This is a genomic window from Dactylosporangium cerinum (genome assembly GCF_042653625.1).
GTDB lineage: Bacteria > Actinomycetota > Actinomycetes > Mycobacteriales > Micromonosporaceae > Dactylosporangium > Dactylosporangium cerinum.
Map to the genome: position 1 here is coordinate 114,133 of NZ_JBHSIU010000028.1, position 115,343 is coordinate 229,475.

Below are 115,343 nucleotides of genomic sequence, written 5' to 3' on the forward strand. Positions count from 1 at the left end.
CGGGTCTGCTCGCGGTGATGGCGCCGATCGCGGTCGGCTTCGGTCTCGGTGTCGGACCGCTCGCGGCCTACCTGGCCGGCGCGATCGGCACCGGCACGCTGATGGCGGTCTTCCTGTCCAACTCGGGTGGCGCGTGGGACAACGCGAAGAAGCTCGTCGAGGACGGCACGCACGGCGGCAAGGGCTCGCCGGCGCACGAGGCGACGATCATCGGTGACACCGTCGGTGACCCGTTCAAGGACACCGCCGGCCCGGCGATCAACCCGCTGATCAAGGTGATGAACCTGGTCGCGCTGCTGATCGCGCCCGCCGTGGTGGTCTACACCACGGGCGACGGCAACCCGGGGATCCGGTTCGCCATCGCGATCGGCGCGGCGCTGATCATCGCCATCGCGGTGATCCTCAACAAGCGCAGGCCGGTCTCGGTCGACGCCGGCGACGGCGACGGCGCCTCCTCGCAGGAGTCGGCCCCGGAGCGGGTCACCGCCTGACCGAGTTTCACACCGACGCCCCGGCCGGGATCATTCCGGCCGGGGCGTCGTATTTGTCGAACAGACGATCGGTTCTAGGCTTCCATTCATGCGCATCCGCGTCGTCGCCACTGGCCTCCTGTTCGTCCTCGTTTCGGCGGGTACGGGTGGGTGCGGCGCTGATGGTGCCGGCGACGTGGCGCCGAAGCGGTGGGCCCAGTCGGTGTGCACGGCGCTCGCGCCATGGCGGACCGAGATCGCCGACCTGACCGCCAGGGCACAGCAGCAGTTGCAGTCGGCGAAGACCGCCACGCAGACGAAGACCAACATCGTGGACCTGCTGGCGGGCGCGGAGACCGCGAGCGAGAAGGCCAGGGTGGGGATCAGCGGCGCCGGGGTCCCGGACGTCTCCGGTGGCGACAAGGTCGCCCGGCAGTTCTCCGCCTCGCTGTCCAAGGCCCGCGACGCGTACGGCAATGCGAAGCGCTCCGTGCAGGCCCTGCCGACCGCCGACGCGAAGGCGTTCTACGCCTCGGTGGGGTCGGCGTTCGCCGTGCTCAAGGAGGAATACGAGCAGAGCGCCATCGACCCGAAGCACGTGGGTCAGAAGGACCTGCAGAAGGCATTCAGCGAGGTGCCCGAGTGTCGGTGACGCCGGCTCGGAGCCGGCAACTGTCGCTGTTCGGGGTGGAGGCGCGCCCGCCGACGCCGATGGACCTGGAGGGGCTGCTCGCCGGCGCCGGCGAGGTCGGCCGGATGGGTGGCACCGCGAAGGTGTCGATCGAGGTCGAGGACGCGTGGCGGGCGGACGTGCTGCGGGCCGAGTGCGAGCAGCGGGGCCTGGTCGTGGCGTGCGAGCCGACCGGGGTCGAGGACCGGTGGACGGTGCGGACGGCGTATGCGGCACTGCTGGCCCCCCTCGCGGCCCGCTGGCTGGACGGCACCGCGAAGGTGGCACCCCGGGACCTGGTCCTGGACGGCCGGCGGCTGCGGCTGTGGGTGGCGGCCGCGGGCTCGTGGGACGGCCAGCGCGCCTATCTGCTCCGCCTGGCACCCAGCCGCCCCTACGTGCCCGAGGAGGACGACGGGGAGGCCGGGGGCGGGACCGACGTCGCCGAGGTGCCGGTCGAGGAGGAGCAGGCAGTGGCGCCGCAGGCTGGGGTGGTGCCGGCGGCCGACCCGCCCGACGAGGAATTGATCGAGGACCTGCCGGAGGCGCCGCGCGGCAAGCCGAAGAAGAGGGCCGCGCCGCTGATCTCGACGTTCGATCCGGGGCCGGTCGACCTGGGGGAAGAGGCCGAGGACTGGATCGACGACAACCGCGACGGCTGGCCCGACTCCGGGGTCGGGGACCTCCCGACCGTCGACCTCGATCCGCTCGCCGAAGTGGCGGCCGAGAGATTAGACGTACCGGATGAAAACGACAATCAAGACGAACATGCGATTGACCGGCAGGTGGCCGACAACTGGGTGGCGATCGGTGACGCTCTGGCTACCGCGGGGCTGATCGCGGTGTTCGTCGGTCCCAAAGCGGGCGGCCCCGCGTACCGCATCGTGGGACTGCGCCGTGTGACGCGGCTCGCGGAGCTCGTCGGTGAGCCACCCCCGGGGGCGCCGCAGGCGAGTTGGCCGAGGTGAGCGCGAGGTACGCTGACCCTGCGCCGCGCAGTGTGATTCCACCCGCCATCGGGGTCACCGGCGGTCGACAAAGCGTGACAAATACGGCAGCCGATGCGACACGATCGCAAGATCGGGCAGGTAGCGCTTCTGCTTGGGTGTACCGTGGCGCCGATCGGCGTGTCGCAAGCCGACCGCCGGGTGCCGCATCGCGCAACTCGGCGTGTAGGCGCGCGTTACGTTTGACACATGTCCGTCCGCACCGGGGAGAGCTGTGCCGAACTCCGCCAACACGAAGCGGCTGGTGATCGTCGAGTCGCCGGCGAAGGCCAAGACTATTTCGGGCTATCTGGGCCCGAATTACGTCGTGGAGGCGAGCTTCGGCCACGTCCGTGACCTGCCCGTGGGCAAGAAAGACATGCCCGAGGATCTGAAGAGCAAGCCGTGGGCCTACCTGGGCGTCGACGTCGACAACGATTTCACCCCGGTCTATGTCATCTCGGCCGACCGGCGCAAGCAGATCACCCGGCTCAAGGAGCTGCTGAAGACCGCCAGCGAGGTCTACCTCGCCACAGATGAGGACCGCGAGGGCGAGGCCATCGCCTGGCACCTCTTCGAGACCTTGAAGCCGAAGGTCCCGGTCAAGCGGATGGTGTTCCACGAGATCACCAAGCCGGCCATCCAGGCCGCCGTCGCCAACCCGCGCGAGATCAACCGCGCGCTGGTGGACGCCCAGGAGGCCCGGCGCATCCTCGACCGGCTCTATGGCTACGACCTGTCCACCGTGCTGTGGAAGAAGGTCCAGGGCGGCCTGTCCGCCGGCCGGGTCCAGTCGGTCGCCACCCGCATCGTGGTCGAGCGGGAGCGGCAGCGGATGAAGTTCCGCGCCGCGGACTACTGGGACATCCTGGCCAAGCTCCTGCCGGACGGCGACACCCGCACGTTCAACGCGACGCTGCTCGCGATCGACGGCGACCGGGTCGCCACCGGCCGCGACTTCGACCCGGAGACCGGCAAGGTCCGGCCCAACGCCGGCGTCATCCACCTCGACGAGCAGGGCGCCCGCGGCCTGGCCGCCCGCCTGGAAGGCCGGCCGTTCACGGTCACCCGGGTGGAGGAGAAGCCGTACCGGCGCAAGCCCGCGGCGCCGTTCATCACCTCGACGCTGCAGCAGGAGGGCTCCCGCAAGCTGCGGCTGTCCAGCGCGCAGACCATGCGGCTCGCCCAGCGGCTGTATGAGAACGGCTACATCACCTATATGCGAACCGACTCGGTGAACCTGTCCGAGGCCGCGATCGCCGCCGCCCGCCAGCAGATCCTCAGCCTGTACGGTCCGGCCGCGGTGCCGCCGCAGCCCCGCCGGTACACCGGCAAGGTCAAGAACGCGCAGGAGGCACACGAGGCGATCCGCCCCGCCGGCGACGCCTTCCGCACCCCCGGCGACGTGGCCAAGGAACTCTCCGCCGAGGAGCTGCGGCTGTACGAGTTGATCTGGCAGCGCACGATCGCGTCGCAGATGACGGACGCGGTCGGTAACAGCACCTCGGTGCGGATCAACGCGGAGACCCCGGCGAAGGAGTCGGTCGACTTCAGCGCGACCGGCAAGACGATCACCGACCCCGGCTTCCTGCGCGTCTACGTCGAGTCCTCCGACGACGAGAACGCGGAGGCCGAGGAGGCCGAGCGCCGCCTGCCGGTGCTGGTCAAGGGCCAGGCGTTGACCGAGAAGGGGCTGACCCCGACCGGCCACACGACCCAGCCGCCGGCCCGCTACACCGAGGCCTCGCTGGTCAAGGCGATGGAGGAGCTCGGCATCGGCCGCCCCTCGACCTACGCCTCGATCATGGAGACGATCAACAACCGCGGGTACGTGTTCAAGCGCGGCCAGGCGCTGATCCCGTCGTTCCTGGCGTTCGCCGTCGTGGGCCTGCTGGAGAAGCACTTCCCGCGCCTGGTCGACTACGACTTCACCGCGTCGATGGAGAACGTCCTCGACGAGATCGCCAACGGCGACGAGAGCGCCGTGGACTTCCTGCGCCCGTTCTACTTCGGTGGGGACACGGGCGACGAAGGGTCGGTGCCCCGCCAGGGCGGGCTGAAGCGCATGGTCACCGAGCGGCTGGGCGAGATCGACGCACGCGGGATCAACTCGATCCCGCTGTTTCGTGACGAGGCCAACCGCGACGTGGTCGTGCGGGTCGGTCGGTATGGCCCCTACCTGCAGCGCTTCGTCCCCGACCAGCCCGAGGGCGAGGAGGGTGACCGCGCGACGGTGCCGGACGGGCTGGCCCCGGACGAGCTGACCCCGGAGAAGGTCGCCGAGCTGTTCATCGGTGGCGCGAGCGGCGAGCGCAAGCTCGGCGAGCACCCGGAGACCGGCGAGCCGATCGTGCTGAAGTCGGGCCGCTACGGACCGTACGTCTCGACCGGCGAGAAGAACTCCTCGCTGCTGTCGACGCAGTCGCCGGAGCAGCTGACCCTGGAAGAGGCGCTGCTGCTGCTGACCCTGCCGCGGACCGTCGGCAAGGACGCCGCCGGCGAGGACATCATCGCGTCGCCCGGGCGGTACGGGCCGTACATCAAGCGCGGCACCGACACGCGATCCCTCGAGCGGGAGGACCAGCTCTTCACGGTCACCCTCGAGGAGGCGCTGGCGCTGCTGGAGCAGCCGAAGACCCGGGGCCGGGCCGCGGCCAAGCCGCCGCTGCGCGAGATGGGCCCCGACCCGGCGACCGAGAAGCCGCTGGTCATCAAGGACGGGCGGTTCGGCCCGTACGTGACCGACGGCGAGTTCAATGCCTCCCTGCGGCGTAACCAGGCGGTCGACACGCTGACCTTGGACGAGGCGAGCGAGATGCTGGCCGAGAAGCGGGCCAAGGGTCCTGCGCCGAAGAAGGCCCGCCCGGCCGCGAAGAAGGCGGCCGGCGACGCGCCGGCCAAGAAGGCGGCGGGGGCTACGAAGAAGACCGCGGCGGCCAAGAAGACCGCGGCGGCGAAGAAGACCACGACGGCGGTGGCTGCGAAGAAGGCCACGCCGGCGAAGAAGGCGGCGCCGCGGAAGGCGACCGCCGCGAAGAAAACCCCTCCGCCAGCAGAGTGACCGGTCGCGTTACGGATGGTATTTGGTCCGTAACGCGACCGGGCCCTGATTTGGAGGTGTGGGCTACGGTGGTGAGACGGTCCGCCGCTGCCGGGGTGATTTGTCAGGCGCCGAGGACGCGGTCCGTGTAGGCGTTGGCGAACAGGCGGCCCGGGTCGAGCTTGTCGCGCAGCGCGGTGAAGTCGGCGAAGCGCGGGTAGGCCGTGGCCAGGGACGCCGCGTCGCGGAAGTTCATCTTGCCCCAGTGCGGGCGGCCGCCGAGCGGGGTCGTGATCGCCTCGAAGCGTTGGAAGTACTCCTCGAAGGGGGCGCCGACGTACTGGTGGATCGCGATGTAGGCGTTCTCGCGGCCGTGGCCGTGCGACAGCCAGATGTCGTCGGCGGCGGTGAACCGGACCTCGACCGGGAACTGGATCTTGTACGGCAGCCCGGCGACCACGGAACGGAGCCCGTCGAACGCCTCGCGGAGGGCGGCGCGGGGCAGGCCGTACTCCATCTCGACGAAGCGGACCCGGCGCGGGGTGCAGAACACGTCGTGGGATGAGGCCGTGTACGTGCGGGCGGACAGTGCCCGGGCCGAGACGCGGCTGATGGTCGGCACCGCGGACGGAATCGCCCGGCCGAGGCGGCACGCGCCGCCGAACACGGTGTTGGACAGGAAGTCGTCGTCGAGCCGGCGGCGCCAGCCCGGGAGGGGGCGGTCCGACGTGGGCACGATGTTGTTGCGCTTCATCTGGACCCGGTCGGTGTAGGGGAACCAGTAGAACTCGAAGTGGTCGTTCGAGGCGATGTGCTCGTCCAGGCCGGACCAGACGTCGGACAGCGGGGCTGGGCGCTCGTCGGCCCGCAGCGTGAACGCCGGCACGCAGCGCAGGGTGACCTCGGTGAGGACGCCGAGAGCGCCGATGTTGACCCGGGCGGCGGCGAACAGGTCCGGCGACGACGTGGCCGAGCAGCGCACCACCGCACCGTCCGCGGTGACCAGTTCGAGGGCCTCGACGAACGTCGAAAGGCACCCGTAGGCGGCGCCGGTCCCGTGGGTGCCGGTGGAGAGCGCGCCGGAGATCGTCTGCGCGTCGATGTCCCCGAGGTTCGGCATGGCCAGGCCGTGTGCGGCGAGGGTCGCGTTGAGGGCGGCCAGCTTCATCCCGGCCTGGACCGTCACCAGGTTGCCGTCGACCCGGACGAGTGACGCCATCTGGTCGAGCTCGATCCGGACCCCGTCCGTCAGAGCGGTGGGTGTGAAGGAGTGCCCACTGCCGACGGCCTTGACCCGAAGCCCTTCGTCCGCCGCCGCGCGGAGCACGGTGCCCAGCTCAGCGGTGGTCGCCGGGTGCGCGACGCGCGCCGCCCGAGCGGTCTGGTTGCCGGCCCAGTTGGCCCACGGAGAAGTCACGAAACCTGAGTACCCTTCACGTATGCCCGCCGTCAATGACCCGTTGAACCACAAGAGTGAAATGGGCTATCCGCCGATCGTGCCCGCTCGTTGACGTGAGTAGGTTTCAAAGGTGGGGACGAGCTTGAGGGGGATTGCCGGGTGGCGACGCAGACAGTGGCCAGTGCCGGGACGAAGCCACTGCGCCGGGTTCCGGTGCAGGGGCGCAGCGTGGCGAGGGTCGGGCGGATGCTCGACGCATGCGCCGAGCTCGTCGATGAGGTGGGCTACGACGGGTTGACCACGACGCTGCTCGCGGAGCGGGCGGGGGTGGCGATCGGTTCGGTCTACCAGTTCTTCCCTGACAAGCGGGCGATCGTCCAGGCGCTCACGTTGCGAAGCCTGGAGGGCTACCTGGAGCGCCTCGGCGCCCGGCTGGCCGAAGAGGACATCTCGCACTGGTGGGACGCGGTCGACGCGGCCATCGACGAGTACATCGACATGCACCGCACCGTGCCGGGCTTCCGCACCCTGCACTTCGGTGACGTCGTGGACATTCACCTGCTCGACGACGAGCGGGACAACAACGACGTGATCGTCTCGCAGCTCGCGGCGCTGCTGATCGGCCGGTTCGGCATCGTGGACGCCGAGCGTCTGCAGTTCGTGCTGGCGATCGCGGTCGAGGCGGCCGACGCGCTGATCAAGATGGCGTTCCGGCGTTCGCCCGACGGCGACCCGGTCGTGCTCGGCGAGGCCAAGGCCCTGATCAAGGACTACCTGCACCACCGCCTCTGACGACGCCGTTCGGACCCTTTATCGGCTGTTCACAGGGGCCGGTAAAGGGTCTGAAACCTGCTGTTGACAATCCCACACGACCTGTCCGCTTTGCCCGCCGCGGCGCATACTCGTGATCGACCGGTACCCCATCATCGAGGACTGGATCCATCACGATGAACATGGCCGTGAACAGGCAAAACATCGGCATCATCGGTGCCGGGCGGGTCGGTGCGGTGCTCGGCGCCGCGCTCGTGAACGCCGGCCACCGGGTGGTCGCCGCGGTGGGCGTCTCAGCCGCCTCCAAGGCCCGCGCGGAGCAGCTGCTCCCGGGCGTCGCGCTCCTCCCCGCCGACCAGGTCGCCGCCTCCGCCGATCTCGTGCTGCTGGCGGTCCCCGACGACATGCTCGCCGGCCTGGTCAACGGCCTGGTCGAGACCGGTGCGCTGCGCGCCGGGCAGATCGTCGCGCACACCTCCGGCGCGCACGGCCTGGCCGTGCTCGCGCCCGTCACCACCGTCGGCGCGCGGCCCCTCGCCCTGCACCCGGCGATGACGTTCACCGGCACCGCGGTGGACCTGGGCCGGCTCGCCGAGGGGGTCTCGTTCGGCGTCACCGCCCCCGATGAGCTGCGGGAGCTCGCCGCCGCCCTGGTCGCCGACCTCGGCGGGCAGGTCGAGTGGATCGCCGAGGAGCGCCGGCCGCTGTACCACGCGGCCCTGGCGCACGGCGCCAACCACCTCGCCACGCTGGTCAACGAGGCCCTTGACCGGCTCCGCGACGCCGGCGTCCGGCACCCGGAGCAGGTCCTCGCCCCGCTGCTCGGCGCGGCGCTGGACAACACGCTGCGCCTCGGCGACGCCGCCATCACCGGACCGGTGTCCCGCGGCGACGCCGGCACGGTCGCCAAGCATGTGCAGGCCCTCAACGACGTGGCGCCCGAGTCGGTGCCGCCGTATCTGGCGCTCGCCCGGCGCACCGCCGACCGGGTCATCGCCGCCGGCCGGCTGCGCGCGATGGACGCCGAGCCGCTGCTCGACGTGCTGGGCACCGCGCCGGCGCAGAGCACCGTCCCGGCCCAGAGCACCGTCCCGGCGCAAAGCGCCGCGTCGGCGCAGCGCAGCACCCGGAGGAAGGCCAAAGGGACAGGAGGCAAGGCATGAACGTCGTCGAGACCCGCGAACAGCTCGCGGCGGCCCGAGCCGCGGCCCGCGGCAGGGTGGCCGTCGTCATGACCATGGGCGCGCTGCACGACGGGCACGTCGAGCTGCTGAGGACCGCCCGCGCCGAGGCCGACACGGTCCTGCTCACGATCTTCGTCAACCCGCTGCAGTTCGCGCCGGGCGAGGACTTCGAGCGCTATCCCCGTACCATGGAAAAAGATCTTGAACTTGCCCGCGCAGCGGGGGTGGACATCGCGTTCACGCCGTCGCGGGACGTGATGTACCCGCAGGGTGCCCCCGCGGTCCGGGTCGATCCGGGGCCCGCCGGGCAGGAGCTGGAAGGTGCCAGCCGGCCCGGGTTCTTCCACGGCGTGCTCACGGTGGTCAACAAGCTGTTCCAGCTGACCCGTCCGGACGTCGCGTACTTCGGGGAGAAGGACTACCAGCAGCTCGGCATGATCCGGGCGATGGTCCGCGACTTCGACCTGCCGATCGAGGTCCGGGGCGTGCCGACGGTGCGGGAGCCCGACGGCCTCGCGCTGTCCAGCCGCAACCGGTACCTCGCCCCGGCCGAGCGCAAGGCCGCCCTGGTGCTGTCCCGGGCACTGAAAAAAGCAGCGACCGAACCGGAACCGGTCGCGGCGGGCATCGCCGAGTTCGCTACCGAGCCCGAGGTCAAACTCGACTACTTCGTGCTCACCGATCCCATGCTCGGCCCGGCGCCCGCGCACGGCCCGGCCCGGCTGCTGACCGCGGCCTGGGTCGGCGGCACCCGGCTCATCGACAACATCGAGGTCCAGCTCCCGTGATCCGCACCATGCTCAAATCGAAGATCCACCGGGCCACGGTCACCCAGGCCGACCTGCACTACGTCGGGTCGGTCACCGTCGACGAGGACCTCATGGAGGCCGCGGACCTGCTCGCCGGCGAGCAGGTCGCGATCGTCGACGTCACCAACGGCGCCCGGCTGGAGACGTACGTGATCGCAGGGCCGCGCGGCAGCGGGGTCATCGGGATCAACGGCGCCGCCGCGCATCTGGTGCACCCGGGCGATCTGGTCATCCTCATTTCGTACGCGCAGCTCGACGACGCCACCGCCAGGACGTTTGCGCCGCGGATCGTCCATGTCGACGCCACCAACCGAATCATCGAGCTCGGTCACGATCCTGCGGACGCCATACCGGGTATGGTGGGCGAGCCCGTGAGGGGAGACCTTCTCCGGGCATGAGCCAGCCCCTGGGGAGGTGCGGTGCGGCGCGCGGTCGTGCTGGTCGTCGCGGCGATGACGCTGCTCGGCGGCTGCACGCGGCCATCACCGCCCCCGGGCACTGACGGCGACCTGGTCAACGGCTGGCCGATGCTGCCCGTCGCGGTGCTCACCGAGCCGGTCGCACCGGCCTGCTATCCGCTGCCCGGTGGCACCGCCAGTGCCGACGTCACCAGCTGGCCGGCGCCGGTGGCCTGCATCGAGCCGCACGAGGTCGAGCTGGTCTCCGTCGGGCGGTTCACCGGTGCCGACGCCGAGCGGGCCACCCCACCGATCGCGGGCGGCCCGGCGATGCGCGGGGCGTACACCCGCTGCGCCGCGGACGCGAAGGCCCTGCTCGGGGCGGACTGGCGAGCCGGGCGGGTGTCGCTGAGCGTGGACGTGCCGAGCCCGGTGCTGTGGGACGCCGGGGCCCGCTGGTTCCGCTGCGACCTGCAGGCGTTGCAGGACATCGACCGGTTCAGCATCGCGACCCGGACGGCCTCGCTGCGCGGCGCCCTGCGCCCCGACGGCGGGGAGCTGCTGATCGGCTGCGTGAAGATCACGCCGAAGGAGGGCGGCGCCGCCGGCAGCATCGACCGGATCTTCCCGGCCTCGTGCACCGCGCCGCACGAGGGCGAGTTCGCCGGCATCTACGAGCCGCCGGACGGTGAGTACCCGGCCGACAGTGACGCCCGCAGCAGCGCGATCTTCGCCGGTTGCCGTCCGGTCGTGGCCGGGTTCATCGCCGTGCCCGACGACGCGAACTTCCAGTCGCGTACCGGTCTGGTCACGATGCCCTACGACAAGACCGCCTGGGAACTGGGCAATCGGGGCGTGCGGTGCTTCGTGTGGCCGCCGAAGCCGGTGAAGGCGTCCTTGCGGGGTGCAGGTACAAAAGGACTACCGATAACCATCGCTTAGCTGGTTGCCAACCACATTGATCATTGGCACACTGCACCCGCGCTGTGTGCGCCGGGGGAGGGGTTAGATCATGGTGCGTTTCCGACGGCTCGTGCTGGCTGTGGCGCCGGTCGCCGCGGTCGTGATGCTGGCCGGCTGCACGACGCCCGCGGGGGTGGACAAGAACCTGACCGACGAGTGGGCCATGCTGGCCGCGCCGAAGGTCCCGTCGCCGCCGGTCGGAGCGTGTTACGACAGCACCGTGCCGTACTTCGAGACGGACACCATCACGATCTTCTCCTTCACGCCGGTCTCCAAGTGCGACGGCGCGCACATCAGCGAGACGTTCTACGTCGGCGAGCTCACCGGCACCGCGGCCAGCGCGACGTCGCCGCCGAAGGGCGCCGACCTGAAGGACGCCTGGGCCAAGTGCAGCACCGAGGCGCAGACCTTCCTCGGCGGTGACTACCACGACGGTCGCCTCGAGCTGATCGTGCTGCCGCCGTCCTCGGCGCAGTGGACCGGCGGCGGGCGCTACTTCCGCTGCGACCTCGCCGAGGTGCAGAGCGACGCCGGCAAGCCGGTCAGCCGCACCAGCAGCCTCAAGAACGGCCTCACCGGCGACAAGCCGATCGCGCTGACCTGCGCGCAGGAGACCTACGAGGCCGACGGCAAGACGTGGGAGGACTTCGAGCCGAAGGCGTGCACGACGACCCACAACATGGAGTACGTCGGCACGTACGCCGCCGGCGAGCGGGCCTTCCCGAAGACCGCCGACGAGCGCCGCGCCGCGATGCGCACCGGCTGCGAGGCCCTCGGCGCCAAGTTCCTCGGCATGGCGCAGACGACCCTGGACAACCACCAGGAGGTCGGTATCGGCTTCTGGATGGTCGACGAGGAGAACTGGCTGCGCGGTAACCGCACCGCCCGCTGCTACGCGATGCTCTACGACAAGAAGAGCGTGGTCCGGTCCCTGAAGGGCATCGGCACCGGTAAGATTTGATCCTTTCTGACACACTGGCACCGCTTTGCGTTCGCGCGGGCGGTGCCGTTGTCATAGGGGAGGCTCGGGATGAAGCGCTGGTCCATGACGCTGGTGCTGGCCGTGGCGCTGGTGACGGTGGCCGCCTGTGGCAACCCCGAGGGCACCGATGGTGACCTTGTCAACGACTGGGCCGCCCTGGCCGCGCCGAGCGTGCCGAAGCCCGCCGCCGGGGAGTGCTGGACCTTCTCCGGCACCGCCGAGAAGCTCGCCGTCGGACCCGGCCTGGTCGAGGTCGACTGCGGCACGTCGCACGCCAGCGAGACGATCCACGTCGGTGAGTTCTCCGGTGTGCTCGCGCAGGGGACCAAGGTGCCCGAGGGTTCCGATCTCACCGACGCCTTCGCCACCTGCCTCACCGAGGCCAACACGTTCCTCGGCAGCGACTGGCACGACGGCCGGCTGACGCTGCGGGTCCTGCCGCCGTCGGAGAAGCAGTGGACCGGCCAGGCCCGCTACTTCCGGTGCGACCTGATCGAGGTCTCCGACGACACGGGGACCATCGCGCCCCGCACGACCAGCCTCAAGGACACGCTGCGCGGCAGCCGGCCGATCCAGATCGGTTGCGTCAAGGTCGAGACCAGCAGCGGCGGCGGCATCGAGGACTTCATCCCGACCAAGTGTGAGACCCTGCACAACGGTGAATACGCCGGCACGTTCTACTCGCCCGACGCGCGGCCCTACCCGAGCGACGCCAACGCCCGCCGGGCCCTGATCCAGCCCGCCTGCAAGACGATCGTGGCGAAGTTCCTCGGCGTCACCGACGCCCAGTTCGCCGAGAACAAGCAGATCTCGTTCGCCTGGTCGACGGCGACGCCGACCCGGTGGTCGTACGGCGACCGCAGCGCCCGTTGTTACCTGATGCTGGAGGGCACCCTCTCGGTGAGCCGGTCGCTGCTCGGCAACGGCAACCAACCGGTCTGAGACGGGTGACGTTACCGGCTGGTAATGGCACACTGCTTCCTCATGAAGCGGGTCCTCCTGATCGTCGTCGTGCTCGCCCTCATCGGGGGCGGCGCCTACTGGTTGCTGCGCGACACCTCCCGGAAGATCCCGCACACCCCGCCGGCCGCCGCGCCGCAGGTCGGCTCCTGCTGGAAGGTCGACGCGGCGGGGGCCAAGGCCGCCTTCCCGTGGCCCGGCGGCGCCGTGGACTGCGGGGCGGCGCACACCGCCGAGGTGTTCCACGTCGGCCAGGTCGGCGACGACCTGCTGCACCGCCTCGACTCGGCCTCCGGCGAGGACGTCAAACTCACCCAGAATCTGGTGTACGCCCAGGCCCGCCGGGCGTGCGTCGTGCAGGGCACCGCGTTCCTCGGCGGCAACTGGCACGAGTCGAAGGTGCAGATCCTCGCGTCGTGGGTCACCCCGGCCGCCGACGGCTTCTTCGCCTGCGCGGTCGCTGCGGTCACCGGGCCGGCGGGTGACGAGTTCGCCACCCGTGAGGGCAGCCTGGCCAAGGCCGGGCCGTCGCTGCCGATCGGGTGCATCGCATCGCTGAAGTACGTCGACTGCACCGCCCCGCACGACGGCGAGTACTCCGGCAGCTACTCGATCGCGCCGATGGACGCCCCGTTCGACGAGACCGCGGTCCGCAACGCGTCGGCCAGGGGCTGCACGAGTGTCGGATTGCGATACCTGGGCCTGGCCGAGACCGCGGACCGGTCCGACCTGTCCGCGGCGGCCGTCGGGCCGAAGAACGGCTCCGACTGGCTGGGCAGCGACCAGACCTTCGCCTGTTACCTGATGAGCTCGCGCCCGTTGAAGGCGTCGATCGCCAAGATCGGTACTGGTCCGCTGCCGTTCGCGTGATACTCGGCACGGCGCGCGATGCCCTTTTGTGATGTTGACTGGAGTGATGGAGCTGCCCGTACTGCCGCGCCGACTCGCCGGGCCCCAGCCGGGCTGGGCCGAGCCGACCGATGTCGTCGTGATCGGCTCCGGCGTCGCCGGGCTGACCGCCGCCCTGCACCTGCGCGAGGCCGGCCTGCACGTCACCGTCGTCACCAAGGTGAACATCGATGACGGCTCGACCCGCTGGGCCCAGGGCGGCATCGCCGCGGTCCTCGACCCGCTCGACACGCCCGAGGCACACGCGCAGGACACGCTCGTCGCCGGTGTCGGCCTGTGCGACGCGGCCGCCGTCGACGTCCTGGTCCGCGAGGGCCCGACCCGGGTCCGCGAGCTGATCCGCTGGGGTGCGGAGTTCGACCGCAACAACGACGGCTCGCTCATGCTCACCCGCGAGGGCGGCCACCACGCCAACCGGATCATCCACGCCGGCGGCGACGCGACCGGCGCCGAGGTCCAGCGGGCCCTGCACGCCGCCGTCCACCGCGACCCGTGGATCCGCCTCATCGAGCACGCCCTGGTCCTCGACCTGCTCACCGACGCCGCCGGCCGGGCCTGCGGGGTCACCCTGCACGTCCTCGGTGAAGGCGCGGAGGACGGCGTCGGCGCGGTCCTCGCCCGGGCGGTCGTCCTCGCCACCGGCGGCATGGGCCAGATCTACTCCGCCACCACCAACCCGGTCGTCTCCACCGGCGACGGCGTCGCCCTCGCCCTGCGCGCCGGGGCCGCCGTCACCGACATCGAGTTCGTCCAGTTCCACCCCACCGCGCTCGCCCTCAACAACCGCGACTCCCAGCAGCCGCTGGTCAGCGAGGCCCTGCGCGGCGAGGGCGCCTACCTGCGCGACGGCGACGGCAACCGCTTCATGGTCGGCCGTCACGACCTCGCCGAGCTCGCCCCCCGCGACATCGTCGCCAAGGGCATCTACCGGGTCATGCGCGCCGAGGGCACCAACAACGTCTGGCTCGACGCCCGCCACCTGGGCCGCGAGTTCCTCGAGGGCCGCTTCCCGACCATCGTCGCGTCCTGCCGCGCTGCCGGCGTCGACCCCGCCGCGGACCTCATCCCCGTCTCCCCGGCCGCCCACTACGCCTCCGGCGGTGTCCGGACCGACCTGCGCGGCCGCACCTCGATCCCGGGCCTCTACGCGTGCGGTGAGGTCGCGTGCACGGGTGTGCACGGTGCCAACCGGCTCGCCTCCAACTCCCTGCTGGAGGGGCTCGTCTTCTCCCGCCGGATCGCCGAGGACATCGCCCGGGACCTGCCCGCCCAGACCGACCCGGTGACCGGCTCGTTCGCGTCCTGGTCCGGCGATCCGGCGCTGCGCGCGCCGCTGCAGGCCGCCATGTCCGCGCACGCGTCGGTGCTGCGCAGCGCCGAGTCGCTCGACCAGGCCGCGCAGGCACTCACCAAGCTCGCCCTCGACCGCTCCGCCCCCGGCCTTGCCAGCTGGGAGGCGACCAACCTGCTCACCGTCGCCAGCGCCCTGGTCGGCGCCGCCGACCTGCGTCAGGAGACCCGCGGCTGCCACTGGCGCGAGGACTTCCCGGACGCCAGCGACGTGTTCCGCGGCCATTTCCTGGCCGGCCTGTCCGAGACCGGCACCCTGACCGAGACGTGGGAGGACGCATGAACGGCCCGGAGCGCAGTCACCGGCAGCGCCGGTGCGCAATGGAGGTGGGCGCGTGACGCCCGAGACCGAGGCCTCGCTGCGGAAGGTCGGGCTTGACCCGGTCGCCGTCGCCGAGATCGTCGAACGCACCCTGACCGAGGACCTCGGCCCGGACCGCCTCGACGTCACGAGCGTGGCCACCATCCCCGACACCCAGATCGACGCCGCCGAGCTCGTCGCCCGGGCCCCCGGCGTGGTGGCCGGCCTGGCCGTCGCCGCCGCCGTCTTCGAGGCCGTCTCACCCGACGTCGAGGTGTCCACGCACGCCGTCGACGGCTCGCACGTCGTCCGTGGCACGGTCCTCGCCACCGTCACCGGGCCGACCCGCTTCCTGCTGACCGCCGAGCGCTCCGCTCTGAACCTGCTGTGCCGCATGTCCGGCATCGCCACCCACACCCGCCAGTGGGCCGACCTCCTCGACGGCACCCACGCCCTGGTCCTGGACACCCGCAAGACCACGCCGGGCCTGCGCATCCTGGAGAAGTACGCGGTCCGCGCCGGCGGCGGCACCAACAAGCGCATGGGCCTCTACGACGTCGCCATGATCAAGGACAACCACAAGCTGGCGGCCGGCGGCATCTCGGCCGCGTACACCAGGGTCCGCTCGGCGTTCCCCGACGTCCCGGTCCAGGTCGAGGTCACCACGGTCGGCGAGGCCGTCGAGGCGGTCACCGCCGGCGCGACGTTCCTGCTGCTGGACAACATGTCGCCGGACCTGCTGCGCGAGGTGGTGGCCGCGGTCGGCGGCCGGGCCGAGCTGGAGGCCACGGGCGGCCTGACCCTGGCGACCGCCGCCGAGTACGCCGCCACCGGCGTCGACTACCTGTCGGTCGGCGCCCTGACGCACTCGTCGCCGATCCTCGACATCGCCATGGACCTCCGTACCCACTGACCCCTTGCCCGTGATCCGGAAGACCTCGTGCACCCAGGGGTACTCGAGGTCTTCCGGATCACGGGAAGGCGACCGCCACCACGGTGGAGTAGCGCTGTATGCGCCAGGTCGGCGGGACCACCTGGGCGCAGTGGTCGACCGTTCCCACGCAGATCAACGCCTGCACCGACGAGATCGGGGCGGGCGGTGCGGTCGGGATCACCGACTCGACGGCGACGAGCTCGACGTCCGGCAGCGAGATCTGGAACTGGTACTCCCACAGGTCGCCCTCCATGACCATGCCCACCCGGCGTACCCCACTGGCCCGGATCGCGTCGATGGCCTGCTGATACGGCACGGCCTCGTCGGGCAGGCGGACGAACCGCTCCTGCCAGTCCGACAGGGTGAAGACGGATCCCTGCCCGACGAGCCGGCGGGGCTGGCCGTACGCGACCGCGACGCCACCGCTGGCGAAGGCGGCCACCATCGCGGCGACGAGCACGGCGGCGGTGGCGCGGTGGGACTTGAGGCGGTCGGCCCAGTAGCCGGTGAGCGGCGCGCCGACCGCGAACGCCGACAGGATCAGCCGGTTGCCCCAGTACTGCCACTTGATCACGGCCGCGGTCAGGATGAAGGCCCCGAGCACGGTCACCGCATAGGCTCTGACCAGCGGCGGCAGGCGCCACCAGAGCAGCGCGGCGGCGAGGGCGGCCAGGATCAGGGCGGCCTGCACCGGGTAGGGGGAGCGGTCCTCGTCGGGCTTCCAGCGCGTATCGGGGTAGACGCTGCGCCACTGGGTGATCTGCGGGTCGCTCGGGTCGACGTCGACGAGGTGGGCGATCCCGATGACGGCGTCGCTGATCACGTTGTTGACCGCCGGGATCGGCGTGGTGAGGGTGGATGCGGCCAGGCGCAGGCCGTTGACCAGGATCGCGGGCGGGTCCTTGCGTTCGGTGGAGAGGGCGGCGCTGTAGCCGGGCGGGCCGAGCGGTGAGCCGAACGCGTCGTTGACCCGGACCAGCGCCGGGCCGGCGAGGACGGCCATGCCGGCGATGACGGCGAGGCCCGCGCCGACGGTGCGCAGCCACTGCCGGTGCCGCAGCTGGCAGATGCCCCAGAAGACGAGGATCGGGGCGAGTGCCATGAGGCCGGTCGACTTGGTGACGGCGGTGAGGCCGGCGACGGCGGCGAGGGACAGCACGTCGGCGGCGGTGGCGACGCGGCGGGCGCCGTCCAGGGCGAGGGTGGCGGCGCAGACGACCCAGGTGGTGACGACGAGGTCGTTCTGGGTGCTGGTGGACTCGAGGACGACCGCGGGGGCGGTGACGAACACGGCGGCGGCGATCAGCTGCCCGGTGCGGCCGGCGCCGAGCTGGGCGGCGCAGCGGGAGACGGCGAGCGCGCCGAGCAGGCCGGCGCCCCACTGCAGCAGGTTGAACAGGCTGTCGCCGCCGGTCAGCAGGCGGGCCTGGAGCAGCAGGTACTCCGCACCCGGGACCAGGATGATCTGCTGGTTCTGGATCGTCGGGTACGGGTCGAGGTCGCCGTCGGCGATCCAGTGTTCGATCTTGGGAAGGTGGTAGTGGTTCGAGTCGAAGTTGTTCGGCGAGGAGGCGAGCGCCAGGACGAGTTCGGCGAGGACGAGCGCCGCGATCGCACCGACCAGCACTTTGTCCCAATTTTTCAGGACAAGTCGCTGGAAGCCCTTGACGTTGTGCCGCGCGAAGAACGCCGACACGCCCGCGAACAGCAGCCAGTAGACGATGACCGGCCAGGTGGAGATCCATCCCACGAGGGACAGCAGCTCGACGACGACGACCGTGACCCCCGCCACCGTCGCCGCGGCGCGGATGACCGCCTGGCGGATGTCCTGACTGCCCGGACGCAGGGCGAACACGGTGAACACCAGTGCTGCCAGCGGCAGTAACGCGAGCAGCGTGCGGGCTGTCGGCATCATGGGAACCGGATCGTAGATGACCAGGCTCACCCCGATACTGGCGGCCCTTTCGTTAGGCTCACCGCGTGCTGCTGTGCATCGACATCGGAAACACCAACACGGTGCTCGCCACGTTCGAGGGCGAGAAGCTGGTCCACTCGTGGCGGATCAAGACCGACTCGCGCGCGACCGCGGATGAGCTCGGCCTGCTCTACCGGGGCCTGCTCGCCACCGACGCCGTGTCGCTGACTGGCATCGCGGCCTGCTCGACCGTGCCGGCGGCGCTGCGGTCACTCCGGACAATGCTGCAGCGGTACTACCCGGGCGTGCCCACGGTGATCGTCGAGCCGGGCGTGCGCACGGGCGTACAGCTGGCGATCGACAATCCCAAAGAGGTCGGGACGGACCGGGTGGCGAACACCCTGGCCGCTTTCACGCTCTTCGGCGGGCCGTCGATCGTGGTGGACTTCGGCACGTCGACGAACTTCGACGTGGTGTCGGCGCGGGGGGAGTTCCTCGGTGGCGTGCTCGCGCCCGGCATCGAGATCTCCGTCGACGCGCTCGCCGCCCGGGCCGCCCAGTTGCGCAAGGTCGAGCTGGTCAAGCCGCCGCGGGTGATCGGCAAGAACACCGTGGAGTGCCTGCAGTCCGGCGTGGTCTACGGGTTTGCCGGGCAGGTCGACGGGATCGTGCGCGGGGTGTCCGCGGAGCTGGGCGGCACCGTGAAGGCGGTCGTCGCGACGGGTGGCCTGGCCCCGATCGTGATCGGCGAGTGCGCCACGGTCACCCACCACGAGCCGATGCTGACCCTGATCGGGCTGCGACTGATTTTCGACCGCAACCGCGGTTAGCGTTTTTCGGCGGTGTACGCGTAGGTCACGTACGGCAGTTCGAACTCCTCGCCGAGCTGGTCGAGCACCTCGCGCAGCTGCTGCTCCAGGCGCTGGCGGGCCTCCGGGCCGGAGACCAGGTAGTAGGAGCGGGACTTGATCAGCTCCAGGAACGACGCGGTCGTGTGCGTGGTGCTCCACTCGAACGTGCGCAGCGTCACGGGACCGAATCGTGGGCCGAAGGTGGTGACCTTCGTTTCGTCGAACGCGTCACGTTCGCGGGCGCCGTCGAAGAAGGCGGAGGATTTCGCGACCCACGGGACGCGTTCGTCGCGGATGTTCCAGATTGGGACAAAACGCCCGCCGGGGCGGAGGACGCGGGCGATCTCGGCGTGCGCGGGTTCGCCGTAGAACCAGTGGTATGACTGGCCGGCGGTGACGACGTCGACGCTGGCGTCGGGCAGGGGGATGTCGGTGGCGCTGCCCTTGCGCGCATCCCCCGGGATCTTGGCCCGCATCTTGTCGTCCGGCTCGACGGCGATCACGTGGTGGCCCAGGTCGGCGAGCTGGCGGGTGAGGATGCCGGTGCCGGCACCGAGGTCGGCGATATCCGACTTTTCCGGTATCGCCCAGTCAAGTGCCTCGCGGGGATAGCGGGGGCGGATCCGGTCGTAGAGGTCTGCGGCGGCGCCGAACGAGGATGCGTGAGCTGCGAAATCCACGTCGCCAAAAGTACCGAACGTGTTGTTGAGTAGGCTCGTCGTAATTCGTGGAATTCTCGTAGAGGGATTGTGCCGCTGTGAAGGACCAGCCAGCCGTTGAGCAGGAACTCGATCTCCCCGAGCAGATGAAGATCCGCCGGGAGAAGCGTGCCCGGCTGCTGGACGAGGGCAAGCAGCCCTACCCGGTCGGGTTCGAGCGGACCGCGACGATCGCGGAGATCCGGGCCCGCTACGGCGAGCTGCCCACCGACACGGCCACCGGCGAGCAGGCGGCCGTGGCCGGCCGGGTCATCTTCATCCGCAACACGGGCAAGCTCGCCTTCGCCACCCTGCGTGCCGGCGACGGCACGGAGCTGCAGGCCATGCTGTCCCTGGACAAGGTCGGCGCGGAGGCCCTGGAGGACTGGAAGCGCCTGGTCGACCTCGGCGACCACGTCGGCGTCCGCGGCGAGGTGATCACCAGCCGCCGCGGTGAGCTGTCCATTCTCGCCGACGCGTGGCAGATGACGGCGAAGGCGTTGCGCCCGCTGCCGGTCGCGCACAAGCCGATGGGCGAGGAGGCCCGGGTCCGGCAGCGGTATGTCGACCTGGTGGTGCGTCCGCAGGCCCGGGAAACGGTCCGCACCAGGGCCACGGTGGTGCGCAGTCTTCGTGACTCGTTGCACGGCCTCGATTACCTCGAGGTGGAAACTCCCATGTTGCAGTTGCTTCATGGTGGTGCAGCTGCCCGGCCATTCGTCACGCATAGCAATGCGCTCGACACGGATTTGTATCTGCGTATCGCGCCGGAGCTTTTCTTGAAGCGGTGCGTCGTCGGCGGCATCGAGCGGGTCTTCGAGATCAACCGCAACTTCCGCAATGAGGGCATCGACTCGTCCCACTCGCCGGAGTTCGCGATGCTGGAGGCATACCAGGCGTATGCCGACTACAACGACATGGCCGACCTTACCCGCCGGCTGGTCCAGGACGCAGCCGTTGCGCTCACCGGAACGCACGTCGTGCGTTATGCCGACGGCAGCGAGTTCGACCTGGGCGGGCAGTGGCGCCGTGTGACGCTTTACGGCGTGCTTTCCGAGGCGCTGGGCGAGGACGTCACGGTCGAAACCCCGCACGCGCGCCTGGTGGAGTTGGCGGCGAAGCAGGACGTCGCGGTCGACCCGAAGTGGGGCCCGGGAAAGCTCGCCGAGGAGCTCTTCGAGGCGCTCGTCGTGCCGGGGCTGGTCGCGCCGACGTTCGTCTTCGACTACCCGGAGGAGACCTCGCCGCTGACCAGGGCGCATCGCGTGACCCCGCGGCTGACCGAGAAGTGGGATCTGTACGTGCAGGGCTTCGAGCTCGGCACGGCCTACTCCGAACTGGTCGACCCGGTTGTGCAACGCGAACGTTTGGTTGCCCAGTCGCTACTCGCCGCGAAGGGAGATCCCGACGCGATGCAACTGGATGAAGACTATCTGCGTGCGATGGAGTACGGAATGCCACCGATGGGCGGGATGGGCATGGGAATCGATCGTCTTCTCATGGCTCTCACCGGGCTCGGCATTCGGGAAACGATCCTGTTTCCGCTGGTGCGGCCGGAGTAGTTTCGGCGTACCGTTGACGAGGTAGTCCCTGATTGCGTTATCTTTGCATTCGCACAACGCGGGGCGGACTTCCTCGAAGGGAATACCACAGTGGCCAAGCGGACCATCCACGTGCTGGTCGACGACATCGACGGCGGGGACGCCGACGAGACCGTGAAGTTCGCGCTCGACGGCGTTCAGTATGAGATCGATCTCTCGAAGAAGAACGCGTCGAAGCTGCGTGACGCGTTCGGGCCGTTCCTCGGTGCGGCCACGAAGGTCGGCCGGGGCGGCGTCGTGGTCGGAGGGCGTGCCGCCAGTGCGCGCGGACGCGGTGGCGCCGCCGCGGACCGGGAGCAGAACAAGGCGATTCGGGAATGGGCTCAGAACAAGGGCATCAAGGTCTCGGACCGGGGTCGCATCAAGCAGGAAATCGTGGACCGTTACAACGCCGAAGCGGGCCGTTAGCGATCGTTGACCGTTTTCTGCCTGAGCGGTCGTTTTGGGGTTCTTTCGGCAGCGTGCGCCCACCGTAGTCAACTAGCTACGGTGGGTGACTTGCATCTGGCGTCGATTTCGCTCTTGGCGTACGGGCGGGCCCGCCGGAACAAGGCAGCGGATGCTCGCGTTGGGCAAAACGCCGGGTACACGCGTTCCCGGCGGGTAAGCAAGTACCACACGACGACTGCGACATGGTCCGATCGTGGGGTGCGGCAATGGCGCACACCCGCAATGTGTCGGCCTACGGCGATAGAGTGATGGCACGGTCACGTTGGCGTCCGACAGAGCTTCGGCGTGGCGACCTCCCAAGGGGGGTTCCGCGGCAGGGGCGGCGGCGACGGACACGGCACGTGAAGGAGCAGGGATGTTCGAGCGGTTCACCGACCGAGCACGACGGGTTGTCGTCCTGGCGCAGGAAGAAGCCCGGATGCTCAACCACAACTACATCGGCACCGAGCACATCCTGCTCGGCCTCATCCACGAGGGTGAGGGCGTGGCGGCCAAGGCGCTTGAGAGCCTCGGCATCTCGCTGGAGGGTGTCCGCCAGCAGGTCGAGGAGATCATCGGCCAGGGGCAGCAGGCGCCGAGCGGGCACATCCCGTTCACGCCACGCGCCAAAAAGGTGCTGGAGCTGTCCCTGCGCGAGGCGCTGCAGCTCGGGCACAACTACATCGGCACGGAGCACATCCTGCTGGGTCTGATCCGCGAGGGTGAGGGCGTCGCTGCCCAGGTCCTCGTGAAGCTCGGCGCCGACCTCAACCGGGTCCGCCAGCAGGTCATCCAGCTGCTCTCCGGCTACCAGGGCAAAGAGCCGGCTGCAGCCGGCACCGGCGCCCCCGGCGAGGCCGCTCCGTCGACCAGCCTGGTGCTCGACCAGTTCGGTCGAAACCTCACCCAGGCTGCCCGCGAAGGCAAGCTCGACCCGGTCATCGGGCGCGAGAAGGAAATCGAGCGGGTCATGCAGGTCCTGTCCCGCCGCACCAAGAACAACCCGGTGCTCATCGGCGAGCCCGGTGTCGGCAAGACCGCCGTGGTCGAGGGCCTGTCCCAGCGGATCATCAAGGGCGAGGTGCCCGAGACGCTCAAGGACAAGCAGCTCTACACGCTCGACCTCGGTGCGCTCGTCGCCGGCTCCCGCTACCGCGGTGACTTCGAGGAGCGCCTGAAGAAGGTCCTCAAGGAGATCCGCACCCGCGGCGACATCATCCTGTTCATCGACGAGATCCACACCCTCGTCGGTGCCGGTGCCGCTGAGGGCGCGATCGACGCCGCGTCCATCCTCAAGCCGATGCTGGCCCGTGGCGAGCTGCAGACCATCGGTGCGACCACCCTCGACGAATACCGCAAGCACCTCGAGAAGGACGCCGCGCTCGAGCGCCGCTTCCAGCCGATCCAGGTGGGTGAGCCGTCGCTGGCGCACACCATCGAGATCCTCAAGGGCCTGCGCGACCGTTACGAGGCGCACCACCGGGTGACGATCACCGACGCCGCCCTGGTCGCTGCCGCCACCCTGGCCGACCGCTACATCTCCGACCGCTTCCTGCCGGACAAGGCGATCGACCTGATCGACGAGGCCGGCGCGCGGATGCGCATCCGCCGGATGACCGCGCCGCCAGACCTGCGTGACTTCGACGAGCGCATCGCACAGGTGCGCCGCGACAAGGAGTCCGCGATCGACGCACAGGACTTCGAGCGTGCCGCGCAGCTGCGCGACAAGGAGAAGCAGCTGCTCGGTCAGAAGGCGCAGCGCGAGAAGGAGTGGAAGGCCGGCGACCTGGACGTCGTGTCCGAGGTCGACGACGAGCAGATCGCCGAGGTCCTGGCGAACTGGACCGGCATCCCGGTCTACAAGCTGACCGAGGAGGAGACCGCACGGCTCCTGCGCATGGAGGACGAGCTGCACAAGCGCCTCGTCGGCCAGGACGACGCGGTCAAGGCGGTCTCGAAGGCCATCCGGCGCACCCGGGCCGGCCTGAAGGACCCGAAGCGCCCGTCCGGCTCGTTCATCTTCGCCGGCCCGTCCGGCGTCGGGAAGACGGAGCTGTCCAAGGCGCTCGCCGAGTTCCTCTTCGGCTCCGAGGACGCGCTGATCCAGCTCGACATGTCCGAGTTCCACGACCGCTACACGGTGTCCCGCCTCGTCGGCGCGCCCCCCGGATACGTCGGCTACGACGAGGGTGGCCAGCTGACCGAGAAGGTCCGCCGGCGGCCGTTCTCGGTGGTCCTCTTCGACGAGATCGAGAAGGCCCACCCGGACGTGTTCAACACGCTCCTGCAGATCCTCGAAGACGGCCGTCTCACCGACGGTCAGGGCCGCATCGTGGACTTCAAGAACACGGTGATCATCCTGACCACCAACCTGGGCACCCGCGACGTGGCCAAGGCCGTGTCCCTGGGCTTCCAGGCGTCGGAGGACAACGAGTCCAACTACGAGCGGATGAAGCAGAAGGTCAACGACGAGCTGAAGCAGCACTTCCGCCCGGAGTTCCTCAACCGCATCGACGACACGATCGTCTTCCACCAGCTCATGCAGGACCAGATCCTGGGCATCGTGGACCTGATGATCGCCCGCATCGAGTCCCAGCTCCGCAACAAGGACATGGGCCTCGAGCTGACCGACAACGCGAAGAAGTTCCTGGCCAACAAGGGCTATGACCCGGTGCTGGGCGCGCGGCCGCTGCGCCGCACGATCCAGCGGGAGATCGAGGACGCACTCTCCGAGCGCATCCTGTTCAACGAGCTCCGCCCGGGCCAGATCGTCGTCATCGACTGCGAGGGCGACCCCGCCCAGTTCGAGAAGGCCAAGCTGGTCTTCAACGGTGCCGACCGCCCGGGCGACGTCCCGGATGGCGTCCCGGCCGAGCTGACCAAGGGCGGCTCCGCCGAGGAGTCAGCAGCCTAAGTAGGCTCCAGCACCACAGGAGAGGCCCCCGACCGTTTCACCGGCCGGGGGCCTTTCCCTTTCCCCACCCGTTGCAAATCGGGGGTCACCCCGCTCCCGCCCGTTCTCAGGCCGGGGGCCACTCCGTTTCCGTCCGCTTCAAGCCGGGGGCGCACTCCGTTTCCGCCTGTTTCAAGCCGGGGAGTCCACCCCGTCCTTTCCTTTCAAGTCGGGACGCACCCCGTTTCCGTGGCGCCCGCCACCTGCTTCTTTTGGGCCCGCCACGGCCGCGTTTGTTGCTGGCAGGCCGTGCGCTTCTCCTCCCGTTCCGGCTCGGCGCACTTGCCCCTTCGCCTGTTTCCTGGCGATTTCCGCAGGACCGGCAGCCTTTGCGTCGTTCACCACTCCGCCGAGGTTCTCCCGGCTCCTGCTCGGTGGCCGGTGCGATGGTTCGCCCGGCAGGTTCGATCGCCTGCCCGGCTCGGTGTCACGCCAGCCGATCGATCGTCCCAGCCTTCCACTGACCTGCTCTGTGATCCGGAAGACCTTGGGTAGTCAGGGGTACACAAAGTCTTCCGGATCATGAGAACTGGCGTTCGGCCCCGTGCCAGGAGCGCCATCAGGACAACCAGATCCGACCTTTGATCATGGCCGCGAGATGGTCGATCCATCGCACCCCGCGCTGCGGCTTGCCCGTGCCGCGTGCCCCCGGCGTTTCGGGCTGCCCACGCCCGCGTTACGGGTTGCCCCGTGCCCTGCGGCCGTGATCGAAGTCGTGCACGGGCTGTGTGGACAGCCAGCTGGCGACTTCGATCACCGGGAGATCCGCTCCCGGCTCAGAACAGACGGGCCGAGAGGGAGATCCACTCTCGGCGCAGGACACGCGGGCAACGAGGTTGACCTAGACATCGGCAGCGACATCGGGCGCGGGCACGTGGCGTCGTTGCCGGATTCCGACACCCCGGATTCCCACAAGCCGAAGGATCCCCGGGTGTCTGACCCAGGCGATGGTTCGGCTTGTCGCGGCCGGCAACCGTTTGACAAGGCCTTTCACGGATCGAAGTGGGCGGGTGGTGTCACGCTCGGGTGGAGTTGGTGGCGAGGTGGGACACATCGGGCGACCGGAGAGGGGGTTGGCGGGTTACGTTGCCTGGCGTGACTGGGTGGTGGCGGGATTTCGGGGCGGCGCGGTTCGGGCGGCCGGCGTCGCCGCGGCCGATCGTCCGGCCCGGGCTGCTGGCCCGGCTTGATCGGGCGTTCGCGGACTCGACGCCGTCGTCAACGCCGCACCTGACGCCGGAACCGGGGCCAGGCCCGGAGCGCGAGCGGGACGGCGAGTCGGAGCTGGTCGAGGGCGGGGTTCAGCCGGTGGTGGTGGTTGTGGCCGGCAGTGGGGCGGGGAAGAGCACGCTGTTGCAGCAGTGGGCCGAGCCGCGCGGCGCGGTTCTGGTGCAGTTGGAGAACGGGCAGGTGCCGGCGGTCGGCACGGGTGCCGTGACGGTGTTGGACGGGGTGGAGCGGCTGGCGGTCGATGGGCCCGAGTGGCGGAGCATCGTCAAGTTGGTCGGGGTTGTGCCGCTGGTGCTCAGTGGGCGGGAGCCGATTCCTGTGGCGGCCGTTGATCGGCTCGGGGCTGGGCATCTGGAGTTTGCTGAGGATGAGACGTACCAGGTGCTGGCGGGGGCGCTGGCGGACGCGGCCGGGGCGGATCGGCTGGCGCCGGATCTGCACCTGTTGACCGGGGGGTGGCCGGCGCTGGTGGGGTTGGCGGCGGCGTGGCTGGCGCGGCTGCCGGTGGCGGATCGGGGGGCCAGCCTGCGGCAGTTGGCCCGGGTCGACGGGCCGCTGCGGGATCATCTGGTCGGGGTGCTGCTGCAGGCGTTGCACCATGATGAGCGGGAGTTCGTGCGGCGGCTGGCGCACCTGCCGGCGATCGACGCCGCGACCGCTGACGCGCTGGATCTCACTGAGGATCTGGGTGGGTTGCCGCCCATCGTGCTGCCGGTGTACGGCAAGGGCGGGCGCTACGGCGTACCGGAGCCGCTGCGGGAAACAATCCAGCAGCGCCTGCCGTTGGCTGAGCCGGAACGGCGGGCGCTGCTGGAGGCGTTTCAGGGAATGTAGTCCTCGAGGAGGGCAGGTGTGAGGCCGGCGGCCTTGATGGCCTGGAGGGCGGCGATGAAGTCGTCGACGAAACGGTCGCGGAAATGCATCAGGATGATGTCGCCGCGCTGGACCGTGTTGCCGGCCTGGTAGCGCACGATGCCCTTGTCGACGGTTTCCTTCCAGAAGAACGCGGCGTGCATGCCGCAGTCGTAGGCGGCCTTCAGCGTCGTGGCGTCCTTCTCGCCGTAGGGCGGGCGGAAGAGGACGGGGCGGCGGCCGTACCACTGCCCGAGCTTGTCCGCGGAGTCGCAGATCTCTCTGCGCTGGACCGAGTAGGACTTGCCCTTGAGGTTCTGGTGGGTGACCGTGTGCGCCTCGATCACGGCGCCGGCGTCCTGGAGGCGCTTGAAGTACGGCGGGTCGTTCCTGATCGCGTCGATCATCAGGAAGAGGGTGACCGGAACGCCTGCCTGCTTGATGAGCTCGAGCGCCTCGGGGCGCTTGATCTGGCCGTCGTCGATGGTGATGAACGCGACGGGCTGCTCGGTCGGGATGCGGGAGTAGTACTGCACCGACGTGCCCTCGGGCAGCTGGACCTTGTCGGCCTTGGGTGGGCGGTCGAACTTCGGCAGCCGGTCGGCGTAGCTGGTGCCGGCGGGCGGTGCCGCGGCGGTGGTCTGCGTCTTGGTCGGCTTCGCCGAAGGCGAGGAAGAGGCAGAAGCAGAAGGCGAGCCGGACGGCGTTGTGCCGGCCGGTGACACCGGGAACGCGCTGGACGAGGCCGCCTGCGATCCGCCGGCCTCTGTCCACTTGGGGCTGCCGGATGGGGACGCGCCGCAACCCGCCAGCGTCGCGACGGCGATCAGCGCGGCGACGGCCCGGCGTGCCCGGACATGAGGGATGAGCACGCCGCCGAGCCTATCCATGGACGCGCGTGATCGGAGGCCCGGAAAGTGTGGGAAAAACTAGATGAACCGGTTGCAACCTTCGGCATCACCCGGGGAGCGTGAATGTCCCCGCCCGCTCGCGGACCAGTCCGTCCTCGAGCAGCCCGGCAAGCGCCCGGCCGCGTTGGACCTCGTCGTCCCAGACCAGGTCGAGGCGCGCGGCGGGCACCGGATCGTCGCTGGCCCGCAGGACGGCGAGGAGGAGGCCGCGCACGTGGCGGTCGGTGCCGTGGTACCGCTGGGTGCGCCGGCTCGGTCCGGTGGCGGGCGGCGAGCCGGCGGTACGCCAGGCGCAGATGGCTGACAGTGGACAGTCGTCGCAGCGTGGTGCCCGGGCGGTGCAGATCACCGCACCCAGCTCCATGAACGCGACCGACGCGACGGCCGCCGCCTCGTGGTCCTCGGGCAGCAGGACCTCGACGGCCCGCAGGTCGGCGGGGGTGGTCGCGGCGCCGCCGTCGGCCGTGCCGTCGACGACCCTGGCCACGACCCGGCGGACGTTGGTGTCCACGACGGGGTGGCGCTGGCGGAAGGCGAACGCGGCGACCGCCCGGGCCGTGTACATGCCGATGCCCGGCAACGCGAGCAGCGCGTCGACGTCGTCGGGCACCTCGCCGTCGTGCCGCTCCACGATCGCGGCGGCGCAGGCGTGCAGCCGCAGGGCGCGCCGTGGGTAGCCGAGCCGGTCCCAGGCGCGGATGGCCTCGCCGGGCGGGTCGGCGGCCAGGTGCGCGGGCGTGGGCCAGCGTTCCATCCAGCGGCGCCAGGCGGGGTCGACCCGCGACACCTGGGTCTGCTGCAGCATGACCTCGCTGACCAGCACACCCCACGGCGTCGCGTCGGGCTGCCGCCAGGGGAGGTCACGGGCGTTGGCGTCGTACCAACGGGTGACGGTCTGTGCAATGGCGAGAGAGGCGATAAGGAAGGATAAGCCAGGTGAACGAGTACGCCGTCACCGTCATCGGCCACGACCGTCCCGGCATCATCGCCGACGTCGCGGAGATCCTCGCCGGGCTGGGCCTGAACCTCACCGACTCGACGATGACCCGCCTGCGCGGGCACTTCGCGATGACGCTGGTCTGCGCCGGGTCCGTGTCCGCCGGCGAGGTCGAGTCGGCGCTCGCGCCGCTGACCGCCGGCCGGACGCTGCTGGTCACCGTCCGGGAGGTCGGCGAGGATCTGGTCGAGCCGCCGCGCGGTGAGCATTACGTGCTGACGGTCCACGGGGCTGACCGGCTCGGGATTGTGGCGGCGCTGAGCCGTACCGTGGCGGCAGCGGGTGGCAACATCACCGATCTGACGACCCGGCTGGCCGGCAACCTCTATGTCGTCGTGGCAGAGGTCGACGCGCCCGGGGAGATGTCGGAGCTTGCCGCCGCGATCGACCGGGTCGCTGGGGAGCTCGGGGTCGAGGCGACGCTGCGCCCCGCCGAAGCGGATCTGATGTGACCGTCCTGCAGGTCGTCCAGGCGCCGGCCGCGGTGCTGGGCGCGGCGGGCAAGACCGTGGACCCGCTCGCCGCCGACATCGTCCAGCTGGCCACGGACCTGGTCGACACGATGCGGGTCTCGCCCGGCTGCGTCGGGCTGGCCGCGCCGCAGGTCGGCGTCGGTGCGCAGGTGTTCGCGGTCGACGTGACCGGCCATCCGAAGGCCCGCACCGTGCACGGCACGCTCGTGCTGTGCAACGCCCGGGTGGTCGAGGCGTCGCAGTGGCAGAAGGGCCGCGAGGGCTGCATGTCCGTGCCGGACCTCACCGGTGACGTGAAGCGCGCCAACCGGCTCGTCGTCGCCGGCCAGCTTCCCGGCACCGGCGAAGAGATCGAGATCACTACCGACGCGTTCGAGGCGAGGGCTTTACAGCACGAGATCGACCATTGCTCTGGGTTACTGTTCCTTGATCGTGTTGCCGGCGCGCATGCCGTTTACGCCCGCAAGGTCTATCTCTGAGCGGTCTACACGGCGCGCCGCCCCGTTCGCTACCCGTTCCCTCGATACGGTGAGTGCATCATGAAGCTGACGGTTGGCCCGCTTCCCGCTGGCGTGTACTGGCGGCGTCGCGCCATCATCGGCGGGGCGCTGCTCATCGTGGTGCTCCTGCTCTGGACGCAGTGCTCCGGGCCGGATCCGAAGCGGACCCCGTCCTCGGCGAAGTCGCCGGCCACCAGTGTCTCGGCCGACCCGACGCCCACGCTGCAGACCCCGACCACCGGCGATCCGGTCTCGCCGACCTCGGCGGCGTCCTCGGCGTCCGCGGTGTCCTCGACGCCGGCGGCCGCCTCGGGAATTCCGGTCTGCGCCGACGCCGACCTCAGCCTGGCCGCTTCGCCGGAGATGCCGGTGCAGTTCCGCGGGGCGTACCTCAAGTTCACTCTCAAGATCAAGAACATCTCGTCCCGGGACTGCACCCGCGACCTCGGTGCCGATTTCCAGGAGCTGTACCTGCAGGTCGGCGCCCTGAAGATGTGGTCGTCGGACCACTGCGACGCGCCGCACGGCAGCCAACCCACGACGCTCAAGCCGTCGATCGAGGTGTCGTTCTCGACCAACTGGAACGGCAAGGCCAGCAACAACGGCTGCGTCAACCGGGAGATCCCGCCGGCGGGCAAGTATGAGCTGGTCGGCCGCCTGGACACGAAGTTCAGCGCGCCGGTGCAGGTCCAGCTGACCTAGACGTACCGCTCCAAAATTGAGGCCTCGGCCAGGCGGCTCAGGCCTTCCCGCACGCCGCGCGCCCTTGCGTCGCCGACGCCGTCGACGGCCTGCAGGTCCTCGACAGTCGCGCCGAGCAGCCGCTGCAGGCTGCCGAAGTGCTCGACCAGCCGGTCCACGACCAGGGTGGGCAGCCTGGGCACCTTCGCCAGCAGCCGGAACCCACGCGGCGACACCGCGGCATCCAGCGCGTCGCTCGCCCCGGGATATCCCAGCGACTTCGCGACCGCGACCAGGTCGATGAGCTCCGTCGCCGTCAACGCGTCCAGCTCGTCCAGTGCGTCGTCGGAGGAACGGCTGCGCCGCCCCGACGGCAGGTAGTCGCGGATCACCAGCGTGCGATCCGCCTCGACGCCGGCCATCAGCTCCTCCAGCTGCAACGCCAGCAGCCGCCCGTCCGTGCCGAGCTCCACCACGTAGCCCGCGATCTCGTCCGCGATCCGGCGCACCATCTCCAGCCGCTGCACCACCGCCACCGCGTCGCGCACGGTGACCAGATCCTCGATCTCCAGCGCCGAAAGGGTCCCGCTGACTTCGTCGAGGCGCAGCTTGTATCGCTCAAGCGTCGCCAGTGCCTGATTCGCCTTGGACAGGATGGCGGCCGAGTCGTCCAGCACGTGCCGCTGCCCATTGACATACAGGCCGATGATCCGCATCGACTGGCTGACGGAGATCACCGGGAACCCCGCCTGCTTGGCGACCCGCTCCGCCGTGCGGTGCCGCGTCCCCGACTCCTCCGACGGGATCGTCGGGTCCGGCATCAGGTGCACCGCGGCCCGGACAATTCTCGTGCCGTCACTCGACAGGACGACAGCACCGTCCATTTTGCACAGCTCGCGGAGCCGCGTCGCGGAGAACTCGACGTCCAGCGGGAACCCGCCCGTGCACAACTGCTCGACCACCTTGTCGTAGCCGAGCACGATCAGGGCGCCCGTGCGCCCCCTCAGAATGCGCTCGAGCCCGTCCCGCAGCACCGTCCCCGGCGCCATCAGGGCGAGCGTCGCACGCAACGGGTCGGCGACGGCCCAGGCCCCGTTGAGGCCGGTATGGGAACCGCCCCTGCTGGGCTCGCGGTCGATCGGCACCCGCACAGTCTACGGATGGTTGGACATCCTGTGCTGGTGCGGTATCGACCCAGCCCGTAGAGTGGGCGGACGCCATCAGCTGATGGATCGTAGTTGATGTCTGTGAGGTCCCACCGGTGGCCGGTCCGGAGCGGATCGAGTGGCGGCGCAGTTTCCCGTCCCGCTCCCTGGTCACCCTGGCGTGGTACGTCCTCTCCGCCGCCCTCGCCGTCGGCCTCGTGCGCGGCCTCTTCGCCGACGAACCGTCCGTCCTCCCCTCGGGCGCTTCCAATCCACTCGCCACCCTTCCGCTGTGGACTGCTTTCCTGGCCGCGGTGGGCGCCATCCCGTTCGTCCTCGCCGTTGCCCGCCGCCCCCGGGTCGGCGCCAACCACTTCGCCCTCACCGTCCGCCCCGGCTGGATCCGCACCCTGGTCCTGCCGTGGTCGCGGGTGGCGCAGGTGACGCTGATGGAGGTCGGCGGGGAGCGGTACCTGCTGGTGAGGCTCAGGGCGGGCCTGGACCGTACCGGCACCAACCCCGCCTGGCTGGACCAGAACGTCGTCCGTGAGCTGTCGAAGACCCCGTCGAAGCGCGCCAGCGGCTTCGATGTCGCGGTCCGCTTGCGCGACTTCGCCGGCGGCCCGGACGGCCAGCTGGCGGCGCTGGCCGCGTTCGCCCCGGACCAGGTGCTGATCGCCAACCACCTGAACCCGTCCCGCGGCTGACCCTCTTACTGCGCTGCGGGCTGGCCCGCCTCGGCCGTGATTCCGGCTTCGCGTGGATCTTGCCGGGTGATCGAAGTCGTCCCATGGTCGCGCGCAGCCAGTCCGCGACTTCGATCACGAGGGGGCGCGGAGTGCGGAGTGCGGGGTGCTCAGCGGGCGGCGGGCGGATCTTGCGACCGTGATCGAAGCACGGTTCTGGCCACCCGCGCGGCCTGGGCGCTCCTTCGATCATCGAGAAGATCAACCTAGGAGCGGAGAAGAGCCGCACCGCACCGCACCGGCAATCATGAACTACCTGGTGGATTACTGATCGCCGGTGGACAGCGATCGACCAGGTAGCGCGGCGTACCGGGCCAATCTGAACCCGTCCTGGGGCTGAATCTTCCCGCGCTGCGGCTGCGGACCGGGGTCGGCTCGGCCGGTGATCGAAGGACGGATCCGGTCGCCCAGGTGACCCGACCGCTCCTTCGACCAAGAGTCCTGGGTGCAAGCGGTGGCTGAGAGCGGCGAGTCGTCCCATGCGTCGGGCGCCGCCCCGCGTCTTCTCGCTCCTTCGGTCTTGGAGTCAAGATCGAAGGATGGTTCCGGCTACCCGCGCGGCCAGGGCGCTCCTTCGATCATCGAGAAGATCAGCCTAGAAGCGGAGAAGAGCCGCAGCGCGCTGGCAAGCGGACACTGATCGGGCATTCCTTGCTTGGGCGGGCGATCTGCGGTGCGAACGATCCGCCGGGCGAACGATCCCAGATCCGGACAGTCCGCGGCGAGCCCGAGACCGCGAACGCCATGGTCAATCTCGCTCAGCCAGCCGCGCGACAGCTTCCAGTGGTGGGTCCACAAGCCGTTTGCCAGCTTTGATCGACGGGACCTACTGGTCGCCCCCGGTCAACCGCACCCTCCTGCTGATCACCGGCACGCGAGCCGGGCACGCCTCAGCCGGCCAACTGACTCTTCCCGCCTGTGCCGCACGTGAGCTGCACCGGACAACAGCGCCCCCCGGCGACCTCGTCTCGACGAGCCCACCCCGGCAAGTGATGCGAGCCGGGCAGCAACCCGGCACGGCAGGGCTCAGCGGGGGTCGACCTCGCTGGAGGCCTTGACCGCGTAGTGCAAAGCCGTCCGCACGTCCCCGACCTCCAAGACCCGCATCCCCGGCGGCGTGACGCCCGTGGCGGCTGGTCCGCAGCCCGGTGGGACGAGGGCGAACCGGAACCCGAGCCGCGCCGCCTCCGCCAGCCGCCGCGGCACCGCCCCCACCCGGCGCACCTCGCCGGTCAGCCCGACCTCCCCGACGACGACCAGGTCGGGTGGCATCGGCAGGTCGTGGGCGGCCGACGCGGCGGCGAGCGCCAGGGCCAGGTCGACGGCCGGCTCGGTGACACGTAAGCCGCCGACCGTCGCCGCATACACCTCGCGGTCGTGGAGCTGGATCTGGGCGCGTTGCTGGAGCACGGCGATGATCATGGCGAGGCGGGCGGAGTCGAGGCCGCTGACCGTGCGGCGGGGGGAGCCGGGGGTCTGGGCACCGATCAGGGTCTGGACCTCGGCGACGAGGGCGCGGCGGCCCTCCATGGCGACGGAGACGCAGGTGCCGGAGACGGCGTCGGCGTAGCGGGTGAGGAACAGGCCGCTGGGGTCGGGGAGGCTGGTGATGCCGCCCTCGTGCATCTCGAAGCAGCCCACCTCGTCGGCGGCGCCGAAGCGGTTCTTCAGGCCGCGGACCATGCGCAGCGAGGAGTGCTTGTCGCCCTCGAAGTTGAGCACGACGTCGACCAGGTGCTCCAGGACGCGGGGGCCGGCGACGTTGCCGTCCTTGGTGACGTGGCCGACGAGGACGGTGGCGAGGCCGCGCTCCTTGGCGATGGCGACGAGGGCGGCGGTGACGGCGCGGACCTGGGTGACGCCGCCGGCCACGCCGTCGGTACCGGGGGCGGAGATGGTCTGCACCGAGTCGAGGATGAGCAGGCCGGGCTTGACCGCGTCCAGGTGGCCCAGGACGGCGCCCAGGTCGCTCTCGGCGGCCAGGTAGAGCCGCTCGTGCAGGGCGCCGATGCGCTCGGCGCGGAGCCGGACCTGGCTGACGGACTCCTCGCCGCTGATCATGAGGGACGGGGTGTCGCCGTGCTTGGCCCATTGCTGGGCGACGTCGAGCAGGAGGGTGGACTTGCCGACGCCGGGCTCGCCGGCGAGCAGGACGACCGCGCCGGGGACGATGCCGCCGCCGAGGACGCGGTCGAACTCGGCCACGCCGGTCGGGCGGGCCTGGGCCGGCGCGGCGCTGATCTCGGCGATCGGGCGGGCCGGCTCCAGCGGGGCGCGGCTGGGCACGGTGCGCAGGGCGGAGGGGCCGAGCGCGGCCAATGGAGAGGACTCGATGATCGAGCCCCACTCACCGCACTCGGGGCACCGCCCGATCCACTTGGCCGGCCGGTGCCCACACACGTCGCACTGATAGGCGGCGCCCTTGGTCTTCGTCACCCCCGAAAACTAGCCCAGGGGTACGACAAAAATTACTCTTCCTCGTGCCCCACGACCGGGCTCGGCTTCGGCAGCGGGCTCGCCGGCACCGTCATCGGCAGCTCGGGCAGGTTGATCGTGGTGGTGGTGCCGTCCGCATACGTGAAGGTGAACGTCACGTCCGCCAGCGCGGTGCCGGCGGGCAGCGCCTCGCCGGTGAGCTTCTCGACCGCGAGGTAGGTCTTGGTGCCCTGGCTCAGCGCCACGAACCCGCCGACCGGGATCTCCACGCTGATCTTCGACGAACCCACCGGGGCCGGCGGGGGTGGAGGCGTCGGCGATTTCGACGCGGACGGCGAGGAAGAGGCCGACTTGGAGCCGGACGCGGAAACAGAAGGCGGCGGCGGAGGCGCAGAAGTGATGGCAGGAGCCGCGGACGCCTCACCCACCAGCACGACGCTGCCGGCGGACCCGGCCGTCACGCTGGTCAGCTTCACCGACTGGCGGGCGTTGTTGAACAGCCGCACCTCGATCGGCACGACGCTGCCGGCCTTGTACCCGTCGGAATACGCCACGACGCCCTCGCGCAGCGCGATCAGGCCGTCCTTGCTCTGAGCACTGATGCCCGGCACCGCGGCGACCTGGTTGTCGGTCTGCGTGATCTGACCGGCGCTGCACGCGGAGAGCAGGCCGACGCCGAGCACTGCGGAAGCCGCCAGCGCGGCGCCCAGCCCCAAGCGGCGGGCAGCCGGAATCGTACGCGTCACCTTGGGTCCTCCATCTGGATCGGGCGGCCGAGTACAGCCTAGATGCCGTTGATCGGCCGATTACGCGCACCCTGACACTGCACCGGTCATTCCAGGTTCAAGCCGCTGACCAGCAGAAATGCCACATCGATGAGTGCCACGGCGATGACCGACAGGAAAGGGACGCGGGATCTGGGGTCGCGGCGCATGGCGTAGACACCTGCGGAAAGCACGATCAGGGCCACCGCGAGGGTGGGCCAGAACAGCAGCGGCGGTGGCCCGGGCGGTCCGAAGGCCAGGAACACGGTCGCGAGCAGCAGCAGGACGGCCGCGGCGCCGAGTGACCCGCGCCGGCCGATGAGGTGTGGCAGGCCGCGGACGCCGGTGCGCACGTCGTCGTCCAGGTCGGGCAGCGTGTTGACGAAGTGCGCGCCCGCGCCGAGCAGGCCGCCGGCGAACAGCAGCCACAACGGCGGGTCGAGGCCGGCGCCGAGCACCACGAAGGCGGGCAGGCAGGCGAACGACACCGCGTACGGCAGCACCGACACCGGTGTGGACTTCAGCGGCCAGTCGTAGAGCAGCGCCGAGACCAGGGCCACCAGGGCGACAAATCCGGCAGTCACGCCGGACAAAAATCCTAAAGATGCACAAAGCAGTGCCGCGCAAGCGCCGAGAACGACAACCAGCCGCCGTGACAACACGCCGGAGGCAACCGGTTTGTCCGATCGCCCGACCAGGGCATCCCGCGGAGCGTCCAGCGCGTCGTTGATCCAACCGATCGAGAGCTGGCTTGCCAGCACCGTCGCAGCAGCCGCAACCACGCCCGGCCAGGGTCTTCCGAGTCCGAACGACAGCAGCGCGGCGACCGCCGTGACCGCGACCGCCGGCTCCGGGTGGCTGGCGCGGACGATTGAGCGAGCTACGGACATCCGGCAAGTGTGGCTGTCGGAGGGGTTCCGTGTCAGTCTCGATCCATGCGATCGACGCGCCGGGCGCGTAACGACCCGGGTCAGTATGACGACCTGGCCGGGGAGTGGTGGCGTCCTGGGTCGCCGCTGTCGATGCTGTACTGGCTGGCCCGTGCCCGCGCCCGGCTCATCCCGCCCGCGGAGCGCGACGGCGCCGTGCTCGTCGATCTCGGCTGCGGCGGCGGGCTGCTCGCTCCGCACGTCGCCGACAAGGGGTATCGACACGTCGGCGTCGACCTGATCGTGTCCGGCCTGGAGCAGGCCGCCGCGCACGGCGTGACGCCCGTGCTGGCGGATGTGCGGCGGTTGCCGTTCGCCGACGGTGTCGCCGACGTCGTCAGCGCAGGTGAACTGCTGGAGCACGTGCCCGACTGGCCGGCGGTCGTCGCCGAGGCGTGCCGCATCCTGAGACCCGGTGGCTGGCTGGTGCTCGACACCCTGGCTGACACCGCCGCATCGCGGCTGATCGCGGTCCGGCTCGCCGAGGCGATCATTCCCGCGGTCCGTGGCATTCACGACCCAGCCATGCTCGTCGACCCGCGCGCGCTGCAGAAGGCGTGCGCGGGCAACGGCGTGCCGATCGAGGTGCGGGGCGTCCGACCGACGCTGCCCGCGCTCGCCCGATGGCTGGTGACCCGCCGTAACGCTGTGCCGATCGTGCCGACGTTCACCACCGCGATCCTCTACCAGGGGCGCGGCAGAAAGGGGACCCAGTGACAGGTGCCGCGATCGCAGGCATGGGTGTGACATTCCCGGGCCCGATGCGCCAGGACGAGGTGTGGTCGGGCTTCTTCGAGCGGCACTACAACGGCTCCCGCAAGGGACTGGCCAAGCGGATCTTCGAGAACTCCGGCGTGGTCAGCCGGCACGGGGCGGTGAACCCGCTCCTGGAGGACGCGTCGAGCTGGTCGACCGCGAAACGCATGGGTCGGTACCTGACCGAGGCGCTCCCGTTGGGCAAGGACGCGGTCAGCAGCGCGCTGGACGCGGCCGGCCTGCGACCGGATGAGATCGGGTTGTTCGTGGTGTGTTCGTGCACGGGGTACGCCACCCCCGGCCTCGACATCCTCCTGGCCCGCGACCTGGGCATGGCCCCGACCACGCAGCGGCTCTTCATCGGCCACATGGGCTGCTACGCCGCGCTGCCCGGCCTCGGCGCCGCGACGGATTTCGTGTCGGCCCGCGGGCGCCCGGCGGTGCTGCTCTGCCTCGAGCTGACCAGCCTGCACGTCCAGCCGCCCAGCGAAGATCCCCAGCAGATCGTGGCGCACGCGCTCTTCTCCGATGCGGCTGCTGCGGTGGTACTGGTCCCGAGTGCTGCCGGTCAGACGGTCGCTGAGATAGCGGCCGTGACCGACACCGCGACCGCCGACCACATGACCTGGGACGTGACGGACCTCGGGTTCCGGATGGGCCTGTCGCCGAAGGTGCCCGACGTCCTGTCGATCTACGTCGCGGACCTGGTCGGTGATCTGCTCTCCCGGCACGGCCTGACCCTCGCCGACGTGGACGGCTGGGCGGTGCACCCGGGCGGCCCGCGAATCCTCGACGTGGTCCGGGACCGGCTCGAATTGCCGGAGTCGGCCCTTGCCGAGTCGCGGGGAACGCTCGCCGAGCACGGCAACTGCTCGTCGCCGACGGTGCTGCTGATCATCGACGCGTTGCGCCGCCGCGCGGCCGGTCCGCCGAAGAACACGGTCGCACTGGCGTTCGGCCCAGGCCTGACGTTGTACGGGACGCTGCTACGCGGTTGAGGCGGGTGCCACCGCGAGGTTGGCCAGCTCGGTGTCGAAGGAACTGGCGCTCGTCACCGAGCTGACCGCCCGGATCATCGTGCCGTTGGCGGCGACCAGGATGGCGGCCGTGGTGCGGCTGGGGGCCAGGAACGGCACGGCCGCGCGGACCGAGCTGTTGGGGTCGGCGAACGCACGCACCTTTACCTTGTCGTTGAGCCCCGAGGGCACCGTCGGCGCCCGGACGCCGACCAGCAGCACCTGCGTGGACGGGGCCTTGCTGGCGGCGACGGCCGCGACGGTGCCGGTGATGAGCTCCTCGCAGCTGCACCCGTCGACGAGCAGGATCACGGCCGGGGTGAGCTCGCGGAGCGGCACCGACTTGCCGTCCTGGTCGAACAGGCTGAGCCCCGCCAGGGAGACCACCGCGGCCGGGGACGACGGGGCGAGCTGCGGCGTGCCGTTGGGATTGCGCCGGGGCCATGCGACGGCGAACAGACTGACCAGCGTCGCGATGACGGCGATCGACATGATCAGCAACGGCACCGCAAGCCCGGGAGAATCGTCGTCGGTCCGGCCGATCGGCTCCGGCCTCAGGTGCAGCCGGCGGCGCCAGCGACGGCGGATTGCGGCACGGCGGAATTGTCGACGGATCGATGTGCCCTCGTCGTCGAGTGCGCCCGCATCGTCGGGAATGATGATCGTGCCCCACTCAGGGGGCAGGTCGGGCAGGCCACCACCGTCTTGTGGTCGCTCACCACCGCCGTTGTCGCCGCGCAGCGTGCCCATCGCTGTTCTCCTCGCACCTGCCTTAACTTTCCCTCACCTGACGGCTGCGCGCCAGAGGCGTACCCATCGAGATGCATGAAGAGTTTCCCACGCTCCGCCGCTGGTAGCATCACGGAGAGTGCTGTTCGAGGGAGTCGTTGAGTGATCTGTACGCACTCGTGACAATCAATCAGATATGTCCTACTGCCTGCGCATTTGCGCGTGCCCTGGGTTGTTGATCCGTTACGCAGCAGGTTCCACGATTCATGTCAAGCGGGAGAAAGGGGACTCACATGTGTTCTGACCTGCGCGAATGCTGCTCTCTGGGGTGGGACGACAGCGCGTGACCGTGTTACCCTAGACACAGCGAAAGGGGTTTCGAACCTATGGTTTTCAGTGTCGGCGAGACCGTTGTCTACCCCCACCACGGGGCCGCACTCATCGAGGCAATCGAGACTCGGGTCGTCAGGGGCGAGGAGAAGCAGTATCTCGTCCTCAGGGTCGCTCAGGGTGACTTGACGGTGCGGGTGCCCGCCGAAAACGCCGAGATCGTCGGCGTGCGCGAGGTGGTTGGCGAGGAAGGCCTGACCAAGGTCTTCGACGTCCTCCGCGCTCCGCACACCGAGGAGCCGACCAACTGGTCGCGGCGGTACAAGGCGAATCTGGAGAAGTTGGCCTCCGGCAATCCGCTCAAGGTCGCTGAGGTCGTGCGTGACCTGTGGCGCCGTGACCGGGAGCGTGGTTTGTCGGCCGGCGAGAAGCGCATGCTGGCCAAGGCTCGGGACATCCTGGTCGGCGAGGTGGCGCTTGCTGAGAAGAGCACCAAGGATGAGGCCGAGACGCTGCTGGACAAGGTGCTGACCGAGGCCTGACATTTCAGCCCGGCTATCACTGAAGACGAGGACCGCGACGTGACGGCGCACTTCCGTGTGCGTGGTGACGTCGCGGTCCTCGTGCCTGCTGCGGGCATGGGGGTCCGACTGGGCCCCGGCGCGCCGAAGGCACTGCGGCTCCTGCGAGGGGAGCCGCTGCTCGTGCACGCCGTTCGCCGGGTGGCTCTGGCCCCCAGCGTCGGCTGCATCGTCGTCGCCGCTCCAGCGGATGCCGTGGACGACGTCACCGTGCTGTTGAGCTCCATTGTTGCCGGTGAGACCTGTGTGGCGGCTGAGCCTGCGCTGGTAACTTCCGGTGCCTTTGACGGGTCCGTTGCTCTTGATGGCTCCGGCGCTCTTGATGGTGCCGGCGCTTCTGGCGGTTTCGGTGCTGCTCCGGGTGTGCGGCTGATCGTGGTCGCCGGTGGGGCGAGCCGACAGGCGTCGGTGGCCGCCGCGCTGGCCGCGGTGCCCGACGAGTTCGGCATCGTGCTGGTCCATGACGCGGCTCGGGCACTGACCCCACCGGAGCTGGTGGAGGCAGTCGCGGACGCGGTGCGAGGGGGGCACGGCGCGGTCATACCCGTTCTTGCGGTGGTCGACACCATAAAGCAAGTGGACAATTCCGGCGTCGTCGTCGGCACCGTGGACCGCTCCGTCCTGCGTGCCGTCCAGACCCCCCAGGGCTTCCGCCGCGACGTCCTGACCAGCGCACACGCCGCCGCCGTCGACGAACACACCGACGACGCCGGCATGGCCGAGAAGATCGGCGTCGCCGTGCACACCGTGCCGGGTTCCGAGGCGGCCATGAAGATCACCCGCCCGTTCGACCTGGCCGTCGCCGAGCTGCTGTTCTGACCGTGAGCCACCCGCCAGTCTGGCTGCTCGACGTCGACGGCGTGATCAACACCCGCCGCCCCCTATGGGGCCCTGAGCTGCGCCGTGGCGTCGCGCGGTCACAGGGTGTGGACTGGCCGATCCGGTGGGCGCCCCCGCTGATCACCCGCATCCGCCGCCTGGCCGTCGCCGGTGTCGTCGAGGTGCGCTGGTGCACGACCTGGTGCCCGGACGCCGACGCGCTGGAGCGGCTGTTCGACCTGCCGCCGCTGGGCCGGGCGCTGACCGCCGCCGAGCTGGCCGCGGTGGAGGGCACCGATGCCGTGAAGCTGGCCGCCGCTCGTCGGGTCCTCGCCGAGCGCCGCCGCCTGGTGTGGACCGACGACACCGCCGTGCCCGCCGCAGGTCCCTTGGCCGACGAGCTGACCGCCGGCGGGCGCGGCCTGCTGATCCGCCCGCACCCCCGCCGCGGCCTCCGCCCGAGCGACCTCGCCAGGATCGAGTCCTTCGCCCACCGCCGAGCCGCCGCAACCATGCGCCGACCAGCATGACCGCGCCGGCATCGTCCCTGTTTGCGCACTTCTCGATCGCCGAACCGCCCAGCTCTCCCGCCGTCTGACCGTGCGCCGCTTGATCGAAGCCGTGCGGTGGACGTCCAGGTGGCCACTGCACGACTTCGATCGCGGCACGTGGGGTGTGTGCGACGCGCCAGTGGCCGTTGCGCCGACTTCGACCTGTGAGAGGCCTTGTCGGGCGGATGGTGGCGCGACAAGCCGAATGATCGCCGGGGTCAGGTGCTCGGGATCCCTCGGGTTGTGGGGGGATCTGGCAACGACGCCGCATGTCCGCCGCTCGGTTGGCGCTGCTGATGTCCGGATCCGGCAACGATCCCCGCGTGCCCCGCTGCTCGGTCCGGATCAGGCCTCGTTGCCTGCCTGTGTGGCATCGGGAGTGGATCTCCCTGGTGATCGAAGTCGCCGGTCGGCTGTCCGCGCAGCCCGTGCACGACTTCGATCACGGTGGTGGGGTGGTCGCGTTGCAGGCGGCGCCGTCGGTCATGCCGCTGCTGCGGGCCGGAGATGGACGCTGGCGTCGGATCAAGCGCGGTGCGTCAGTTGATCACGTGATTGGTTGATCGAAGTCGTGAGGCGGCCGTGGGGCGGCTTCGATCGCGTGCGCAAGCTCGTGCGCCCGGTCCGGTGGTGTGTGACGGAGCGGGGCCGGAGTTCGCGGCGCCGCAGTCGTGGCCGGCTGCTTCTCGACGCTCCGCGCGAGTTCGCCGGCACTCACCCCTGGTGCGGCCAGCACGACTGCGGAGTGACTCAACCGCGGGGTGATTCTCAGGAAGCGGTGGCTGCCCGGGCGACCGCAAGTTCGTCTCGATCAGCCCGGAGCGGCTTCAAACGACGCCGGCCCCGGGGCGCACGAGCGCCGCGGGGCCGGGAAGGTCAGGAAAAGGAACGGGCCGAAGGTCAGGCGGGTGCGGCCGACACGGGTGCGATGGCCGGCTGCTTGCGGGGGCGGCGGCGCCACACGAGGTAGGTGCCGATCGAGCCGCCGATGCCCAGCGTGGCGATCATCGCGCCGGCCAGGGACATGCCGAGCGTGTCGCCGCGGGCCGTGGCGGAGCCGAGGGCCGCGTACGCGATCGTGGCCGGCAGGGCGCCGAGCATGGTGCCGGCGATGAAGGTGGTGCCGCGGACGCGGGTCGTGCCGAAGACGTAGTTGGCGACGCAGAACGGCACGAACGGGATCATCCGCGAGATGATGACGGCGATGATGCCGCGGTTGGCGACGGCCTGCTCGATGGCGAGGAAGCGGCCGCTGAGGTGGCGGGCCATGAAGTCGCGGCCCAGGAGGTGGCCGATCGTGTAGGCGATCAGGGCGCCGAGGGTGACGCCGGCCATGATGTACAGGACGCCGCCGGCGAAGCCGAACAGCACCCCGCCGACGCCGGCGAGGAGGGTCCGGGGGACCAGGGCGGTGGTCAACAGGGCGGCGCCGAAAACGGCGATCGCCGGGGCGAACGGGTGGTTGGGGCCCACGGCATGGGTGAGCGACGATTTATCCGGGTGAATGATCAGCATCACCACGGACAACGTCGCGACCAGCAGGGCAAGCAGCCCGAAGCGCACGGCGGCTCCGGAGCGCCACCACTGCCGTGGGGCTTTCGGGGTCGTCTGGTCGCTGCGCACCCGACCTAGCCTAGGCCCGGAACGCCAGGATGCCGAGTCCGATGACGGCTCAGCAACCAGAAGTTCACGATTGCGCACCAATCGTCGTACCCTCCCGAAGTGATCTGGAAATGATGCTGATCGGCAACGGGACCGATGTACACGCGTTCGAAAAGGGCCGTGAGTGCTGGGTTGCGGGGCTCAAATGGGACGGGGTCGACGGGCTCGCCGGGCACTCGGACGGGGACGTCGCGGCCCATGCGATCTGCGACGCGTTGCTGTCCGCGGCCGGGCTGGGTGACCTCGGGGCGATCTTCGGCACGGGCCGCCCGGAATGGGCGAACGCCAAAGGGGTGACGCTGCTCGCTGAGGCCGCCAGGCTGGTCCGCGAGGCCGGGTACGAGATCGGCAACGTGTCCGTGCAGGTCATCGGGGTGGCTCCGAAGGTCGGCCGGCGCCGGGCCGAGGCGGAGGACACGTTGAAGCAGGCGATCGGGGCGATCGTCCGGCTGTCGGGCACCACGACCGACGGGCTCGGGTTCACCGGGCGGGGTGAGGGGCTGGCCGCCACCGCCGTAGCGTTGATCTATCCGGTACCGAAGGGATGAGCCTTGAACGAGATGTTGCGTGAGCTGCTGGACCGCCGGGCGTTTCTGGTGCTCAGCACGATCAACCCGGACGGCGCGCCGCAGTCCAGCGTGATCTGGGCCAAGCACGACGGTGACGATGTCGTCTTCTCGACGATCCGGGGGCGCCGCAAGACCCGCAACATGGAGCGCGACCCACGGGTGTCGATCTGCGTGTACGACCCGGCGAACCCGTACCGCTACGTCGAGATCCGCGGCACGGTCGGCCTGGTGGAGGAGGGTGGCCCGGAGCTGATCGACGAGCTCAGCCGCCTGTACGACGGCAAGCCGTTCGTCGAGAAGGTTCCCGGCGTCACGCGGGTGGTCTGCCGCGTGACCGCCACGAAGATCATCGAACACTAGATAAGCAGAAAAAAGCACCCAACCGCCGAACCTCCCGCCGGCGTCATTGCGGCGGGAGGCGATGTGCGCGACGAACTGGAACGGCAGTACGTGGAGTACTTCCAGCCACGGCTGCCACAGCTGCACCGGCTGGCGGTGATGCTCTGCGGCGACGCCGACCGCGCCGACGACATCGTGCAGGCGGCGGTGACCACGCTGTACACGCGCTGGCGGCAGGCGCGGCAGGCGGACAACCTCGACGCGTACGTGCGCCGCAGCGTGGTCAACGCGTTCCTGAGCGAGCGCCGGCGCTTCTGGTCCCGGGTCGTGCTGACCGAGACGCTCCCAGATCGTCCGGCTGTCACGGGGCAGCCGGCCGACGAGCGGCTGGAGATCCGGGCCGCACTGAAGAAACTGCCGCCGAAGCAGCAGGCGGTCCTGGTCCTGCGGTTCCTGTGCGACCTGCCCGTCGACGAGGTCGCGGAGCTGGTCGGCTGCTCTCCCGGGACGGTGAAGAGTCAGACGTCGGACGGGTTGGCGAAACTGCGCAGGCAGCTGGGCGCGCTCGCGCCGGCCGGGGGTGGGGCGGAATGAACGAGGACCTGCTCACCCCGCTGCGCGACGTCGACGTCCGCCCGCCGAGAGTCGACCTGGGCCAGGCGATCCGGGTCGGCCGGCGACGGCGCAGGATCCGGCAGGCCGCGATCGCCGGGCTGGCCGCGGCGGCGGTGCTCGCCACGGCGGTCGCGGTCAACGCCGTGACCGGGCAGCCGCGGTCGATGCCGGCGGATCGGACGCCGGTGCCGCTGCCGACGTCGACGATCGCGCCTCCGCTGGGGGACTGCACGCCCGGCCCCGCCGACGCGCCGTACCTGAGCCGGCATCCGTGGGTGGTGCTCGACGACACCTGGCGGGTCGCCGTGCACCTCGACGCGCCGGGCACGGCACCGGTCGAGGCGGTCCGCTACACGGACGGCCGGGTGGAACGCATCCCGGACGTGCCGAGCCGGTTCCAGGTGGCCCTGGTGAACCGGGCCGGTGACTTCGCCGGGGTGCACTCGAAGGTCGAGCGCGGCTGGGTGTACCGCGACGGCCGGTTCATCGAGCTCAAGCTGCCCGGCGGCGCGACCCACGTCGCGTTGACCGACATCAACGAGGCCGGCGACATCCTCGGCTCGGTGGACACCGGGAAAGTTGGGGGCTACGAGGGAGTCGTCTGGCCGGCCGGCCACCCGGACCGGCCGCGGCTGCTCAAGGCTCCGGCCGGCAAGATCGCGCGGGGAGCCGGGATCGCCTGGGACGGCACAGTCGTCGGCACGGTGATCGACCAGGGAACGGCCACGCCCTACCTGTGGCAGCCCGACGGCACCGGCGAGCCGCTGCCAGTGCCGGCGGAGCTGGGGCAGAGCGTCGAGGTCTCCAACCTGACGGGCGACTGGGCGGTCGGCCCCAAGATCCGCTGGAACATCCGCACCCGCCATGCGGACGTGATCAACGGCATGGACAAGTGGAGCGTCGTCGACGTGTACGGGCGGGTCTTCGGCACCACCGAAACCGCCGAACACCGGGCGGTGGTCTGGATCAACGGCACCGTCCAGCCGGTGCAGCGGTCCGAGGGCCTGCGGGCCGGCATCGAGTTCGTCCGCCATGACGGCCGGCAGATGCTGAGCCAGGCGTCGACCGGCGAATGGGTCCGCTGGACCTGTAGTTAAGCGTTGCGGGCCCAGGTCCACGCGTATCCGGTGTCCTCGACCGACAGTGCGGGCTCGCACAGGTCGAGGGGCCGGAACGTGTCCAGCATGACCGCCAGCTCGTCGAACGCCTCAGCGCCGATCGCCCGCTCGACCGAACCCGGCTGCGGGCCGTGGGTGAAGCCGCTCGGGTGCAGCGAGATCGAGCCCTGGACGATGCCGGAGCCGCGCCGGGCCTCGTAGTTGCCGCCGGTGTAGAACAGCACCTCGTCGGAGTCGACGTTGTGGTGGTTGTACGGCACCGGGATGGCGAGCGGGTGGTAGTCGACCTTGCGCGGCACGAACGAGCAGATGACGAAGTTCGGGCCTTCGAAGGTCTGGTGCACGGGCGGCGGCTGGTGCAGCCGTCCGGTGATCGGCTCGAAGTCGTGGATCGAGAACGCCCACGGGTACAGGCAGCCGTCCCAGCCGACGACGTCGAACGGGTGGGTGGCGTAGATGTGCTCGGTCCAGCCGCGCCGGTGCTGGACCAGGACGGGGACCTCGGTGGCGTCCACGAGCAGCGGCGTGGCCGGGCCGCGCAGGTCGCGCTCGCAGTAGGGCGAGTGCTCCAGGAACTGCCCGCGCTGGGACAGGTACCGCTTCGGCGGGCCGATGTGCCCGGACGCCTCGATCACCAGCAGCCGCACCTCGTCGGAGGTGGGCACGAGCCGGTGGATGATCGACGTGGGGATGATCGCGTAGTCGCCGGCGGAGAGCTCCAGCAGGCCGAACGTCGATTCCACCCGCAGCGAGCCGGACTCGACGTAGAGGCATTCGTCGCCGATCGCGTTGCGGTACAGCGGGGACGGCATCGTGGCGATCGCATAGGACATGCGCACGTCGTCGTTGGCGAGCAGGTGCTGCCGGCCGCGGACCGCGTCGGTGGGCCCGCCGTCCAGCTTGTGGGTCTGGAAGTGCCGCGGTTTGAGCGGCAGGTTGGGCGCGCGGGTCGTCGTGAACGGGGTGATCGTGGTGGCGGACAAGATCGCCGTTGGTCGATGCTTGTGGTACAGGAGGGACGAGTCGCTCGAAAAACCCTCCTGCCCCATCAGCTCTTCCGCGAACAGCGAGCCGTCCGGCTGGCGAAACTGGGTGTGTCGCTTCGGTGGGACCTCGCCCACGCGACGGTAGTACGGCATCCGTTGCCTCCCCGAAGAAAGTCTGTCCGGATAACGGACATAGTTGTCCGCCCTGTATAGCGTCCATTAGATTCGGAAGCCGTGTCAAACGCCGTTCCTCCTCTGCTGGCCGCCCTGGTCGACGACGCCGCCGTCTTCCCACCGGGGAACATGCCGCTGCCCGACGCCGTCCCGGCCCACCTCAGCCACCGCCACGGCCCCTGGGCAGCGATGATCGGCCCCCTGCTGATCCCCGCCGACGACCTGTCCGAGATCGCCACCGCGGTCGACATCGGCATCGTCGGCCCGCCCGGCGCGGTCGAGCACGCCCTCGAAACCATCCCCGGCCACCTCACCGTCCGCCAGATCGAGTCACCCGTCGCCAAACGGGGCGAGGACCCGGCGCCCGGCATCGACCAGCTCGCCGGCCTGCTCCGCAAGAAGAGCGACGAGCCATGGAGTTGGTACTTCGAAGTCCCGCTCGCGTGGGGACTCATGCGGGCCCTCGACCAGTTGGCCCAGCTGCGCGCCGAAGGGCTGCCGGCCGCGGCGAAGTTCCGCACCGGAGGCCTGGCCGCCGAGCTGTTCCCGACCCCGGTCGAGCTGGCCGCCGTGATCTGCGCCTGCCGGGACCGGGAGTTGCCGTTCAAGCTCACCGCCGGCCTGCACCACGCGGTCCGGCACACCGATCCCGACACGGGCCTGGTCCACCACGGCTTCCTCAACGTGCTCGCCGCCACCCTCGCCGCCGCCGGTGGCGCCGAACCCGCCGACCTCGCGGGCATCCTCGCCGGCACCGACGCCCACCCCCTGACGACCACGATCCGCGCCGCGCTGGACGAGCCACGGCCGCTGTGGGTCGGCTTCGGCAGCTGCAGCGTCGACGAACCGGTCACCGACCTGACCAACCTCGGCCTGCTGCCGCGGGAGGTGCGCGCATGACCTCGTGGATCGAGCCTGCGCCGGGTGACCCGTTCGGGGTGCACAACCTGCCGCTGTGCGCGACCCGCGACGGCTGGGTCGGCGTGCGCGCCGGCGACCTCATCCTCAACCTCGGCGCCGCCGAGGAGGACGGACTGATCGACGCCGGTGGCACGTTCACCCGCGCGGCCACCCTCAACCGGTTCCTCGCCGCCGGCCGCCCCGCCTGGACCCGGGTCCGCGAGCAGCTCACCGGCCTGTTCACCGGCCCGCGCCTGGCCGGCAAAGAGACGCTGCTGCACCCGGTCGACGGGACCGCGCTCGCGCTGCCGTTCGAGGTCGCCGACTACATCGACTTCTACTCGTCCGAGCATCACGCGAACAACCTCAGCCGGCTGTTCCGCCCCGACTCGCCGTCGCTGCTGCCCAACTGGAAGGAACTGCCGGTCGGCTACCACGGCCGGGCCGGCACCGTCGTGGTCTCCGGCACCGACATCCCGCGCCCGCACGGGCAGCGCAAGGCGCCCGACGAGGAGCGCCCCAGCTACGGGCCGTCCCGGCGGCTGGACATCGAGGCCGAGCTCGGGTTCGTGGTCGGCACGCCGTCCAGCGGCCCGATCGGCGTCGACGACTTCCGCGAGCACGTGTTCGGCGCCGTCCTCGTCAACGACTGGTCCGCCCGCGACATCCAGGCCTGGGAGTACCAGCCGCTCGGGCCGTTCCTCGGCAAGTCGTTCGCGACGTCGATCTCGCCGTGGGTGGTGCCCCTGGACGCCCTGGAACCGGCTCGCACCGAGGCGCCCGTCCAGCACCCACCGGTCCTGGACTACCTGCGGGAGGCGGAGCGGTACACGTACACCATCCGCTTTGAAGTCTTCTGGAACGGCACACTCGTCGCGCAGCCGCCATATGAGGGCGTGTATTGGACTCCGGCGCAACAGCTCGCCCATCTCACCGCCAACGGTGCGTGGGCCCGAACGGGTGACCTCTACGCCTCCGGCACCATTTCCGGCCCCACACCGGAGCAGACCGGGTCATTCATCGAGCGGACGTGGAACGGCGCACAGCCGGTCCGACTCGACGACGGCTCGACCCGTAGCTTTCTGCTCGATGGCGACACGGTCACGATTTCGGCTACCGCAGGGCGTCCAGGTGGTCCGGGCGATGCCGCCATGATTGGCTTCGGTGAGGTGAGGGGCACAGTGGTGACGCGGGTGTGAGAAGCCCGGCGATCGACGGTCACCGTGAGCAGAATGCGACTTAAGCCGGGTATGGTGCCCGGCGGAGGTGGTTATGGGGACGGGTCGTGCGGGGCGGCGATTCAGCGTGCGCCCACGAAACTGGCCCCGGTCCTTGCGCCGGGTCCTCACTGCGTTCTTCGCGATCGTGGTGATCGCGGCGATGGGTGTCACGGCGTACCGGACCCTGAAGCCGGCGGAGACCGTCAGCCGGGCCAACAAGCCCGTGCCGTCGCCCGAGCCCATCCAGTCGATCCAGTATGCGGAGCTGCCCTCCGCCCCGCTGATCGTCGAGGGCCGGCTGCGCGTCTACACCGAGCAGCGGCGCGTCTTCGCCGACACGCCCGTGACCGCGCAGCGCGAGATGACGCCGCACTGGGCGTACCGGCGCTGGCCCGCCGAGGTCGTCTCGATCGTCGCGGTCGAGAAGCCCGCCAGCGGCGTCGGCCTCTCCGTCGTGGTGACCAAATGGTCCGACGGTGAGATCGTCGCCCTCGACGCGGAGAAGGGCGACATCGTCTGGCAGGTCCGCATCGACCCGGCCGACGGCGAGACGTTCAAGGGCCGCCGCACCGGCGCGAAGACCATGTACTCCCCGGAGGACCTGTTCGTCACCACCTCCTCCGTGGACCACCAGCCGGTCGTCATCGCCACCGGCAAGGACATCGTGCAGGCCATCGACCCGTCCGACGGCAAGGTCCGCTGGACCCACTCCTTCGCCGCCACCCCCGGCTGCCACGCCGTCGACTGGACCAGCCTCGACGCGTACTTCGTGAAGGACACCTGCGCGAAGCCCGCGACGCTGGAGGTGTACGACGCCGGCACCGGCGCCCTCCTCACCACCTGGCGCCCGCCGGGCGCGTCGATCGGCCCGGACAACGTCACCAACTGGTTCCTCGAGCCGACGTCCTGCCAGCTCGGCCGCTCGGGCTGCGTCCTGTTCAAGGCCGCCCCGACCGGCGACGTCGTCAGCTACGCCGACGCGGCGTCCGGCGTCGGCAGCGTCACCCCGACGTACTGGGCCCTCGGCGCCGACCACATCATCAAGTCGGAGCTCATCCCCGACAAGGACAAGGTCGTGGTCGTCGGCGACGTCCTCGCCGAGCAGGTCGTCGGCGGCTACATCTGGGCGTTCTCCCGCACCACCGGCCAGCGCCAGTGGATGTCCGAGGTCTCCGGCACCCTGATCGGCGCCGACCAGCGCAACGTCTACCTGATCAACAAGGACTACCAGCTCCTGGTCCTGAACCTGATCACCGGCGCGGTCACCTCCAGCACCGAGCTGCGCATCCGCCCGGAGGACCGGTTCGTGTTCAGCGAGCTGTATCTGCACGGCGGCTACCTCGTGATCGAGCGCCTGCACACCACCAACGCGTCGGAGATCGACGACAAGTACTACTTCAGCATGAACACCGTCGTGCTCGTGGGCATCGGCTGATGCGGTTTCCGGCGGTCGCGCTTGTGCTGGTCGCTCTTGTCGCGGGCTGCGAGAGCGACCACGGTCACGCCCCGCCGGTCAGTTCCGCTTCCGTCGTGGCCACCGCTTCCGGGCCGATATCCACCGGGCCTTTCAACGCGACGGACGTGCAGTTCGCGACCGACATGATCCCGCACCACCAGCAGGCGGTCGACATGACCACACTTGCCGCCACCCATGCGTCGAGCGCCGAGGTCAAGGCCCTGGCCGCGAAGATCCGCAAGGAGCAGGAGCCGGAGATCACGACGATGTCGGGCTGGCTCATGGCCTGGGGCGAGCCGGTCCCGAGCCCGGGCGCGATGCACCACGACTCGGGCGACATGGGCGGCATGCCCGGCATGCTGACCGACACGGAGCTGCGCCAGCTGGGCGCCGCGACCGGCCCGGCGTTCGACAAGCTGTTCCTCACCCTGATGATCAAGCATCACGAGGGCGCGGTCGAGACCGCCACGACGGCCCAGTCGCAGGGCTCCGCGGTGAAGCAGCTCGCCGGGTCGATCGTGACCAGCCAGACCGCCGAGATCGCCGAGATGAAAGCCCTGCTCGACAAGCTCCCGTAGGCACTTCTCATGATCCGGAAGAGTTTGTGTACCCGGGGGTGCACAAGGTCTTCCGGATCATGGAGTGGGGCTCAGATGCAGTCGAGGAAGGCGTCGTTCTCGCCCGGGGAGCTGATCGTGACGCGGACGCCGTCGCCGGCGAAGGCGCGCACGATGACGCCGGACTCCTCGCACTTCGCGGCGAAGTCGGTGGCGGCGTCGCCGAGCGGGAGCCAGAAGAAGTTGGACTGCGTGTCGGGGACGTCGGGGTACACCTTGCGAACGGCGGAAACGACCCGCTCCCGCTCGGCGGTGATGAGGTCGACCCGGCGCTGCATCTCGTCGGACGCCTGCAGGGCGGCGAGGGCCGCGGCCTGCGCCGTCGCGGAGGTGGAGAACGGGGTGACGACCTTGCGCACGGCGGCCGCGACCTCGGGGGAGCCGACGAGGTAGCCGACCCGCAGGCCGGCCAGGCCCCACGCCTTGGACAGGGTGCGCAGGACGACGACGTTCGGGCGGTCGCCATACGTGGCGAGGCCGTCCGGCACGTCGGGGTCGGTGACGAACTCGCGGTACGCCTCGTCGAGAGCGACCAGAACCGTCGGCGGCACGGCGTCGAGGAACGCGTCGAGCTCGGCCTTGCGGTTGCTGGTGCCGGTCGGGTTGTTGGGGTTGCAGACGATCACCAGGCGGGTCTTGTCGGTGACCGCGGCCGCCATGGCCGGCAGGTCGTGCCCGTGCGTGCTGGTGTTCGGCACGCGGACGCTGGTCGCGCCGCTGGTCGCGGCGATGATCGGGTACGCCTCGAACGAGCGCCAGGCGTAGATGGCCTCGTCGCCGGGGAGGCAGGTGGTGCGGAACAGGTGCTCGGTGAGCGCGACGGAACCGCAGCCGGTGGCGATGCGGTCCGGGTCGACGCCGAGGCGGTCGCTCAGGGCGGCGCGCAGCGCGGTGGCACCCGGGTCCGGGTAGCGGTGGGCGCCGGTGATCGACGCGGCGACCGCGTCGACGACGCCGGGCAGCGGGCCGTAGGGGACCTCGTTGCTGGCCAGCTTGATCGCGCCGGGCACGGTGCGGCCGGCGACGTAGGCGGGCAGGGCGTCGAGGTCTGCGCGGGTGAGGCGGGTCATGACGGATCTCCGGAGGATTCTGACGACGAAGGCGTTGAAGGCGTTGAAGGCGGCGGCTGTGACGGCGACTGGGCGTCGCGCACCACGACGGTGCCGGCCGAACGGTCGTGGAAGGCGCGGTGCAGCGGCCAGTCGATCACCGGCGAGAGGCTGTCGAGGAACTGCAGCAGGAAGCCGACGCCGCAGGTCCACAGCAGCACCGACAGGCCGAGCGGGTTCCACCGGCGGATGGCGCGGCCGAAGCCGATCGGCTCCTCGCTCTCCAGTCGCATGACCTTGATCTTCAGCAGCCGCTTGCCGAGGGTCTGGCCGCTGTTGGCGATGGAGGGCACCTCGTAGGCGAACCAGAGCGCGGCGATCAACAGCAGGATCACGACCTGCAGCGGTCCGGCCCGGTCCGGCTGCACGATGTCGCTGGTCGACTCGTTGGCCCGGATGCGGTCCCAGGTCTCCTGGAAGACCGGGGACATCTCGCGCAGGTACTGGTAGATGAAGTAGCCGGTGACGACGGCGTTGAGCACCAGCAGCGCGGCGATGTCGACCAGCCGGGCGAGCAGCCGGGCACCGAGGCCGGCGACCTGCCGGCCGTGCGGCATGGCCGTGGCCAGGGCCTGCCCGGCGGCGCGGGTCTGCGGCGGCAGCAGCACCTGGACCGCGCCGGACGGGTACCCGCCGGGCGGCAGCGTGCCCTGCGGGTGCACCCCGGGCGGCAGTGGCGCGCCGGGCGGCAGCACGACGGCGCCGGGTGGCAGCTGGCCGGGCGGGAAGCCGCCGGGTGGCACGGGCGTGCCGGGCGGCAGGATGACCGCGCCCAGCTGCGGGACCGTCGGGGCGGCTTCAACGGGCTCGGGCGGCGCGACGGCTGGCGGGCCTTCCGGCGGGACCTCATCGGCTGGGATGGGCTCGCCGATCCAGCCTTCACCGTCCCAGTACCGCTGGACGGCCTGATCGACGGGATCCTTGTACCAACCTGGAGGTGTCACCTGTTGACCTTTACCACAACCGTCTGTGCGAACTTGTCGTGCAGGCACTGCTGGAACGGTTTGTCCCACAGCTGCCACAGCCCGTCGATCCAGTTGAAGAACGGAAGGACGATCCCGCCGACATACTGTGCCAGCCAGCGCTTTCCTGCCACGCCGCGGGTGATCGGTGCACCCGGAACGTCGAGCCGGATCAGGTCCAGGCCGAGTGCCCGCTTGCCCAGTGTGACACCGCGGCGGCTCGGGTACAGCTCGACGTGGTACACGTAGTTCAGCCCGACCATGATCACGAAGATCGCGGCGTAGCCGATGATCAGCGGCAGGACGAACAGCGACACGTCGGGTGAGCTGACGATCTGCCCGGTCTCGGGGTCGGTCTCCACATCGGCGGCCAGCGCGGTGACCCACGCGACCATGCCGAACGCCGCCGGGATCATGACCGCCATCGACACCACGAAGAAGATGGCGCCGTCGATGAGGTACGCGCCGAGCCGCAGGCCGAACCCGGCGAGCGGCTGACCGTTCGGCGCCAGCGGCACCGGCGGAGGCCCGTAGTAGGCCTGCGCCGGCACGCCGTAGGCGTTCTGCGGGTAACTGGGCTGCGCATATGGGTTGTGCTGCGGCTGTTGTTGGGGGTAGGTCACCCCGACAGTGTTACAGGTTCCCGCGACGTTCCTGTTCCCGCTCGATTGCCTCGAAGAGGGCCTTGAAGTTGCCCTTGCCGAAGCCCAGGGAACCGTGCCGTTCGATCAGTTCGAAGAAGACGGTCGGGCGGTCCTGGACGGGCTTGGTGAAGATCTGCAACAGGTACCCGTCCTCGTCGCGGTCCACGAGGATGCCGCGCGCCTTCAGATCCTCGATCGGCACCCGGACCCGGCCGATGCGGGCCCGCAGCTCCGGGTCGTCGTAGTACGAGTCGGGCGTGACCAGGAACTCCACGCCGGCGGCCCGCATCAGGTCGACGGTCCGCAGGATGTCACCGGTGGCCAGCGCGATGTGCTGCGCGCCCGGCCCGCCGTAGAACTCCAGATATTCGTCGATCTGCGACTTCTTGCGCGACACGGCCGGCTCGTTGAGCGGGAACTTCACCTTGCGGGTGCCGCTGGCGACGACCTTGCTCATCAGCGCCGAGTACTCGGTGGCGATGTCGTCCCCGACGAACTCGGCCATGTTCGTGAACCCCATGACCCGGCGGTAGAACTCGACCCACTCGTCCATGCGGCCCAGCTCGACGTTGCCCACCACGTGGTCGACGGCCTGGAAGAACCGCTTCGCCGGCGGCGTCACGATCGGCTGCCTCGCCACGAACCCGGGCCGGAACGGGCCGCTGTAGCGGGAGCGGTCGATCAGCGTGTGGCGGGTCTCGCCGTACGTCGCGATCGCCGCGACCCTGATGACGCCGTGCTCGTCCTCTTCGTCGTGCGGGGCCTCGATGCTCGTCGCGCCCTGCCGCAGCGCGTGCGCATACGCCGTGTCGACGTCCGGCACCTCGAGCGCGATGTCGGCGATACCGTCGCCGTGCCGCTCGTAGTGCTGCGTCGCCGCTGCCTGCCGGTGCACCCCGCCGGCGAGGACGAACATGGCCGAACCGGACTTCAGCACGTACTCCGCGTGGTCGCGGTATCCCTGCTCGGGCCCGCGGTACGCGACGAGCGCCATCCCGAACGCCGTCGAGTAGTAGTGCGCGGCCTGCTTGGCGTTCCCGACGTAGAACCGGACGTGATCGAGCCCGGTCAGCGGGAACGGGTCATGCGACACATCGTGCTCGACAGCACCGATGAGCTCGTTGACGTCTTCGATAGCGCGGGTCATACGCCCAGCCTCGCCGCCTGCCCCGCAGCTGGGCAAGGAACGCTATTCTGCATGGTCAGGTTGCTCATATTGTCGAGGTTTTCGGGGGTACGGGTGGACAAGTTGCCCAACCCGATCGACGCGTTGGACGCGCGGCTGATCGGCCTGCTGGCGGCGGAACCGCGGATCGGCGTGCTGGAGTGCTCCCGCCGCCTGCACGTCGCCCGCGGCACGGTGCAGGCGCGCCTGGACCGGCTGACGGAGCGCGGTGTGATCAGGGGCTACGGCCCGGAGATCGACCCGGCGGCGCTGGGCTACGGGGTGACCGCGTTCGTGACGCTGGAGATCAGGCAGCGCTTCGGCCACGACCCGGTCGCCGCCCACCTGGCCGAGATCCCGGAGGTCCTGGAGGCGCACACGATCACCGGCTCGGGCGACCTGATGTGCCGGATCGTGGCCCGCTCGAACACCGATCTGCAGCGGGTGATCGACCGGGTGATGGGGTTCGACGGGATCGAACGCTCATCGACGATCATCGCCCTCGCCGAGCAGATCCCGCACCGGACTCTGCCGTTGGTCGCCGCCGCCGCACGATCCGCCTAACTGAGGGCGGTAGCGCGGTTGAAACCCAAGACGGTGCTGGGGTCTTCGCTATTTCACCTAGGTTTAATTCATGTAGTACCGTTAGGGCGTGACGGAGCGCGTGACACAGCCGACGCTCGACGTTCTGGAGGCGCTTCTCGGCGCCGAGGGCTTTGAGCTGCACGGGTGGGCGATCATCAAGGGCACGGGTCGCGCCGGGCCGACCGTGTACAAGATCCTGGAGCGACTGAGTGGCGCGGGTCTGCTCGCCGGGCGGTGGGAGGAGCTCGGCCCGGACGACAACCGGCCGCGCCGCCGCTTCTACCAGCTCACCCCGACCGGCATCGCGCACGCCCGCCAGCTGCTCGCCGAGCGCCGCCCGAAGACCGCCGCACGCTGGAGCCCCCGGCCCGGCGGGGAGGCTCACGCGTGAACTGGTGGGAGCTGACGGTCGGCGCCCTCGTCGGGCTGCTGCTCGCCGAATGGCTGGAGGTCTGCCCATGGCTGGCCGCCCGGATCATCCCGCCGGCAGTGCACCTGTGGACCGCCGACGAGGCACAGCGGGAGGTGTACGCCGAGGAGTGGCAGGCCCTGATCGACGAACGGCCGGGCAAGTTGCTCAAGCTGGTCAGCGCCCTTGTCCTGCTCGGCGGCGGCGTCCTTCGAGCCGGCGGGTCCGGGCTTCGCCGGGGTTTCGCGGTGATCGGCCGGGTCGTGTGGAGCGATCGAACCGAAACGATCCTGGCGCGCTTCTTCGTCACCTGCGCGGTCGCGTCCGTGTGCACCTCGATTTTCAAACTTGCCAGCGGTATCGCGCACGACCCTGGCGACCAGGCGGTCGAGGTGGGCCAGATGATTTTCGCGGGAAGCATGGCCAGCACCTTGATCCGGCAGTTCCTGCGACGCCGTAGGGAGTCACCGAACGAACCACCCCGATGAGCCCGACGAAGAGGTCGCCGCCGGCGCGCACGGGACAGCGACGCTGATCATTGATCGTTTAGGCTCACGCCGTGACCGACGCGCAGGAGCTCACGGCCCCGGATGCCCCGCCTCGCCGCCCCACTCGCTGGCTGGGTGTGACGAGTGCGGTGTTCGCCCTGGCCATCGTCGTTGGCGGAACAGATCTGGTGGCTGGGGTGTCGGCGCTGAGCTGGCGGTACGTTGTGATCCTCGCTCTGATGCTGGCGTTTCTGTCATTCGCGTCGCTGGGTGCCGGCATCGTCCCCCTCAACTTCAATCACCTGGCGATTGCGGTTTTCGGTGTCGTCATGCTGAGCGTCGCGCTCGCCGTCTCATGGTCGGCATCGGGGGTATCAGAGCATCGTTTTCCCGGTCGTGTGGAGGTCAAGACCAGCAACGAGTCGGTATGCGGCGACATCACGTCCATGGATCACGACTTCGTCGCAATCACCGTGCGGAAAGCCTCAACCGGCCTTGACGGCAGGCCAGCGATAGCCCCCGTACGGATACTCATACCGATCTCCGCCATCGAATCCATCTCCAGCGCGGACTACTGTTGACGCCCACTCGCACAGACGGCAACTCCTTCAGGGGCGCCCATAGGACGCCCCTGACCTTGAGCAACGCGGACGGCTAGCGGCGGCCGACGGTGAGGACCGGCTTCGTCACCTCGGCGAAGAAGTCGTTGCCCTTGTCGTCCACGACGATGAAGGCCGGGAAGTCGACCACGTCGATCTTCCAGACCGCCTCCATGCCGAGCTCCGGGTACTCGATGACCTCGACGTGCTTGATGCAGTCCTGGGCCAGCCGGGCCGCCGGGCCGCCGATCGAGCCGAGGTAGAACCCGCCGTAGCTGTTGCACGCCTCGGTGACCTGCTTCGACCGGTTGCCCTTCGCGAGCATCACCAGCGAACCGCCCGCGGCCTGGAACTTCGCGACGTACGCGTCCATCCGGCCGGCGGTCGTCGGGCCGAACGAGCCGGACGCGTACCCGGCGGGCGTCTTCGCCGGGCCCGCGTAATAGACCGCGTGATCCCGCAGGTACGCCGGCATCGGCTCGCCCGCGTCCAGCCGCTCGGCGATCTTTGCGTGCGCGATGTCGCGGGCCACCACCAGCGGCCCGGTCAGCGAGAGCCGCGTCTTCACCGGCAGCGCGGACAGCTGCGCCCGGATCTCCGACATCGGGCGGTTGAGGTCGACGGCGACCACGTCGTCGTCGAGGTGCTCGTCGGTCACGTCGGGCAGGAACCGGGCCGGGTCCCGCTCCAGCTGCTCCAGCCAGACCCCCGACTCGGTGATCTTCCCGACCGCCTGGCGGTCCGCGGAGCACGAGACGGCGATCGCCACCGGGCACGACGCGCCGTGGCGGGGGAGGCGCACGACCCGGACGTCGTGGCAGAAGTACCGGCCGCCGAACTGCGCGCCGATCCCGAACTCGCGGGTCAGCTGCAGCACCTCGGCCTCCAGCTCGACGTCGCGGAACCCGTGGCCGGTGGGCGAGCCCGACGTCGGCAGGGTGTCGAGGTACTTCGCGGACGCCAGCTTCGCCGTCTTCAGCGCGTGCTCGCCGGAGGTGCCGCCGATGACGACCGCCAGGTGGTAGGGCGGGCAGGCGGCGGTGCCGATCAGGCGAAGCTTCTCCTCCAGGAACTGCATCATCCGGGTGGGATTGAGCAGGGCCTTCGTCTCCTGGTACAGGTAGCTCTTGTTGGCCGAGCCACCGCCCTTGGCCATGAAGAGGAACTTGTAGGCGTCGTCGCCTTCCGCGTACAGCTCGATCTGTGCGGGCAGGTTGGACCCGGTGTTCTTCTCGTCCCACATGGTCAGCGGGGCCAGCTGCGAGTAGCGCAGGTTGAGGCGGGTGTACGCGTCGAACACGCCCCGCGCGATCGCGGCCTCGTCGTTCCCGTCGGTGAGGACGAACCGGCCGCGCTTGCCCATGACGATCGCCGTGCCGGTGTCCTGGCACATGGGCAGGACACCGCCGGCCGCGATGTTGGCGTTGCGGAGCAGGTCGAGGGCGACGAACCGGTCATTCGGCGAGGCCAGCGGGTCGTCGATGATGGCGCGGAGCTGGGCGAGGTGCGCGGGGCGCAGGAAGTGCGCGATGTCGTGCATCGCCTCGTCGGTGAGGAGCGTCAGCGCCTCGGGGCTGACGGTGAGGAACCGCCCGTCGCGGCCGATCCCGTCGCTGGTGACCAGCCGGTATTCGGTGGTGTCGGGTCCGAGCGGCAGCAGCGGCGAGAACGCGAACTCTGGCATGCCCCCGACTGTAGTTACTGGATTCCGGCCAGCCTGAGCAGGGCGGCGGTGAGTGCGGCGGCGACCACGACCACGACGAACGGCAGCTTCCGCCAGGCGAGCACGGCGCCGACGGCAACCCCGGCCGGCCGGGCGATCCCGACGAACTCGGTGCCGTTGAGCAGCGCCGCGGTGCCGATGAGCGCCGCCAGCAGCGCAACCGCCGCCAGGGTCAGGTAGCGGCCGACCGCCGGCGAGACGGTGATCCGGCTGCGCAGGACGGGCCCGGCGAACCGCAGCGCGTAGGTGCCGACGCCGAGCACGATGATCGCGATCCAGCTCATTTCGACCTCTTCCGCGACGGCACGGGCAGCGCGAACGCCAGTCCCAGCAGCGCGAGGAGCACCGGCAGCCCGGCGGGCAGGAACGGCGTCGCGACCAGTGCGACGGCCGCACCGGCGATCGCCACCCGTACCGACACCTTGTCCTTCAATGACGGCAGGGTCAGCGCGAGCAGGGCGGCCGGGAACGCCGCGTCGATGCCGTAGCGGTCGGGGTCGCCCAGCGCGCTGCCGGCGATCGCGCCGAGGGTCGAGGAGATGTTCCAGGTGATGTACAGGGCGGCGCCGGTGAGCCAGTACGCGCGGCGGCGCCGGGCCGGGTCGTCCTGCGCGAGGGCGAACGCGACGGACTCGTCGGTCAGGATGTGGCTGCCGACGATCCGGCGCCAGCGGGACTCGCCCAGGGTCTCGTTGCCGACCGCCAGGCCGAACGGCAGGTGCCTGGCGTTGAGCAGCAGGCCGGCCAGGATGATCGCGAGGGCCGTCCCGCCCGCGGAGACCAGGCCGACGGCGAGGAACTGGGCGCCACCGGCGTACACGAACGCGGACATGACCACGATCTGGCTGAGCGGCAGGCCGGCGGCGGTGGCGATCGCGCCGAACGACAGGCCGACCACCACCGCGGCGGCACACAGGGCCCCGACGTCGCGGACCAGGGGGTCCTTCGCCAGAGCCGTTCGGGACATCGAACGCATAGTTCGTTATGCTGGACGTGCTGGGGGTCGTTCGTCAAGCCGAATGTTTCGTTCGATACGCCGGACTCTCGTCGGGAGGCTTCATTGGGTGCGCCGCTGGAGTTCATCGCCGCCGCACTGCGCCGCGAGCGGGACCGCGAGAAGCTGTCCCTGAGCGAGGTCGCGAAGCGGGCCGGCATCGCCAAGTCGACCCTCCACCAGCTGGAGTCGGGCGCCGGCAACCCCAACATCGAGACCCTGTGGGCCCTGGCCGTGGCGCTCAACGTGCCGTTCAGCCGCCTGGTGGAGCCGCCCGCGCCGACCGCCCCGCGGGTGATCCGCGCCGGTGAGGGCCCGTCGATCCAGGCCGAGCAGGCCGACTTCGGCGGCACGCTCCTCGCCACCTGCCCACCCGGCGCCAAGCGCGACCTGTACGTGATGCGGGTCGGCATGGGCGGCCCCCGCAAGGCCGACGCGCACCTGCCCGGCACCGTCGAGCACGTGGTCCTGATGAGCGGCCGCCTGCGGGTCGGCCCCGCCGACGCGACCGTCGACCTGGAGGTCCACGACTACTGCTCGTTCCCCGGCGACGTCCCGCACCTCTACGAGGCCCTGACCCCCGGCACGTCCTTCACCCTCGTGATGGAGCACCGCTAAGGCCTAGGTGTAGGGGAGAAACCCGATCGTGCGGCCACGGGAGATCATCAGCCCGTCGGGCCCGATGCCAAGCACATCGGACGTCGTCTTGGCGTCCAGGATCTGGTTCCCGCTGTCCGGCTTGTACGCCTTGAGTGTCCCCGCGCCCGGATCGCTGACCAGCACCGCATAGCGGGTGACCGCCACGTCCGCCTTCGCGGTGATCTCCTTGTTCCACGCGGTCTTGCCCGTGGTCAGGTTGATCACCTGCAGCGTCTTCTTGTCCGATCCGCGGATCAGGCCGTACTGGCTGTCGGCCGCGACGAGCGTGTCCCCGGGCCCGCCGACGAACAGCTCCCGCCCGTCCCGCGGCGACAGGAACACCTCCCGGTTGTCCCCCCGCGTCGCCGCGATCACTGTGTCCGTGCCGGATGGGTCCCGCCGCTGCTCACAGCCGGCGCCGGAGGAGGTGCGCAGGTCGTACCCGTCCTTCTTCCAGACCACCTTGCCCGTGGCGGCATCCCGCGCCTCGAGGCTGTAGCGGCAGTTGCCGTCCTTCGGCGACGCGGTCGAGACCAGCACCCGCCCTCCGACGACCACGATCCGACTGCTCGTCGTCGGTTCTTCGGTACGCAGCCGCTTCCCCGTGATCGTGTCGACCACCTGTACCCGCTGATCGATGGGGAACCCGAGCATCGCCGGCACCGACCCGGGCATCGCCTCGACCGCGTCGTCGAACGTGCCGGACAGCAGCCGCGTGCCGAGCAGATCGTTGTTGGCGCCGGCGAGCACCCTGCCGATCCCGGGCAGCTGCAGCTTCCAGATCTGCGCGCCGTCCTTGGGTGCGTGGGCCGTCAACGTGCAGTCCGACAGCCCGCCGCAGGCCAGCGCCAGCACCGTGTCCCGGTACGTCCACGCCCCGATCGCGTCCGGGTCCTTCCACTTCGCCGTCCCGGCGGCGGGGTCGACCGCTTCCAGACCCTTCCCGCGCCGCCCGACGATCACGACCAGATTCGACCCGTCCCCGGCGGCCGCGGCCCAGTCGGCTTCCTTGGTCCACAGCTCGGTCCCGCTGCGCAGCCCGCGCGCCTCGATCGTCCCGCGCATCTGCACGACGACCGCGTCCCCGGCGATCACGGCCGCCGACGGCTGCCCACCGACCCGGTCCGACCACAGCGTCTCGGGCTCGGACAGCTTCCCGCTGCTGGACGCCACCTTCTCCCACCAGTCGGTGAAGTCCCCGGAGACCTTGGGCAGCGGGTTCCAGCCGGTGACGAGAATCGCCGTGATGATGAGCGCCAGCACACCGATCGCGCCGAGCGCCGTCTCGAAGTTGCGGACCGCTCCCCTAGCCACCCGCCCACCGTAGCGGCGCGGGATAATACTGCGTGGGATCGCCCGATACGCCCGTGTCGCGGATATTTCACCCGCCCGGGCCCCACACCTCACCCTCCGGCGGCCGGGTCCGGGGTATCCGGCTCGGCGGTGCCGTACATTCGCCGTCCAATGAGGGACACGCAAGGTGGCAGACGGAGCGTCAGATGAGCCCAAAGACTGAGCGCATCGAAGTGCGAGCAGACGAGACGAGCAAGTCGCGCATCTCCGAGGCGGCCGAACTGCTTGGTGAACCCATGTCGTCGTTCGTCGTGCGGTCAGCGCTCGCGGAAGCAGAGAAGGTGCTGGCCCGGGCGCACCGGACGATCGTGGCGGCGGAGCAGTTCGACCTGCTCATCGCATCGCTCGACGAGCCGGACGAAGCGCCGGCACTCCCCGAGATCGCGAACAGGCCCAGACGCTTCAGGCGGGCGTGAGGCGTCCGCCCACCCCACGACGATGGTCTCGCTTCGCGAAGCCATCAGAACGGCCCTCGGCCGCGATCCGTTAGCTACCGACTGACCCGGCAAAGGCCTGACTCAGGCGGCGTCTCGTCCCCGGGTCGAGTCGAGCGTCTCCGCGATCCGCTGCACCGCGGCGCTCAGGTAGCGCAGCTCGGTGACCGGGTCCGGGGTGGTGTTGTCGACGATCGCGGCCTCGACCCAGCGCCGGATGAGCGCCGACGGCGTGGTGCCCTGCTGCTCGGCGAGGCGTCTCACGGCGGCATCGACGTCATGCGGCAGCCGGATCGGCCGCACGACAGTGACTGGCGCACCGGCGGGCGGCAGTTGGGCCAGGATCTCCGCGGCTTCGCCAGGGTCGTCGACGGGCTGCAACTCGACGTGGCCGGTGGCGATCTCAACCCCGAGCCGTTCGGCGGCAGCAGCCTGTTGCAGGTCGAAGGTGTCACTCATGGTCTTGCTCCCACTGCTCGAGTTGAACCGTCTCGGCGGGCGTCATGGGTCGTGCTGCGACGATCTGGGCATCGAGTCCGCCGATGAGGCGGATGGTGACGATGACCGGCCGACCGCCGTTGGTGCGTGTCCAGATGGCGATGAAGGCGTTGCCGCGCTGGTCTCGCATCGGGCGGGGCCAGCGGTGCGGGTTGTCGAGTGCCTGGAGGACTTCGTATTCCTCGACGCTGCGGAGAATTGCGATGAGGCCTGGCAGCCACTCATAACCCACAGTGCCAGTGTATACATCCCGTATACGGGCGGCGAGACCCGGCGGGCCGTCCTGGGTGGGCGGCCCGCCGGTGGTGCCGGACGTCAGTGGAGCGGGCGGCCGAGCTGCACGGTGACCAGGGTGGTCTTGATGCCGCTGTCGACCAGGCGGCCGTTGGCGTCGAAGGCGGCCGGGCCGTCCGACATGCCGAAGTCGTTGTCGTTGATCAGGGCGATCGTCCACGGGTTGACGACCGCGACCCCCTCGATCTTCTTCTGCGTGCCGGGGACCGTGTTCAGGTCCAGGACCAGCACCTTCGGGACGGTGGTCACCGACGACGCGTCCTGCTCCAGGGAGGGGGAGGTGGTCGGGTCGTCGTAGCGGCCGCCGAGGAGGTTGGTGGCCTTGCGCAGGTCGGCGAGGTACAGGCGGGCGGCCTGGTCGGTGCGTTCCTGGACGAGGACGGTGTTCGGGCCGATGCCGACGATCGAGGAGATCTTCAGTTCGGCCGGGTTGGTCTGGCCGGGGTCGACGACGGAGACGGGGGCGAACTGGTAGGCGTACTCGGCGGTGACCTTGCCGGTGCGGGGGTTGAAGCGCAGCAGGCGGCTGGTGAGTGAGGCCTCGCCGGCGGCCTTGGTTGGCACGAGGAGCGGGCTCTGCAGGCCGATGACCAGGTCGCCGCCGGGCAGGAGGCCGAGGCCCTCGAAGCCGCGGTTGACCTTGCGGGAGGCGTAGATGGCGGGGAAGGCCTCGATGACCGGGTAGTCGGCGCCGGTCAGGTTGAGGCCGCGCGGGGTGTACCGGGCGAGCACCCGGCCGCGGGAGGAGACGTGGACCAGGGAGGGGCCGTACTCGTCGACGAGCCAGAAGGTCCCGTCGGCGGCGCGGACGATGCCCTCGGTGTCCAGGCCGTTGGGGTTGATCTGGAGCGGGGTCGAGGCGTTGTACGTGTAGGGCTGCTCGTCGTGCGGCAGCTGGTTCGGCAGGCCGGTGACGGGCTTGCCGGAGGAAGTGGTCAGCGGGATGGTCTGCTCGACCTTGAGCACGCCGCGGGTGGCGCGGACCTTCACGATCGTCGGGTTGAAGTCGGGCGTGGGGAACGTCCGGCGCTTCTCGGTGCCGATGGTGATCAGGCCGTTGGGGCCGCGGTCGGTGATCGTCCAGTACTCACCGGGGCGGCCGGTCGGGAAGATGTCGCTGCCGATGCCGCCGAGGTTGACGCCGCGGTCGTCGGCGACGCCGAGCCGGCTCAGCGGGATCGACGGGAGGGTCGAAGTCGACGTCACTCTGCCGGAGAGGCCGCCGGAAGCGGCGGAAGCGGCGGCCGGGCTGGCGGCAATCGCGGCGACGGCGGTAAGGGCCAGGACGGGAACTGCGCGGAGCAGGTTAGCCATACCGCCGGACGTTCGGCGAGGCGGCCGAACGATGCATGGCCGCAGCGTGTTCCGTACCCAAAATTTGGGGGTCGCACACGTCGTTGGGCGCGACCCCTAAATAGTTGAATTCGTCCGCATGGCCGAAATATCCCCGTTCGTCCAGAGCAATGCAGGAGTAGGGCTTGAGTAGCCCTTGGGGTGGGTTCTGAGTAGATCCCCTGCAAGACCTGGACGCATTCCGGCATGCGCATGTCGTCCCACGAAAAAGACTCCACGGCGCTGCTCTTTCGCCGCTCTCATTTGACTACCATCGAGCCATACCGCGTGCAGCTTCGAGGGGAGGCAGGCGCCGCACAGAGGGTGGTTATGCGCAATTCGACCAGGTTCTCGATCTTGGGACCGGTGCAGATCCGCACACCGGTTACCGAAATCACGGTTGCCGCGCCCCGTGAACGCATCCTCCTCGCTCTGCTGCTCCTGCGCGAGGGCCAGCTGGTGCCGTTCCAACAGGTCATCTCGGCGCTGTGGGACACCAACCCGCCGACGACCGCCCGGGCCCAGGTGCACAGCTGCGTCTCCCGGCTCCGTCAGCTGCTCCGCCGGGTCGGCCTGCCCGAGGAGCTCGTGATCACCGAGCCGTCCGGGTACCGCATCAAGGTCAGCCCCGACGAGCTCGACGCCGCGCTGTTCGCCACCCGGATCGAGCGGGGTCGGGCCGCGGCCGCCGACGGTGACCTGCCCGCCGCCCGCGACGAGCTGCGGGCCGCGCTCGCGCTGTGGCGGGGCCGGCCCCTCGCGGACGTCGACTCCGACGCGGTCCGTGCCTCCGCGGCGCACCTCGAGGAGCAGTGGACCGCCGCGATGTCGCTGTGCCTCGACCTGGAGCTGCGGCTCGGCGCGGCCGAGGAGATCCTGGCCGAGGTCGCCGACCTGGTCGAGCGGTATCCGCACCACGAGCAGTTCCGGGGTCATCTGATGACCGCCCTCGCCCGCACCGGCCGGCGCGCCGACGCCCTCGCCGTGTTCCGCCGCGGCCGGGCCATGCTGGCCGAGGAGCTCGGCATCGAACCCGGCGCCGAGCTGGTCGAGCTGCACCGGCGGATCCTCAACGGCGACGTGACGCTGCTGCTCACCTCGGTCGAGCCGCGGGACGAGCCGCGCCGCGCCGCCCGCTGCCTGCCCCGCGACGTCGCCGACTTCGCCGGCCGGGCCGACGCGTTCGCCCGGATCGTCGCCGCGCTCAGCGACGAGCGGCACGCCGTGCTCGCCATCGACGGGATGGCCGGCACCGGCAAGACCACCCTCGCCGTGCGGGCCGCGCACGCGGTCTCGGCGCGGTTCCCCGACGGGCAGCTCTACCTGGACCTCCGTGGACACAGCGACCGCGCGCCGCTCGATCCCGGCGAGGCGCTGGGTGCGTTGTTGCGGCAGTTGGGGGTACCCCCTGAGGGCGTGCCGGCCGTATCGGAGGACCGGGCCGTGCTGTGGCGGACCGAGCTGGCCGACCGGCGGGTGTTCGTGCTGCTCGACAACGCCCTCGACTCGGCGCAGGTGCTGCCGCTGCTGCCCGGCACCGCACACACCGGCGTCATCATCACCAGCCGGCGCCGGCTCGGCGGGCTCGACGGTGTCCAGCCCGTGTCGCTGGGCGTGCTGCCCCTCGAAGAGGGCATCGAGCTGCTGGAACGCACCGTCGGCGGCCGCGCCCTCGCCGACCGGGCGTGCACGACCGAGGTCGTCGAACTCTGCGGCCGGCTGCCCCTGGCGGTGCGGCTGGCCGGGGCCCGGCTGCAGCACCGGCCCAGCTGGACCGTCGCGGACCTGGCCCGCCGGCTGCGCGGGGCCGACCGGCGGTTGCCGGAGCTCGCGGTCGACGGCCGTACCCTGGCGGCTGCGTTCGCACTGTCCTACCAGCAGCTACCCGTGCACCTGCAACGGTTCTTCGGGTTTCTCGGCCTGCACCCGGCCGGCGACTTCGAGCCGGCGGCGGCCGCCGCGATGGCGGAACTGCCGGTCACCGAGGCGGAGGACCTGCTCGAGGAACTCGTCGACGTGCACCTGGTCGAGGCGCCCGCGGCCGGCCGGTACCGGCTGCACGACCTGCTGCGCGATTACGCGGCGCAGCTCGCGGCCGGTGGCGACGCGGCGGTCGACCGGCTCCTCGACCACTACCTGCACAGTGTCGCGAGCGCGAACACGTTCCTGGAGCTCGCCGACACGCGGGCGGTGCTGCGGCTGGACGTGCCGCCGCCGACCGCGCGCGAGTTCAGCGACGTCGCGGAGGCCAGGCGCTGGCTGGAGCGCGAACTCACCAACGTGCTCGGCGCAGCCCGGCTCGCCTCCGACCTCGGCCGGCACCGGCAGATCTGCCTGATGACCCGGGCGGTGTCGCCGTTCCTGTTCGGGTTCGGCTATGGCGAGGCGCAACTGGACCTGTACGAACGCGCGATCGCCGCGGCCCGCACGCTGCCGAGCCCGGAGCTGGAGGCGGAGTCCCGCAACTACCTCGCGGCCGTGTACTTCCGGATGGGCCGCATGGCGGAGGCCCTGTCGACGCTGCGGCTGGTCGCCACGATCGCTGAACGCGAAGGCATCCCGCGCCTCGTCGGCACCGCCCTCACCAACAGCGCGATGCTGCACAGCAGGCTCGGCCGGTACGCCGAAGCGATCGCCGCCGCCGAGGCCGCCGCCGCGCTGGAGATGGACGAGGCCCCGGCCAGTCTGCAGTTCAAAATCAACAGCACCATCGGCCAGGTGCACACCCAGGCCGGCAACTATCAACAGGCGCTCGCCGCGAACCGCCGCGCCCTCGCCGTCGCCCGGCGCATGGGCGGCCTGCGCGCGTTCGGGATCATGCTCGGCGAGATCGGCCTGGTCCACCTGCACCTGGGGCACCTCACGGTCGCCATCGCCATGCTGCGCCGCGCCCTGGTGCTCAAGCAGCATTCGGTCAATCAGTACGGATCGGCCGAAACGCTCAGCAAACTCGGCACCGCACACCGGCTGCAGGGCAGGCTCGCCGACGCGGTGGCCTGCCAGCGGGCCGCCCGTTCGCTGATGGAACAGGTCGCCGACGTGTCCGGCCAGTGCCTCGCCGCCAACGACCTCGCGATCACGCTCCGGGCGCTCGGCCTGGACGAGGAGGCGCGCCGGCTCAACGAGGAGGCCCTGGCCAAGACGATCCGGATCGGCGACCGGTACGAGCAGGCCCGCGCCCTGGCCGGACTGGGGCGCTTCGACCAGGCGGTCACGCTCTTCGAGGAACTCGGCGCGTGTGATCTGAGCGCGCTGACTCGTTGAGGACCGGCTCCGCGGGGCAAGCTTCCAGGTATGGAATTTCGCGTGGAGCACGACACGATGGGCGAGGTCCAGGTCCCGGCCGATGCGCTGTGGCGGGCGCAGACACAGCGGGCGGTTGCGAACTTCCCGATCTCCGGCGGGCGCCTGGAGTCCGCGCACATCAAGGCCCTGGCGCAGATCAAGAGCGCGGCGGCCACGGTGAACGGGTCGCTGGGCGTGCTGCCTCTCGACGTGGCCGCGGCGATTTCGGCTGCCGCGGACGACGTGGCTTCCGGGGTGCATGACGAGCATTTCCCGATCGACGTGTTCCAGACGGGGTCGGGCACGTCGTCGAACATGAACGCGAACGAGGTCATCGCTTCCCTCGCCGCTCGGCTGCTGGGCAAACCGGTGCACCCGAACGACCACGTGAATGCGTCGCAGTCCTCCAACGACGTGTTCCCGACGTCGATTCATATCGCCGCGGCGGCGGCGCTTTCCTTTGAGCTTTTGCCGGCGCTTTCCACGCTTGCTGCCGCCCTTTCGGACAAGTCGGATTCGTTCGCTTCCGTGGTGAAGGCCGGCCGCACGCACCTCATGGATGCGACGCCGGTGACGCTGGGGCAGGAGTTCTCCGGGTACGCGGCGCAGGTCCGCTACGGCATCGACCGGGTCTCGTCCGTGCTGCCCCGGGTCTGCGAGCTGCCGCTCGGCGGGACCGCGGTCGGCACCGGCATCAACACGCCGCCGTCGTTCTCCTCGTCGGTGATCGTCGCCCTGGCGGCCTCGACGGGCCTGCCGTTGACGGAGGCGCGCAACCACTTCGAGGCCCAGGGCGCCCGCGACGCCCTCGTGGAGGCGTCCGGGCAGCTCCGGACGATCGCGGTCGGCCTGTACAAGATCGCCAACGACATCCGGTGGATGGGCTCGGGTCCGCGAGCCGGATTGCGCGAACTGCGGCTGCCGGATCTCCAGCCCGGCTCGTCGATCATGCCGGGGAAGGTCAACCCGGTCGTGCCCGAGGCGGTGCGCCAGGTCGTCGCACAGGTCATCGGCAACGATGCGGCGGTCGCCTTCGCCGGCTCGCAGGGCGACTTCGAGCTCAACGTGATGCTGCCGGTGATCGCCCGCAACCTCCTCGAGTCGATCCGCCTGCTGGCCAACGTCTCCCGTCTGTTCGCCGCCCGGTGCGTGGACGGATTGGAGGCGAACGAGGAGGTGCTGCACTCGTACGCCGCCGGCTCCCCGTCGATCGTCACCCCGCTGAACAAGTACCTCGGCTATGACGAGGCCGCCGCGGTCGCCAAGGAGGCTCTGGCCACGGGTCACACGATCCGCGTGGTCGTCGTCTCCCGTGGCCACCTCGACAAGGGCACGTTGACCGAGAAGCAGCTCGACGAGGCCCTCGATCTCCTCTCCATGACCCACCCCTGACCGCGCGGACATCGCTCGTAGGCTGCATCGCATGGTGAGCCTCACCGTTGCGGTGCAGCGGTCCGACAATCCGGTCGGGCGGTGGATGCGGACCACGTTTCCGCACCTGACCCCGTTGCAGCAGACCGTCCGGGACGCCGTCGACGACATCGTGGTCACGCCGCCGGAGGCGGTTGCCCTCGGTACCCAGGGCGCAGCGATCGACTACTGGCTGCGGATGCTGGTCGGCGAGCGGGTGTCCCTGGAGCTGCCGGCGAAGGGGCTGTGGGGTCCTCCGAGCGGGTTCAACGCGGCGGGGCGGGCGCTGCTCGCTGAGCTCTGCCCACGCCGGCCGACGATCTTCGAGCCGGCGTTGCATGCGGGGCGGCCGGACGAGTGGTGGGCGAGGACCTGCTATGCGCTGGCGTTGCTGGTGGAGCGGTACCGCAGTCCGCTGGTCACCGGGTCGCGGCTGTTCACGTTGCCGCCGGGGAGTGGGGCGGCGGAGCTGCTGGCGCTCGCCAACGACGACGAGGTGGCGGACCTGATCGCGATGCGCGACCTTGCCCGGACGCGGTTGCTGCCACGGCTGGCGGCCGGCGAGGTGCACACCGGGCCGACGTTCGACGGGCCCCTCGCGGCCGACGGTGACCTGGTCGTGGCGGGGCTGCTCATCGACGTCAAGGCCGGCCGCGGCGGGAAGCCACGGCTGGACGGGTCGCGGTCGCCGACGCTCGCCGCCACCGACGTGTACCAACTGCTCGGCTACGCCCTCCTGGACTTCTCCGACCGGTACGCCCTGCAGTCGGTCGGCATCTACGCGGCGCGGTTCGGGTACCTCGCGCAGTGGCCGTTGCCATCGTTCATCCGGCAGGCGACGGGCCGGACCGACGTCGGCCTGCTCACCCTGCGACAGCAGTTCGGCGACCTGCTCACCGCCGGGCTCACCGCTGGCCTCACCACTGGGCCCACCGGCGGGCTCACCGCCGGGTGATCAGGCGGCGGGGGGTTCCGCTGCGGGCGGACAGGCATCAGGATGCAGCGATGGGGACCAGTTGGCGGATCGTGCTCGGAGCGCTCAGTGGGGTGGTAGCCGCCGTGATCTGGGCGGTGAGCCTGGCGATTTACCAGCCGTACATGCAGCCCGAGGGGTTCTGGACCGACCCGGCGACCGGTGATCAGTACCCGGAGATCGGCAGCAACAACACGTACTGGCCGCGCGACATCCGCCAGCTCGCGATCCTGCTCGCCTTCGTCGGTGTGGTCCTCATCTGCCGGGCGAACGTCCGCGGCATCCCGGCCGCCGCGGTCGGGACCGCCGCGTGGATCGGGGTCGACCTGGTGCTGGACCGGTTCGACGTGAGCGGCGGCACGACGGCCGTCCAGCTGGTGATCGGTGGTGTGGCCGGGTTCGCGGTGATCGCGGTTGCAGCCCGGTTCGTTTCGACCGGCGAGCCCGGGTCAGGGTTCACCGGGCATCTTTTAGCCACCGTCGCGGCCGTGTGCGCCGCGACCACGGTGCTGATCACGACGCCGTGGGAGGAGCCGGTCACCAACGCGGAGCAGGTCCAGGTCGAGAACGCCCTCTCGCTGCTCAAGGTCGGCCTGGTGCTCATGTTCGCGGCCGTCGCGCTGGCGCTGCTGCCGCTCGGCCGGGTCCTGTGGATGGCGCCGTTCGTCGCGCTTGCCGCCCTCGCGGCGTGGCCCGCCACCGCCACGTACGGCCTGCTGGGCATGCTCGGCCTGCTGTTCCTGCCGGCCGGTGCGGCCACCGCGGTCGCCGCCGCCCGGGGTGTGTCGCCGCTGCGGCTGCTCGGGGTGCTGGTCGCCTGCGCCGTCGCGTTGATCCCGGGGTACGTGTTGCTGTACATCCTCGGCTCAACCATCGGCGGCGCCATGACCTCCGTGGCCGACAACCCGCCGATCAACTCCGCCGACACGGACCTGTCGCTGTCGTTCGCGGCGCTGATGCTCGGGTTGCTGTTCGCGGCGATCAGTCACCTGCTGACCCGGCCGGCTGTCGAGGCAGCCGCCCCCGTCGCGGTCGCCCAGCCCGAATGAGCGACCTCTCCATCCGCCTGCGCCCGGTGCTCGAGGCCGACCTGGACATGTTCCGCCGCTTCGGCTCGGAGCCCGGGCTCATCGGCCTCGACTGGGCCGGGTTCCGCGACGCTCACGGCCCGGCGCGGCAGTTCGCCCACGACGGCTACCTCGGCGCCGACTACGGGCGGCTCATGGTCGAGGTCGAGCCGGACGGGGTCGCCGCCGGGTTCGTGAGCTACATCGCCGGCAAGTACGGCGGTCCCGTCGGCTACTGGGAGATCGGCATCGCCCTCCTCCCGCAATGGCGCGGCCGCGGCCTTGGCTGGCGGGCCCAGGCGATGCTGTGCGACCACCTGTTCGCCCATTCACCGGTGCAGCGCATCCAGGCCGGCACCCACCCGGAGAACATCGCCGAGCAGAAATCCCTGGAGAAGGCCGGCTTCCTGTTCGAGGGCATCGTCCGGGCCTGCGAGTTCCGCGCCGGCCAGTGGCGCGACGGCTACCTGTACAGCCGCCTCCGCACCGACCCACCCCCGCCGTTGTGAGCGCGGGTCAGCTCAGCGCCTTGGCGACCGTGGTCGCGGCGGCGGTCACGTGGGTCGGGACGGATGCCGGGTCCAGGGCGGTCAGGGCGACCACGCCCACGCTCGCCTCCAGCCCCTCGACGCCCGCGACGGCGGCGGCCACCCCGTACGCGCCGGCCTGCAGTTCGCCCACCGTCGACACCACGGCGTAGTCGCCGCGGCGGCCCGCCAGGATCGCCTTGCCCGCGGCGCCCAGGTCCAGTGGATGGCGGGAGCCGGTCCGGTACGCGACGTGGAACTGTGTCCAGCTCGGCTCCACCACCGCCAGGGCGTACGCCTCGCCGCCATCAGCGATCGTCAGGTGCGCCGTCGCGCCCACCGTCTCCGCGAGCCGTCGCAACGCCGGCAACGCAGCGTCGGCCACCAACGGCTGCGCCCGGCGCGCGAGTTGCAGCACCCCCGCACCCAAGCGGAGGCGGCCGGATCGGTCGCGCCGGACCATGCCGTGCTCGGACAGGGTTGCGACCAGTCGGTACACCACCGCCCGGCCGACGCCCAGCAGCGCGGCTGCCTCGGTCATGGTCAGGCCGCCAGGGGTCTCTGCGACCACGTGCAGCAGGCGCAGGCCCCGATCGAGGGTTTGGGCGGTCTCGGTAGCCACGGCAACCAGGTTATGCGGATGTGAGCTTGGAGCGGTGCGACCGTTACTCTTGCATCCGTGACCCTACGCCTGTATGACACCGCGACCCGATCGGTCCGGGACTTCGTCCCGATGACGCCCGGGCAGGTCGGTATCTACCTGTGTGGGCTCACCGTGCAGGGCGGGCCGCACATCGGCCACCTGCGCTCCGGGGTGAATTATGACGTGCTGCGGCGCTGGTTCCTGCGCTCCGGGTACACCGTCACGTTCATCCGGAACATCACTGACATCGACGACAAGGTCCTCGTCAAGGCCACGGAGCAGGGCAAGCCGTTCTGGGCCGTCGCGTATGCGAACGAGCGGCTGCTGTCGGCGACGTACCTGAAGCTCGGCGTGCTGCCGCCGACCTACGAGCCGCGGGCGACCGGGCACATCACGGAGATGCACGAGCTGATCCAGCTGCTCATCGACCGTGGCCACGCGTATCCGGCGCCCGACGGCAGCGGCGACGTGTATTTCGACGTGCGCTCGTTCGAGGAGTACGGGTCGCTGTCCGGGCAGCGGCCCGACGACATGGAGCCGGCCACGGACGGGCCCGAGCGGGCGAAGAAGGACCCGCGGGACTTCGCGTTGTGGAAGGGCACCAAGCCTGAGGAGCCGGCCGAGGCCAACTGGCCGTCGCCGTGGGGGACGGGCCGGCCGGGCTGGCACATCGAGTGCTCCGCCATGTGCTGGCGTTACCTGGGCATCGAGTTCGACATCCACGGTGGTGGCCTCGACCTGAAGTTCCCGCACCACGAGAACGAGATCGCCCAGTCGCACGCGGCCGGGCACCCGTTCGCGCGGTACTGGGTGCATCACGCGCTGTTGAACCTCGGCGGCTCGAAGATGGCGAAGTCGCTCGGCAACGTCATCAACCTCGAGGCGCTGGTCGAGTCCGGTCTGCGCCCCGTCGAGGTGCGCTACTACCTGCTCGCGCCGCACTACCGGTCGGTGATCGACTACACGCAGGAGGCACTGGAGGAGGCCGCGGCCGCGTACCGTCGCCTCGAGAACTTCGTGACCCGTGCGGTGGAGCTCGTCGGGCCCGGAGTGGTGGGCGACGTGCCGGACGCGTTCGCGGAGGCCATGGACGACGACCTGAACACCTCGCGTGCGCTTGCCGTCCTTCATGATGTGGTGCGCGACGCGAACGGTTTCCTTGCCGCTGGCGATCTGACGGCGGTGTCCAAGGCGTTGAGCACCGTGCGGGCCATGTTGGACGTCCTCGGCCTCGACCCGCTGGACGCGCAGTGGGCCTCCACGCAAGCCGGAGACCTCACCCGTGTGGTCGACTCGCTCGTCGCGCTCGCCCTGGAGCAGCGCACCGCGGCCCGCGGCCGCAAGGACTGGGCCGCCGCCGACGCGGTGCGGGACCAGTTGAAACACGCCGGTATCGCGGTGGAGGACACACCGGCCGGTCCACGATGGACGTTGGAGAGCTGAGAACACATGCCAGGCAACTCTGAACGCCGCGGCAAGCGGGTCGTGTCGAAGAAGGGCGCCGCGAAGGGCACCGGCGGCAAGAACCGCCAGTCCCTCGCGGGCCGCGGTCGCACCCTGCCCGCCGACGAGCGCCCCTGGCACAAGGGGTACAGCGGCGACGAGGAGCTCCCGCAGAAGACCGCCCGGAAGCAGGCCAACGAGCTGCGCGCCGCCGCGGCCCAGGGGCGGGCTCCGAAGATCGGCCAGCCGGGCACCAAGCGCACGGCCGGCAAGGGCCCCTTCAGTGTCAAGAAGTCCGGGGCGGCCCAGGGTTCGCGCTCGACGCCCCGGGTCTCGCCCGGCCGCAAGTCGACGCAGCCGAAGGACGGCCCGGAGCTGCTCGTCGGCCGGAACCCGGTCGTGGAGGCCCTGCGCACGCACGTGCCGGCGACCGCGCTGTATGTCGCGATCGGCCTCGACATGGACGAGCGCGTCAAGGAGTCCGTGCGCACCGCCGCCGAGCGCGGCATCGCCATCCTGGAGATCACCCGCGCCGAGCTCGACCGCATGACGGGCGGTGTCCTGCACCAGGGGCTGGGCCTGCAGGTCCCGCCGTATGCGTACGAGCCGTTCGCGGACCTGCTCGCGGCGGCGAAGGAGCACGCGGCTCCGCTGCTCATCGCGCTTGACGGCATCACGGATCCGCGGAACCTCGGCGCGATCATCCGGTCGGCGGCCGCCTTCGGCGCGCAGGGCGTGTTCCTGACGGAGCGCCGGTCGGCGGCCATCACGGCCACCGCGTGGCGGACCAGCGCCGGCGCGGCAGCGCGGGTGAAGGTGTCGCAGGTGACGAACCTGACCCGGTCGCTGAAGGCGTGCCAGGACGAGGGCTTCATCGTCGTCGGCCTGGACGCGGACGGCGCGACGTCGCTGTACGACCTGGAGGCCGCGGTCGGTCCGCTGGTCGTGGTGGTCGGCTCGGAGGGGCGCGGGCTGTCCCGGCTCGTCGGGCAGACGTGTGACCTGAAGGTGGGGATCCCGATGATCTCCGAGGTGGAGTCGTTGAACGCTTCGGTCGCCGCCGCGGTGACCCTGGCGGAGGTCAACCGCCGCCGCACCCACTGACACTGGAAATGCGCCGACGGCGTCACCGGGGTACCCCGGTGACGCCGTCGTTTTGTACTGCTCGATCTACCGCAGTGTTTGCCGCTGTGGTGCGCCGGCCGAGCTGGATTGCAGCAGACCTTGGTGGGCCACGCTGCCGCTCTGGACCGACGGCACCGATCCGGGCAGGAACTCGAACGTGCCGGCCACGTCGATGACGACGTCGACCTTCCACGCCGCGTTGAACACGTTGAACTTGTTGCCTGGGCCGACGTTCACGAAGGCGGCGTTGGGCCGGACCTCGTGCGGGGTCAGGTTCAGGTTGCTCACCAGCGGCTGGGCGTCGCCGGCCGCCCACAGGCTCAGGTACGTCGAGTTCGCCGGGTCGACCCCGGTCACGTTGGTCACGAGCGCGTACGTGTTGTCACCGGCGACCGATGCCGGCGTGGTGACCGTCTTGGTCCCGGTGCCGGTGAACGTGGTCGCGCCCAGCCCGTCGCGGGTGTCGACGATCCGCTTCGGGGTCAGCGGGTGGAACCGCAGACCACCCGGGACCTGACCGTCGTCGTAGAAGCCGAAGATGTCCACGACGATGTGCGTGCTGCCGCTGGAGAAATTGGCAACGCCGATCGACGGATACCCGTTGCCACCGCACTCAGAGCACCACGAGGTCGGCACGACCGCCAGGTTCGGCACCACCGAGCCCTTCGTGAAGTTCAGCGTCGACGCGAGCGGTGGGTTGTACGTGCCGGGCCAGGCCGTCACATACCCGCCCTGGGTCGGGGTGACCGCCGTGATGTTCACCGCGAGTGCCCGGATGTAGGGGTTGAACTTTGCGCCGTAGCTGACCGGAATCCGCACGTACTCGTACGGACCCAGCGGCCCGCCGAATTCCGGGTCACGGCTGTCCAGCAGTCGCTCCGGTTCGGTCGGCCAGTACTGCCCAGCGGGGTACCGGGTCTGCGTGTCGTCGTAGCCGAGGTAGTAGCCCAGCACGTCGGCGATGACGTGGACGTTGCCGGCAGCGTTGTAGATGTCGATCTGGCCGTTGGCGCCGACCGGCACGGTGACGGAGTTGGCGCCCGTCCACCCCGCCGGGAAGTTCAGACTCGACGCCGTCGGGCGGGCGACACCGGTCGGGTAGACGGTGAGGTAACCCGCCGAGGTCGGTTCCGTCACGGTCATGTTCAACACGACCGCCGACACATTGTTCAACGGGATGTAGCCGACGCCCCCCAACTGCAGGTGCAGCGTCTTACCGCTCCCGATCGGTGCCTTCGGCGCACCCTGGCCTTCCCGCGTGTCGAGCACCCGATGTGGGCCTTCGGCCACGTAGGTGCCTTCGGCGCCGAGGCGCCCGGTCATGCGCAGGTCGATCGTCCGTTTCCCGAAGGTGCTGTTGTCCGGGATGGTGATGGTCGCGGTTTGCACGGCGGCCGCCGTGGGCTGGCCCTTCACACTGATCGTGCAGGTCTGCCCGTACTGCAGCGTGACGTTGGAGCAGGTGTTGCCGGTGATCGCGAACGCGGCCGGCACCGCACCGCCAAGCGAGGCAGCACCGAGCTGGAGTGCCGAACTCCCCGACGACGTGATCGTCACCGTCTGCGCCGGTGCGGTGTGGCCGAGGTCGACCGTGGCGAAGCCGAGGGAGTTGGGCGTCTGGGCACCGTCCACATAGGCCATGTCCGAGTGCCAGCGGATCTCGCCGCGTGCTTCGACGCAGTCCTGCATGCGGAAGCTGGCCGCGATCGACGTGACGGCCTTGCTCGCCGGGTCGCGGGTGAGGGAGTGGATGGTGAGCGAGCCCGTCGACGTGTTGCAGCCGACGTGGTCGCCGAACACGTCCAGGCCGTAGTGCGTCGCGTCGCCGAACCTGGTCGTGGGGAACGTGCCGGTGCTGAGCGTCTGCCCGGTCGGCGCGCTCACCAGGGCGTAGTAGTAGTGGTCGCCGCCGATCTGTTGGGCCCCGAACTGGAAGCCCTCGTCGCCTCGCATGGTCAGCGAGATGGTGGAGTTGCTGGGATCGGCGCCGTAGCTCCAGTATCCGTTGATGGTGAAGGCGTCGTACGGAGCGGTTGGCCCAGCCGCATTGGCCACACCGGGCAATGCGGTTGCGGCAAGGGTTACCGCTGCAAAGACGACACCAAACCTGCGCAAAAGGCGCATCTTACTCCCCGTTGTTTGGCTGTTGATGTTGCATCAACGGCAAGCACAATAGAGATGCACAAGCTTTGATTCAATCGGCCGTTCGGCCTTGAGCTTGTCGATGTAACCCACCTGGAAATGTTCTAGGTAGGTTACAGTTGCTTGGTGGAGAGCAGCGACGGTGTCGAGTTGCTGCTGGATGTCGGGTTGGATCGGCGGGTCACGGGCAGCGCCGAGGTTGAGATCGGCACGGGCGACGGTGCGTGGTCACGCCGGCAGGTGCTGCTGCTACGCCATTCGCCGAGCCCGCAGGCGATCGATCGCGCCGTGGCGGCGCTGCGCCCGCACGTGGACGGGTTGCTGTTCGTGGTCGCTCGGGCGGGGCGTGCCCTCCACCTGGCTGCTGAGCGGGATCACCGCGTCGCCTACGCGGCGGTCGACGATGCCGTTGTCCACTTCCAGGGCGAGGTGCACCGGGCCGGTGAGCAACGGCCGGCCGGTCCCGGGCATCCGGGGCGGACGAGTTGGGCTCGGCTGGCGATGCTGCGGCTGTTCGCGCTGAGCCCTGCCGGGCCGTTGTCGCAGTCGGAGATGGCGCGCCGGCTCGGGGTGTCGCACGTGGCGATCGGCAAGCAACTGCCGCTGCCCGAGGAACTGGTGGCGCGGACACCGGCGGGCTGGCAGGTTGTCGACCGGGCGGGGTGCTGGGACCGGTTCATGTCGCACTATCCGGGGCCGCGGGGGCTGACCACGTACTGGGCGGCGACCGGAGACCTGGCGGCGCAGCTCGAACGCATCGAACAGGTTGCTCGGCCGGCCGTGTCGGGCGATCTCGCCGCCGACCTGTACGCCCCGTGGCGACGGCCGGGCCGGGTCGTTGCGTACGTCGTCGATCAGCCCGCCTTGGAGGAGCACGGCTTCGCCACCGTGCGGTCCGCGGACGCGACGGTCGAGCTGTGCACCCCCAGGGATCCGACGGTGCTGACGATGTCCCGCGAGTGGCCGTCAACGAGGGGCCCACGCCGGTACGCCGACCCGCTGATCGCGGCGTGGGACCTGCGCCGGTCACCCGGCGGGGACGTCGACGAAGCCGTCGACCAACTTCGAGCGCGAGCATTGCGGGAGTCACTATGGGCATGACGCGTCGTGTCGAGCTCGCGGCCACCTCGTACGCCGACGAGCTGTCGATACGATCGCTCGCGGAGATCACGGCGATCACCGCGGACCAGAACGTGCGCATCATCGGCGGGCAGATGGCGTCGCTGCTGCTGACCGCGTTCCCTGTCGCCGGGATCGCCGTGCGCCGCACCCGCGACGCCGATGCCGCCATCACCACCGAACTCGCCGGCTCCGGCGTCATCCATCAGCGTCTCCTCGATCACGGGTACACCGCGACCAGCGGCAACAGCTACACGCGACCGGTACCCGACCTCGCCGTTGCGGGCGGGCCCGTTCCGGAACTCGCCGTCGACCTGCTCATACCCTCACTCGACGGGCGCTTCCGGCCGCAGGAACACGGCGGGCGTGCGTTCGACGCAGCTCCCGGGCTCGCCCCCGCCCTGGCCGCGGACCCCATCGTGATCGACGCCAGAGCACGGATGCTCGACGGCGCCACACTCGAGTTCACGGTGCCGGTGCCCACGGTCGAACTCGCGCTGGTGATCAAGGCGCTCGCGTACGGCTCACGGCAGCAACCCCGCGACGTCGAGGACATCTACCGCCTGCTGGAGATCGTCGACACCCACCCTGCCGGCGAGATCGGCGGCTGGCGGCTGTCGGAGACGCCGTTGCGGGCCTCGCGCCGCGACGCCGCGGCACACCTGCACGAGCTGGCCCGACGCAGCCGGCGCCTGAACGACCTCGACGTGCCCGCAGCCCGGCTCGCAACACTCATTGCGTCCCTGGTCACCCGACCTGGCTGAACTGCCGGAGAGCCAGGTGACCAGGCAGGCATCAGACGGGTGGCATCGGTACTGTCCGAGTGTGTTCGACACGCACGCTGCACTGACCGAGGTGTTGGCCGGCTTCAACGACTTCAGCATCGAGTACGACCACGGCAAAGTTCAGCGGCTCGCCGAGAGCGGGGACCGCACCCTCGTGCCGCGGGTGCAGGCGGGGCTGGAGCGCTCGCTCGACGAGGAGAACTTCTTCGGTGTCGAGGTGCTGGCGCAGGTCCTCGCCGGAATCCTTGGCCCGCGGGCATTTCCGCTGCTGTTGAGGGCCATCGCGCGGCCCATACATCACGACTGGGACGGGTTGTCGGCGACGCTTGCCGATTTGATGGGCGCCGACCCGGTCGGGTGCCGCGCGACGGCGGTGTCGTTCGCCACCGAGCGGCACACCGACCTGCGTCGTGCCGGGTTGTGGGCGCTGGGGTACGTCGTCACGCCCGAGGACTTCGATCTCCTGGAAGCCGCGCTGCGCGACCCCGACGTGGAGGTGCGCGGCGACGCGCTCGGGGCGATGAGCAGCCTGCGTGACGACCCGCGGGCGCTGGCCGCGATGCGTGGCGTGCTGCAGGATCCGGCCCCGTGGATGCGCGACCTGGCCGCGCGCATCCTGGCGGGACCTACCGCGCCGTGAAGTAGTGGCCCGCAGCCAGGTCCTCCAGGAGGGTCGGATGGGTCGGGGTCCAGCCGAGCTGCTTCTGGGTGACGGTGCTCGAGGCGGGGATGTCGGCGGCGAAGAACGGGCCGAGCCAGCCGAAGTGGTCAGGGGTTGCGGTGGTGACCGGCAGCCCCAGGCCCTGCCCGATGGCCGTGGCGATGTCGCGGGCCGGCACGCCCTCCTCGGCCACCGCGTGCACGATGGTGCCGGCCGGGGCTTCGAGCGCTTGGCGTACCAACGCGGCAGCGTCGGAACGGTGCACTGCGGGCCACCGGTTGGAGCCGTCGCCGGAGTAGGCCGACACGCCGTGCTCCCTCGCGATGCGCACGAGTTGGGCGACGAAGCCGTGGTCGCCGGGGCCGTGGACGGTGGGGGCGAAGCGGAGGCTCACGGTGCGGACGTCGCGGTCGGTGTACTCGAAGGCCAGGTTCTCGGCGCCGCCGCGAGGGGCGTCGGGACCGCGCAACGGGTTCGGGTCGTGTTCGGTGGCGACGCGGCCGGGGGTGAGCAGGGCGACGCCGGACGCGAACAGGAACGGGCGGCCGGAGCCGGCCAGGGTGTCGCCGATGGCCGAGACGGCGGCGCGTTCGGTGCGGCCCGCGCCGGCGTAGTCGGTGAAGTCGTGCTTGAACGCGAGGTGGATGACCGCGTCGGCGGCCGCGGCGCCGGTGCGGAGGCTGTCCAGGTCGTCGAGGCTGCCGTGGTGGACCTGGGCGCCGGCGGCGGTGACGGCGGCGGCCGAGGCGTCCGAGCGGGCCAGGCCGAGGACGTCGTGGCCGGCGGCGATGAGCTCGGGGAGGACGGCGGACCCGATCCAGCCCGATGCTCCGGTGACGAACACCTTCATGAGAAGCTCCTTAGCGATGTCAGAGGCTGACATCAGGAACCATAGCGCGTGATGTCAGAAGCTGCCATCACTAGACTCGGGGACATGGGACGCTGGGAGCCGGACGCGAAGGGGCGCCTGATGGTGGCGGCGCTGGAGCTGTACACCGAGCGCGGCTACGAGCAGACCACCGTCGCGGACATCGCCCAGCGGGCCGGCGTCACCGAGCGCACGTTCTTCCGGCACTTCGCGGACAAGCGGGAGGTGCTGTTCGACGGCGCCGGCACGCTGCAGGAGACGGTGGTCACGGCCATCGCCTCCTCAGCCGCGCAAACGGCGATCGAGATGGTCGGCGCGGCCATGGAACACGCGGCGGCGATGATGCAGGAGCGGCGCGACTTCGCCCGGCAGCGGGCCGCCGCGATCGCCGCCAACCCCAGTCTGCAGGAGCGTGAGCTGCTCAAACTCGCCACCCTCGGCGCGGCGGCGGCGTCCGCGTTGCGCGACCGGGGCGTGCCGGAGCCGACCGCCACGCTCGCCGCGGAGGTGGGGGTGACGGTGTTCAAGGTGGCGTTCGAGCAGTGGATCGACGACCAGCCGGACTTCCCCGCCTGCATCCGCGCGACCCTCGAAGGCCTCAAAGCGCTGCAGTGATCGCGGGACCTCCTCATCGAGTCGTCGATGCCAGCGGTGCTGCTGGACCTGTGCGCGCACGTGACGGCGTGCGAGATCCTCGTGGCGCGGTGGGCCGCGGGCGACGTCGCTGACCATCTCGCGCTGGTCCGGTTTCCGGGGGAGCAGGTGTCCGAGTACGCCCGGCGTTCGTTCGCGGACTTGAAACGCAGCCAGGCGAAACTGCTCGGCGCCTCCCGTTCGTCGGCCTGAACGGACTGTTTGGCGGCGCACCTAGGATGGGCCGGTGACTGAGCCTCAGCAGGGCTTCGCGATCGGTGTCGACCTCGGCACGTCGAACACGGTGGCCGTGGTGCGCTGGCCCGACGGGCGGACCCGACCGCTGCTCGTCGACGGTGCGCCGATCATGCCGTCCGGGGTCTTCCTCGACGAGCACGGGCGGCTGCACGTCGGTCGCGATGCGGCCCGCCTGGCGGGGCTCGACCCCTCGCGCTTCGAGCCCAACCCGAAACGCCGCATCGACGAGCCGACCGTGCTGCTCGGCGACCGCGAGATCGCGACCGTCGACCTGCTCGCCGCGATCCTCGCCGCCGTTGCCCGGGCCGCCGTCGAGGCCGTCGGGTTCCTGCCCACCGCGGTGCTCACGTATCCGGCCGCGTGGGGGACCCACCGGCGGGACGTGCTCGCCACCGCCGCCCGGCGCGCGGGCTGGCCGCCGGTCATGCTGGTCCCCGAGCCGGTTGCCGCCGCCCGCTACTTCGCCGATGTACTGCGCCGCCCGGTCCCCGTGGGCTCCGCCCTCGCGGTCTTCGACTTCGGGGGTGGGACGCTCGACATCGCCGTGGTCCGCAACGACAACGGGCGGTTCACGGTCATCGGGTCCGGGGGTGTGGAAGACCTCGGCGGGCTGGACATCGACGCGGCGCTCGTCGAGCACCTTGGGCAGCTGATCTCCAGCATCAACCCGGCGATCTGGGACGCGCTGCGGAACCCGGCGACGACCACTTCTCGGCGGGACCGGCGGCTGTTCTGGGACGACGTGCGCGGGGCGAAGGAGATGCTGTCGCGGACCACTGTCGCGCCGATCACTGTGCCGGGCTCGGACCAGGCGATCCACCTGACCCGCGAGGAGCTGGACCGGGTCATCGGGCCGCTGATCCGCCGGGCCGTGTGGGAGACCGGTTCCGTCATTTCGGGCGCCGGGTTGCGGGGCGATCAGCTCGCCGGGCTGTTCCTGGTCGGCGGGTCGTCCCGGCTGCCGCTCGCGTCGCGACACCTGCATGCCGAGTTGGGGATTCCGCCGACGGTACTGGAGCAGCCCGAACTCCCGGTCGCCGAAGGTGCCCTGGCCGAACTGGCACCGCCCGCGCCGACGGTGGGGTTCGGTGGCGCCGAGATGACCTCGGCCACCGGGTACGGTGCCGCCCCGACCGGCTTCCACGGCGCGTCGACCGGGTCTCCGGCCGGCTTCCATGGCGCGCCGACCGGGTCTCCGACCGGCGCTTTCGGCAGCGGACCCGCTGCCGCGCCGGTGTCGCCCGGGTTCGGTGCCGCGCCGACGTCCGGTGGGTTCGGGGCGCCGACCTCGGGTGGGCCGCCTTCCGGGTATCCGATGTCGGCGTCGCAGGTGATCCCGCCCGGGCAGTACAACGGCGCACCGCCGACCGCGCCGTTCCAGGCCGCCGCGCCTGGTTCGGTGCCGCCGCCGGTTTCAGGAACGCGCGGTCGCTCCCGGCGCGGGCTGTTGATCGCCGTTGCCGCCGCGGTCGTCGTGCTCGCGGTGGTGGCCGGCGGGTACCTCTGGTTCTTCCGCGACCGGAGCACCACCGTCGACTTCGCCACGCTGAAGGGCGAGAAGTCGTTCGAGATGGGCGACCCGACGAAGCTCGACGCCATCCACTCCGCCACCGTCAACGACCGCGCCGTCATCGGCTGGAAGGTCGGCAAGCAGTACTTCATCCAGGCCATCGACCTGGGCGGCATGAAGGTTTCGTGGCCCAAGGTCACGATCGATCGCGACTACAGCAAGTGGACCGTCGCGGCGTACCAGACCGGCATCGTCGTCACCGGCACCGGCTCGGAACTCGGCAGCGTGTTCATCCTGGACTGGAAGAACGGCAAGACGGTCTGGCAGGGGACGATCGACACCTACGACCTGCTCTACCCGCTCGGTCCGGTGCTGGCGATCCACCGGTACGAAGGAAAGAAGACCGAGGCGGTCACCTGGGCCGGCAAGAACGCGTGGACCCGACCCGATAACGCCAAGGGCTCGGTCATCTACGACCAGTCCAACAGCGCCGACCTCCGCGGCCCCGGCAACTACAGCGGCGTGTCTACCAGCCGCGACATGCCGGCCCGCGACGACCTCATCAGCATCGACGGCGACGACAAGATCCGGCTCATCAACGCCACCAAGGGCGAAGAGATCCGCAGCTGGAACAACGTCGGCGAGTACGGCGCCAAGTACCTCGCGCACGACGACAAACTGTTCGTGGCGGGCGGCAGCACCAAGTACACCGTCAATGCCTACAACCTCGGCAGCGCCGGCGAACCCAGCCAGATCTACAGCTTCGCCAACGACAAGGTGCGGCTCATCGACTGGTCGCCGTGCGCCGACGGGCGGCTGTGTCTCATCGACGGCAGCAGTTCCGACGGCAAGGACAACACGGTCCGGGCGATTTCCATCGCCGACAAGAAAGAGGTCTGGAACGCGCCGGCGCCGGGCAGCACCGTCCTCGTGCCCGCCGGCCGGCAGGTCCTGGCAACGGACTGGGACAATCCGGCGAGCGTGCTGCTGTCGTACGACGGGAAACAGCTGCTGAAGAACGACGACAAGGGCTCTTACGGGGTCCGGGTCACGGCCGGCAGCCTCATGTTCTTCACGGGCACGCAGAGCGCGACGTCGGCGTACAACCTCACGCTGGTCGGGGTTTCGTCGGCGTCGGGGGAGCGGATCGCGCTGGGGCCGTTGACGAAGACGATCGGGTTGACGTGTTCGTGGAACGCGGCGGTGATCCTGTGTGCGAGTGAGGGCAAGTTCCAGGTGTGGCGGTTTGCTGCTGCTTGATTTTGCTCATGCAAAAGGGCCCGGCTTCTGGTCGCCGGGCCCTTTGCTTATTGCTCGTGCTTGATCAGATGCGCAGGCCCGTCGCGGCGTTGAACGCGTGGTGCGTGTTCACGTGCGGGCGGACGTACACGATCTCGGTCAGGCGCGGCGTGCGGCGCGGGTCGGCACGGACCACGAACCGCTCGTCCTGGCCCTCGAGGGCGACGGTGCCGTGCACGTACGCGTCCGAGCCGAGCTCCTCGACCAGGTCGACGGTGATCGGGATGCCACCGTCGTTCGGGCCGACCAGGTCCGTGTCCTCGGGCCGGAACCCGACGGTCACCCGGTTGCCGCCGCCATCGGCCTGCGCCGCGGCGAGCTGCTCCCGGGTCAGCGGCAGCGTGACGTCGCCGAAGCGGCCACCCTGGTCGCTCAGCGGAACGGTCTTGATGTTCATGGCCGGGGAGCCCATGAAGCCGGCGACGAAGACGTTGGCCGGACGGTCGTACAGCGCGCGGGGGCTGTCCACCTGCTGCAGCACACCGTCGAGCAGCACGGCGACCCGGTGACCCATGGTCATGGCCTCGACCTGGTCGTGCGTGACGTACACCGTGGTGATGCCGAGCTTCGCCTGCAGCGTCGCGATCTGCGAACGCGTCTGCACACGCAGCTTCGCGTCGAGGTTCGACAGCGGCTCATCCATGAGGAAGACCTGGGGCTCACGCACGATGGCGCGACCCATGGCGACACGCTGCCGCTGACCACCGGAGAGCGCCTTCGGCTTCCGGCCGAGGTAGTCCTCCAGCTGCAGCATCGCCGCGGCTTCCTTCACGCGCCGGTCGATCTCGTGCTTCGGCGTCTTGCGGAGCTTGAGCGCGAACGCCATGTTCTCGTACACCGTCATGTGCGGGTACAGCGCGTAGTTCTGGAACACCATCGCGATGTCACGAGCCTTCGGGGGCAGGTGCGTGACGTTGCGGTCGTTGATCAGGATGTCGCCGGCGTCGACATCTTCCAGGCCGGCGAGCATGCGCAGCGAGGTCGACTTGCCACAACCGGACGGCCCGACGAGCACGAGGAACTCGCCGTCACCGATCTCGAGGTTCAGCTGGTCCACCGCGGGGCGCGGGGTGCCCGGGTAGATCCGGGAGGCTTTGGAGTACGTCACCGTAGCCATGACAGGGTGCCACCTTCCACCGGCAGGAACGTGCCGGACGATCCGAGTAGAAGCTCTGAGCAGCGGCGGTGCCGCCCGGAGTTGGGGTAACAGTAGGCGGGGATGGCCCCTCTGCCAAGGTCAGTACGCGTTTTTGGTCAGATTCGTCCCGACTTGGCCTGCAGGTATGTCGGAGGCGCGCCCTACGGCCGGCCCGGTAGGATCGTCCTGTTGGCCGACGTGGCGCAATTGGTAGCGCACCCGACTTGTAATCGGAAGGTTGCGGGTTCAAGTCCCGCCGTCGGCTCTCCCGATCAAGCCCGTAAGCTCGGATTTTGTGCAGATCCCCGATTTTGGAGGGCCCGTCGGTGGGGCGCTCGTGCTCGTTCTGTGCTCGGACGAGTCCGTCGTGATATGAACCAGCTTCTGTCCGAGCCCAGGCGTCGCACATCCACCGCGCAGCACTTTCGATTTCCCGGTCAGTTAGTCGGGAAGCCGGAGGTTGAGATCCATGTGCGTAACGGTCGTTAGGACTGGTACCTCACCGTGAGCCGGGTAGTGGACGCAAGTGACCTGACTGAATAAGGTCAGTCATCCTTCTGGCGATTCCGCTCGCTACGGAGATATCGCGGGTTAGAAGCCCGGCCTCAAGGTGGCGCTCTAGAGCCGCGGCCGAGAGGTTGGCGCTCGTAACAAGCGAGATCTGCCCGTCGATAACCAAGACCTTTGAATGCTGGTAGCCGGCACCGGACTGGTGTTCATAGTGGTAGCCGTAGACCTTCGCGCGGGGGACGGCTGATGCGATCGCGTAGGCGCAGTCGCGCTGTTTGACGACGTCGGCGACGACCATGATCGTGACCTTGCGGTTCGCCGCCCGGCGGAGGGCCTGGACGAACGGCGCGGTGCCGGAGCCCGAGTAGGTGGAGGCGAGTACCGACTCCTCAGCCTCGTCGATGAGGCGTTCGATGGCATCCGTGGTACGGACCGAGTCCCCGGGAAGCTGCGGTCCGCTCCAGATGATCGTGGGTGGCTCCGGTTGCCTCTCCAAAATCCTGGCCGCAACACGAAGTGCCGCGGCCAGGGCGTGGGCCGCGCCGAACTCAGGGACGAGCTCGCTGAGCAGCCGGTGGGCCAACGCCTCGCGGGTCGCCGCGACCTCACGAGCCGCTCGACGCACTCGGCCAGTGGCCTCAAGACTGGCAGCCACGCGGCGGAGCTCGGTCGGCGTGAGAAGTTCGACGAGAGGCTCAAGCGCAGCCAGACCCGTCGTCATTCCAGATCCACGGCGTCCAGGAGGCCACTGACTTCCTGGTTAATGTTTAACCTTCGGAGGAAGCGCCGGTCCAGGAAGCGATTGGCATTCTCGCATGAGGTCTCGGAGTTGAACGTGCAAAAGTGGCATGCTGCACCGTGTAGGAAATCCTCGCCATTGGCGGGTGCGCGATGGGCACAGACTGGATCTGACGAGCAACGGGATGCCTTGTGTAGTGCACGCTGGGTCAGTCGCCACAGCCGGTCTGGCGACGAGAGTTCGACCAGCCCGCCGAGTGTTCCTTCACTGTCCGGTGAGGTCGTGGAGATGAGCAACCCTGCGGCGGGTTCGTGGTCCTCGTTCCCGCGCCAAGCGTAGATGCGCTCCGTCAACGACGCCGAGCCGTAGCCGGAGTCCATGGCCATCTGACGGATGATCAGATGTGCGAGCGTGTGGACGGCCCAAAACCGCGGCGGCTCCAGGCGGGCGTCCGGATCGATCTCCGCGGCAGATGCGCTCGTGCGCCGTCGTACGTTGAGGCGGTGAGCCTCTCTATGGGCCTCCCACAGACCAGAGGCGAGAATCTGCTCCTCCCACGGTCCGACGACCTCCTCCCGCAGGCGGACGAAGATGCCCTCGCCATGATCCTCCGTCGCTGGCACCCAGCGAGGGCGCTTGCGTGAGATGGGAGCGAGCCTAGCGACGTCGTCGATGCGGTCGAACGAATCCACACGCGTGAAGCCGACAAATGCATTGACCTTCTTAAGGCGGTCGACGGCCGCGACGGTCTTGAGGACGTCCGTGAGCGACGCCGGGATGTCCACCTCGCGGATCCGGAAGTCGCTCTGCCGAGCGTGTTTGGCGAAGTCGTTCGGTCGTACCAAGGTTCGCCACTCGGGTGCTCGGAGCTCGATCGGCGTGTAGGGCGTCGTGCGGCCGGTGTCCGGAATCCCCCCCGACGCTAGAAGGTCCAGGGCTTCGGACACGACGTCATCCGGCACATCAGCGAGGTCCAACCCTGCCGACGCCTGCGCGAAGAGTTTGAAACCGGGGATCATCCCTGGCTGTGAGAAGATAGCGCGCTGCTCGGGGGGGATGCCCTGCAACCGTGCGGCCACATCGTTGACAGTGAGATCAGCACTCTCCGGAACGACGAGCAAGCTCACCGTGGCGGGAAACCACTGGTTGGCAGCGCCCAGCAGCATGAACTTGGTCTCGGCGTTGCAGTCCTCGAAGGTGCCGAGGTGGGGGTGGCGTCCCCGGCACTGGGGCATGCGTTGCACACCCGCTGTACCGGTTAGCTCCCGCATGGAACGACGCTCGCCACACGTCACGCAATGGATGTGTACCTCCGGGCCGAGGTTGCTACGCCACTCAAGCATGCGGAGCAGAGTGCGCGGGTTCATCACCCCAGGGGTCTTGTCGCACGTCCATCCGCCGCCGTGAGCCTGATGCACCCATCCCCAGTAGGGGAACTCGTCGAGGTGACCATCGAGGCAGGCGACGAGATAGCGGGCTGGGACCGCGACGTTGTCCCGCGGCTTGCTCGTTCCCCTGCGGCCCTTGCAACCCTTGTGCAGGAAGCGCGCCTTGTCCGGCCTACGTCGGATGGTGTTGATGAACGTGAACGAGCCGCCCTCACCGTCGAAGGGCGCCAGCAGGTCGCAACCCGTACAGCGCAGCCAGCGGGGGAACACGGCTGCAGGCACCCCGATCGTCGAGTAGCCGTCCGGGCCCGTCTCCTCGCGGGGCGGGCGACGCAGTTCGATCACCTGGCGACCGATCTGCGCCTTGACCGCCTCGACGAGGCGCGGCTCGGACACCTGGAAGACCTTGCCGAGCTTCTTATACGCAAGGTCCCATGTCTCAAGGCCCTGCGGCATGACAGCGACGTGCGGCAGGTCAACTGTGGCCCCGATGCCGCCGGTGTAGAGCAGAGCGGTGGGGCGGACGGACCCGATGCGGCTGTGGTTCTTCGGCTTGATCTCATCGAGGTGAGCGAAGGGATCGAGTACCTCTGCCGCGGCGACGAACGACCCTGCGTCTTGCGCGCCGTCGGGTGCTGAGATGGGATCGGTCATGCCTTAGCCTCCACCGGGAACACCCAGCCTGGCGCGTCGTGAGGCTCGGCGTCGGTCACTTTGTCCTGGACGGATCGCACGACGAGGTTGATCTCGGGCTGGACCTCTCGCATGGAGTTCGCGACGCGGAGGTAGACGTCATCGTCGAACACGGCACCATCCTCCGGGCTTATGAGAAGCGAGGGCTTGCCGCGCTTGTCATAAACGATGTCGGGCGTCGACTTGACCTTCTTGTACCAGGTGTCGAGCCGTCGCTGAAGCTTTGCTCGAACTTCATCGATCCCATCATCCGCCTCCGCAGCGGCTGCGCGCTCCGCGATGACGTCGATGAGGTGCTCAACGGTCGAGTAGCGCGTGGCGACCGAGCCTGCGCCGGCCTGAGGCGAGAGCGAGGGCGACCGTGTGGCGTCGAGGACGCGCGCGATCGACACGAGCACCCCGGTGAGTCCGCGTTCGAGAGAGGAGTCTGAGTAAGGGGTTACCGACAGCGACTCGACGTGAGCATAGAAGGTGCGGTGATAATGCTCGAACTGTTCGTAGTGCGCCATGTCCCTGGGACGCGCGCGGTTAGCGAGCGTGACTACCAGCCCTGCTCGCGATGCGACGCGGCCCACCCGCGAGGAAGCCTGGATGTACTCAGCGGTGTTCTTTGGTTGACCGACGACGAGCATGAGACCGAGTCGCCCGACGTCGACGCCCACCTGGAGCATCGACGTCGCGAGCACCACGTCGTATGGCCGCTCCCCAGCTCGGCCCGACGGTTTGCCGCCAGCGCGCCGCAGCGCGGCCTGCTCCTGATGCGCAGCCGTGGAGTCGAAGGCCGGGTCGAACGCGACGGCGAGCCTGTTGAGCGTCGCCGTGATGTCCGTCGACGAGATCCGCGACGTGAGTTCACCGATCTCAAGGCCGAAGCGGCCACGTGGGGGGTATCCGCTCTGCTTATCGGGGTTCGTGATTCGAGTCGTGACGTCGTCATCGAGGTAGCGGCGCATACCCGCGAGTTCTCGGGTGGCCGAGAAGTACCCGACGAGGGTCATGTAGGGGTCCGCGGCCTCGCCGTGCTGGTCGAGCAGGCGCTGACCCGCGAGCAGTAGGATCTCGCTCACGCGGATCTCGGTGAGGGTGAGCCGAGCCCCATGCGCGCAGACGCCGAGATAGCGCCGACCGGGATTCCCCGGCGAGACGGGCACCTCTGTGGAGAAGTACGTGTAGCGGATGTCAAGGACCTGCGGAGGGAAGATCTCGACGCCACGCCCGTAGAGCCGCCGGACCTGGACCGCGGCATTTCGGCTCGTCGCGGTCGAGGCGACGACGAGCGGTCGCACGGGGACGGCAGTCGATGCATCCGCACCGAGCCGCCAACTGCAGAGAGTATCCACTGCGACCTCGAACAACCCTACAGCCGTCCCGAGTGCCCCGGTGATCAGGTGGAGCTCGTCTTGGATGATCAGGTCCGGAGGGCGGAGTCGGCCGACCGGTGCGACGACCGCCTTGGGCGCGCCGCCCTTGGCGTTGTGCGACGAGCCGTTGCACACGTCGTCAGGCGTGTCGGGATGGATATACCCGTGCCTCGGGCACCGCCGCACAACGTGGCCGAAAAGGCTCGCGGTTTGGCCTTCGCGTGCGATACGGGCGAACTTGTCGACCGTGGCGAGTAGGAAGGTCGGCGGGTGGCGATAGATCTCCTCATCGGTGGTGAGGAGGGGGAGACCATCCTCGACCTGACCGCCCTCGGCGAATGGACACTCGGTGCCTAGCTTCGCGCCGCAGTAGACGAGCACTCGGCGGCGGACCGGGTCGTGACGGATGTGCTGTTTCGAGCTGATACTCGTCCCGCACCACGGACAGCGCTGCAGTTGCAAGACGGTGACGCCGTAGGCCTTGCCCTCGGTGCTCTTCGCCTCGTCGACCTGAGCCTTCGCCTCTGCGACGCTCTTGGGGCTGACGCTCGTGCCCACCCAAAGGCCGATGCGAAAGGGCTCGTCGCCCCATGTCGCGGTGTCCTTAAGGCGCTCAATCTCGGTGGCGCACATCAGAGCCGTCGCGCGCTGGAACTGCTGGGTCGTAAGCAGTCGAAGCGTATAGCGCATGAGAACCGCGACACCGTCACGACCGTCGAGCGCGCCGTCGGGTGAGGAGACGGTGCCCTGGAGCCGGCGGATCGCGAAGGTGAACGCGGCAAGACCGAGGTACGCCTCGGTCTTGCCGCCGCCCGTCGGGAAGAACAGAAGTTCCGCCTGGGCCGCTTCTCCGCTGCGCAAAGCCGATTCCGGTCGACTGAGCCCGCTCAGCTGCATGAGGATGAACCCCAGCTGGAAAGGGCGCCACGACGCAGCTTTCTCGCCCTCGCTAAGCACCTTCGTGAGGGCTTCCGCAATCGAGAGCGCGCCCCCTTCTGAGCGTGCCTGTGCGACCTGGCTGTGGATGCGCTGCTCGGCCATGACCCGGTTCATGAACTGGAAAGCCCGGAACACGTCAGGTTCCTTGAGCAGCTCAAGGCCAGCTTCCAGACGCTTGCCGACAGCGTCAGCATCCTCGATCGCCTCGTCCGCGACGGCCTGGAGGTGGGACGGCAGTTGTTCCGCCTCGGTCTGGCACTCGGTGAGCCAGTTGCGGTAGCCGTCGATCAAGGGCCTCAGACCATCGATCACCTCGTGGAGAGATGCATCGCCAAGCCTGCACATCGACACGATGGTGCCGGGAATGGGCGGGGCGGTGGTCTGCGGGACCTCGGTCTCTGGCAGCCATGTGGTGCGGATGCGGTTCGCCCGGCGCGAGTCCATCACGAGGTCACGCACCCAGAGTCCCCCGGTCTTCGCAGGATTGGCGCAGGACCAAGTGGCCGAGCACGTGCGACCGACCGCGAACTCAAGTCGGTCCCGGTAAAGAAGCTCAAGCCGCTTCTCCTCGGCGTCGAGCCCTTGCGCGAAACCGTCGAGGGGGTCGTGGATCGGGAGAAACACATCGCTCTCGTCGTCGGCGGTCACCTCCAAATCTGCCTGGAAGAGCCATTCGCGTGGCGGAAGGTTGCCATCTGTGATCTTGCGGTTCTGGAGGGCAACCTCGACCACGAGAGAGCCGTCGGCCTCGTCGGGAAGGACCTCCACACTTATGGAGACGAGGACCTCACCGTCCTTCTCAAGCACCGTCTCATCGAGGTATGCCCTTGACTTAAGTCGAGAACGATCGACACGAATGAAGTACTCATGCTGCGTTCGGTCGTAGAGCGTGCGGATGCGGCCGTTGTCGTCCGCCTCCCGGCGCGGCGTGTACGTGCCCCACCTGGCTGTGAGGATAAGGCCCGGACCATCGGCACCAATGCGGAAGCGCAGCCCCATCGACGACGGAGCGATGAGCTGGGACGCCGGACCTCGGTCTTCCGCCTCAGCCGACTCTTCGCTGTCCATGACCTCGCCGTCCTCCACCTCCGGTACACCAGCGGAGCCGTTCTCGGAGACGACCATGAGCGGGTCCTCAACGGCGCGAAGGTCTGCGACGCTCTCGGGCTCCGCGATGGCGAATGGCGGCAAGGGCCTGACCTCGCCGCCCCCGGAAACCTTGACGGGCGCGAGGGCACCGGCGAGGTACCGGCCGCGCGGATTGCCGACGATCGTCTCCGCCGGCCCTCCCCAGGGGCCGACGAGGTCAGCTGCGAGCAGGCGGTGTAACTCGTTGCGGACCTCCGTGGAGCTGGTTGTCACTCGTCCTCGCCTTCGTCGTCATTCTCGCCGGCCGTACTGGCATCTCCCTGGATGGTGGCGCGGCGGTCGTTTTCCAACGCTAGCCGCCGCAGTACCTCCCGCCGCCACTCTTGATCTGGAAGGAGCTGCCGGATCCCAGCGATCGCCTCGAATGTGTAATCATTCCCGCGAAGGTCTCCCCAGCCAGCAAGCTGTAAAAATCGATTGTCGATCTCATGGTGGATCTTACGCAGTTCTAGTATTTCGCTCAGCCTGTTATCGGGCTCGGCCACCCAGTTGTAAAGTTCACGCAAGCCAACGTGACGATTCTTCATGCAGGCGCGCTGCATATGGTGCAGTCGAATGCCAAGTTCGTCCAGCTCATTGTCCTGCTCCGGGAGCGGGAAGGAGCTGAAGTGTGACGGCAGATACTTGAACACCCGGGCGCGCGCATACCCGTCTCCGATCGCCCAGATCCGATGCAGTGATGACGAAAGACAGGCAAAGGTAGAGAAAGAATCATCCGCCACCACCGTAACCTTAGTGTCGATCACCACACGCTTGACCTGATCGACCAAGGCGGGCTGGAGATTCTTCCCATCCTGGGAGAAGCATAAAACATGACTTAAGGATGTGATCTGTTCGTACATGGCCTTCGCTTGTGCCTTGTATCGCCACCACTGCTCCCGCAGTGAGCGACTAGACTTCTTGGCGCGATCAGGCTTCACCAGCTTTTCTAGGCGCTCCAGAGGCTCAATGTAATCCGACGCCTCCTCAAGGCTCATATCGCCGAAGTTTATGATTTTACTTACGGGTTTCGGCGGTATGGCAGATTGAATCGCATCAGCCGTCAAGTAGTCCCAAATAACTTCTGCGTTGCGCGAGCCTGCCTCGACAAGAGCCGCAGCCTCGTCTAACGACAGACGGAATCCCGTTCCATTGGGGTAGCTGCCAACGAATGCTGCGTTGCGATTGAGGATCCTTCGCTGGCTAAATGAGTCATCTGCAACCTTGAGGTCCGCACCGATAGTCGGGACTATATCTCCGTTATGGACACGCATCTGAATCCCCGACCGATCGCTCGTCCACAGGAGCACGTATCGTAGTTCCGCGCTTGAGGTAGGCCAGTCGGAGGGCCCTTCAACGCGGACCACTTCCCGACTCCCCAGTTCCACCGGTTTCAGTGCGACCCGGCGGTTTTCAAAACTCGCGATCGAATCTTTCAGCAGCAGTCCATGCACTGAGCCTTCGGTTCGGCTAATCTGACCCGCTCGACGGAGGAAGTAGGACATCAAGTCGGCGAGGCCAATATTACCTGCCGCGACCTGTTTAGCGAGCCATTCTCTGACATTAGAGCCAAAAAGCCCGCTCAAAAACCTGCTTCCCAAATACGGGGGGTTGCCGACAACTGCATCGAAACCGCCGTGCTCGATCATCACGTCCGGCACTTCGATCACCCAGTGTATGGGCTTCCATTGCTTCCAGTCAGTTTCGACCGTTGGCGTGAGCCCGCGGTTTCGAATCTCGTCGAGCACCGTACGATCGCCCTCACCGTCGTAGGCAAAGGCGTTCATTAGGGCATAGGACAATCTCTCGTAGGCATCGTCGAGCGCCTTCCCTGGCTTCCCCCCCAAAGGCAGCCCTGCAGCGAGGACGCCGTCGGCCACATCGCGTAGCACGGCGTTGTTGTTGTCGAGCTGCCTCATGAGTGCCCGCTTCGCTCGGGTGGACCGCATCGTGTCCGCCTCCGACACGGTCGAGGCGAGCTGGTGCCGGATTTCCATCGCTCGCTGCAGCAGAAGATCGACGTCGACCGTGAACCCCGGGTTGCTGACGCGCTCCGGTGTGGGGTCGATGTGCAGACCGCGGAGCTGACGCACCTGGGTGAGCCCGAGCAGCGAGTTGCCGCAGAGAATCTTGTCGTCAACGAAGGAGAAGGGTCGCGCAGAGTCGAGTGACACGAGCCAGAGGGAAAGCTTGCACATCTCAACGGCCATGGGATTGATGTCGGCGCCGTAGAGACAGTGGGCGACGACCTCCCGCCTGGCTTCGGTCTCACGCCGGCGTCGCTGCTCCGCAGTGACGTCCTCCCGAGTGATGCCTTCACGGTCCCACGCCTCAAGCAATTTGCGGCCTAGGTAGCGCGCGGCTGCCACGAGAAACGCCCCGGAGCCGACCGCGATGTCAGCGATCTTGAGATCGAGAATCTCTGAGGAGGAAATAGGGACCCAGTGGCTCGTCTCGGCTGTCTGATGCGGCCCCGGCGAGTAGACCAGTGGCTCAAGCGTGTGATGCACGACCCTCTCGGCCAGAGACCGAGGTGTGTAGTGAGTGCCTGAGGTGGCCCGTGACCGTGTCTCGACGACCACCAGCCCGCCGGCGGGGATGACGTAGGGCAGTCCGCGCAGATCCCGGCGGATGAGTGCGATGTAACCGATCAGTTCCTCGACCAGCGCCCTTCCCCGCACAACGGGGCGCAGCAGGCGGCGCGCGTCGTCCTGTGCCTCGGCTGTACCGCTCACGTCGTACGCCTTGGCGATTTGCAGAGCGGTGCGAGGCTTCGCGCCCGGCTGTTCCCTCTTCAGCCAATCCAGGAGCAGCTTGGCGAATGCCTTCCCGTCGTCGCCTGCCTGGTCGGCGAGATCGTGCAGCACCATGAGCGGGATCACCGGCTCGGAGCCCTGCTCCGGCCCCTGAAGGCCGACGACAATCTCTTCACCTTCGGTGAAGCGCGCAGAGTACCCCAGCAACCCCTCGTAGACGTAGCCGATCTGTTCGACGTCGAGTTCGCGGAAGGAGACCGTCCGATCCTCGCCGTCCACCTGTGCGTGTTGGACGGCCCGGAGGACATGCGACATGACACGGTCGTCGACGAGCACGCACAGTCGACCCGTCGAGGGGTCGGTTGCCATGAGCCAATCGAACCGTTGCGGGTCGAACAGCGACCCGCCGTAAGCGGGCATGCGAAGGTCCTCGAAGGTCGCTCCCTCAAACAGAGCGCGACTCGTGGCGAGCAGGCGGTGCCAGCTGTCGTACGACCCCTCAAGCAGTTCCTCGCCCTCCACACCAACGGCGTGGCGACGACGTTCATCAAGGCGTTCACCCACTGCAGAGATGGCGTAGGCCTGGTGGAACAGGTCGCCATCCGGCAATAGCTCGTTGGCCTCTGCGAAGAGCAGGAAGACCACGCGCATCATCACCGTGACGGCTGCCTCGTAGACCTGGTGTCCGTCGGCTGGCAATGGGCTACTCGTGCCGGCTGCGAGGGTCCGTACGTGGGAATCCGAAAATGACTGGACAAGAAGCTCGACCGCGGACCGGACCTGATTGCCGAGTGCGTCGGTGATCTCCTCGGCACTCGCCACCGAGGCGCTCAAGAGAGCCGGTAGACGCCGCTCGGCCGCCCCGCCGGCCAGAGAGGCTAGCCGACTGAGTGCCCAAAAGGCATCACGCAGGTCCGGCTCCTCGCGGAACAGGGCACCGTCGAACGTCCCCGAACCGCTGCTTCCCTGCTCGCTCGCCCAGACCAGCGACCACCAGCGTCCGTCAGTCACCAACGCGACCGGCACCTTCGCGGTCGCGTATTCATTCGCGGTCCGCAGGAGCGCTGCTCCGCGATCGATTGCACTCGCAGTCCATCCGTCGGTGCCTGGTGCTGCCAGGTCGTCGGTGGGTTCTACGACCAGCAGCAGCGCCTCAGGACGCTCTGCGGTCACAAGAGCGCCAGTCGCCTCGACCGCGACCTGGCCGTCGAGCGACACCGCCCTGATCCCAGAGCTGCCAGGGCGGTAGTAGTGACCCCACTCAAGTACATCGGTGACCACCGTGCGCACCCAGGTATCGCGCTCGCGGAGGTAGCGTCCTCGTGCATCCTCTGAGCGGTCGGACTGCACCCAACTCGTCCAGGCACGCTCCCATGAGGTGAAGCCGTCGCGGAAGACGGAACGTACTTCGTCTACCGTGGCGTCCGGTCGTGGGAGGACCCCCCCAAATTGCGCCTTCAGGGCCGGGCGCGACAGGAAAGGCCCGTCGGTGACTACCAGCTCAAGCCAGGCGAACAGATCGCCAGCACGTTTACGCTGCCTCGGTCGCGGGCGCACTAGAAGGTCTCCTCGGCGTCAGCAGGGGTGAGGGCGAAGATCAATGCGCCCGCAAACGGGTACGGGGTTGGTGATTCGTAGCGTGCACAGACAGCATGGCGTTCGCGACCGAGCTCCTCGTCCAGAACGTCCAGGCGACGGCGGACCTCCGCGATGTCCCGCCGACGCTGACGGGTTGATCCCTCCAGCTCGAACAGCGCCGACTCCGCCTCGCGCGCAGCTTCCTCCATGCGAGCGATAGATCGGTCGAGCGTGGCACGGAACCGACGGAACGTGCCCTCCACCCTGGCCAGGTCTGCGTCACGGCGTATTGCCAGGTCGTTTGTGAGATCCCGCAGGCGGCGGTCGGCTCGATCGGCCACCGCGCGTTCGACGCGTGCACGCAGCCCATCGCTCGACGTGATGTCTGAGTTCCACCGTGCGACGAGAGCCGCAAGTGCGGCCGGAGGGGCCGCCTGTAGGTGCTCACCGTCGAGTGTCGCGGCCAGCAGTTCCTCAGCGAGCTCCTCTCCCAGGGCTTGGCGGCGCTGTAGGCGGGTGCCAGCGAGGAAGACCTCCTCATGCAGACGAATACCGCTTCCACCGACGAGCACCAGCCGAGCGACGGCTGCGGCGAACGAATCCTTGAGACTGGGGACGACGACGGCCGTCACTCGGTTGATCGACGGGTCCGGATCCCACAGTTCCTGCCGCAGCGATCGCGTCGCCAGGCGGACTAGCGGGTGACCGAGGTGGGCGTGAACCAAGTCGGAACGATCGACGGCCGCACCTTCGTCGAACGTGATACGCCGGCGCTCGTGTGTGAGCCGGTCTTCAAGATCCTCCGTGGCGCGCAACCAAGTCGCGCCCAGACTGGCGGGGACGGTGAACACCCCGGCATCAGTGCGATCGTCTCCAGTCTCTACCAGGGCCGGCTGGCCGGCCAGCGCCAGTGCAGTGTCGACCACGCGGCGAACATTGGCAGCGTGCAGGTGCAGCCGGTCACGAACGGTCGCGAGATCGTCAGCGATCTGGGTCAGCTCACCCGCCAGCTCCCGTTCGCCCTGCAGCATCTCTGTAACCGCGCGGGCGGACGCGTCACGGCTGGGTCGTGCAACGCGCGTCTTCCGTCCGAGCAGTTCGTTCTCCACGTCGGGCGCGAGGATCTCGTTGGCAGAACCTAGGTCGGCGCGTACCCGCTGCATCTTGTCCACGAGTCGGCGCAGCAGGTCCACGTCCCGGTCAAAGGCAGACGTCCTTCTCGCGGGCACGAAGTGCCAGGCGATAGGCGTCTTCTCCTGACCATATCGGTCGATGCGACCGATCCGCTGTTCAAGACGGTTGGGGTTGAACGGGACGTCGAAGTTCACGAGACGGTGGCAGTACCGCTGCAGGTCGATGCCCTCACCGGCCGCGTCTGTGGCGAGCAGGAGGCGCACCGGATGCTCAGCGGGGTCGGCGTTGAACCGGAGCCGGATGTCCTCACGCTCATCCGTCGGTGTCTGGCCATGGATCACGGAGAGACGGTCCGATCCGTACCCTGCTGTCGTTAGTACGCCCCGGATCCACTCAAGGGTGTCGACGTATTCCGTGAAGATGACGACGCGCTCGTTCGACCACGTCCCGCCGGGCCGAATGATCGCGTTGAGGAATCGCAGGAGCGCCTGCAGGCGCGAGTCGGGACGCGCTTCATGACCACGAGCCCACCCGATCAGCTGCTCCAGATCTTCTACATCCTGCACAGGGAGGTCGTCGAGCAGCCGTCGTGTGTCGACTAGGGTGTCCAGCTCGGGCTGCTCGACACGGCCTTCCTCCTCGTCGGTCGCGTTCTCACCCAGCACGTCGTCATAGTCTGGGAGTTCTGGCTCTCGACCGTCGCGACGGGCCTGAAGATAGGCGCTAGCCGTGCGAGCGAATGCCCAAGGCGAGGAGAGAAACCGCTTCTTGAGGAGAAGCGTCGCGATGTCCGCGGCACGGCCGTCTCCGTTCCTCGCGGCGCGCTGTCGGGAGAGGAGGCCGATCAGCCTGTCGTATGCCTCCTGCTCGTCAGGTGTCGACTCCACCAAGAGCGGCTTGACCTCACGTTTACGAAACCGCGCGTCATCCAAGGTCGACTTGAGTCGTCGGACGGTGACCTCGGCCAGTGCCGCGCGATCGATCTCCGCGCCGCGGGCGAAGCGATGGTCGTCGACCATCTCCAGCAGTGCGGTGAACGACTCCACATACCCGTTGTGCGGTGTCGCGGACAGGAACAAGCGGTGCTCGCAGCGACGAGCCAACTCCCGCACCGCGAGCGTACGCTGAGAATCAACGGCGTAGGTCCTGCGCCCGCCCTCGGGCTGCGGCGCAGATGGAGCGACGTGATGAGCTTCATCGACAACGAGCACGTCGAAGGCGGTAGCCTCACGGCCGGGACCGCGAGCGACGTCGAACGCAGCTTGCATCAGGCGCTGTGCCCGTGCCGTCGGAAGCCAGGACATCGAGACGATCACCCGGGGGAAGAGCACGAAGGGGTTCGCGTGCACGCCGTACCGCCGTCGAACGTCCCGCATCGCCTCCGAGCTGACGATTTCAAACGATAGGCCGAACTTCTCCGCCATCTCGTCCCGCCACTTAAGGACCAGGCCGGCGGGGCAGACGACGATCACGGATCGCGCCCGGTGCCGGAGGAGCAGTTCCTGGATGACTAGCCCCGCCTCGATCGTCTTGCCGAGGCCGACGTCGTCTGCCAGCAAGAGGTTGGTCCGCGGCGCCGAGAGCGCCCGGCGCAGCGGCTCGAGCTGGTATGGCTCCACCGTGGCACCGCTACGAAAGGGTGCCTGGTAGGCCGACGGGTCAGCCGAGGTCACCGCACCCCAGCGGAGCGCATCGACGAACGCTGCGAGCGTCGACGGATCGTCGATCCGTCCGGTGTCCAGAGTGCGTGGCAGGCCCCGTTCCGGCACCCGATTCGTGCCCGGCTCGATCTCCCACACCACGCGCAGTTCGTCGCCGTGTCGGTCCTCACCCATCGCCTGGAGTGTGACGGCGTGCTGGATCTCGGAGGTGCCGTCGTCGGCGGATGACCTCGGGAGCCCCTGCACCGTGACATCCGTGACGACCCAGCGTGCGCCCCTCACGTCGACGAGCTGGCCCACCTCAGGTAGTGCAGTTGCCACGGTGCGGTGCCCTCCTTCAGTCGTGTGCTCGTGGCGACGATAGACCTGCACTGGCCTCGATGAGCACCCTCCTCACCGGCAGCGACCCGTCTTGCTCCCATGAGAGCCTACCGAGGACATGGCGGATCACCCGATCGGTGGAACGATGGATACTATGTCAGCGACGGGGGCGTGCAGCAGAAGAGCCGGGCTTCGACGCTGGTCCGCATCCCGGGTCGTCCAGTACGGAGGTGTCGCAGCGGATGAGTCGGCTCCGGCGACGCGACAATGGGCCGGAACTCGCCGTACGTCGACTCCTCCACGCCTGCGGCTTGCGCTACCGAGTTGCGTGGGCCCGTCCCAGGCCAGCGGCGGAGGACGAGCGACATCGCCTTCACCCGCACACGTCTCGCGATATACATCGACGGTTGCTTCTGACATGGTTGTCTGGAGCATCGCACGTCCGCCGAAGCGAACGCCGACTGGTGGTCTCGTAAGATCGAGATAAATAAGAGCGACCGTCAATAGGGATCATTTGAGGCGGCGGGTGGTGGGTCGGGTGTCCCAGCGGTAGCGGTTCGGACTTCGCGGATCAGTGTACGGACGGTGACGAACGTGGCGGCGAGGTAGAGGCGGAGCTTGCCGTAGCCGTTCATCCAGGCGCGGGTGCGTTCACGGACCCACCGTTTGCCGACCTGGATTGGTGTGGGGACGCCCTTGCGGGCGATCTTGCCGTGCAGGCCGAGCCCGTCGAGCAGGGCGCGGGTCACGCCGGAGTCGTAGCCTGAGTCGAGGTGCACGGTCACGTCTTCAGGCCAGTGTGGGCCGGCCTGAGTGGTGGCCGCTGCCAAGGTCGGGCCCAGCAGTGGTGAGTCGTGGCGGTTGGCGCCCGCGGAGACGATCCTAAGGGAACACCGGCGCCGTCGATGGCGATGGAGCGTTTCAGGCCGCCTTTACATCTGTCCGTTGGGGACGGTCCGGCCTTGTCGCCTCCGCACGGGGCCTTGGTGATGCAGCCGTCCACCGGGACATCGGCCAGTTGCAGGCCGACGATGCGGTCGTAGGCGGCGAGGGCTACGGCGTGGACGGCCTCGGCGACGCCGGTGGCTGCCCAGCCCTTGAGCCGGCGCCGGATCGTGGAGTCCGAGCAGGCAGCGGTGGCGACACGTTCGCAGCCCGACCCGTGCGCACCAGCGCGGCAACGAGGTGTTCAAAGACCACCCGGTCGGGAGCCCGGCGGCGGTGGCAGCCGAGCGGGGTGGCCGGGGTCGAACTCGCTGCACTCGGGCAGCTGCACGGCGAACTCGACCCAGACGGGTTCCAACAGCGATGATGGGATTTGCGGGCACGGGCATCTTTGTCGATCACGGAGCGTAGAGAACCCATATGACCGTAAGGCGGCCCTCACGGAGCGGCGACCCGGCATTGAACGCGGCTGAACGGCGGCCACGCTGGGACGTAGTGCCGACGACGTCCAATCACCCACTCAGGGATGGCAGCTTGTACGCGTTTCGTTGCAGCCGATCACGCCCTCCGGCCATAGTATTCGATCGTATGATCGATTACGTGTGAGGGGTGGGTGTTGTTCGTCAAGGCCCGTGGCGGCGACTCGACCTTAGGCGTCAAGCGATGCCATGATGCCCCGATGCCCGACAGTACCGACCAGGCCATCCCTGATGCCCCAGCCGAGCCGGCCCCCACCGTCGCCGGCCTGTTCGCTGGGATCGGTGGCCTGGAGCTCGGACTGCATCGGGCCGGGTTCAATACGGCGGCTCTATGCGAGATCTGGGAGCCTGCGCGAGAGGTGCTGACGGCACATTTCCCTGGTATCCCGATCAGTGAGGACGTCAGGACACTGCCGCATCTTCCCGCCGTTGACGTCGTCACCGCGGGCTTTCCGTGTACCGATCTGTCCCAGGCCGGCCGCACCGCAGGCATCCACGGGGCTCAGTCTGGACTGGTCAACCAGTTGTTCCGACTTCTTGCCGACACCGAGCCCCGTTGGGTCGTGATCGAGAACATCAGGAACATGCTGGTGCTGGATCAGGGCCAGGCAATGACCTACCTGATCGGCCAGCTTGAGCAGCTCGGCTACCAATGGGCGTACCGGCTGGTCGACTCCCGATTCACAGGGGTTCCGCAGCGTCGGCAACGAGTGATCATGGTGGCATCCAAACAAGCTGATCCGCGCGGGGTACTCTTCGCCGACGACGCTAAGGAGCCAGCGGAAGACTGGTTTGCCGACGACGTGTTCGGGTTCTACTGGACCGAGGGGCTACGTGGACTCGGTTGGGCTCGCGATGCGCTGCCGACCTTGAAGGGTGGCTCGACGATCGGAATTCCGTCACCGCCTGCGCTCTGGGTTCGCGATGCGCCCATTGGACGTGCCATCGTCACGCCCGGCATCCGGGCCGGCGAACTGCTTCAGGGATTCCCGGAAGGCTGGACCCTGCCGGCGGCCGCGCACGGGCGGCGTAACGGTACCCGGTGGAAGCTCATCGGCAACGCGGTGACCGTTGGCGTCGCGGAGTGGCTGGGCGGGCGCTTGCTCGAACCCGGCACCTTCGACCTCAACCGGTCGATGGCTCTGCCCCCAGGGCACCCTCGGTGGCCGCTGGCCGCATGGGGCAAGCAAGGCGAGCGCTGGCAGGTTGAGATCTCTATGTGGCCGCTGCGGAGGCCATACCAGCACCTTCTCGACGTGGTAGATCTCGATGAGGCAACACCGTTGAGCCGCCGGGCCAGCGAAGGCTTCTTCAGCCGGATGGAGCAGAGCAGCCTGCGGTTCGATGACGGGTTCCGGATCGCGATGAAGGAACACGTGCGGGCGATGCAGGCGCAGCCGCCCGGCCTGTGATGGCCTCACAGCGACCTGCCGCAAGCACTCCGGACATTGCGGATCGCATGTCACGGCAGCGTCGCCGCGACACAGCACCCGAACTGGCGATCCGACGGGTGTTACACGCCCGTGGGATGCGGTACCGGGTCGACGCCGTACTGCCCGGGACCCGTCGCCGCGGTGACATCGTCTTCCCCCGGCGGCGTTTGGCGGTCTTCGTCGACGGCTGCTTCTGGCACCGGTGTCCGCAGCATGGCACCACACCGAAGCGGAACACCGAGTGGTGGACCGCGAAGCTGCAGGCGAACGTCAACCGGGACCGTGACACCGACGCCCGGCTCGCATCGCTCGGGTGGACTGTGCTGCGTGTCTGGGAACACGAGTCGCCCGTAGCTGCGGCGGACCGGGTCGCCGCAGCGGTCGTCGGCGGCCGCTCAACTCAACGCGCTGACAACCGGTAACAAACCGGCAGAATTCCCCATGCCATGGCGTCCGAGCCGATCGGAATACTGTCGAGCCTTGTGGATTGTGCCGCTCGCGGCTCGTGCTCTGGCAGTACCACAGCAGGTCGGACCTCCACAGCAAGGTCGCTGCCGTGGCGCTCATGATCGACCCGTTGCAGGAGAGTGCCGAACTGCGAACCCCCCAAAAGGGGTCAAATTTCAAAAATCGGCGACAGGCCGAAGACGACCGAGGCGCTGCGACTGCTGTGCCGCTCCGACTTCGCCGAGTACGGGGTGACTGGCCGAGCGCTGGACGGTTTGCGGGCTCGGTTCGCAGAGTGGCGCGTCAAGCTGATCGGCAACGACCAGTCGTAACGAGGGTGTCCACTGTGGATCGGAGCGGGCTCGACGCGTGCTCCGCCGTTTCTGGACACCACCCCGCCGTCTTGGACTTGGGCCGCCCGGCTGGACCGGAAAATGGACAAGCCCGTACTAAATAGCACGCGCAATACTCGTGAAACCGGGCATAACTCGCCTTGTAATCGGAAGGTTGCGGGTTCAGGTCCCGCCGTCGGCTCTCAATGGACCTGCTTGTTTGAGCAGCCGGATCAGGGTTTGGGGCGCGTGATGAGTCCGCGTTCCAGGGCCACGACGACCGCGTGGGTGCGGTCGCTGACGTCGAGTTTCGCGAAGATCCTGAGCATGTGGGTCTTGACGGTGGCCTCGGCGATCACCAGCCGCCTGCCGATGTCGGGGTTGGACAGGCCGTCGGCGGCCGCGGTGAGCACGTCGGCCTCGCGCGCGGTCAGCACCACCGGGGCGGGCTGGCGCATCCGAGCGATGAGCCGTTGCGCGACGCGGGGGGCGAGCACGGTCTCGCCGCGTGCGGCGGCGCGGATCGCGTCGACCAGCTGTTCGCGGGTGGTGTCCTTGAGCAGGTATCCGATGGCGCCGGCCTCGACTGCCCGTTCGATGTCGGCGTCGGTCTCGTAGGTGGTGAGGATCAGGACGCGGGTGCCGGTGCCGGCCGCGACGATGGCGGCGGTGGCCTGTACACCGTCGAGCACCGGCATCTGCAGGTCGATCAGCGCCACGTCGGGTCGTTCCCGCTCGACGAGCTCGACGGCCTCCCGCCCGTTCGCGGCCTCGGCGGCGATCTCGAGGCCCGGTTCGGCGGCGAGCAGTGCGACGACTCCCGCGCGCATGACCGGGTGGTCGTCGACCACCACGATGCGAAGTACCGGATCGGTCATGTCAGCCCCGTTCGTCGGTGGGAAGGGTGGCGAGCACCCGGGTGCCTTCGCCGGGTGCGCTGGTGACGACGAGTTCGCCGCCGAGCTCGGCCAGCCGCCGGCGCATGCCGTCGAGGCCGAAGCCGCGTGCCTCGGCCACGACGAACCCCTGGCCGTCGTCGGTGATCTCCAGCTCGACGGAGTCCGGGCGCCGGGTGAGCAGCACGCCGACCGTGGTGGCGGCGGCGTGCTTGCGAACGTTGGCCAGCGACTCCTGCGTGCAGCGGAGCAACGCGATCCGGATCGGCTGGTCGCACGTGACCTCGGGCAGGTCGGCGTCGACGGTCAGCCCGGTGTCCTGGGCGAACCGGTCCAGGGTGCGGCGCAGGGTCTGGGCGATCGAACCGGTGGCCAGGCCGCTCGCCGGGGCCGACCCGACGAGGATTCGGGCCTCGGTCAGGTTCTCCCGGGCGGTCTGCTCGATCGAGAGCAGCTGGTGGGCAGCACTCTCGGGGGCGGCACCCAGGTTCGCGCGGGCGGCCTCGGCCAGCACGATGATCGAGGCGAAGCCTTGCGCGAGGGTGTCGTGGATCTCGCGGGCCAGGCGTTCACGTTCCTCGATGGCACCCTGGCGCTGGTTGGCCTCGGCGAGCTCGCGCTGGGCGACGTCCAGGTCCGCGGACAGCCGTGCCGTGCGCGCCCGGTTGTCTTTGATCATGCGGTGGACCAGGAGCCCGACGCCCGCGCTCAACGTGTAGCCGAGCCCGGTGAACACGATGTTGCCCGCTGACGGGCCGTGCGCGGCGGTGCTGACGGCCACGGTGGCCGCCGCCCCGGCGCCGCTGGACGCGACCGCCCAGAGCGGCGTCCTCGCCAGGATCCAGAACTGCGGGAGGGTTGCGATGTACAGGGCCGCGCCACCGGTGAGGAGGTACCCCATCGTGCCGAGGCAGATGACCGCCAGGCCGAGATACGCGTGCGGGCGGAACGCGGCGTCGCCCGGAAACATCCGGACGACGCCGTAGCCGAGGCCGAACACCGTCATCACGACCAACGTCCAGTACTTCGTGCCGGCGGGTCGGTCCAGCACCGCGATGACCGGCGGGCACAGCCCGAACAGTACCCAGGTCACGGCGTACGCCCGCGGCAACGTCATCAGCCGGATCCGGCCGTCGAAGCGCGGTCGTTGATCCATTCGGTCACCCTACTGTCGCCACCGTCCGGGCCCGCTCGGCGGCGGCCGCGCCCGGCCGCGACGGCCACCAACTGCGTTCGCCGAGCAGCAGCATGATCGCCGGCAGCACCAGGATCCGGATGACGACCGCGTCGAGCAGGACCGCCGTGGCGAGCGCGAAGCCCATCTGCTTCATCTCGATGATGTGCAGGCCGACGAAGCTCGCGAAGACGGTCACCATCACGAAGGCGGCGCTGGTGACGACCCGGGCCGAGCCGGCGATGCCGTCGAGCACCGCCTGCCGGGTGCTGACGCCGCGCAGGGCCGCCTCCCGGATCCGGCTGATCACGAACACCTGGTAGTCCATCGACAGGCCGAACAGGATCACGAACAGGAACAGCGGCACTCGCGAGCCGATCGTCCCGGTGGAGGTGAAGTCGAGCACGCTCTCGGCCCAGGAGTGCTGGAACACCAGGACCAGCAGGCCGAGTGAGGCGCCCGCGGACAGCAGGTTGAGCGCCATGCCGACCAGGCCCAGCACGACGGACCGGAAGGCCCATGCCGTCATCGCGAAGGTCACCAGCAGCAGCGTCGCGATGATCAGCGGTAGCTTCCGCTCCTGGTGCTCGGGGTAGTCGGCATACCGGGCCACATCGCCGGTGACGGCCGTCTCGACGCCGCTGACCTTGCCGACGGTGGCCGGCACGTACTCCTCGCGCAGGGTCCGCAGGGAGGTCCGCGCCTCGGCCGTGCTCACGTAGTGCGGCACCGCCAGTTCCAGCATGCTGATCCTGCCGTCGGCGGATGTCCGCACCTGCGCTGTACCCGCGAGCCGTGGGTCGGCCGCCGCGCGGCTCGCCAGGTCTTTGAGCGCGTCGGCGACGTCGCCCACCCGGTCGGCGTCGGCTCTCACGACGACCTGGTGCATCGCCTTCAACTCGGGGAACGCCTGGTTCAACCGGTCGAACGTCTGCATCGCGGGGATGGCGCGGGGATGGGTTTCGCGCCCCATGTCGGTCAGCCTCAAGCCCAGCAGCGGTGCGGCGAGCGCCAGCAGAGCGGCCGAGGTGACGATCAGCACCGCGGCGGGGCGGCGGCTGGTGAGACCCAGGACGGCACCGGTGAGCCGGCCGTGCCCGGTCCTCTCCCGGTCGGCCCGCGCGACCCGGCCGGTGCGGGCGGTCCGGCGCTCGGCGCGCCGGCCGAGCATCACCAGCAGCGCCGGTAGCACCGTCATGGAGCTGACCACGGCGACCAGCGTGACGGCGATCGCGCCGGTGGCGATCGACGAGAAGATCACATCGTCGGCCAGGTACAGCGTCGCGCTGGAGATGACGACCGCGATGCCGGACAGCACCACCGTCCGCCCCGACGTGGCCGCCGCGAGATCCACGATGGCCCGGGCGCTGAGCCGGCCGCCGGCCCGGGCGCGTTCTTCCCGCTCCCGCTTGAGGTAGAAGAGCGTGTAGTCGACACCAACCGCCATGCCGATCAGCAAGATCACGTTCGTGCCCACCCCGGCGTCGGGGAAGGCATGCGAGGCGACCATGGACAGACCGACGGCCGCGATGATCGACGACAACGCCAGCACCAGTGGTACGACCGCGAGCGCCACCGAGCCGAAGACCAGCAGCAAGGTGATCAGCGTGACCGGCAGCGCGATCATCTCGGTGCGCGCGAGGTCCTTGCCGCGCAGTTCCTCGACGCCTTTGCTGATCGACGGGCTGCCAGTCTCCTCCACCCGCAGCGCCGGATGCGCGGCCTGCACCAGGGCGGTCTGGGCGCGCAGCGGCTCGACGTGCTGCTTGCCGTCGAGTTCCGGCCCGCCGAGCGTCACGTCGACGCGCACCGCCGTGCCGTCGGCCGACCACACCGGCCCGCCGACCGACTCGACCTCGCCGAGCGCACGCATGCGGCCCGTCACATCCGCTGCTGCGGCCTCCGCGGCGGCCCGGTCCAACCGGCCCCCGGAGGCCGCAGTGATCAGCACCCGCTCGACCGGCTTCTGCTGCATGCCGCCCTCGGCGGCCATCGCCTCCGCCCGGCCGGCCTCACCGATCCGGAAGTCCTCGCTCGTGGCCGGATTTCCGCCGACCGCCACGCCGACGCCGATGCAGACGACGACGAACAACAGCCAGCCGGCGATCGCGCGCCATGGGTGCCGGGCACTCCAGCCGGCCACCCGTACAGGAAGATCAGTCATGCCGGAAATGCTGGTTGCCGGCCCCCTGCCGCCGACAGCATCGACAGATCCAACCTGGGGTCCATCGACCGGTGGACCCCGAGTTCGATCGGTCGAGGCTGTCGGCGGCAGGGGGCCGCCGACCAGCATTGATCACATGAACAACGGCACAGCCGACCGGCAGGTCGTACGGTTCGATTCCGTACGCAAGGTCTACGGCTCCAAGAACCCCGTGGTCGCCCTCGACGACGTGAGCATCGGCTTCGACCGGGGCACCTTCACCGCGGTGATGGGGCCGTCCGGCTCGGGCAAGAGCACCTTCCTGCACTGCGCGGCCGGGCTCGACCGGCCGACGTCCGGCTCGGTCCACCTCGACGGCATCGACCTCGCGCCGCTCGGCGAACGCGCGCTGACCAGGCTGCGCCGCGAACGGATCGGATTCGTCTTCCAGGCCTTCAACCTGCTGCCCGCACTCGACGTCATCGACAACGTCACGCTGCCGGTGCGGCTGGCCGGCCGCAGGCCCGACAAGGCCGCCGTCCGCGACGTGCTCGAACGGGTCGGCCTCGGCGGGCGGCAGGGACACCGTCCCGGTGAGCTGTCCGGCGGCCAGCAGCAGCGCGTCGCCATCGCCCGCGCGCTGATCACCCGTCCCGCGGTCATCTTCGGCGACGAACCGACCGGCGCGCTGGACACCTACACGGCGAGCGAGGTGCTGGGCCTGCTGCGCGAAGCGGTCCAACGCTGGGAGCAGACCATCGTGATGGTCACCCACGACCCGGTGGCGGCCGCGCACGCCGACCGCGTCCTGTTCCTCGCCGACGGCCGGATCGTCGACCACCTGGACCGCCCCCGCGCCGACGAGGTCGCCGAGCGCATGACCCACCTCGGCGTGTGGGCCGGACGGGAGGCGCTGCGATGATCCGGATCGCGCTTTGCACGCTGCGGTTTCACAAGGGCGGCTTCGTCGCCTCGTTCATCGGTCTGTTCTTCGGTGCCATGATCGTGATCGGCTGCGGCGGGCTGCTGGAGACCGGTACCCACAACGCAGCCCCGCCGCGGCGCCTCGCCGCCGCACCGATCGTGGTCACCGGCGACCAGCGCTACCTCGGCACCCAGCAGGACCTGGTCTTCCCGGAACGGATCCGGCTGGACGCCACGCTGGCCGACCGGATCGCGTCGGTTCCCGGCGTCACCGCGGCCGTGCCGGACATCTCGTTCCCGGCCACCGTGGCCGCCGGTCCGGCGGTGGTCGGCCACGGCTGGTCCACGGCCCGGCTCACGCCGTACCGCATCGTCGACGGCACCGCGCCGTCCGGTCCCGGCCAGATCGTGCTCGGCGCCGACCTGGCCGAGCGGGCCGGTCTGCGCCCCGGCGGCCGGATCGACCTGCTGGTCCACGGCACCGCCGAGTCGTACCAGATCTCTGGCGTGGCGGTCGGCGGCGGCGATGTCTTCGTCACCGACGCGGAAGCCGACCGGCTCGGCAACCATTCCGGCACGGTCGACTCGATCGGCGTGTTCACCACCCCCACGGCCGACCCCGGCGAGACCGCCGAGCGGATCCGGGCGGTCGTCGCGGGACAGGTCCGTCCCGTCGCCGTGCTGACCGGCGACGACCGCGGCCGCGCCGAGAACCCGGATGTCATCGCCGACGGCGGCGACCTGATTCCGCTCGCCGCGGCGTTCGGCAGCCTGTCGCTGCTGGTCACCGTGTTCGTGGTGGCCGGGACGGTGGGGCTGTCGATCCAGCAGCGGCAGCGGGAGATGGCCCTGCTCCGGGCGGTCGGCGCCACCCCGGCACAGCTGCGCCGGTTGATCGTCGGTGAGACGACGGTGCTGGCCGTGGTCGCCACCGCGCTGGCCTGCTACCCCGGCACGAGGTTCGGGCGATGGCTGTTGGACGCCTTCGCCGGCGCGGGGGTGGTGCCCGATTCGATCGCGTTCCGCGCCGGATCGGTCCCGGTGCTGGTCGGTGTCGGCGCCGCGCTGATCACCGCCGTGGGGGCGGCCTTCATCGCGGCGAACGCAGCCGCGCGCACCCGGCCGACCGAGGCGCTCTCCGAGACGTCCCCGCCGCGCCGCCGGTCCAGCGTGCTCCGGCTGGTCACCGGGCTGGTGTGCCTCGGCGGCGGTGCGGCATTGGCCCTGGTCACCGCCCAGATGGACGGCCCCCGCGCGGCCAGCGTGGCGACCCCGGCGGCGCTGGTGTGGACGGTCGGCTTCGGCCTGCTCGGCTCGATGCTGTCCCGGGCTGTGACGGCCGGTCTGCGCCGCCCGGTGCGACTGGTCGCCGGGCTCGCCGGCCACCTGGCCACCCGCAACGCGCAGGCACGGCCGACCCGGCTGGCAGCCGCGGCCATGCCGGTCATGCTCGCGACCGGCCTGGCCACCGGACTCATCTACATGCAGACAACGCAGGCGGACGGCGCACGGCAGGTGTACACCGAGACGCTGCGTGCCGACCTGGTGGTGACCGCCGTTTCCGGAGGACTGCCGCTCGCCATGGTGAGCACCATCGGCGGTCAGCCCGGAGTGGCGGCGGCCTCCGCCGCGGTCCCCAGCCGCGGATACCTCGAACCCGTCCAAGCGGCTCCACCGGCCGCGACCGACGAAGAGTCGAACTCCGCCCAGCCCATCGAACTCTCCGTACAAGGCGTCACCCCGGCAGGACTGTCCCGCACCACGGCCTTCCGCGCCGCCACCGGCAACCTCGACGACCTGCGTGGGAACACCGTCGCGCTGCCGGTCCGGTACGCCGGCGGACACCACGTGGGCGACACGATCCCGATGCGGCTGGGTGACGGCAGCCGGGTCGACCTGATGCTGGTGGCGACGATCGACGGCCCGCGCGGCTACGAGACCACCCTCGTGCCGGCAGCGCTCCTGCTGCCGCACACGGACACCGGCCTCGTCCCGCAGATCCTGGTCAGCGCCGCCGCAGGAACCGACCCGGCAACGCTGGCAGCCACCCTCTCCGCACTGGCCACGCAGCACCCCGGTCTCCGGGTCGTCGGGCGGGACGCCCTCACCGCCATGCAGCAGGACCGGGACGACACCCAGGCCTGGATGGCCTTTCTGGTGGCCGGTGTGGTCGTCGGCTACGCCGTGATCGCACTGATCAACACCCAGGTCCTGGCGACGACCGAGCGGCGGCGCGAGTTCCGCCTCCAGCGGCTCGTCGGCGCCACCCGGCGGCAGGTGATGACGATGATGACGGTGGAGGCCGTCGTGATCTCCCTCACCGGCGTCGTCCTCGGCGGCCTCATCGCCGCGGCGACACTCGTCCCGCTCAGCGTCAGCGTGCTCGGCTCGGTCGTGCCGGGCGGCTCCGCCTGGATCCTCGCCACGGTGCTCGCCGCCGCATTCGCTCTGACCCTCACCACCACGTTGCTGACCACCGCCGCCGTACTGCGCAACAAGCCCGCCATCGCGGCGGAATGAGCGGCGCGCACCATCGAGCGGCGGTTGACGTGCGGAAACGCAGGTCGACCGCCGCTCGGCTGGATGGGCCCCGGGTTGCGATGCCGGGTGCAAAAAATGCACCGACGTGCTCTGTGGCAGTGATTAGAGTTACCGGTTATGGCCCGTGTCGTCACTCCGCGTTCGGATGACTTTCCCCGCTGGTTCCAGGACGTGCTCGCCAAGGCCGAGGTGGCCGACAACGGGCCGGTGCGCGGCACCATGGTGATTCGACCGACGGGGTATGCGATCTGGGAGCGCATGCAGTCCGAGATGGACGACCGCATCAAGGCAGCCGGCGCCGAGAACGCCTACTTCCCGCTGTTCATCCCGGAGAGCTACCTGCGGCGCGAGGCGCAACACGTCGAGGGTTTCTCGCCTGAGCTCGCCGTGGTGACGCACGGGGGCGGCAAGGAACTCGCCGAGCCCGTGGTCGTCCGGCCGACCAGTGAGACGGTCATCGGCGAGTACATGGCGAAGTGGGTCAGCAGCCACCGTGACCTTCCGCTGTTGCTCAACCAGTGGGCCAACGTCGTGCGATGGGAGCTGCGGCCGCGGCTCCTGCTGCGCACAACCGAGTTTCTGTGGCAGGAAGGGCACACCGCCCATGCCACGGAGGACGACGCCCGCCGATACGCGCGCCGGATCCTCCACGACGTGTACGAGGACTTCATGCGTACCGTGCTGGCCATGCCGGTCGTGGTGGGGCGCAAGACCGCACGCGAGCGGTTCGCCGGCGCCACCAACACGTACACCCTCGAAGGCATGATGGGCGATGGCAAGGCGTTGCAGATGGGCACCAGCCACGAGCTCGGACAGAACTTCGCCAAGGCGTTCAACATCGTCTTCTCCAACCAGGACGGCGTGCAGGAACATGCGTGGACGACGTCGTGGGGTAGTTCCACCCGCATGCTCGGGGGCCTGATCATGTGCCACGGCGACGACGCCGGCCTCCGTGTCCCACCGCGTGCCGCCGCGACGCAGGCGCTCGTGACGGTGGTCAAGGCAGGCGAAGGTGTACTGGCGGCCGCCGCTCAGGTGCGCGACGAACTCCGCGCGGCCGGCGTCCGGGTGGCTCTCGACGATCGGGTAGACACCCCGTTCGGGCGACGGGCCGTCGATGCCGAGCTCAAGGGCTTCCCCGTGCGTATCGAAGTCGGTCCCCGCGACCTGGCAGCGGGCAACGTGGTGCTCGTGCGGCGGTTCGACGGCACGAAGGCGCCGGTGGAGCTCAATGCGATCGTGAAGATCGTGGTGGAGGCGCTGGCGCGTGATCAGCAGGCGCTGTACGACGAGGCGCTCGCCCGCCGTACGTCCAACACGGTCGAGGTGAAGACGGCAGAGGACGCGGTCGCCGCTGCGCTCGACGGCAAATGGGCGCGGGTTCCGTGGTCGACCATGGGGGCCGAAGGGGAGGCAACGGCAAACAGAGCAGGCGTGACCGTCCGTTGCCTGGTCCGGCCGGACAACACCGTCCCTGATTCCGAGGACGAACCCGGTGTCGTGGCATACGTTGCCCGGTCGTACTGAAGATCCTTCCTGATCTGCGTTCGGCGGGGCGGGGTCAGATCGCTGTGCCTGGCGGGGATTTGAGCAGCGTGGTCGCCTCGGTGGCGTAGCCGCCGCGGCCGGCGCGGTTCGCGCTTGCGGCGATCCGGATGAGGTCGATGTTGACGCCGGCGGCGCCGCTCGGGTCGTGGACCTTCAGCTTCACGTCGAGGCTCACTGCGGTGCCGGCCCAGCCCTGCGCTTCCAGGTTGAGGTGGGCGACCTTCTGCGAGCCCAGGTGTGGCAGGTAGCCGAGCGGTGCCACCTCGACCTTGTCGGCCCCCGACAGTGCGTTCAGCTTCGACTGCTTCTTGGTGTTGGGGTTGGCCACCAGGTTGCGGAAGTCTTCGGTGCCGCCGAGGTTGACCTGGTAGGAGCTGACGAGCGTGAGTCCCCGCTCGGCGAGCAGCCGCAGCAGCGTGTCGTGCAGCACCGAGGTGCCGAACTGGCTGGCCAGGTCGTCGCCGATGAGCGGCACTCCGGCGGCGGCGAACCGCGCGAGCAGCTCCGGGTCTCGGGCGACCGCGTCGCTGGTGGTGTTGACGAAGGCGACCCCGGCCCGCCAGGCTGCCTCGGCGTACGCCAGCGCGGTCACCGGCCGGCCGCTCGGCGCCGAGTAGAGCAGGACGTCCGCCCCGGCGAGCGTCGCCGCTATCCGGTCGATCCCGCTCTCGTCCACCAGTCCCGCGGTGACCGGTACACCGGCCGCCGGGAGCTCGCAGTCGAGCCGGGGGAAGTTGTTCGGCGGCAGGAAGATCGCCTCGGTCATGTCCTTGCCGATCTTCTCCGGTGATGTTGCGTACGCCGCGACGAACTCGATGTCGCCGACTCCGATGCCGTCGATCTCCGGCCGGGAGATGCCGACGAGACTGCCCGTCTGCTGGTAGTACGCGATGCCCTGCACCAGCGCCGACGTGTTGTTCCCGACCCCGACGACCGCGACCTTCACCCGTTCGATCATGGACCTGACGATACGTCGGCGTGATCCACTCGGCGGAGCGCCAGGTCCGGACCGCCCCGCACGCATCGACGTTCTATGGCACACTCCCCGAGTGACGCTGCCCCCTCAGCCGAACTACCCAGGCCAGCCCCCGTACACGGGCGCTCTTCCTCCGATGTACGGCCCCCCGGCCCCGCCGCCACCGCGGAGCAATGCCGGGCTCATCATCGGCATTGTCGTTGGCGTGCTCGTGTTGCTTGCCGGCGTCTGCGTGGTCGGCGTGCTTGCCGTTACCGTTTTCCGGGACAAGGCGAGGTCGCAGGCGGAAGACCGGTCGCCCGTCTCGGCGTCGACGCGCGACCCCTATCGGGGCGACACCTACACAGCTCCCACCAAAGCGCCGACCACGCAGGCACCGCCGCCGGCACCGGCGCGGGTCGGGGAGTGCATCGGCATCGACGAGGCCGGAACGTATCTGGGTACGGGGAGCTGCAACGGCACCAAGGGGACGTACAAGGTGCTCACCGTCGACTACTCGCGGGACACCTGCCCGGATCCCGAGTCGCCCTACATCACCGAGGACGGCTACCGGCTCTGCCTCGAGCTGTACCTGGTGCGCACCTACTGCTACAAGTTCCCGAGCGGACCCGGCTGGGTCGTGCCCGCCCCCGCGTGCAAGGCCAAAGGAACCGTGCACGTCATCGACATCGTGCCCGGCGCGACGAACAGCAACAACTGCACGCGGGACTACAAGTGGAACCGGTGGTACCAGTTCCAGCACCCGACGGTCGTCTACTGCGTGATGCAGTACTGAAGACGGAGTCGGGCGGCGGGGCCGGATGGCTGATTGCGCCCAAGGATGATGATCACTACGGTGTGGCCGTTGTTGCATCGTGATCGACATCCAACACGGGGAATACAGTGCGCCTTTTGCGCAAGTTTGGTGCTGCCTTCGTAGCGGCGATCCTGGCTGTTACGGCATTGCCCGGGGTGGCCGTTGCTGCCGGGCCGACCGCTCCGTACGACGCCTTCACCCTCAACGGGTCGCTGTGGAATTACAGCTTCGATCGCAGCAACGCCACCGTCACCTTCGACGAGTGGGGCACGGGTCTCACCATCACGGCGTACACCTTCGACCACGAACACCGGTTCAGTGCACTGGTGAGCGCGCCGGTGGGGCAGACACTCGGCGTCGGCACCTTCCCCACCGTCGGGACGGGCGGCGATGGGCGCTACAGGCTGGACGTGCGCGGCGACGGTAGAGATTGCGGCGAAGCAACGGGCTCGGTGACGATCCACGCGTTGACGCGGGACCCGGCGACCGGCGACATCACGTCGGTCGCCGCCAGCTACTACCAGGACTGTTATGAGGTGTCCGGCGAGATTCGCTGGCACTCGGATCGGCCCTACGTGAACGGTACCCAGTCGGCCGTCAACCGGTTCTTCAATCCGGTCGATCTTGGGCACAGTTCGCCGGTGCAGACGGTGTCGATCACATCGTCGGGCAGTTCGGCGCTGCAGTTCGGCGCCGTCGTGCTCGGCGGAGCCACGCCTGAGGCCTTCACGATCACCGGCGACACGTGCACCGGTGCCACGTTGACGTACGGGCAGAGCTGCGCGATCAATGTGATAGGCCGGCCGACGACGATCGGTGACCAGTACGCGTCGCTTTCGCTGACGGACAACACCGTGTCGGGGAAGCGGACGGTCGAGCTGCGGGTGACCGGGCGCTCCGGCGGCGAAGGCACCTACGTGCCGCTGTTCAGCTCGTCCCGCTTGCTCGACACCCGGGACGGCAACGGCGCGCCGAAGGCGCCGCTCGGGGGTGGCAAGACGATCCACCTGCAAGTGGCCGGGCGCGGTGGCGTGCCGACGAGCACAGTGTCGGCGGTCGTGTTGAACATGACGGTGACCGGTCCGACGTCGGCGGGTTATCTGACGGTCTATCCGGGCGGTATCGCCCGGCCGACGGCGTCGAGCCTGAACTTCCCGGCGGGGTGGACGGGGGCGAACTCGGTCACCGTGCCGGTCGGCGCCAACGGTCAGGTCGACATCTACAACGCCGCCGGCAACGTGCACGTCATCGCCGATCTGCTGGGCTACTACCTGGCGTACGACGACTCCCACACCCAGGAGCCCGCAGGGCAGTACTGGCCGACCGTGCCGCAGCGCCTGCTGGACAGCCGGGACCCGGCGTTCGGCGGGCCGCTGGGTCCGTTCGAGTCCGTGACGATCCCGGTCGCCTACGGCCCCACGTTCAACTCGCACATCCGGGCCCTGGCCGTGAACATCACCGCGGTCACGCCGACCCAGGGTGGGTACGTGATGGCGTGGACCGGTCGTGGCCAACCACCGACCGCATCGACGCTGAATTTCACCAAGGGTTCGGTCGTGCCGAACTTCGCCGTCGTCAAGACAGCGTGGTGCTCCGAGTGCGGAGAACACCCGGCGATCGTCGTCAGCAACTACTCCGGCGGCAGCACGCACATCGTCGTGGACATCTTCGGCTTCTACGACGACGGGCAGGTCCCGGGTGGTCTGCGGTTC

General features: G+C 69.4%; 99 protein-coding genes, 1 tRNA gene and 1 pseudogene (2 of these 101 only partly in view). 64 read left to right on the top strand and 37 right to left on the bottom strand.

The genetic code is table 11. The features are described from left to right. The 4 genes from ACFPIJ_RS23310 to topA form a co-directional block, all read left to right on the top strand. Positions 1-491: the end of a sodium-translocating pyrophosphatase gene (locus ACFPIJ_RS23310; protein ID WP_380117292.1), read on the top strand. It extends 1,867 nt beyond the left edge of the window; the window shows 491 of its 2,358 coding nt (coding positions 1,868-2,358); its start codon lies off the left edge, out of view; it ends in the stop codon at positions 489-491. A gap of 88 nt (positions 492-579) precedes the next feature. Next, a complete protein-coding gene (locus ACFPIJ_RS23315) occupies positions 580-1,122 on the top strand; it encodes a hypothetical protein (protein ID WP_380117293.1) in 543 nt (180 codons plus the stop codon). Next, positions 1,119-2,108, top strand: coding sequence for a hypothetical protein (locus tag ACFPIJ_RS23320; RefSeq protein WP_380117294.1), 990 nt, complete (start codon positions 1,119-1,121; stop codon positions 2,106-2,108). The genes ACFPIJ_RS23315 and ACFPIJ_RS23320 overlap by 4 nt, the downstream gene beginning before the upstream one ends. 253 nt (positions 2,109-2,361) lie before the next feature. Next, a complete protein-coding gene (topA, locus tag ACFPIJ_RS23325; protein WP_380117295.1) occupies positions 2,362-5,187 on the top strand; it encodes a type I DNA topoisomerase in 2,826 nt (941 codons plus the stop codon). Positions 5,188-5,290: 103 nt separating this feature from the next. On the opposite strand, the gene ACFPIJ_RS23330 is transcribed toward topA, so the two are convergent. Further along, a complete protein-coding gene (locus ACFPIJ_RS23330) occupies positions 5,291-6,583 on the bottom strand; it encodes a D-arabinono-1,4-lactone oxidase (protein ID WP_380117296.1) in 1,293 nt (430 codons plus the stop codon). Between the two features lie 228 nt (positions 6,584-6,811). Between ACFPIJ_RS23330 and ACFPIJ_RS23335 the strand changes: the two genes are divergently transcribed. The 10 genes from ACFPIJ_RS23335 to nadC all read left to right on the top strand — a co-directional run bounded on the left by ACFPIJ_RS23335 (position 6,812) and on the right by nadC (position 16,105). Continuing rightward, positions 6,812-7,357 (top strand): TetR/AcrR family transcriptional regulator, encoded by a 546-nt coding sequence (locus tag ACFPIJ_RS23335; RefSeq protein WP_380117612.1) that lies wholly within the window; start codon positions 6,812-6,814, stop codon positions 7,355-7,357. A 161-nt stretch (positions 7,358-7,518) separates the two neighbouring features. Then, positions 7,519-8,499: a Rossmann-like and DUF2520 domain-containing protein gene (locus ACFPIJ_RS23340; RefSeq protein ID WP_380117297.1), complete on the top strand. Its 981-nt coding sequence runs from the start codon at positions 7,519-7,521 to the stop codon at positions 8,497-8,499. Continuing rightward, positions 8,496-9,308, top strand: coding sequence for a pantoate--beta-alanine ligase (panC, locus tag ACFPIJ_RS23345; RefSeq protein ID WP_380117298.1), 813 nt, complete (start codon positions 8,496-8,498; stop codon positions 9,306-9,308). Before ACFPIJ_RS23340 ends, panC begins: the two co-directional genes overlap by 4 nt. After that, positions 9,305-9,727, top strand: a complete 423-nt coding sequence (gene panD / locus ACFPIJ_RS23350; protein WP_380117299.1) for an aspartate 1-decarboxylase — start codon at positions 9,305-9,307, stop codon at positions 9,725-9,727. The genes panC and panD overlap by 4 nt, the downstream gene beginning before the upstream one ends. A 21-nt stretch (positions 9,728-9,748) precedes the next feature. Then, positions 9,749-10,669 (top strand): septum formation family protein, encoded by a 921-nt coding sequence (locus ACFPIJ_RS23355; RefSeq protein WP_380117300.1) that lies wholly within the window; start codon positions 9,749-9,751, stop codon positions 10,667-10,669. A 70-nt stretch (positions 10,670-10,739) separates the two neighbouring features. After that, positions 10,740-11,651, top strand: coding sequence for a septum formation family protein (locus tag ACFPIJ_RS23360; protein WP_380117301.1), 912 nt, complete (start codon positions 10,740-10,742; stop codon positions 11,649-11,651). Between the two features lie 69 nt (positions 11,652-11,720). Beyond that, positions 11,721-12,614 carry a septum formation family protein gene (locus ACFPIJ_RS23365; protein ID WP_380117302.1) on the top strand — a complete coding sequence of 298 codons (894 nt, stop codon included), beginning with the start codon at positions 11,721-11,723 and terminating at the stop codon, positions 12,612-12,614. Positions 12,615-12,656: 42 nt separating this feature from the next. Next, the gene (locus ACFPIJ_RS23370; RefSeq protein ID WP_380117303.1) at positions 12,657-13,502 is read left to right on the top strand and encodes a septum formation family protein; all 846 of its coding nucleotides are present in this window, start codon (positions 12,657-12,659) and stop codon (positions 13,500-13,502) included. 46 nt (positions 13,503-13,548) lie between these two features. Beyond that, entirely contained in the window at positions 13,549-15,174 is a 1,626-nt protein-coding gene (locus ACFPIJ_RS23375; protein WP_380117304.1) for an L-aspartate oxidase, read from the top strand. A gap of 52 nt (positions 15,175-15,226) precedes the next feature. Continuing rightward, positions 15,227-16,105 (top strand): carboxylating nicotinate-nucleotide diphosphorylase, encoded by an 879-nt coding sequence (nadC, locus tag ACFPIJ_RS23380; RefSeq protein WP_380117305.1) that lies wholly within the window; start codon positions 15,227-15,229, stop codon positions 16,103-16,105. A gap of 58 nt (positions 16,106-16,163) precedes the next feature. Here nadC and ACFPIJ_RS23385 read toward each other — a convergent pair whose 3' ends face one another. After that, positions 16,164-18,041, bottom strand: coding sequence for a hypothetical protein (locus tag ACFPIJ_RS23385; protein WP_380117306.1), 1,878 nt, complete (start codon positions 18,039-18,041; stop codon positions 16,164-16,166). A 65-nt stretch (positions 18,042-18,106) separates the two neighbouring features. Between ACFPIJ_RS23385 and ACFPIJ_RS23390 the strand changes: the two genes are divergently transcribed. Continuing rightward, complete coding sequence (locus tag ACFPIJ_RS23390; RefSeq protein ID WP_203849584.1) at positions 18,107-18,871, top strand: type III pantothenate kinase; 765 nt, start codon at positions 18,107-18,109, stop codon at positions 18,869-18,871. On the opposite strand, the gene ACFPIJ_RS23395 is transcribed toward ACFPIJ_RS23390, so the two are convergent. Beyond that, complete coding sequence (locus tag ACFPIJ_RS23395) at positions 18,868-19,572, bottom strand: class I SAM-dependent methyltransferase (protein WP_380117307.1); 705 nt, start codon at positions 19,570-19,572, stop codon at positions 18,868-18,870. The genes ACFPIJ_RS23390 and ACFPIJ_RS23395 overlap by 4 nt on opposite strands. Positions 19,573-19,697: 125 nt before the next feature. On the opposite strand from ACFPIJ_RS23395, the gene lysS reads away from it, so the two are divergent. From lysS to ACFPIJ_RS23415, 4 genes are all read left to right on the top strand, one after another. After that, positions 19,698-21,152 carry a lysine--tRNA ligase gene (lysS, locus tag ACFPIJ_RS23400; RefSeq protein WP_380117614.1) on the top strand — a complete coding sequence of 485 codons (1,455 nt, stop codon included), beginning with the start codon at positions 19,698-19,700 and terminating at the stop codon, positions 21,150-21,152. Positions 21,153-21,242: 90 nt separating this feature from the next. After that, on the top strand, positions 21,243-21,599 hold the full coding sequence (locus tag ACFPIJ_RS23405; protein ID WP_203849586.1) for a histone-like nucleoid-structuring protein Lsr2: 357 nt from the start codon (positions 21,243-21,245) through the stop codon (positions 21,597-21,599). Positions 21,600-21,996: 397 nt separating this feature from the next. Next, positions 21,997-24,534: an ATP-dependent Clp protease ATP-binding subunit gene (locus tag ACFPIJ_RS23410; RefSeq protein ID WP_380117308.1), complete on the top strand. Its 2,538-nt coding sequence runs from the start codon at positions 21,997-21,999 to the stop codon at positions 24,532-24,534. Between the two features lie 1,134 nt (positions 24,535-25,668). Then, positions 25,669-26,637, top strand: coding sequence for a hypothetical protein (locus tag ACFPIJ_RS23415; RefSeq protein WP_380117309.1), 969 nt, complete (start codon positions 25,669-25,671; stop codon positions 26,635-26,637). Here ACFPIJ_RS23415 and ACFPIJ_RS23420 read toward each other — a convergent pair. Together ACFPIJ_RS23420 and ACFPIJ_RS23425 are read right to left on the bottom strand one after the other, a co-directional pair. Continuing rightward, the gene (locus ACFPIJ_RS23420; protein ID WP_380117310.1) at positions 26,625-27,527 is read right to left on the bottom strand and encodes a polysaccharide deacetylase family protein; all 903 of its coding nucleotides are present in this window, start codon (positions 27,525-27,527) and stop codon (positions 26,625-26,627) included. The genes ACFPIJ_RS23415 and ACFPIJ_RS23420 overlap by 13 nt on opposite strands. A gap of 85 nt (positions 27,528-27,612) precedes the next feature. Further along, positions 27,613-28,389 (bottom strand): HhH-GPD family protein, encoded by a 777-nt coding sequence (locus tag ACFPIJ_RS23425; protein ID WP_380117311.1) that lies wholly within the window; start codon positions 28,387-28,389, stop codon positions 27,613-27,615. Between the two features lie 113 nt (positions 28,390-28,502). Between ACFPIJ_RS23425 and ACFPIJ_RS23430 the strand changes: the two genes are divergently transcribed. Genes ACFPIJ_RS23430 through ACFPIJ_RS23440 form a run of 3 tightly spaced genes read left to right on the top strand, consistent with a single transcriptional unit; the run spans position 28,503 to position 30,238 of the window. Further along, on the top strand, positions 28,503-29,015 hold the full coding sequence (locus ACFPIJ_RS23430; protein WP_380117312.1) for a glycine cleavage system transcriptional repressor: 513 nt from the start codon (positions 28,503-28,505) through the stop codon (positions 29,013-29,015). Continuing rightward, positions 29,012-29,515 carry a peptide deformylase gene (def, locus tag ACFPIJ_RS23435; RefSeq protein WP_380117313.1) on the top strand — a complete coding sequence of 168 codons (504 nt, stop codon included), beginning with the start codon at positions 29,012-29,014 and terminating at the stop codon, positions 29,513-29,515. Before ACFPIJ_RS23430 ends, def begins: the two co-directional genes overlap by 4 nt. A gap of 60 nt (positions 29,516-29,575) precedes the next feature. Further along, on the top strand, positions 29,576-30,238 hold the full coding sequence (locus tag ACFPIJ_RS23440) for a hypothetical protein (RefSeq protein ID WP_380117314.1): 663 nt from the start codon (positions 29,576-29,578) through the stop codon (positions 30,236-30,238). Here ACFPIJ_RS23440 and disA read toward each other — a convergent pair. Continuing rightward, positions 30,235-31,356 (bottom strand): DNA integrity scanning diadenylate cyclase DisA, encoded by a 1,122-nt coding sequence (gene disA, locus ACFPIJ_RS23445; protein WP_380117616.1) that lies wholly within the window; start codon positions 31,354-31,356, stop codon positions 30,235-30,237. The genes ACFPIJ_RS23440 and disA overlap by 4 nt on opposite strands. 122 nt (positions 31,357-31,478) lie before the next feature. Between disA and ACFPIJ_RS23450 the strand changes: the two genes are divergently transcribed. Continuing rightward, positions 31,479-32,069 carry a hypothetical protein gene (locus ACFPIJ_RS23450; protein ID WP_380117315.1) on the top strand — a complete coding sequence of 197 codons (591 nt, stop codon included), beginning with the start codon at positions 31,479-31,481 and terminating at the stop codon, positions 32,067-32,069. Positions 32,070-33,134: 1,065 nt separating this feature from the next. On the opposite strand, the gene radA is transcribed toward ACFPIJ_RS23450, so the two are convergent. The 3 genes from radA to ACFPIJ_RS23465 form a co-directional block, all read right to left on the bottom strand. Continuing rightward, the gene (radA, locus tag ACFPIJ_RS23455) at positions 33,135-34,544 is read right to left on the bottom strand and encodes a DNA repair protein RadA (protein WP_380117316.1); all 1,410 of its coding nucleotides are present in this window, start codon (positions 34,542-34,544) and stop codon (positions 33,135-33,137) included. A 32-nt stretch (positions 34,545-34,576) separates the two neighbouring features. Then, positions 34,577-35,290: a hypothetical protein gene (locus tag ACFPIJ_RS23460; RefSeq protein ID WP_380117317.1), complete on the bottom strand. Its 714-nt coding sequence runs from the start codon at positions 35,288-35,290 to the stop codon at positions 34,577-34,579. Between the two features lie 86 nt (positions 35,291-35,376). Beyond that, the gene (locus tag ACFPIJ_RS23465) at positions 35,377-36,198 is read right to left on the bottom strand and encodes a UbiA family prenyltransferase (RefSeq protein ID WP_380117318.1); all 822 of its coding nucleotides are present in this window, start codon (positions 36,196-36,198) and stop codon (positions 35,377-35,379) included. A 45-nt stretch (positions 36,199-36,243) separates the two neighbouring features. Here ACFPIJ_RS23465 and ACFPIJ_RS23470 point away from each other — a divergent pair, with 45 nt between their 5' ends. Both ACFPIJ_RS23470 and ACFPIJ_RS23475 read left to right on the top strand, forming a co-directional pair. Then, positions 36,244-36,954: a methyltransferase domain-containing protein gene (locus ACFPIJ_RS23470; protein WP_380117319.1), complete on the top strand. Its 711-nt coding sequence runs from the start codon at positions 36,244-36,246 to the stop codon at positions 36,952-36,954. Between the two features lie 20 nt (positions 36,955-36,974). Then, positions 36,975-37,991 carry a type III polyketide synthase gene (locus tag ACFPIJ_RS23475; RefSeq protein WP_380117320.1) on the top strand — a complete coding sequence of 339 codons (1,017 nt, stop codon included), beginning with the start codon at positions 36,975-36,977 and terminating at the stop codon, positions 37,989-37,991. Here the strand turns inward: ACFPIJ_RS23475 and ACFPIJ_RS23480 are convergent. Continuing rightward, complete coding sequence (locus tag ACFPIJ_RS23480) at positions 37,980-38,759, bottom strand: hypothetical protein (RefSeq protein WP_380117321.1); 780 nt, start codon at positions 38,757-38,759, stop codon at positions 37,980-37,982. The genes ACFPIJ_RS23475 and ACFPIJ_RS23480 overlap by 12 nt on opposite strands. Positions 38,760-39,124: 365 nt before the next feature. Here ACFPIJ_RS23480 and ACFPIJ_RS23485 point away from each other — a divergent pair, with 365 nt between their 5' ends. The 4 genes from ACFPIJ_RS23485 (at position 39,125) to ACFPIJ_RS23500 (ending at position 41,582) form a co-directional block, all read left to right on the top strand. Beyond that, positions 39,125-39,610 (top strand): CarD family transcriptional regulator, encoded by a 486-nt coding sequence (locus ACFPIJ_RS23485; protein ID WP_033363204.1) that lies wholly within the window; start codon positions 39,125-39,127, stop codon positions 39,608-39,610. Positions 39,611-39,649: 39 nt separating this feature from the next. Beyond that, positions 39,650-40,468, top strand: a complete 819-nt coding sequence (locus ACFPIJ_RS23490; RefSeq protein WP_380117322.1) for an IspD/TarI family cytidylyltransferase — start codon at positions 39,650-39,652, stop codon at positions 40,466-40,468. A 2-nt stretch (positions 40,469-40,470) separates the two neighbouring features. Continuing rightward, on the top strand, positions 40,471-40,998 hold the full coding sequence (locus ACFPIJ_RS23495; protein WP_380117323.1) for a hypothetical protein: 528 nt from the start codon (positions 40,471-40,473) through the stop codon (positions 40,996-40,998). Between the two features lie 413 nt (positions 40,999-41,411). Then, complete coding sequence (locus ACFPIJ_RS23500; RefSeq protein ID WP_380117324.1) at positions 41,412-41,582, top strand: hypothetical protein; 171 nt, start codon at positions 41,412-41,414, stop codon at positions 41,580-41,582. A 337-nt stretch (positions 41,583-41,919) separates the two neighbouring features. Here ACFPIJ_RS23500 and ACFPIJ_RS23505 read toward each other — a convergent pair whose 3' ends face one another. Next, on the bottom strand, positions 41,920-42,642 hold the full coding sequence (locus tag ACFPIJ_RS23505) for a TVP38/TMEM64 family protein (protein ID WP_380117325.1): 723 nt from the start codon (positions 42,640-42,642) through the stop codon (positions 41,920-41,922). 110 nt (positions 42,643-42,752) lie between these two features. Between ACFPIJ_RS23505 and ispF the strand changes: the two genes are divergently transcribed. From ispF to ACFPIJ_RS23525, 4 genes are all read left to right on the top strand, one after another. After that, complete coding sequence (ispF, locus tag ACFPIJ_RS23510) at positions 42,753-43,229, top strand: 2-C-methyl-D-erythritol 2,4-cyclodiphosphate synthase (protein ID WP_380117326.1); 477 nt, start codon at positions 42,753-42,755, stop codon at positions 43,227-43,229. 12 nt (positions 43,230-43,241) lie between these two features. After that, positions 43,242-43,610 (top strand): PPOX class F420-dependent oxidoreductase, encoded by a 369-nt coding sequence (locus ACFPIJ_RS23515; RefSeq protein ID WP_380117618.1) that lies wholly within the window; start codon positions 43,242-43,244, stop codon positions 43,608-43,610. A 63-nt stretch (positions 43,611-43,673) separates the two neighbouring features. Then, complete coding sequence (locus ACFPIJ_RS23520; RefSeq protein ID WP_380117327.1) at positions 43,674-44,183, top strand: SigE family RNA polymerase sigma factor; 510 nt, start codon at positions 43,674-43,676, stop codon at positions 44,181-44,183. Further along, positions 44,180-45,301 carry a hypothetical protein gene (locus ACFPIJ_RS23525; protein ID WP_380117328.1) on the top strand — a complete coding sequence of 374 codons (1,122 nt, stop codon included), beginning with the start codon at positions 44,180-44,182 and terminating at the stop codon, positions 45,299-45,301. The genes ACFPIJ_RS23520 and ACFPIJ_RS23525 overlap by 4 nt, the downstream gene beginning before the upstream one ends. Here ACFPIJ_RS23525 and ACFPIJ_RS23530 read toward each other — a convergent pair. Beyond that, entirely contained in the window at positions 45,298-46,461 is a 1,164-nt protein-coding gene (locus tag ACFPIJ_RS23530) for a homogentisate 1,2-dioxygenase (RefSeq protein ID WP_380117329.1), read from the bottom strand. The genes ACFPIJ_RS23525 and ACFPIJ_RS23530 overlap by 4 nt on opposite strands. Before the next feature lie 81 nt (positions 46,462-46,542). Between ACFPIJ_RS23530 and ACFPIJ_RS23535 the strand changes: the two genes are divergently transcribed. The 4 genes from ACFPIJ_RS23535 (at position 46,543) to ACFPIJ_RS23550 (ending at position 50,636) form a co-directional block, all read left to right on the top strand. Next, positions 46,543-47,382 carry a hypothetical protein gene (locus ACFPIJ_RS23535; RefSeq protein ID WP_380117330.1) on the top strand — a complete coding sequence of 280 codons (840 nt, stop codon included), beginning with the start codon at positions 46,543-46,545 and terminating at the stop codon, positions 47,380-47,382. Beyond that, positions 47,379-48,581, top strand: coding sequence for a fumarylacetoacetase (gene fahA, locus ACFPIJ_RS23540; RefSeq protein ID WP_380117331.1), 1,203 nt, complete (start codon positions 47,379-47,381; stop codon positions 48,579-48,581). The genes ACFPIJ_RS23535 and fahA overlap by 4 nt, the downstream gene beginning before the upstream one ends. 133 nt (positions 48,582-48,714) lie before the next feature. Next, a complete protein-coding gene (locus tag ACFPIJ_RS23545) occupies positions 48,715-50,037 on the top strand; it encodes an outer membrane protein assembly factor BamB family protein (RefSeq protein ID WP_380117332.1) in 1,323 nt (440 codons plus the stop codon). 194 nt (positions 50,038-50,231) lie between these two features. Next, the gene (locus tag ACFPIJ_RS23550; protein ID WP_380117333.1) at positions 50,232-50,636 is read left to right on the top strand and encodes a DUF305 domain-containing protein; all 405 of its coding nucleotides are present in this window, start codon (positions 50,232-50,234) and stop codon (positions 50,634-50,636) included. Positions 50,637-50,707: 71 nt separating this feature from the next. On the opposite strand, the gene hisC is transcribed toward ACFPIJ_RS23550, so the two are convergent. From hisC to hppD, 4 genes are read right to left on the bottom strand one after another with little or no spacing between them, the layout of a single operon-like run. Next, positions 50,708-51,745, bottom strand: a complete 1,038-nt coding sequence (hisC, locus tag ACFPIJ_RS23555) for a histidinol-phosphate transaminase (protein WP_380117334.1) — start codon at positions 51,743-51,745, stop codon at positions 50,708-50,710. Continuing rightward, the gene (locus ACFPIJ_RS23560) at positions 51,742-52,728 is read right to left on the bottom strand and encodes an RDD family protein (RefSeq protein ID WP_380117335.1); all 987 of its coding nucleotides are present in this window, start codon (positions 52,726-52,728) and stop codon (positions 51,742-51,744) included. The genes hisC and ACFPIJ_RS23560 overlap by 4 nt, the downstream gene beginning before the upstream one ends. Then, entirely contained in the window at positions 52,725-53,369 is a 645-nt protein-coding gene (locus ACFPIJ_RS23565) for an RDD family protein (RefSeq protein ID WP_380117336.1), read from the bottom strand. The genes ACFPIJ_RS23560 and ACFPIJ_RS23565 overlap by 4 nt, the downstream gene beginning before the upstream one ends. Positions 53,370-53,379: 10 nt before the next feature. Next, positions 53,380-54,537 (bottom strand): 4-hydroxyphenylpyruvate dioxygenase, encoded by a 1,158-nt coding sequence (gene hppD, locus ACFPIJ_RS23570; RefSeq protein ID WP_380117337.1) that lies wholly within the window; start codon positions 54,535-54,537, stop codon positions 53,380-53,382. Between the two features lie 93 nt (positions 54,538-54,630). On the opposite strand from hppD, the gene ACFPIJ_RS23575 reads away from it, so the two are divergent. The 4 genes from ACFPIJ_RS23575 (at position 54,631) to ACFPIJ_RS23590 (ending at position 56,618) form a co-directional block, all read left to right on the top strand. Further along, positions 54,631-55,119 carry an Lrp/AsnC family transcriptional regulator gene (locus ACFPIJ_RS23575; protein ID WP_380117338.1) on the top strand — a complete coding sequence of 163 codons (489 nt, stop codon included), beginning with the start codon at positions 54,631-54,633 and terminating at the stop codon, positions 55,117-55,119. Between the two features lie 88 nt (positions 55,120-55,207). Next, the gene (locus ACFPIJ_RS23580) at positions 55,208-55,531 is read left to right on the top strand and encodes a PadR family transcriptional regulator (protein ID WP_380117339.1); all 324 of its coding nucleotides are present in this window, start codon (positions 55,208-55,210) and stop codon (positions 55,529-55,531) included. Next, on the top strand, positions 55,528-56,037 hold the full coding sequence (locus tag ACFPIJ_RS23585; RefSeq protein WP_380117340.1) for a hypothetical protein: 510 nt from the start codon (positions 55,528-55,530) through the stop codon (positions 56,035-56,037). Before ACFPIJ_RS23580 ends, ACFPIJ_RS23585 begins: the two co-directional genes overlap by 4 nt. A 71-nt stretch (positions 56,038-56,108) precedes the next feature. Continuing rightward, positions 56,109-56,618 carry a hypothetical protein gene (locus tag ACFPIJ_RS23590; RefSeq protein ID WP_380117341.1) on the top strand — a complete coding sequence of 170 codons (510 nt, stop codon included), beginning with the start codon at positions 56,109-56,111 and terminating at the stop codon, positions 56,616-56,618. Between the two features lie 73 nt (positions 56,619-56,691). On the opposite strand, the gene ACFPIJ_RS23595 is transcribed toward ACFPIJ_RS23590, so the two are convergent. From ACFPIJ_RS23595 to ACFPIJ_RS23605, 3 genes are read right to left on the bottom strand one after another with little or no spacing between them, the layout of a single operon-like run. Next, entirely contained in the window at positions 56,692-58,320 is a 1,629-nt protein-coding gene (locus ACFPIJ_RS23595; protein WP_380117342.1) for a fumarate hydratase, read from the bottom strand. Positions 58,321-58,334: 14 nt separating this feature from the next. After that, positions 58,335-58,643 carry an AzlD domain-containing protein gene (locus ACFPIJ_RS23600; RefSeq protein WP_380117343.1) on the bottom strand — a complete coding sequence of 103 codons (309 nt, stop codon included), beginning with the start codon at positions 58,641-58,643 and terminating at the stop codon, positions 58,335-58,337. After that, entirely contained in the window at positions 58,640-59,326 is a 687-nt protein-coding gene (locus ACFPIJ_RS23605) for an AzlC family ABC transporter permease (protein ID WP_380117344.1), read from the bottom strand. Before ACFPIJ_RS23605 ends, ACFPIJ_RS23600 begins: the two co-directional genes overlap by 4 nt. 93 nt (positions 59,327-59,419) lie before the next feature. On the opposite strand from ACFPIJ_RS23605, the gene ACFPIJ_RS23610 reads away from it, so the two are divergent. Further along, positions 59,420-59,971: a helix-turn-helix domain-containing protein gene (locus ACFPIJ_RS23610; protein ID WP_380117345.1), complete on the top strand. Its 552-nt coding sequence runs from the start codon at positions 59,420-59,422 to the stop codon at positions 59,969-59,971. Between the two features lie 3 nt (positions 59,972-59,974). Here the strand turns inward: ACFPIJ_RS23610 and ACFPIJ_RS23615 are convergent, their stop codons facing one another. Further along, positions 59,975-61,306, bottom strand: a complete 1,332-nt coding sequence (locus tag ACFPIJ_RS23615) for an outer membrane protein assembly factor BamB family protein (protein ID WP_380117346.1) — start codon at positions 61,304-61,306, stop codon at positions 59,975-59,977. 185 nt (positions 61,307-61,491) lie between these two features. On the opposite strand from ACFPIJ_RS23615, the gene ACFPIJ_RS23620 reads away from it, so the two are divergent. Next, the gene (locus ACFPIJ_RS23620; RefSeq protein ID WP_380117347.1) at positions 61,492-61,761 is read left to right on the top strand and encodes a type II toxin-antitoxin system TacA family antitoxin; all 270 of its coding nucleotides are present in this window, start codon (positions 61,492-61,494) and stop codon (positions 61,759-61,761) included. 102 nt (positions 61,762-61,863) lie between these two features. On the opposite strand, the gene ACFPIJ_RS23625 is transcribed toward ACFPIJ_RS23620, so the two are convergent. From ACFPIJ_RS23625 to ACFPIJ_RS23635, 3 genes are all read right to left on the bottom strand, one after another. Then, positions 61,864-62,238: a hypothetical protein gene (locus ACFPIJ_RS23625; RefSeq protein WP_380117348.1), complete on the bottom strand. Its 375-nt coding sequence runs from the start codon at positions 62,236-62,238 to the stop codon at positions 61,864-61,866. Continuing rightward, a complete protein-coding gene (locus tag ACFPIJ_RS23630; RefSeq protein ID WP_380117349.1) occupies positions 62,231-62,509 on the bottom strand; it encodes a hypothetical protein in 279 nt (92 codons plus the stop codon). Before ACFPIJ_RS23630 ends, ACFPIJ_RS23625 begins: the two co-directional genes overlap by 8 nt. 83 nt (positions 62,510-62,592) lie before the next feature. Then, the gene (locus ACFPIJ_RS23635) at positions 62,593-63,885 is read right to left on the bottom strand and encodes an esterase-like activity of phytase family protein (RefSeq protein WP_380117350.1); all 1,293 of its coding nucleotides are present in this window, start codon (positions 63,883-63,885) and stop codon (positions 62,593-62,595) included. A 384-nt stretch (positions 63,886-64,269) separates the two neighbouring features. Here ACFPIJ_RS23635 and ACFPIJ_RS23640 point away from each other — a divergent pair, with 384 nt between their 5' ends. Genes ACFPIJ_RS23640 through ACFPIJ_RS23660 form a run of 5 tightly spaced genes read left to right on the top strand, consistent with a single transcriptional unit; the run spans position 64,270 to position 71,147 of the window. Beyond that, a complete protein-coding gene (locus ACFPIJ_RS23640) occupies positions 64,270-67,167 on the top strand; it encodes an AfsR/SARP family transcriptional regulator (RefSeq protein ID WP_380117351.1) in 2,898 nt (965 codons plus the stop codon). Between the two features lie 30 nt (positions 67,168-67,197). Next, positions 67,198-68,580, top strand: coding sequence for a class II fumarate hydratase (locus ACFPIJ_RS23645; RefSeq protein WP_380117352.1), 1,383 nt, complete (start codon positions 67,198-67,200; stop codon positions 68,578-68,580). 31 nt (positions 68,581-68,611) lie between these two features. Continuing rightward, positions 68,612-69,553: a hypothetical protein gene (locus tag ACFPIJ_RS23650; protein ID WP_380117353.1), complete on the top strand. Its 942-nt coding sequence runs from the start codon at positions 68,612-68,614 to the stop codon at positions 69,551-69,553. Between the two features lie 50 nt (positions 69,554-69,603). Next, on the top strand, positions 69,604-70,620 hold the full coding sequence (locus tag ACFPIJ_RS23655; RefSeq protein ID WP_380117354.1) for a hypothetical protein: 1,017 nt from the start codon (positions 69,604-69,606) through the stop codon (positions 70,618-70,620). Further along, complete coding sequence (locus ACFPIJ_RS23660) at positions 70,617-71,147, top strand: GNAT family N-acetyltransferase (protein WP_380117355.1); 531 nt, start codon at positions 70,617-70,619, stop codon at positions 71,145-71,147. The genes ACFPIJ_RS23655 and ACFPIJ_RS23660 overlap by 4 nt, the downstream gene beginning before the upstream one ends. A 7-nt stretch (positions 71,148-71,154) precedes the next feature. On the opposite strand, the gene ACFPIJ_RS23665 is transcribed toward ACFPIJ_RS23660, so the two are convergent. Further along, entirely contained in the window at positions 71,155-71,787 is a 633-nt protein-coding gene (locus ACFPIJ_RS23665) for an IclR family transcriptional regulator (RefSeq protein ID WP_380117356.1), read from the bottom strand. A gap of 57 nt (positions 71,788-71,844) precedes the next feature. Here ACFPIJ_RS23665 and cysS point away from each other — a divergent pair, with 57 nt between their 5' ends. Both cysS and rlmB read left to right on the top strand, forming a co-directional pair. Beyond that, positions 71,845-73,251, top strand: coding sequence for a cysteine--tRNA ligase (gene cysS, locus ACFPIJ_RS23670; protein ID WP_380117357.1), 1,407 nt, complete (start codon positions 71,845-71,847; stop codon positions 73,249-73,251). A gap of 6 nt (positions 73,252-73,257) precedes the next feature. After that, on the top strand, positions 73,258-74,355 hold the full coding sequence (rlmB, locus tag ACFPIJ_RS23675; protein WP_380117358.1) for a 23S rRNA (guanosine(2251)-2'-O)-methyltransferase RlmB: 1,098 nt from the start codon (positions 73,258-73,260) through the stop codon (positions 74,353-74,355). Positions 74,356-74,421: 66 nt separating this feature from the next. Here the strand turns inward: rlmB and ACFPIJ_RS23680 are convergent, their stop codons facing one another. After that, positions 74,422-76,431 carry a choice-of-anchor D domain-containing protein gene (locus ACFPIJ_RS23680; protein WP_380117359.1) on the bottom strand — a complete coding sequence of 670 codons (2,010 nt, stop codon included), beginning with the start codon at positions 76,429-76,431 and terminating at the stop codon, positions 74,422-74,424. A 213-nt stretch (positions 76,432-76,644) separates the two neighbouring features. On the opposite strand from ACFPIJ_RS23680, the gene ACFPIJ_RS23685 reads away from it, so the two are divergent. From ACFPIJ_RS23685 to ACFPIJ_RS23695, 3 genes are all read left to right on the top strand, one after another. Next, complete coding sequence (locus ACFPIJ_RS23685) at positions 76,645-77,619, top strand: hypothetical protein (RefSeq protein ID WP_380117360.1); 975 nt, start codon at positions 76,645-76,647, stop codon at positions 77,617-77,619. Further along, a complete protein-coding gene (locus ACFPIJ_RS23690) occupies positions 77,616-78,401 on the top strand; it encodes a hypothetical protein (RefSeq protein ID WP_380117361.1) in 786 nt (261 codons plus the stop codon). The genes ACFPIJ_RS23685 and ACFPIJ_RS23690 overlap by 4 nt, the downstream gene beginning before the upstream one ends. Before the next feature lie 61 nt (positions 78,402-78,462). Further along, positions 78,463-79,062: a HEAT repeat domain-containing protein gene (locus ACFPIJ_RS23695; RefSeq protein ID WP_380117362.1), complete on the top strand. Its 600-nt coding sequence runs from the start codon at positions 78,463-78,465 to the stop codon at positions 79,060-79,062. On the opposite strand, the gene ACFPIJ_RS23700 is transcribed toward ACFPIJ_RS23695, so the two are convergent. Next, positions 79,049-79,933: an SDR family oxidoreductase gene (locus tag ACFPIJ_RS23700; protein ID WP_380117363.1), complete on the bottom strand. Its 885-nt coding sequence runs from the start codon at positions 79,931-79,933 to the stop codon at positions 79,049-79,051. The genes ACFPIJ_RS23695 and ACFPIJ_RS23700 overlap by 14 nt on opposite strands. 84 nt (positions 79,934-80,017) lie before the next feature. Here ACFPIJ_RS23700 and ACFPIJ_RS23705 point away from each other — a divergent pair, with 84 nt between their 5' ends. Genes ACFPIJ_RS23705 through ACFPIJ_RS23715 form a run of 3 tightly spaced genes read left to right on the top strand, consistent with a single transcriptional unit; the run spans position 80,018 to position 83,612 of the window. Beyond that, positions 80,018-80,566 carry a TetR/AcrR family transcriptional regulator gene (locus ACFPIJ_RS23705; RefSeq protein WP_380117364.1) on the top strand — a complete coding sequence of 183 codons (549 nt, stop codon included), beginning with the start codon at positions 80,018-80,020 and terminating at the stop codon, positions 80,564-80,566. A gap of 27 nt (positions 80,567-80,593) precedes the next feature. After that, positions 80,594-80,797, top strand: a complete 204-nt coding sequence (locus ACFPIJ_RS23710; protein WP_380117365.1) for a hypothetical protein — start codon at positions 80,594-80,596, stop codon at positions 80,795-80,797. Between the two features lie 34 nt (positions 80,798-80,831). Beyond that, positions 80,832-83,612, top strand: coding sequence for an Hsp70 family protein (locus tag ACFPIJ_RS23715; protein ID WP_380117366.1), 2,781 nt, complete (start codon positions 80,832-80,834; stop codon positions 83,610-83,612). Positions 83,613-83,676: 64 nt separating this feature from the next. Here ACFPIJ_RS23715 and ACFPIJ_RS23720 read toward each other — a convergent pair whose 3' ends face one another. Further along, positions 83,677-84,768, bottom strand: coding sequence for an ABC transporter ATP-binding protein (locus ACFPIJ_RS23720; RefSeq protein WP_380117367.1), 1,092 nt, complete (start codon positions 84,766-84,768; stop codon positions 83,677-83,679). Positions 84,769-84,981: 213 nt separating this feature from the next. On the opposite strand from ACFPIJ_RS23720, the gene ACFPIJ_RS23725 reads away from it, so the two are divergent. Further along, a tRNA-Thr gene (locus tag ACFPIJ_RS23725) sits at positions 84,982-85,054 on the top strand. Positions 85,055-85,288: 234 nt separating this feature from the next. Here the strand turns inward: ACFPIJ_RS23725 and drmC are convergent. The 6 genes and pseudogenes from drmC to ACFPIJ_RS23755 all read right to left on the bottom strand — a co-directional run bounded on the left by drmC (position 85,289) and on the right by ACFPIJ_RS23755 (position 100,315). Then, complete coding sequence (gene drmC, locus ACFPIJ_RS23730) at positions 85,289-86,020, bottom strand: DISARM system phospholipase D-like protein DrmC (RefSeq protein ID WP_380117368.1); 732 nt, start codon at positions 86,018-86,020, stop codon at positions 85,289-85,291. Next, on the bottom strand, positions 86,017-88,080 hold the full coding sequence (gene drmB, locus ACFPIJ_RS23735) for a DrmB family protein (protein ID WP_380117369.1): 2,064 nt from the start codon (positions 88,078-88,080) through the stop codon (positions 86,017-86,019). The genes drmC and drmB overlap by 4 nt, the downstream gene beginning before the upstream one ends. After that, positions 88,077-91,781 carry a DISARM system helicase DrmA gene (gene drmA, locus ACFPIJ_RS23740; protein WP_380117370.1) on the bottom strand — a complete coding sequence of 1,235 codons (3,705 nt, stop codon included), beginning with the start codon at positions 91,779-91,781 and terminating at the stop codon, positions 88,077-88,079. The genes drmB and drmA overlap by 4 nt, the downstream gene beginning before the upstream one ends. Beyond that, on the bottom strand, positions 91,778-95,860 hold the full coding sequence (locus ACFPIJ_RS23745; RefSeq protein WP_380117371.1) for an Eco57I restriction-modification methylase domain-containing protein: 4,083 nt from the start codon (positions 95,858-95,860) through the stop codon (positions 91,778-91,780). The genes drmA and ACFPIJ_RS23745 overlap by 4 nt, the downstream gene beginning before the upstream one ends. After that, the gene (drmD, locus tag ACFPIJ_RS23750) at positions 95,860-98,976 is read right to left on the bottom strand and encodes a DISARM system SNF2-like helicase DrmD (RefSeq protein ID WP_380117372.1); all 3,117 of its coding nucleotides are present in this window, start codon (positions 98,974-98,976) and stop codon (positions 95,860-95,862) included. The genes ACFPIJ_RS23745 and drmD overlap by 1 nt, the downstream gene beginning before the upstream one ends. 531 nt (positions 98,977-99,507) lie before the next feature. Further along, positions 99,508-100,315, bottom strand: a pseudogene (locus ACFPIJ_RS23755) (transposase family protein). Between the two features lie 306 nt (positions 100,316-100,621). On the opposite strand from ACFPIJ_RS23755, the gene ACFPIJ_RS23760 reads away from it, so the two are divergent. Together ACFPIJ_RS23760 and ACFPIJ_RS23765 are read left to right on the top strand one after the other, a co-directional pair. Next, positions 100,622-101,833 (top strand): DNA cytosine methyltransferase, encoded by a 1,212-nt coding sequence (locus tag ACFPIJ_RS23760; RefSeq protein ID WP_380117373.1) that lies wholly within the window; start codon positions 100,622-100,624, stop codon positions 101,831-101,833. 47 nt (positions 101,834-101,880) lie between these two features. Continuing rightward, positions 101,881-102,276: a very short patch repair endonuclease gene (locus ACFPIJ_RS23765; RefSeq protein ID WP_380117374.1), complete on the top strand. Its 396-nt coding sequence runs from the start codon at positions 101,881-101,883 to the stop codon at positions 102,274-102,276. Between the two features lie 590 nt (positions 102,277-102,866). On the opposite strand, the gene ACFPIJ_RS23770 is transcribed toward ACFPIJ_RS23765, so the two are convergent. Genes ACFPIJ_RS23770 through ACFPIJ_RS23780 form a run of 3 tightly spaced genes read right to left on the bottom strand, consistent with a single transcriptional unit; the run spans position 102,867 to position 106,867 of the window. After that, positions 102,867-103,511 (bottom strand): response regulator, encoded by a 645-nt coding sequence (locus ACFPIJ_RS23770; protein WP_380117375.1) that lies wholly within the window; start codon positions 103,509-103,511, stop codon positions 102,867-102,869. Between the two features lies 1 nt (position 103,512). Next, the gene (locus ACFPIJ_RS23775) at positions 103,513-104,685 is read right to left on the bottom strand and encodes a sensor histidine kinase (protein WP_380117376.1); all 1,173 of its coding nucleotides are present in this window, start codon (positions 104,683-104,685) and stop codon (positions 103,513-103,515) included. A 4-nt stretch (positions 104,686-104,689) separates the two neighbouring features. Beyond that, positions 104,690-106,867, bottom strand: a complete 2,178-nt coding sequence (locus ACFPIJ_RS23780; protein WP_380117377.1) for an MMPL family transporter — start codon at positions 106,865-106,867, stop codon at positions 104,690-104,692. A 136-nt stretch (positions 106,868-107,003) separates the two neighbouring features. Here ACFPIJ_RS23780 and ACFPIJ_RS23785 point away from each other — a divergent pair, with 136 nt between their 5' ends. The 3 genes from ACFPIJ_RS23785 to proS all read left to right on the top strand — a co-directional run bounded on the left by ACFPIJ_RS23785 (position 107,004) and on the right by proS (position 111,838). After that, on the top strand, positions 107,004-107,768 hold the full coding sequence (locus ACFPIJ_RS23785; protein ID WP_380117378.1) for an ABC transporter ATP-binding protein: 765 nt from the start codon (positions 107,004-107,006) through the stop codon (positions 107,766-107,768). Continuing rightward, positions 107,765-110,290: an ABC transporter permease gene (locus ACFPIJ_RS23790; protein WP_380117379.1), complete on the top strand. Its 2,526-nt coding sequence runs from the start codon at positions 107,765-107,767 to the stop codon at positions 110,288-110,290. Before ACFPIJ_RS23785 ends, ACFPIJ_RS23790 begins: the two co-directional genes overlap by 4 nt. A gap of 138 nt (positions 110,291-110,428) precedes the next feature. After that, positions 110,429-111,838: a proline--tRNA ligase gene (gene proS / locus ACFPIJ_RS23795; protein WP_380117380.1), complete on the top strand. Its 1,410-nt coding sequence runs from the start codon at positions 110,429-110,431 to the stop codon at positions 111,836-111,838. A 34-nt stretch (positions 111,839-111,872) separates the two neighbouring features. Here proS and ACFPIJ_RS23800 read toward each other — a convergent pair whose 3' ends face one another. Continuing rightward, positions 111,873-112,817 (bottom strand): inositol-3-phosphate synthase, encoded by a 945-nt coding sequence (locus tag ACFPIJ_RS23800; protein ID WP_380117381.1) that lies wholly within the window; start codon positions 112,815-112,817, stop codon positions 111,873-111,875. 223 nt (positions 112,818-113,040) lie between these two features. Here ACFPIJ_RS23800 and ACFPIJ_RS23805 point away from each other — a divergent pair, with 223 nt between their 5' ends. Together ACFPIJ_RS23805 and ACFPIJ_RS23810 are read left to right on the top strand one after the other, a co-directional pair. Then, entirely contained in the window at positions 113,041-113,610 is a 570-nt protein-coding gene (locus tag ACFPIJ_RS23805) for a hypothetical protein (RefSeq protein WP_380117382.1), read from the top strand. A gap of 116 nt (positions 113,611-113,726) precedes the next feature. Then, on the top strand, positions 113,727-115,343 hold the 5' portion of the coding sequence (locus ACFPIJ_RS23810) for a hypothetical protein (protein WP_380117383.1). Its footprint extends 447 nt past the window's final position; the window shows 1,617 of its 2,064 coding nt (coding positions 1-1,617); its start codon is at positions 113,727-113,729; the stop codon falls past the right edge of the window.

Excerpts from the sequence above, each read along its gene's own strand:
- ispF (WP_380117326.1), top strand. The coding sequence starts at position 42,753 with ATGATGCTGATCGGCAACGGGACCGATGTACACGCGTTCGAAAAGGGC.
- ACFPIJ_RS23465 (WP_380117318.1), bottom strand. The coding sequence starts at position 36,198 with ATGTCCGTAGCTCGCTCAATCGTCCGCGCCAGCCACCCGGAGCCGGCG.
- ACFPIJ_RS23700 (WP_380117363.1), bottom strand. The coding sequence starts at position 79,933 with ATGAAGGTGTTCGTCACCGGAGCATCGGGCTGGATCGGGTCCGCCGTC.
- fahA (WP_380117331.1), top strand. The coding sequence starts at position 47,379 with ATGACCTCGTGGATCGAGCCTGCGCCGGGTGACCCGTTCGGGGTGCAC.
- ACFPIJ_RS23605 (WP_380117344.1), bottom strand. The coding sequence starts at position 59,326 with ATGTCCCGAACGGCTCTGGCGAAGGACCCCCTGGTCCGCGACGTCGGG.
- lysS (WP_380117614.1), top strand. The coding sequence starts at position 19,698 with ATGAAGATCCGCCGGGAGAAGCGTGCCCGGCTGCTGGACGAGGGCAAG.
- ACFPIJ_RS23315 (WP_380117293.1), top strand. The coding sequence starts at position 580 with ATGCGCATCCGCGTCGTCGCCACTGGCCTCCTGTTCGTCCTCGTTTCG.
- ACFPIJ_RS23635 (WP_380117350.1), bottom strand. The coding sequence starts at position 63,885 with ATGGCTAACCTGCTCCGCGCAGTTCCCGTCCTGGCCCTTACCGCCGTC.
- ACFPIJ_RS23480 (WP_380117321.1), bottom strand. The coding sequence starts at position 38,759 with ATGGGCACGCTGCGCGGCGACAACGGCGGTGGTGAGCGACCACAAGAC.
- ACFPIJ_RS23690 (WP_380117361.1), top strand. The coding sequence starts at position 77,616 with ATGACGCGTCGTGTCGAGCTCGCGGCCACCTCGTACGCCGACGAGCTG.
- ACFPIJ_RS23375 (WP_380117304.1), top strand. The coding sequence starts at position 13,549 with ATGGAGCTGCCCGTACTGCCGCGCCGACTCGCCGGGCCCCAGCCGGGC.
- ACFPIJ_RS23770 (WP_380117375.1), bottom strand. The coding sequence starts at position 103,511 with ATGACCGATCCGGTACTTCGCATCGTGGTGGTCGACGACCACCCGGTC.
- ACFPIJ_RS23710 (WP_380117365.1), top strand. The coding sequence starts at position 80,594 with ATGCCAGCGGTGCTGCTGGACCTGTGCGCGCACGTGACGGCGTGCGAG.
- ACFPIJ_RS23655 (WP_380117354.1), top strand. The coding sequence starts at position 69,604 with ATGGGGACCAGTTGGCGGATCGTGCTCGGAGCGCTCAGTGGGGTGGTA.
- rlmB (WP_380117358.1), top strand. The coding sequence starts at position 73,258 with ATGCCAGGCAACTCTGAACGCCGCGGCAAGCGGGTCGTGTCGAAGAAG.
- ACFPIJ_RS23365 (WP_380117302.1), top strand. The coding sequence starts at position 11,721 with ATGAAGCGCTGGTCCATGACGCTGGTGCTGGCCGTGGCGCTGGTGACG.
- proS (WP_380117380.1), top strand. The coding sequence starts at position 110,429 with ATGGCCCGTGTCGTCACTCCGCGTTCGGATGACTTTCCCCGCTGGTTC.
- ACFPIJ_RS23360 (WP_380117301.1), top strand. The coding sequence starts at position 10,740 with ATGGTGCGTTTCCGACGGCTCGTGCTGGCTGTGGCGCCGGTCGCCGCG.
- ACFPIJ_RS23720 (WP_380117367.1), bottom strand. The coding sequence starts at position 84,768 with ATGGCTACGGTGACGTACTCCAAAGCCTCCCGGATCTACCCGGGCACC.
- ACFPIJ_RS23485 (WP_033363204.1), top strand. The coding sequence starts at position 39,125 with ATGGTTTTCAGTGTCGGCGAGACCGTTGTCTACCCCCACCACGGGGCC.
- ACFPIJ_RS23765 (WP_380117374.1), top strand. The coding sequence starts at position 101,881 with ATGTCACGGCAGCGTCGCCGCGACACAGCACCCGAACTGGCGATCCGA.
- ACFPIJ_RS23470 (WP_380117319.1), top strand. The coding sequence starts at position 36,244 with ATGCGATCGACGCGCCGGGCGCGTAACGACCCGGGTCAGTATGACGAC.
- panC (WP_380117298.1), top strand. The coding sequence starts at position 8,496 with ATGAACGTCGTCGAGACCCGCGAACAGCTCGCGGCGGCCCGAGCCGCG.
- ACFPIJ_RS23595 (WP_380117342.1), bottom strand. The coding sequence starts at position 58,320 with ATGCCAGAGTTCGCGTTCTCGCCGCTGCTGCCGCTCGGACCCGACACC.
- ACFPIJ_RS23385 (WP_380117306.1), bottom strand. The coding sequence starts at position 18,041 with ATGATGCCGACAGCCCGCACGCTGCTCGCGTTACTGCCGCTGGCAGCA.
- ACFPIJ_RS23550 (WP_380117333.1), top strand. The coding sequence starts at position 50,232 with ATGACCACACTTGCCGCCACCCATGCGTCGAGCGCCGAGGTCAAGGCC.
- ACFPIJ_RS23645 (WP_380117352.1), top strand. The coding sequence starts at position 67,198 with ATGGAATTTCGCGTGGAGCACGACACGATGGGCGAGGTCCAGGTCCCG.
- ACFPIJ_RS23515 (WP_380117618.1), top strand. The coding sequence starts at position 43,242 with ATGTTGCGTGAGCTGCTGGACCGCCGGGCGTTTCTGGTGCTCAGCACG.
- ACFPIJ_RS23600 (WP_380117343.1), bottom strand. The coding sequence starts at position 58,643 with ATGAGCTGGATCGCGATCATCGTGCTCGGCGTCGGCACCTACGCGCTG.
- ACFPIJ_RS23760 (WP_380117373.1), top strand. The coding sequence starts at position 100,622 with ATGCCCGACAGTACCGACCAGGCCATCCCTGATGCCCCAGCCGAGCCG.
- ACFPIJ_RS23335 (WP_380117612.1), top strand. The coding sequence starts at position 6,812 with ATGCTCGACGCATGCGCCGAGCTCGTCGATGAGGTGGGCTACGACGGG.
- ACFPIJ_RS23660 (WP_380117355.1), top strand. The coding sequence starts at position 70,617 with ATGAGCGACCTCTCCATCCGCCTGCGCCCGGTGCTCGAGGCCGACCTG.
- ACFPIJ_RS23800 (WP_380117381.1), bottom strand. The coding sequence starts at position 112,817 with ATGATCGAACGGGTGAAGGTCGCGGTCGTCGGGGTCGGGAACAACACG.
- drmC (WP_380117368.1), bottom strand. The coding sequence starts at position 86,020 with ATGACGACGGGTCTGGCTGCGCTTGAGCCTCTCGTCGAACTTCTCACG.
- ACFPIJ_RS23785 (WP_380117378.1), top strand. The coding sequence starts at position 107,004 with ATGAACAACGGCACAGCCGACCGGCAGGTCGTACGGTTCGATTCCGTA.
- drmB (WP_380117369.1), bottom strand. The coding sequence starts at position 88,080 with ATGACCGATCCCATCTCAGCACCCGACGGCGCGCAAGACGCAGGGTCG.
- ACFPIJ_RS23525 (WP_380117328.1), top strand. The coding sequence starts at position 44,180 with ATGAACGAGGACCTGCTCACCCCGCTGCGCGACGTCGACGTCCGCCCG.
- ACFPIJ_RS23440 (WP_380117314.1), top strand. The coding sequence starts at position 29,576 with ATGAAGCTGACGGTTGGCCCGCTTCCCGCTGGCGTGTACTGGCGGCGT.
- hppD (WP_380117337.1), bottom strand. The coding sequence starts at position 54,537 with ATGACCCGCGCTATCGAAGACGTCAACGAGCTCATCGGTGCTGTCGAG.
- ACFPIJ_RS23530 (WP_380117329.1), bottom strand. The coding sequence starts at position 46,461 with ATGCCGTACTACCGTCGCGTGGGCGAGGTCCCACCGAAGCGACACACC.
- ACFPIJ_RS23625 (WP_380117348.1), bottom strand. The coding sequence starts at position 62,238 with ATGAGTGACACCTTCGACCTGCAACAGGCTGCTGCCGCCGAACGGCTC.
- ACFPIJ_RS23410 (WP_380117308.1), top strand. The coding sequence starts at position 21,997 with ATGTTCGAGCGGTTCACCGACCGAGCACGACGGGTTGTCGTCCTGGCG.
- hisC (WP_380117334.1), bottom strand. The coding sequence starts at position 51,745 with ATGACCCGCCTCACCCGCGCAGACCTCGACGCCCTGCCCGCCTACGTC.
- ACFPIJ_RS23370 (WP_380117303.1), top strand. The coding sequence starts at position 12,657 with ATGAAGCGGGTCCTCCTGATCGTCGTCGTGCTCGCCCTCATCGGGGGC.
- ACFPIJ_RS23780 (WP_380117377.1), bottom strand. The coding sequence starts at position 106,867 with ATGACTGATCTTCCTGTACGGGTGGCCGGCTGGAGTGCCCGGCACCCA.
- ACFPIJ_RS23790 (WP_380117379.1), top strand. The coding sequence starts at position 107,765 with ATGATCCGGATCGCGCTTTGCACGCTGCGGTTTCACAAGGGCGGCTTC.
- ACFPIJ_RS23340 (WP_380117297.1), top strand. The coding sequence starts at position 7,519 with ATGGCCGTGAACAGGCAAAACATCGGCATCATCGGTGCCGGGCGGGTC.
- ACFPIJ_RS23775 (WP_380117376.1), bottom strand. The coding sequence starts at position 104,685 with ATGGATCAACGACCGCGCTTCGACGGCCGGATCCGGCTGATGACGTTG.
- ACFPIJ_RS23475 (WP_380117320.1), top strand. The coding sequence starts at position 36,975 with ATGGGTGTGACATTCCCGGGCCCGATGCGCCAGGACGAGGTGTGGTCG.
- ACFPIJ_RS23650 (WP_380117353.1), top strand. The coding sequence starts at position 68,612 with ATGGTGAGCCTCACCGTTGCGGTGCAGCGGTCCGACAATCCGGTCGGG.
- ACFPIJ_RS23705 (WP_380117364.1), top strand. The coding sequence starts at position 80,018 with ATGGGACGCTGGGAGCCGGACGCGAAGGGGCGCCTGATGGTGGCGGCG.
- ACFPIJ_RS23620 (WP_380117347.1), top strand. The coding sequence starts at position 61,492 with ATGAGCCCAAAGACTGAGCGCATCGAAGTGCGAGCAGACGAGACGAGC.